This window comes from Bacillus sp. FSL R5-0820 (genome assembly GCF_038593385.1).
GTDB lineage: Bacteria > Bacillota > Bacilli > Bacillales > Bacillaceae > Bacillus > Bacillus altitudinis.
In genome coordinates this window covers 186,736-302,078 of sequence record NZ_CP151991.1, presented here as the reverse complement: position 1 = coordinate 302,078, position 115,343 = coordinate 186,736, and the positions used below count along the sequence as shown (strand labels likewise).

The following is a 115,343-nucleotide window of genomic DNA, read 5'->3' as shown; positions in this document are numbered from 1 at the left end:
TGCACGGATGAATGGATTTTGTTCTTTTCGTGCCGGTCCAAAATGCTCCCATACAGCTCCTGATATCACAAATGAACGACCAAAATAATTGATGATATCTGTGATCAACTCAGCAATGACTCTGATCTCATAAATGGTGGTCTCGCGATCACGGCGAATGCCGTACAATCCACACAGATCCGTTGCCCCAATGCGAATATTCAAAATATATTCCTCATCATTCAGCATGATCTGCTTTAACTCAGACAACACCTGATATCTCGTTTCTTTTTCTAATAAATCTGGTGTTTCTAAAATGGGCATTCCGTATAGTGTTTTCTGAGTTTGTGCTGAAGCTCGTTTCAAACTGTCTACATATTCCTTTGCATTGTGAACGGAGCACTTTGGAAACACAAAACCAGTCAGTAAATGAAGAGAGGAACCGAGCAAATCTGCCATTTTGAGCAGCTGTTTGGGCGAACGAACCCGAATAAATAAAAGCGGCAAATGCTCAGCCATTTCTGGAGATTGATGAATTGTCTCAGAAAGGCAGGTCAATTGTGCCACTATATTCTGTTCAGCCATGTCCACTTCCTGATCACCAATGGCGTCCTCCAAGCAAAACACAACAGAGCAAAGCGCTTCATATTTCTGCGAAAGCAGCATGTCTGCTACATCCTGTCTTGTCGCAGGCATATACAAAGTAGCACCTAATGCATGCGCAAGTACATGCCTTGGCGTCAATGAATGAACTGCCGCCGGCCGCTTAAAAAAAATATCGTGCTGCCTCGTCTCTGATAAAAAACGAAAATATCGCATGCAGTGCCACCTCCTGTTGTAATGACTTGATGATTCAAAAAAGGATGGAGCCGCTAGTCAACTCCATTCCTTTTTGATCGTCCTATTCTTCTTTTGAAGCCGCAGCTTCGTTTGTTACACCTTGATGCTTCTTCTTATTGATTTTATGAACAATAAACGTTCCGATAAACGCTAGGATAATAATCGCAAAGAATGCGAGATGCGGGATTTCAATATGAGCAGCACTTAAGCCCATTTTGATGGCAATAATTCCAATGAGAATAAATGCCGTATTCTCAAGCTCAGGTATACGGTCGATGAGTACAAGGAATAATTGTGCCACTGTACGCATCATGAGAATTCCAAGCATTCCACCTAAAAGAAGAATCCATACTTCCTCAGATACAGCGAATGCAGCAAGAATACTATCTACCGAGAAGGCAAGGTCCATAATTTCTACAGAAATAACAGTTGCCCAGAAGACGCCAAATACACGAATCATCCAGCCTTCTTTTTTCAATTCCTTCGCTTCGTCATCTCCGTCACCTAACCAGAAGTGCTTAATGACCAGCCAAGCTAAGTATGCAGCGCCTAGAACCTTAATCCACCAAAACTTAATAAGCAGCATCCCTACGCCAATGAATAGAAAACGGAAGAAATAAGCGCCAATTAATCCGTAGGTTAATGCCTTTTTACGCTGCTTTTCAGGTAAATGTTTCACCATAACAGCTAATACAAGTGCGTTATCCGCTGACAACAAACCTTCAAGCACGACAAGGGTCCCAATAAGCCCCCAAGAGACAGGGTCTGTTAATACCTCTGCCCACATATGCCAATCAAAAAACGAGGCATACGTGTCCAACATATGTTTCAAAATGTCCAACTGGTTTTCCTCCTATAAGTGTAGAAGCATCAGCAGGCTTTCGCCTGCTGTTATTCTTGATCGCTGTTTCTTTCTCACTTTGGAAAATACCCTCATATGAGTCATTGGCAGCGCCTCTTGAATGAAGTTGTTTCTTCTCTTTACACTTCTAACCCATAATTTTGACAAAGAGCTGCAAGTCCGCCAGAGAATCCGCTTCCGATTGCGTTAAACTTCCAATCGCTGCCGTGTCTATATAGTTCGCATACGACGACAGCTGTTTCAATTGAGAAGTCCTCCCCTAAATCAAAACGAATCAATTCTTCCCCGCCCTCTTCATTTACAACACGAACAAATGCATTAGAGACTTGTCCAAAATTCTGGCTGCGCGCCTCTGCATCATGAATCGTCACTGTAATTCCGATACGATCAATGTTAGCAGGAATTTTCGAGAAATCAACGAGAATTTGCTCGTCATCTCCATCTCCTTCACCCGTACGGTTATCACCGGTATGAGTAACACTACCGCTTGGATGCTGCAGATTATTATAGAACACGAAGTCTGTGTCTTGTTGACAACGATTGTTTGCATCTACTAAGAAAGCCGAAGCGTCCAAATCAAATTCGGCTCCGCCTGAATATTTATTCGTATCCCAGCCAAGTCCGATCATCACTTTTGTCAGCCCTGGGTTGGTTTTCGTTAAATCGACACGTTGTCCTTTTGAAAGCTGAATCGCCATATTCGTATCTCTCCTATCTTCTGAAAATATGAAAACGGGCGTTACCCGATATCTAAGCCGAAGTCTGTTGCAATGCGGGCAAGTCCGCCTTGATAACCTGATCCAACAGCTGAGAATTTCCACTCTCCGCCATGACGATATAATTCACCTACAATAATCGCTGTTTCAATTGAAAAGTCTTCCGCCAAATCATAGCGAATGAGCTCTTCATTTGATGCCGCATTTAAAATACGGACGTAAGCGTTAGACACCTGTCCAAAGTTTTGGCTGCGTGCTTCTGCATCATGGATTGTAATGACGAAGGAGATTTTCTCAATACTTGCTGGTACAGTTGAAAGATCAACATTGACCTGCTCGTCATCTCCGTCTCCTTCACCTGTACGGTTATCGCCTGTATGTACGATACTTCCGCCACCGCCAGTTGTTTGATTGTAGAAGACAAAGTCAGATGGAGAGTTTGCTTTCCCTGCTGCATCTAAAAGGAATACGCTTGCGTCTAGATCAAAGTCATGTCCGCCATCATACTTGTTTACATCCCAGCCAAGACCTACGACTACTTTTGTTAAACCTGGATTCGTTTTTGTTAAATCAATTTTTTGACCTTTCGCTAAAGAAATTCCCACTAGGAACCTCTCCCTTCTAAATTAAATGTAGTTTCTCGTAATATCGGCAAGCTTCGCATCGTTTGTACCATTTCCTACAGCTGCAAACTTCCACTCATTCTCGTGGCGATAAAGCTCTCCAACGATTAATGATGTTTTACCTGCATATTCATCTTTCAAATTATATTTCACTAATTCTTGATTGTTTGAACGGTCAACAATTCGGATGTAAGCATTTTGAATCATACCAAAGTGTTGGTTTCTTCTAAGTGCATCATAAATGTTCACAACGAACACCAATTTATTCACATTGCCTGGTACCTTGCTTAAGTTGACGAGGACTTGTTCATCATCTCCGTCTCCTTCACCTGTCAGGTTGTCACCTGTATGCTCAACACTGCCGCATTTGCTTTTCAAGTTGCCAAAGTAAATCAAATCTTTATTTTCAACAAACTTATCATTTTTCAGCATCAGCACTGAAGCGTCACAATCAATATCAGCGCCGCCTCCGCCGCCAAACAGCTTTCCAAGAAAACCGCCGCCTTGTGACACAGGGTCCCAGCCAAGTCCAACTAGAATATTGGTTAGTCCTGCTTTTCCTTTTGTTAAATCAATACGTTGACCTTTTTCTAATGTAATCGCCAAATCAATCACTCCTCCAGCATAATAAAAATCTATTTATTAAGCGATGGACCCTATTAAAATCATCATACATGAAAATTCGACAAAATTCATGAAATGACATTGGAGCCTCTTACTCTTTTTTCTATTTACTAGTATATACGATCTATGTATAAAAGAGGTTTCAATATGATGATATTTTTTTAAAGAAAGATCCATGGCAAAAATGATTCATGTCGTAAAAGAAGTGTTTCATGTGAAACATTGTCGAATATCCCCGTTACACAGCCTCTCGCTTAAAAACAGGGCGCGCATCCACTTCATATGTTGATATAGAAAATTCATGTACATAGCTGTGATAAACCCTTTCATTTCCTTCCGTTCATGACTTTCTTTATACTTATGGATAGAATTCAACGTATTGATGAAAGGGTGTTGATGATGCCATCACTTCATATATTAGATCAAGTCGCCATCCCTAAAGGCCAGTCCGCACAAGAAACATTGGTTCATACGACAGAGCTGGCCAAGCTTGCGGAAACACTAGGGTATGAGCGGTATTGGTTTGCTGAACACCACAGCACGAGAGGACTCGCAAGTACAGCGCCTGAAATATTAATGGCACATATTGCTTCACACACATCGACATTGCGCACAGGCTCCGGGGGTATTTTACTCCCGCAGTACAGCCCTTTTAAAGTAGCAGAAGTCACCCGCCAGCTTGAAGCCCTTTACCCTGGGCGGATTGAGATCGGTGTTGGTAAATCCCCAGGCGGAATTGAACGGACGAGACTCGCTTTGACAGACGGCGTGAAGAAAGAACTGTCTCAATTTGACCGCCAGCTGGAGGACCTTCTTTTTTACTTATCTGACAGCCTGCCTTCTGGTCATCGGCATGCAGGAGTGAAAGCGGCTCCGCTCGTTGATTCTTATCCGCCAGTCTGGCTGCTTGGACTCGGGGAAAACAGTGCCATCCAGGCGGCATCACTTGGAATCAACTATATTTTCGGACATTTTATTCATCCTGCACGAGGCAGGCAAGCTTTTGAAGCGTATCGGTCACACTTTTCTCCATCCGTTTTCTCACGTCAGCCTCAGTCTATGTTTGCTGTCTTTGTAATCTGCGCAGACACAGACGAGGAAGCAAGCCGCATTGCCACCAGTACAGACTTATGGCTACTTCGGGTTGAAAAAGGGCTGGACAGTCGCGTTCCTTCTATAGAAGAAGCAGAGAACTATCATTACACTGAGCAAGAAAAGAAAAAAGTGTTACAAAACCGCCAGCGAATGATTGTTGGCTCAAAGCAAACAGTGAAAGAACAGCTGCAAATCTTAATGGACCGCTATCAAACGGACGAGATGATGATATTAAACAATTCATTTGATCCAATGGAAAAACAGCGTTCCTTTGAACGAATCGCAGAACTATTTTGAAGCCAATCCTTCGTTGGCTTCTTTTTTACATTGTCATAAAAAATGGGGAATGTAACATCGAGATGTCAAAACGCTTCCTTCTGTCATCTGATCGCAAATGTGTCTTCTAATCGTTAGCGAACTGTAAACGCATTGTAGGTGTACCTTTTATATAGTAGAGGTACATATGAAGTAACGGTTTACAATGCTGAGAAGGAAGGAGATGACTGGCCATGAATAAGCGACTCGACTGGGTGGATGCGGCTAAAGGAATCGGCATTCTGCTCGTCGTAATGGCACATGTACCCATTCCTGATTCATTCAAGCAATTTATATACTCTTTTCATATGCCACTCTTCTTTTTACTATCAGGTATGATGTTTCGATCATCCTCACAACCTGCTATGTCATTTATACAGAAAAAAGCGAAAAGCTTGCTCTTACCTTATCTCTATTTCTCCATTATTACGTACGTTTTCTGGTTCACGGTGACCCGATTTTTCGCCTTTAAGGGGCAAACAGATATTGATCCCTTCGTTCCATTTACGGGAATTTTCATTTCAAATGCCGATGAAGCAAGACTGACGCATAACCCAGCCATCTGGTTTTTAACGACGCTCTTTTTAGTGGAAATGTTGTTTTTCTTGATGCATCGTCTGACAAAAGGAAAACCAGCTGTATTGATTTTACTGACCGTCCTTTGCGGCGGAGCCGGATATGCTTCCACGCTATTGTTAAACCAGAGTCTCCCTTGGAATGCCAACGTTGCGTTAACGGCTGTTGTGTTTTATTCAATTGGATTTTTAGCAAAACAATGGTTTGTGGAATTAAAAACAGATCCTACCCTTCTGTTATGTACAGGTCTGCTTGTACTGACTGCATATATGCAAAGCTTTAATTCACGAATTGATATGCGGGTGAATGACTATGGGGATCTATTCATTTTTTATGCTTGTGCACTGCTCGGTTCAGCTGCTGTCATTTATTTAAGCTTCAAATTGAAAACGTCCACGATATTGACGTATCTTGGACGTCATTCCATTGTGATTCTCGTCCTGCAATTTGCCGGTATCGATATCATGAAGGCATTTGTTTATTATGGGCTAGGCATCAATATCTCTGATACAGCGCAGCTTTCTTGGACGCTCTTTTATACGATCGGTACATTGCTGCTCATGGTGCCATGTATCGCTTTCTTGAGCAAGTATCCTATGCTGCTCGGCAAACCAGCAAAGTCAGCACACCGCTACAAAGAAAAAACATCCGCCGGCTAACGGGGCGGATGTTTTTCTATTATTCATTTAATTGAGATGGATAAAGTGTCATTCCTCCATCAACAAATAATGTAGTACCTGTAATATAGGCCGCTTCTTTCGATACGAGAAATGCAGCGGCAGACCCAATCTCTTTCGGATCGCCAAACGTTCTCATTGGAATTTTCTCAAGCTGCTTTTGTTTTTTCTGTTCATCTTGAAGATCGTCATTTGATTCCGTTGCCATTGTACCTGGTGCAATCGCATTGACCCGAATACCCGCTTCGGCATAATCAAGAGCCAGCGTCTTCGTCATCATATTCATTCCTCCTTTAGAAGTAGAGTAATGAACATTAAACGGACGCGGGATCTCTTGATGGACACTGGATATATTCAAGATTGATCCTTTCACATCATGTTCCATCATATAGGCAATCGCTGCCTTTGCTCCTAAAAATGAGCCTGTGATATTCACATCAATGACCTTTTGCCATTGTTCCAACGTCATTTCATGCGGCATTGCTTCTTCACCATTAAATCCTGAATTATTGACGAACACATCTAGTGCGTTAAAATTCTCCAGCGCGGCATCCATTAACGCCTGAATTCCTTCCTCTTTGGAGACATCTGCGTGTACTTTCACCGCCCTACCTCCATGCTGCTGAATGGCTTGTACTGTTTCTTCAGCACCCTCTTCATCGCCTTTATAATTCACAACCACGTTCATTTGTTCTTGTCCAAATCTCAAGGCGATGGCTTGTCCTATGCCTTTAGAAGAACCTGTCACAATGGCTGTTTTCCCTTTTAAGTCTTGATACATCTTCATTTCCTCCGATCACGTGCTTCATCTTGTTGATACACAATGGTTACCCATTTTGAAAAAAAGAAAAACACAATCCTCTTGAATACAAAGGATTGTGCTGTTCATTAAGCTAAAAGGTGTTATAAACATTCTCGCAAGTTTCAGCTGTGGGCTGGTAAAAGCAATGTGACTTATACCTTGCCACAAACGGCTGATTGTACCAAGTGGATGGGCAATTTCCAGGCGGTTTGAAATACCAAAGACTGAATTTCGCAGGCCAAAATCGTTCACCATTAATGTTCCTCCGTGCAAGTGTCTTTTCACTTTCTCGTGCTCGCTGATAAAAATAGCCATGTGTGACTGCCTCAAACGCATGCTCCTGATAAATCATTTGTGGAATCGTACGCAGCCCTTTAAAGTCAGAACAGTTGGCACGCAAACGATTGATGCCTACATTTCCTACAAGCAGCATCCCTTGTTTCCCTTCACCTTCCGCTTCGGCTCTCAGCAGTCTGGCCATTAAATCAATATCAGAGCTTGTCGCTCTTACCACTGCCATACATCCACCTCCCATTCATTTCTCTTTTATTTTATGTAGGGTTTCTGTGTAGATGACTGCCATTTTGAAGGGAAAAGACACATTCCGTGTCGAGAGCCTGTCTAAATACCTCAACATTTCGCTGGACAAGTGTCTCTCTGTCAACAACACACAAACCTAGTGATCATACACATCACAGGAAAAAATATTCATTACTAACGACTCATTTACAAGTCATAAAAATCCTTCTATTTGCTACATCTTCTTCAAAAACAGTCATTTGAACCTATTCAATAATCCGACTAAAAACCTTAAAATATAAAATGTTGAGTTTTTACAGGAGATTTCAAACAATAAAATACACATTTCTCCTCTCAACATAGTGTCATTTTTACTACTTGAAGTGGATGAACCTTTCGAACGCACTGAGGTATTGACAGTACTTTCGCTTCATTCTACAGTAAAAAACATACAGTATTTTTCTTTTTGTGCAAAAAGAATGATATGAACTAAAGCTTTCCAATGAAATTCACCATAAAACCCGAGGAGGAAAACATCTCATGTTTAAAAAGAAATTATCCCTGTTTCTTCTGATTTTGTGTGTAACTGTTGTCGCTGCTGCTTGTAGTGGTGGAAAAGACAAAACTGCTGCGAAAGAAAGCGATACAAAAAAATCTCTTGATGCAGCTGAAGTAAAAGTAGAAAGTGCTGAGTACACTTTACCACCTCAATACGATACATCTGTTCAGGATGATCAGTATGTCCTAAAAGTGAATGTATCTGTAAAAAACATCAGCAAAGAACCATTGAATGTGGATAAAAGCAACTTTACGCTTTACCAAGATGACGCTCAGGTGTCTACCATCTCTCCTGATGACTACAACGAAGTATTATCTTCAAGCTCTCTAAATGCAGGTAAAGTATCAAAAGGTGGTCTTTTCTATGTAGTTGATAAAGAAAAAGACTATCAACTTGTCTACACAGAGCCTGGTACTGGATCGAAAAAAGATGACAAAACACTAGAATTCGATATTAAAGGAAAAGACTTGATGAAAAAGGCAGATACACTTCAAGCGTCTGCAAAAGCCCTTTCTTCTTATATTGATGTCATGATTTTTGGTAAGAAAAATGACGATTTCGAAAAACTAACAGGTGATAACAAATCAACTGTCGTAAACGAATTTGATAAATCATTCAAACAAGGCTACATTTCTTCTTCTGGTATTTCATCTAGCTCAGCAAAAGACGAAAACCTTGATAAGCTTCTAAAAGCTGTAAAAGAAACATTAGCTGAAAAATCAAAAGTATCAACGAAAACAAAATCAATCAGTGGTGATAAAGCTGTCGTGACTGTGACACTTACACCAATTGATGCAAGCCCGCTTGTCGATCGTTTAAAAGAAAAAGCAACTGAATTCTACAGCAAAAACCGTACAGCATCTTATGATGATGCACAGAAATATCTACTTTCTATCTATCCAGATGAATTTAAAAAATTAGGACCATCATCTTCTGAAGAAACAGTAGAAGTGAACATGAAGAAAAACGATATCGACCAATGGAAACTTGATTTGAACGACTACAAAACAAGCTCATTGGTTGAGAAGTTCATCAAGAACTAAAGAAAAACCCCCGTTTCCCGGGGGTTTTTTTAGTCTTTTTTCGATTGATGTCTATATTTGGTTCCAACATATATACAAGTAAAGAAGAAAAGCGTGACCCATATCCACAAGACGTTCACCATCAATAATATGATGGCTACTATGATCAAAATCGTCAGATCAAGTTTCTTTTCTAGTTTTTTATGGGTAAGAACGAAAGTGATTAATAGAAAAGCGATGAAGCAGGCGATTCCATAACTGAAGACTGTTGGCAATTCTCGCATCTCCTTATCGGGAAGGCTTATACTGACAAAAGGAAGCATATTATGAAGAGGAATTCCCTTTTTCAGCATCATATTCTTTTATGATGTCAATTGGATCAATGGCATCGTCTTCTTGCATGTATTCCTCTACATAAGGAGTGTTTAATTTCTCGAACCTTTGCTCATCGTTTACTAAAGCAATATAAGTTTCATAGCCTTCATAATCAGATGGGAATAAATGTGCAACAGAACTACCTGTTTCTAAAGCTCTATCAATTGCATTTCTCAATTCTATCAGTCCTTTTTTATTCCCTAAAATGAAAGCTTCAAAATGATGTGTTTGCTGAGCATATATATTACATAATCCCAAAACATCATCGTCTTCTACTTGATAACTCATATACAAAACCCCTTTTAAGTAAAATTAAGTAAAATTTTACACGACTGAGCATTTTTATTCTATAACCTCCTTCACATTGTGACCCAATTTTTATCACTCATTTAAACATACAAAACAAAAAACTTGTAGAAAAAATCTACAAGTTCTTCATCTTTATCAATGAAATGATCTTTCTATTTCGCAAGCATCCATTTCTCTTTCATAAACAAACTTCTCACGATGACAAACAAAATCATCACTGTCAGCGCCGAGGAGCCGAGCGTCAGGGCAATTGACATTGGGTCAACGATGCCAAACATCAATTGCTTACATAGTGCATGAATATTAAGGAATGGGATAGCAAAGTAATACGTATCTAGCTGCGTAGCGCCTGCTCTCATGGTGAAAAACATCGGAATCACACCTAGTGTAATGATCATGGACATGTACGATTGTGCTTCTTTCACTGAGCTTGAAACGACACTGAGCAGCAGTTCAATCATTGATACCATGAATGAGAAAATAATTAATGCCGCTAACATAACGCCGATGATGCTCCACACTTGATCTCCGAAGTTCAGCGCTTGTTTCAGTTTTTCTGTAAAGAGCAATGTAGAGAGCAGCAGCATGCCAATCGCCACAATGCCACTTAATATACCAAACATAGACACAGCTAGCCATTTTCCAATTAAAAGCTGAAGTCTGCTGGCCGGTGTCAGGAATAAAGCTTCAATTGACTTTCTATCCTTTTCACCTGCTACGATATCAAGCGCAGCTGGCAAAGCACCTGAGATCACAGACGTCACTAAAATCATTGGAAGGAGAATCGACAGCAGCATGGTGGTCACCCCGTTTTCTCCATCCCCGTCCTCTCCTTCTTGCACATCAACTGATTGCACCTCAAACGGATGAATCACTGACGATTTGATCTGATCCTGTGCTAAACGCTTTTCTACGACTTGATTTTGATATTGTTCAAGCAATGATTGCAGCATTTGAACCGCAATCACTGAATCATCATCTGTTGGATACCCATGGACTTTAATGGCAAACGATGTTTGATGCTGAAGCATATCGCCTGCATCTTTTGGCATTTCTAGATAAGCATTTGCCTCACCAACTTTAACGGCTTGCTGCGGGTCATCAAATGTTTCAAGTTTCAGGTTTTTCACTTCTTTGATCATGTCATTCATATCGGACGGAAGCTTTTCATTGATTGCGACTGTATACGTTTTATCGCCTGGATCAGCGATCATGCTTTCGTAGAAAAACACGAGTCCGAGCATTGTCAAAAGAGGGATCAACACTGTTAAGAGCAACGTTTTCCTGTCTCTGAGCGAATCTGTCATTTCTTTTAAAAAGACGGTTTTCCACATTATGCATTCCCCCTTGCGAGCTTCGACATAAAGATGTAATTCAAGTCTTCACTTTGTTCCTGTGCATATAATTCTGGAAGCGTTCCTTTGTACACGAGCTCTCCTTGATGAATCATCATGACACTGTCACAAAGCAGGCTGACTTCTTCCATGATGTGGCTTGAAAATAGAATCGTTTTATTTTGCTGTTTCAACTGATGAATAAACTCTCTGAAAATATTACTCGATGTGATATCTAAACCTGTTGTCGGTTCGTCAAACAAAATAATGTCAGGGTCATGAATCAATGTTCTGGCAATCGCCACCTTTTGTTTCATCCCTCTTGAAAATCCTTTTACCTTGCGATCCATGTACTGCCTCATCCCGAAGCGCTTTGCTAAATCCTCAATTCTTGCTTTGATTTCATGCTGATCTAAGCCATATAATTTCCCAAAGTATTCAAGGTTTTCACGAGCCGTCAAACGGTCATAAAGTCCCGTCTCGCCGCCAAATAAGACCCCAATTCGCTTCTTCACTTCAGTTGCTTCTTTGACTGTATCAAAGCCTGCAACATTGACTGTTCCATGAGTAGGCTCCAATAATGTCGCAACGGCTCGCAATAATGTGGTTTTCCCTGCACCATTTTCTCCTAAGATGCCGACGACTTCTCCTTCCTTCACGGAGAACGTCATATGTTTCATCGCCTTTACGACTTTTTTCTTATCTGTAAACCAGCAACTACAATCGCTGAGAGTAATCATTTGGTTCGCCCCTTTCGACTATCTACGTCTATGATAGAAAAAATACCGCCTGTCTGACATAAAAATGTCGTGAAACGTCCTTTTTCTGTCTTGAAATGATCCATTTTAAAAAACAAATGGTAAAATAGACAAATAATAAGAAGAGTCATAGGTGATTTTTATGATAAAAGTAGGTCTTGTCGATGATTACCGAGTGGATTTAGAAAAGCTGCATGCCATTGTCGGCAGAATGGATGCCGTTGACATCGTTTTTGTGACACAGTCAGCGGAGGATGCATATGAGAAGGTCAAACAGGGCGACATTGATCTATTGTTTGCAGACATTGAGATGCCTGGCATGTCAGGCTATGAATTAGCAGACCTTATTCACTCTCATGCACTGAATGTAGATGTTGTATTTGTGACGGGAAACAGTGGGTATGCTGTTCATGCCTTTGATTTGAATGTCCATGATTATATTATGAAGCCCTATCAAGCTGATCGAATTGCCAAATCTTTAGAGCGCTACATGTCCACCAAGCAGGAGAAAAGCATTCACGGACGGCTTCTCATCAAGCAGCAATCAGATATCCATGTACTGCAAAAAAAGGATGTCATCTTTGTTGAACGTACTGGCAGGTCGACGACCATTGTCACAACAACAGGAGATATTCAAACATACCAAACTCTCAACGAGTTAAAAGGTGATTTAGCTGAGAAAGACTTTATCCGCTCCCACCGGTCGTTTATCATCAATATTCATTACATTAAGAACTTTTCGGCGTATGCCAAAAATTCATTTATCGTGTCTTTTGAAGGGACTGATAAAAAAGCCATGATGACGAAGCAGCAATTAGAATACTTTAAGAAATACTACTTTTAAGGAGAACGAACGTGAACGCTTTTTATCTTGGATTTCGCATATATACGCTCATCTGGCTGGGTCTTGCAGTTCATGCTGCTGCTAAAGCTGTTCTGCCTTTGTCATCAAGCATGGTGTGGCTTCTGACCTTTTGCATCATGTGCCTTTACACCTTTTTCATTTACAAAAGGTTTTGGCTAGGTATGAGTGGTTACGTGATATTAGGCGCTTTTGTGCTCATCACCTGTTCAGGAATTTCACTTTTTCTCAATCACGGAAATGGGCTCAGCCATCTTTTAACTGTCATCATCATTTTGACAGCCGATCTCCTTTCCTTCAAGATAATGCAAACGGAGCAACGATTAAATGGACGGCTTCAAGAGCTGATTCATGCTGAGTCGAGAACCAATGACTTGCTGCTTGAGCTGCGAAGTAAACACCATGAAACAGCTAGACATTTAAATGCCTTTTCCGCATCGAATGACGAGCATGAGATCAAAGATTTGATTCAGCAATATGTGAAACATTTCCCTTGGATCAAAGGGGAAAATGCTTATTTGGCCTCAACCCTTCATTCCTTTTTCCAGCGGGCTGAAAAAGAGGACATCGCCCTTTCACTAGATCTTCAAGCACCCTTTTCTTCTCTGCCTTTTTCTAAGGCGGATCAGGTGAGTTTTACTGGCAACCTGCTTGATAACGCATTAGACGCCGCCATTGAAGCGAAGCAAGCTGGGAACGAGGGAAGCATCTCGATCACGACTTCCATACGGAGCGGGCTCTTTTTGATTCATTGTGAAAACAGTACGAAGGGAATGGAAAAACACGTATTAGATCATCTGTTTAAGACTTTTGGCCGCTCGACAAAAGGCGGTGATCATCAAGGTATGGGTACTTATATCATTCATCAGCTTGTTGAAAAGGCAGACGGCACGCTTGATTTTACGTATCGTTCTCCAAACCTGAGGCTCGTGATCAAGATTCCTCTCACAATGGCATAAAAAAATAAGGTGCTGCTTGGCACCTTATTTTTTATATTATGAAAAGATCTGATCGATTTCGTTGATTTCTTCTTTTGTTAACTGAACATCGTTTGTTTTCAAGTTTTGTAAGACTTGCTCGGCTCGTTTTGCACCCGGAATTATGGCATCAATGCCATCCTGCGCCAATAGCCACGCCAGCGCTACATGAGCTGTTTCGGCATGTTTTGATTGCGCAATGGCCTTCAGCTTGTCTACTTTTTCGAGGTTTTGAAGGAAAGCATCACCTTGGAAAAGCGGGTCCTTTGCTCGAATATCATCAAATGTCGCATCCTTTGTAAACTTCCCGGTCAACAGGCCTGACGCCAATGGAAAATAAGGGATAAAGGAAATCCCATGCTCCACGCAGTATGGGAGAAGGTCTTGCTCGGCCTGACGTTTCAGCAGAGAATACTCTGATTGAAGCACGTCTAGGTATCCATCTCGATTAAAGGTTTGAAGCTGTTCAAAATCAAGGTTTGATGCCCCAATTGCCCGGATTTTCCCCTCATCCTTCAATTCCTTTAAAGTACCTGCCACTTCATCCAGCGGCGTGCGGCCGTCCGGGAAATGCATATAGTACAAATCAATATAATCAGTTTGCAACCTCTTCAGGCTGTCTTCGACCTGCTGTCTTAAGAAATCACGGCTATTATCCAGTTCAATTTGCCCGTTTACTTCTTTATGAGCCCCTTTTGTCGCAAGAACCAGTTCTTTTCTGCCGCCTCTTTTGGCAATGATCTCGCCAATCAATTCTTCTGAACGTCCCAGCCCATAAATAAAAGCAGAATCTAAGAAATTGACACCATGATCAAGAGCTGTTTCTACTAGCTCCCGCCCTGCATCTTCACTCAGATTCGGGAATAAATTATGCCCGCCTACTGCATTTGTTCCAAGCCCTATCGGATTCACCTGTAAATCAGTTCGTCCAAGCGTTACTTTTTTCAAAAGCTCATCTCCCTTATCTGCTTAATCATCCTTATTTTCCCATGAATCATTTTCAACATTCAAGTATTCTGCTCTCTGAAAATCAATCTGGAGGTGGACGCTTTGAAAGAAAAAAGTTTTGCGATGTGAATTCTAACACATCTTTTGAAATGAAAACTACCTCCATTTCAAGAATTTTATACAAAAAACATTTAAAACCCATGATAAATAGATAAATTAATTCTTATTAACTAGTATATTTTACTTATTAAATTCCGTTTTTTATAGGTATTTGTGTAAAAATCTATTAAAGATAGGGACTAAAACCTATTCCTCATCACGAATGAAATTCGATAGAATGAATAGTGCAAATCGTCATTAGGAGATTTTCCCCTTTAACACCCGAATATACCATTCTATCTGTTTCTTTTTTCTTAGTCAGATAGCGGGAAGAAAATGACGAAAGAAAAGCAAAGGAGCATCAACTGTGAATCTTAAAAAAATAAGTGCACTCCTCATGATTTCATTCGTGATGATCATCTCTGCAGCCTGCCAGAGCTCAGCAAAATCAACAAAGGCTGACCAAAAATCAACAAAAACAGCAGAGGTAAAAGTGAATAGCTACGAATATACGTTACCAGAAGACTCAACAACTACCCTGCGGGACAATGAATTGGTGTTAAAAGTCAACCTGACGATCACGAACAAAGGTGACAAAGCCCTTTCATTATATAACTCTGATTTCACCCTTTATCAGGACGATGCCAAAGTCTCTGATTTAAAATTCTACGGCAGTAAAGACCGCCTTGATCTTGGGTCATTGAACAAAGGGAAATCACTATCAGGAGCTCTTTATTTCCTAGTAGATAAAGGCAAAAAATATCAGTTCGTGTACCAAGATAGCATCAAGAAAAACAGTGATTCGATCGAAATTGAACTAGATGGCGAAAAGATACTGGATACAGCGAAAAAGCTAGATAACCCAGCAAAAGCACTATCTGCTTATACAGATCTCATTGTTTTTGACAAAAAGAATGATCAATTCTCAGAATTAACAGGTGACAATCAATCAGATGTCGTTAATAAATATCACGAAATGTTTGTGAAAGACTTCAAGAGAAGTGCAGGCATATACGGAAACGAAGTCAGTGACCGCGATATTTTATCCATGTACAAACGCATGCAAAATACAATGAAGGATAAAGCGAAAGTGGAAACAAGTGTGAAAACCATCTCAGATGACGAAGCGAAGGTTGTCGCTCAAGTAACCGGTATTGATGCTTCTAACTTAAAAGACAAACTAGACAAACAAAGAGATGAGTTTTACAACGGCAAAATCCGTTCGAAAGAAGAATTGTATAAGAAAAGCTTGAATATGTACGCATCTGAGTTTGAAAAGCTTCCTCCAGTCTCAAGCCCTGCTGAGTATGAAGTGAAAATGAAACGTAACGGAGATGGTCAGTGGAAAATTGACCTCAATGATTATAATACAGAGCAATACATGAGTGGTTTTATTAAAACAAGATGATGAAAAAAAGACGCTGGCTCCTTGAAAGGTGCCACGTCTTTTTTCATGCTATGATACAGTCGTCTCTTGCTCTTCTTTGACCGCTTTTTCAATGTCTTTAAATCGGCTCGATACAGTGGACGCACTAATTCCATACTTTTTAGCAACTTGTGCTTGAGAAAGCGGGGCATCGCTTGCAAGTGAATGAATATAATATTCGATTCCTGCAGCAAATGACGCCGCTTTACGGATCACAGGTGCTTTCTGATCACAGTAAGCTTTCCAAACCGTTAAAGCGCCATCTGTCAGGCTTTGGTCACCGTGCTCTTTCATCCCGTCTTCAATCAGCTTGGCTGTTTCCAGCTGAACGTCACTAGCCCATTCCATACGATCTGCTGATAGTCCTACTGTATTTCCTTCTGTTTGAGCAGGCGCTTCTGTTTCTTCAACTTCTTGCTTCGCAAACATACACTTCAGCACTTCAGGGAAGGCTTCTCTCATAAATGTACTACGTGCTCCTCCGTTTGCCTCATGTGCTTCAACGAGCTGGCGAACCTGAAGAAGAAGCGTATCAGTAAACTCTTTCGCGAACATCGTATATTGAATGAAAAACTCTGCTTTTTCTTCAAACTGAACAGGGAAACCAAGAACAAGGCTACCTTTCTCTGGCAGCACGGTTTGATCCGGCTTCACATCAACTTCAACCTTCTCAGCTGTCACCATATTCTCAAAGTAAAGAGACTCGTCCGTTTTTTCATTTAATAAAAGCAAAGATGGCTCCATGTCTGTCCAAGATTCCACCACTTGTCTTGTTTTAGGACGGGTAATATCTTCTGCTTTTTTTGTCAGGAATTCTTGGAAGATGGTCTCTTTCTTATCTGTTAATGGGCGGAAGAAAATGCCCCATACACTCAAATGAAAGACTGAGATTTGTTGCGTTTCTTTATCCATATCTGCTAGGAAAGAAAACTCATTAATGAATTGATTGATCGCTCTCTGATGCTTAGAGAACGCATAATTCATTAAATCCTTTTGAACTTGTACAGCTTCCTTAAACACAAGCTCAGACGTTTGTTCTCCGCCTGACTTTTGACCACAGCAATGTTTATATTTTTTTCCGCTTCCGCATGGGCAGAGCGCATTTCGTTTAATTTTTCCCAAAATAAAACCTCCGACATTCTAGTCTAACCTCACTATTTTAACAAACGATTGCACAGGAGAGTTTTATTTTCAAGAAAAAAGAAAAATCAGAATGATCAGATAAATAACAAAGACGTCTAAAAGAGCAAGGCGGCTCATAGTCAAAAGCACTCTGTCTCTGTTTATTTTCTCCAATCATTCCAATAGATTTCCCTCAGCTCATCCCTTCGAATAGCTGCTTTGCTTCAAAATAAAAGATTTGCACGAACTTTTTCGTATTGACTCTGCCTGTTGACCCTGCGGATGAAGAAGTCTTCTGCATTTCTTTCATTCTTTGGCTGACATCAGTGAAATCAAAAAACTTCGACGCATAGTGCTCAAATTTAGGGTTTGAAAAATCTGTAAGCCCTAGTGATGCGAAATGATTTAAGGAATGATGGATGGCTCGTCTAATTCGCTGCTCTGCTGCTTTCACTTCCCGCATCACTTCCACATCCGCCGCACCACGACCAAGCTTTCGTTCCGCCGTTTTGATAAATAGCTGCTTTAATGGCGGAAAATTCACCTCATGAGAATTGGCTGTCTGCGTTTCATGTAAGTAGATCAATATCTCTAGTAAATCCTTAGAGCCACTCTCTCCGACAATTCCTAATTCAGATAGGAGGAATTCCCCTGCCTCTTTCATCGTTCTTCGCTTTGATCCAGTACCTGTCTCATGAGAAATCACTGGCTCTAATGGCAGCACATGCCGAAGAGAAGCTTGAATATCGTAAATTGATTTTTCGAGCTTGATCCGCTCCATGACCTTTCGAATGACACTGACAATCTCAATTCGATTGACGGGTTTATGAATATAATATTCAATTCCAAGTTCATAGGCTTCTGCCATCATCTCTTTTGCTTCTACTTGAGATATCATGATGACCTTGCCTTTGAATTCAGGGTGAATATGACGTATGGTTTGAATGCCGTCTCTAGCTGGCATTAAAAGATCAATCAGAAGGATGTCTACTTTTTTCAGATTCAATGAATGCGCTTCTAATCCAATGCCGTCATCAGCTTCATCCACGACCTCTCCCAAATCCTCATCCTCAATGATTTGACCTAAAATCGAGCGTATTGCACGATCATCATCTGCAATGAAAAATCGCATACACTCACCCTCTCTGTATTAAATTTTTTATCGGAAGGACAAGCTGAAAAGCTGTTCCTTTCGTTTCTTTCTGCTCAATCTGGATTTGACCGTCCAGCTCTTGAACCAGCTCTCTCACATAGGATAAGCCAATCCCAGTTGACGGTGTTCCATATGCATCAAATTTTGAAGTATATCCAGGATCAAATACAATCTCTCTCAATTTCTCAGGAATACCCGGTCCATCATCCTCGACCCGAACCTCTATTTTATCATGACTGCCTTTTAATACGAGTGAGATGGCTCCATCATGCTTAATTGCTTCAACTGCATTTGCCATTAAATTATTAATCAGCGATAAGAAAATGAACACATGATACTCATGCAAGTGAATGCCTTTTATATCAGATGTAAAGGAAATGTTCTTCCCGAGAGATAGCGCATATTTCTCTTGAATGCGAATCACGATTTGAACAAGATCCTCTGCCCTCATATAATCTTGCATATTTTCCTTTGAAATCAGCTTTGAAAGCCCGGCGTAAATACGCTGATTGTCCTTTTTGACTTCATGTATTTCCCCTGCAAGTTTCAGCAGCTCCTGACTCACTTTCTTTCCTGCCTCATGTTCATTCAGCAGACGATAGAGCCGATAGGATTCTTGCGTTATGTGCTCTGTATGATTTAACGTTTTCTTTAAATGAACTGTTTCCTCATATAAATTTGAAATGACCATCATCATATGCTCATTTTGCTTCATGATTTGTTTCTCTCTTGATTGTGCCTCATACAGCCTCATCATATTAAAAAAGCTGATGACCACGAAGCTGTGAGCAAATGCAATGAGGATCATATCACTCAGCTTTGAGAAAGTCATGGTTGTATCAAACACTAAAAATTGTACAAACAGCTCAACAAAATCAGCAAGCAGTTCAATCATCAGTCCGATCAGCCCAATAAAAATGGAACGCTGCTTGAAACGTCCTGTACGGACAACAAAGAAAAGAAAAGCATAAGTAAAGTAAAAAAAGAAGCTCGGAAACTGCTGATAAAATGACAGAGCCAGATCAGCTTTTTGCTGAATAAGATCTAAACCTACCCGAAATAGGACAATGGCTGCGCCTGTTAAAAAACCTGGCAGCAATGGTCTTGATTTTCTTAAAAGTAATAAGCAAAAGAAAAACGCAGGTGCCCCAAAACTAATACGAAATGTTTCATTCACAGGATAAAACTTCAGCTCTCCCGCAAGCGGCACAATGACGATCATAAAAATCAAAATAAATGCGTCTTTTTTGACAAGCTGGTTTAAACTCAAATGACTGACATCCCTTCCCCTGTTTACATAGCCACAGTATACAAGGAGACTCTTTGCTCCACAATGAGCAAAAAAATTATTTTCACGGCTTCTTCTCTCTTCAAAATCATTTTTTATGACTATTCTCCGAGGAGGCATGGTGACCTTTCAGCTATCCTACGATTTGGAGATTGTCTACAATAATGGGAATTGTTTAGACAATTGCATGCAGACTGATTTTTATTTGTAAGTTTTTCTGTAGATTTTCGTCAGATTGTGTAGTTTCCAAGATAAATTGAATGAACAATTTTAGTGAAACTATATGTAAGCGTTTTCTGAATTTTCACTAAAAACCCTTTTTGTTGTTTCGCCGCCAAAGCCTTCATTTGAACATATATTTAGGTGTAAAGGAGTGGTACAAGCAGCGCATGACAAGTTCTTTGAAGATGTGTAACATGTTTTCGTGCCTATTTGATCGCATTTTTTGTCATCCGCCAATTCAATAGGGTACTTTTTGATTTTTGATTGGAGGAATCGTATGAAAACAGCAATTTCTAATAATACACAACACGCATGCCAGTCTTCTGTTGATCAATGGGCAGAAGAAATACGTCCGTATTACAAAAACGGGCAGAACGCTGGCTACATTCCAGCACTCGGAAAAGTAAATTCCTCTCAACTTGGTATCAGCGTGATAGGCCCAGATGGATCATCTGTACGTTATGGTGATTGGGACGTTCCCTTTACCCTGCAAAGTATCTCAAAAGTCATCAGCTTTATAGCTGCCTGTTTAGGAAGAGGCGTTCCGTACGTCTTGGATCGGGTAGATGTAGAGCCAACTGGTGATGCATTTAATTCCATCTACCGCCTTGAGATGCATAAACCAGGGAAGCCCTTTAATCCAATGATTAATGCTGGAGCTATTACCGTATCCTCCATCCTTCCTGGAAAGACTTCTACAGAAAAGCTAGCATATATTTTCGATTTAATCGAAAACTTAATAGGTAAGCGTCCTTCTGTTAATGAAGAGGTTTATCAATCAGAATGGGCAACTGCACACCGCAACCGGGCACTTGCTTATTATTTAAAAGAAACCAATTACTTAGAATCAGATGTCGAGGACACGTTAGAAGTGTATTTAAAGCAATGTTCCATTGAGGTCACAACAGAGGACATCGCCTTGATTGGACTGATTATTTCAAGTGATGGCTACCATCCCTTTAAACAAGTCCAAGTCATCCCAAAAGATATCGCAAGACTAACAAAGGCATTGATGCTGACATGCGGCATGTACAATGCGTCTGGTAATTTTGCTGCTTTCGTAGGCGTTCCAGCCAAAAGTGGTGTGTCTGGAGGAATCATGGCTTGCGTTCCGCCAAGCGCAAGAAGAGAATTCCCATTTCAGACAGGCTGCGGTATCGGCATTTATGGTCCTGCCATTGACGATTGTGGAAATAGTATTACCGGTGTCATGATGCTGAAGAAACTCGCCAAAGAGTGGGATCTCAGTATTTTTTAAAAAGAACAGTGATGAATTCGAAGAGGTGATGTTATGAACGAAAAAGCTTTGCTATCTTATTTAACAACTACAAATGATTTTATTTGGACTTATCTTATCATTGCTCTGTTACTTGGAGTAGGGGTCTACTTCACATATAGATCACGCTTCCTGCAAGTCAGAATGCTCAAAGAAATGCTGCGTGTTCTAAAAGAAGGAAGAAAAGAAAAAGAGGGAATCTCACCGTTCCAAGCTTTTGCCATCAGTATGGCAGCACGTGTAGGAACAGGGAATATCACAGGGATTGCCATTGCTATTGCGATCGGTGGACCTGGCGCAATCTTCTGGATGTGGATCGTAGCGATTATCGGTTCTGCTTCAAGCTTTGTTGAAAGTACACTAGCTCAGGTGTATAAAGTAAAAGATAAAACAGGATTCCGCGGTGGACCTGCTTATTACATGGAAAAAGGGTTAAATAAGCGCTGGATGGGGATTTTATTTGCCATCCTGATCACGATCTCTTTTGGGATTGTCTTTAACGCAGTGCAATCAAATACAATCACCGTCGCTTTTAAAAACTCTTTTGGCCTAGATCGTTTAACTGTCGGAATCGTTATGGCTGTTATTTTTGCGTTCATTATTTTCAAAGGGATCAAAGCGATTGCAAAAGCATCTGAATATATTGTCGTTTTTCTTGCCGTTGCTTACATCGGGATTGCTTTCTTTGTCATTATCACAAATATCACTGAATTACCAGGCGTCATCAGTACGATTGTGAAACACGCTTTCGGATTTGAACAGTTTGCCGGCGGTACATTAGGTGGAGCATTGTTACAAGGGATTAAACGCGGTCTCTTCTCAAACGAAGCCGGTATGGGTAGTGCGCCTAATGCAGCAGCAACTGCTGTCACGAGCCACCCTGTCAAACAAGGGTTAATCCAAGCATTTGGTGTGTTAACAGATACGTTAATTATTTGTACAAGCACAGCCTTTCTTGTTCTGTTCTCTGATGCGTATAAAACAACCAACCTGGAAGGAATTGAGCTAACTCAGGCTTCATTAAGCCAGCACATTGGGCCTTGGGCTTCTGGATTCCTAGCCATCATGATTTTCTTATTCGCTTTTAGTACGTTAATCGGTAACTATTACTATGGTGAAACGAACATTGAATTCTTGGGAGCGAATAAAATTTGGCTCAACATCTATCGTGTGGCTGTCATTGGCATGGTTCTATTCGGAGCCATTGCCACTGTTCCTCTCGTTTGGGGTCTGGCCGACTTATTCATGGGTCTCATGGTCATCGTCAACCTCATTGCCATTACCATGCTGTCTAAAGTCGCCTTTGCAGCACTGAGGGATTACATGCGACAGAAAAAAGAAGGCAAAGATCCTGTTTTCTATAAAAACGCCGTTCCGAACAATGAACAGATTGAATGCTGGGACGACGAACCTGTTTCCTTGAAAAAGAATCAAATCGGATAAAACAAATAAGCTCTGGTCATATGATCAGAGCTTATTTCTTTATGTTAAAAATTCGAGTATGAGCTTATTCACAACATCTGGTTTTTCATGATTGATCCAATGAGTGGCATCATCGACAAAAATCAGCTGTCCATTTGGGCAAATTTTGATCGTTTCTTTTGCGAGCTTTCTGCTTAGAAACTTGTCCTCCATTCCCCAGATCATGCGGACAGGAACGAGAATTCGTTTGGAAATCGGTTTTTCAAAGCCGCCTTTTTTAATACCTCGATACCAATTCAACATGGACGTAATGGCTCCCGGCTGCGTCCATGCCAACTTATAGCTTGAGACATCTTCCTTCGTGAACAGATGAGGTCTAGCAGACAGTCCAATGGCTTCATCCAGTCTTTGAAAGTGATTTTCTTGAAGGGCTGCCTCTGGTACATTTGGAAGCTGAAAGAACGCGATATAAGAGCTCTTCTTCCACTGCGGCGGATAAAACGGAAGGACCTTCATCATCACACGAGGATGCGGCATGTTGACGATGATTAATTTTTCTACATATTGAGAACGGGTTGAAGCAAGATGCCAAGCAACAGCTCCACCCCAATCATGTCCGCCGACAATGGCCTTTTGATTTGGACTCAGCGCCTTAATTAACCCCACGATATCATCTCTTAATTTGTCTAAAACGTATGATTCGACTCCTTCTGGTTTGTCACTCAGATGGTATCCCCTTTGATCAGGAACAACGACACGATACCCCGCCTCAGCTAGGGGGAGGATTTGATTTTTCCAACCATACCAAAACTCAGGAAATCCATGCAGCAGGACCAGCAGCGGACCATCTTCAGGACCAGCCATTGCTGTATGGAGCTTTATGCCGTTTGTTTGAATATATTGAAACTCAACTTGATCCATTCCTTTTCCACCCTTTCCCCATGTCTTATCATTCTTCCAACATAGCATATTTTCCATTTTTCAGAAAATAAAAACACTCACAAAAAAACCTTCACAAGGGTGAAGGTCTCAGATTGTTGACAAAGGGCTAAAATGAACTTGATTTTAGCCCTTTGTCTTCTTTTCAGCGTGATAGAAAACCTTTGAAGTCTAGGAAGGACGAGTACTGGCGCGGAGCGAATTTCACATTCGTGAGCACCAGCACGCAGGACTGACACCGAATGCGAGGGTTTGTCTACACGCTGAAACCTTCACAAGAGTGAAGGTCTTTATTTATTTCATATAATTCAGCACCCATATCAGACCATTCTTCCGATCTTGTACTTGTCCATGAAGTGCGCCAAAAAACGTATCCTGTAATTCTACAAGGACATCTCCATCAGCTTCAAGCGCCTCGTATACAGCCTTTAACTCTTCCTCATTGTCAAACTGCATGATCAATCGAAGATTCTCCGGTTTTGGTGTGCGGCCAAATGTATCTGAAAAGTGGAGCAGTGATTCTCCAAGGTGCAGCTCAGCATGCAATACACGGTCTTGATGTTCATTTAAGATACGAATATCTCCGCCAAAAATTCCTTGATAATATTGAAGAGATTCTTTGACATCTTCTACGACAATATAAGGACTAACGCTGATCATTTCCCTCATCCTCCTCTTATTCCGTTCATTATCTCTTATATAGCTTATCCCAAATCGTATGAAAAAAGGCACAAATCGTCAACGGATTTGCACCTTTTTCTTAAGCAGATTTCGCTAATTCACTGTGTTTGTTAGAATACGCTGCGTACATGACGACACCGATAATCAGCCAAACCCCGAAGTACAGCCATGTCCGGCCTGGTAAATTGAGCATCAGAAACACACAACAGCCCATCGAGATGATTGGCAAAACCGGTACAAACGGAACCCGGAATCCCCTTTCCAGCTGTTTATGTGTCTTTCTCAAAATGAGTACGGATAAACTCACCATCGCAAACGTTAATAATGCACCGATATTGGCTAGGTTGGACAGATCCTTCAAATCAATAAACCCTGAAATAACAGCTGTCATTCCGCCAATCACCCATATACTTGCAACAGGTGTATCACTTTTGTTTGTTTTTGAAAACACTTTAGGCAAGAGCCCGTCCCGCCCCATCGCAAAAGCAATTCGAGTTGCCGCATAATTATTGGCGAAAATCACAGCCATCAATCCAATGACAGCACCGACAGAAATAATACCAGCCACGCTATGTTGATGGACACTTTGCAGTACATAAGACATTGCCTCTGTCACATTCAACTTCGTATAGTGCACCATGCCTGTCATGACCAAACAAACGACAATATAAATGATCGTACAAATGAGCAATGAACCAATAATGCCAATTGGCAGGTTCCGCTGTGGATTTTTCACCTCTTCTGCAGAAGCCGAAATGGCATCGAATCCTAAAAAGGCAAAAAACACAGCAGCGGCTCCAGCAATAATTCCTTCCGTACCAAACGGCATGAACGGCTGCCAATTGGCTGGCTCTACATAAAAACCTCCTACTACAATGAAAAGAACAATAATGCCAAGTTTCACAAACACCATGATATTATTGAATTTTTTACTTTCTTTCGTTCCTCTAGATAGGATCCACGCAATGAGTAAAGCAATGATAATTGCTGGCAAATTCATATATCCGCCTTGTTCTGGACCAGCTAAAAATTGATGTGGAATTGAGATTCCAAACCCCTCCAGCAGGCTGTTAAAATAACTCGACCAGCCACTCGCTACAGCTGAAGCAGTCAGCATATAAACAGATAATAACGTCCATCCCATGAGATGACCTACGAGTTCACCCATTGTGGTATATGAATAAATGTACGCACTGCCGAACACAGGCAGCGCGGAAGCCATTTCTGCATAACAAAGTGCTGCTAAACTGCACACAATCGCTGCGATCGCAAAGGAGAAAATAACAGCCGGTCCTGCATCCTTAGCTGCTGTAATTCCGGTTAACACCATGACCCCCGTCCCAATCACAGCCCCTATGCCAAGGAGCGTGAGATCGAGCCCGCCCAGTGTTTTCTTTACCTTTTGCTGTCTGCTCTGTTCTAACAAATCGTGAATGTGTTTCTTACGAAGTATATGTCGCAAACCCTTTCCCTCCAAAACGTTAGAAAAACAAAAAAATCATTCAAATTTCATTATAGCAGAATAGGTCCTACGCATTCACAACCAATTCACGTAAATCTTTCTTCATGATTTTACCAAGTTTATTTTTTGGCAGATCCTGCGTGAAATGAATGGAAGGCACTTTGTAATCTGCTAAACGTTCCTTGCAGTAATTCAACACATCTTCTTCGCAGAAATCGACAGATTCGTCTTTTACGATATACGCACTTGGTACTTCACCATATAAGTCATCTGGTACCCCAATGACAGCAGATTCAATTACACCTGGAATTTGATCAATGACCTCTTCCACTTGGTCAGGATAAATATTATCCCCACCGTATAGAATCACATCTTTGTATCTCCCTGTGATGTAAAGAAAACCGTCTTCATCCAGATAGCCTGCATCCCCCATATGGAACCAGCCATCTTTGAGCACTTTCTCTGTCGCTTCAGGTTGATGATAGTAGCCTAAGAAATAAAATGGGCTTCTCATGACGACCTCGCCAATTTCTCCAGCTGGCAGCGCCTCCTCTGTCTCAGGATGCACGATTTTGACTTCTACATCCGGATCCACTTTACCAGCAGAGCCCATCTTATCCTCGCCCATCGCTGGATGCCACGCACTCACAACCCACGCTTCCGTACTTCCATAGCCATGCATCATCTGAATGCCTACTTCTTTGTAATCTTTAATTAAACGTACCGGTACCTTCGTACCGCCAGAAATTGCAATTTCAAAAGATGAGAGATCGTAAGAACCGCGCTTCATTTCTTCTAGCATGTACGTGTAAGCTGATGGGAAAGCCATCATAAACGTAATTCTTTCTTTCTCAATTGTTTCTAAAATGCGTTTCGGCGTTGCATCATGTAAGAAGACTAACGTATACCCTTCAATTGCAGCTGCAATTAGGTGATTAATTGAACTCATATGATACAGCGGATGACTTGCCAAGTACCGTTTTCCTTTCAGATCAAATCCTCGGTTCCCATGTCTTGTTAAAAATTGATAGATTCGCCCATGTCCGACCATACAGCCTTTTGGATTACCTGTTGTACCTGAAGTGAATAAAATCATGGCCAAATCCTCTTCTGATACCTGCTCAGCAAGATCACTTCCATCATTAGACGCCAATATGTCTTCAAACAGCTGTGTTGTTTTCGCATTGACACCAGATTCCACCATGAGACAATCTTCTAAAGACACATTCACTGCCGCAATGATGTCACGGAATTCACGGTCAAAAAATAAAGCTTTTGGCTCTGCTTTTTTCAAGATACCTTCTAGCTCAAAAGAGGTAAGCTGCCAGCTAAGCGGTACGGCGACTGCACCTGCTTTAATGGCTGCCAGCATAATCGTAGAAAAGTGATGATGGTTTTGACAAATAAAGCAAACCCGGTCACCTTTTCGAATTCCTTTACGATGTAAGTAATGCGCCAGCTGATCAATGCGTTTTGCATATTCTTCAAATGTATAAGACACACCTCCGCCAGTTACCGCTTCAATTTGTGAAGAGCGTTCCATTCTGTCGTTTAGTAATGCCTGTAAAGTATTCAATATCTTCATCTCCAAACGTTTGATGTCCAATAGCCAATTTCCAGAGAATTGGATTGGCAGATTTTATCTCATTCACATTCTAAAATAAAAAAAGGTGAAAGTAAAATCATTTCATTTTGGAATTGTTCCTTTTATTAATTGATAATATAGGTAATTTTATAGCCGTCTTCCATTTTGGTTTAAATGATGATGCTTATTATGATAAGATAGACCTAGTAATTGATCGGAAAATGCGAATGCAATAGGAAAAGAGGTATGGAGAATGCAACATTTCGAGCTAGAGGCAAGTTTGTTAGACCATGCACTGACAAAGTATTTAAAGGCGACGAAACGAATAGATGAAGAGAATATCCCCAAAAACGTCACGAATGTAAAAGGGTTTATTTTACGCATCATCTACCGCCATCAATCATGTACTGTGAAAAATATTCTGCAGGAAGTTTCATTATCTCCCTCCGCAACAACAACCGCTCTCAATCACTTAGAAGATGAAGGGCTAATTATCCGCTCTAGAAATAACAATGACCGCCGAACGGTATGGATTACACTCTCTGAATCAGGTGAACAAATCGCCAGACAAATGATCGACAATCGTCAGCTGCTTGTCAATCAACTGTTCAATCACCTATCAGAAGAAGATAAAAAAACATTTTTTGAATTAATCGAAAAAATGATGGACGAGCGCACATTAAAGGCTTAGGAATTATCCTAAGCCTCAGATTTTTGACAAAGGGCTAAAATGAACTTTATTTTAGCCCTTTGTTTTCTTTTAGCGTGATAGAAAACCTTTGGAGTCTAGGAAGGACGCGTACTGGCGCGGAGTGAATGTGACATTAATGAGCACCAGCACGCAGGACTGACACCGAATGCGAGGGTTCATGCATGTAAATAGGGATGCTGTTCCATAAGGGAAATAAAATAACCCGCCGATTGATTCGACAGGCTGTTTATTCAAATCTGTGTAACGCGTTACACAGCTATTTATCTTAGACAAACACCAAATCATACTGAGTAGAGGTCTCCCCACCCTCCATCATGTTCCCTTCCTGTATAAAATAAGGGCACATTCCTGGACTTTGTGCTTCTTCAAATTGTTCAAACACTTGCTCAATATAGCCAGGCAGCAGCAAAACCAACATTTTATTTGAATGAGACACGAATTCATACGAGTGAACGGTATTCGGAGGAATATAGGCAAAATCCCCCGGCATCAAGCAAATATTTTCTCCGTTTAACTGAAGATTTATTCTGCCTTCAACACAATAAAGTGCTTCTGTATGCATTTCATGATAATGCGAACGTAACCCTTTTCCCTTTGTCCCTTCAATCACAAAATAACTAAATCCGTCTCCTGTTGTTTCCGTTGTCGCAATCAGCTCATGAAGCTGACCTTCGACCATGTATTGCTTTCCTTCACCAGCCTCCAGCACATATGGCTGCACTGCGCGCGGGAGCTGACTATGAAACAAAACAGCTGGCTTGGTTGTATTGGATAGCTCCCTAATGCCGTGCATCAATATGATATCGCTTTCTTTTTCAGCCTGATGAAAGCTGTCTGCATCAAATGGGTGATCAGTCATCGGCCATTCATTCTGCAACAGCCTCTTTCCGATTTGCTGATAGACATCTGTCATTTGCCCGCCCAGTGTATAAGAAATAAACCGTGTTTTGTGACTATGCATTCTATAGCCATGAATTGTTTTGGGCGGAATATGAATATAATCACAGGCCGTCACCATATACTTTTTACCGTCCAGTATCACTTCCAGCTTCCCTTCCAGCACAAAGATGGTTTCAAATAGCGTCTCATGACAATGCAGCGGAAAGTAAGCACCTTTCCCACCTGTGATTAAGACAAGCTCAAACAGTTGATTTGTTTGATTTGCTTCTGCCAGCACATGTACAAGCTGATTCTCCAGGCCATACAGCTCCCCCGAACCAGACACGGTATAAAAAGAGGTACCTTCGGATTGCTTGATCGATTGTGGTTGCTCCGACATCCCATCACTCCTCATGACTAATTGACTATCTTTATTATATAGACCAATTGATATAATAGATAGGCAATATGCGAGAGATTTTACTCTTCTCGCATAAATAAGTGTCTAAGGTAACATTTTACGTGCTCTAAAGGAGTCGTTTGCTTTAATGCAGTGGTCATTGATAATCCGCCGATGACCATTGAATGAAGGAGAGATGCCCGCTCATTCGCTTTTGTTTCATCATATCCGCTATTCATCAGCTTTTCTTTGACAAGCTCTTGCCAGCGGATCATTTCTTGTTTGCATGCAGCATGAAGTTTTGTATGTTCAGGTTTTGACTCAGCCGCCAGTAAGACAATCGGTATCCCTCTTTCACTTTCTTGCTCCATAAAACCCCGAATAATATTTGTCATAAAATGATCGACGGCGACATATGGGTCATCAGAATAGGCAAAGCTTGCTTCAATTTGATCGATGACCCTTTGACTAATATATTCAACGGCTGCTATGGCCAGCTCTTCTTTTCCATTTGGAAAGTAATAATATAGAGATCCTTTCGGCGTGCCGCTCTCTCTAATGATTTGATTCAACCCTGTCGCATGATACCCCTGTTTACGTAAAAGAAGTGCGGCCGTTTGAATGATTTTGTCCTTCGTACTCACGTGTGACACTCCTTTCCTCCATAGACCAACGTCGATGCCATTGTATTATTGATTCAGTAATGGATGCGTTCCTTTCCATAATGAGGATGGTTCTATTTCTGACGCCAGTCTGAGCAGCCAGTCCTCTTTTCCTTTCGGTGCTGTCACCTGTACGCCTAAAGGCATGCCTGCTTCTGTGAGATGAACTGGCACACTCATAGATGGCTGGCCGGTTAGGTTAGCCAGCTGTGTAAATGGTGTGTAGGTCAAACTCTTGAGGAACATTTCATAAATCAGATCCTGCTGTGCTTGCATTGAAAGGGATGACACACGTAACAATGCAGCCATTTCTTGATCGTTATGCATCAGCTCGCCAACCTTTGGAGCCGAATAGGCAGTAGCTGGGGTCACATATAGATCGTAGGTTTGATGAAATGCAGCCATTTTTGCAGCGGCCATATCCCATGCATCAAGACTTTCTGTATAAGCAGCAGCTGTCACATTTTTTCCTGCTTCCGCCAGTACCCATGCCACAATATCTGTCTCCTCAGGCTTCACCGGACGCCCGAATGAACGAGCCAGAGAGGTAAATAAGGCAGACATTTCACCGCTGTTCATGACATAATACTGCTGCATCAGATGGACACCATCAATGTTCGGCTTCGCTTCCTCTATTTGATGCCCTTGTTCACTCAGCCATTTCACAGTGTTCAAGACTGCCTGCCTTGCTTCCTCACTAACCTTCGTGCCTACTGGAGAGTCTACACTGTAAGCAATTCGCATAGAAGAGGTTCGTTTCACCAAATCCTCCTGATAGCTGCCGTCATATAATGGCGTTTGGAACGCAGCCTCTGGCTGAATGACTTGAAGCAAATCAAGCAGGGCTGCACTGTCTCGAACTGTTTTTGTGAGCGTAAAGTCAATGGAAGCTCCTTGCCACTGCCTTCCTGCACCCGGGCCGACCGGTGTTCTCCCCCTTGTTGGCTTGAGTCCAAATAAACCAGTAAAGGATGCCGGAATCCGAATAGACCCTCCGCCATCACTCGCTCCACCCGCCGGTACGATGCCGCTTGCCACAGCTGCTGCCGTCCCGCCGCTTGAACCGCCCGGAGAATAGTCAGCATTCCAAGGGTTTCTCGTCGGACCATATAAAAAGGGTTCTGTCACATTTCGCAATCCGAATTCAGGTGTGTTCGTATGACCGATCATGAGGAGCCCAGCCTGCTTCAATCGACGGACAAAGTGGGAATCTGTTTGCGCCTTTACATCCTTTAACAGCAAAGCACCCGCCGTCAAAGGTTCATGTTCCAGCCCCTGCGATATATTTTTCAACACAAACGGAACACCAGCAAACGGCTGATCCGCATCTAGTGACTTCATGTCTTTGAACACTTGATCTCGCCTTGTCTGAATCACCGCATTTAGTACTGGATTCACTTCTTCCAATCTAGTAAATGCAGCTTGTACAAGCTCTTCGGGCGTGACCTGCTTTTTCTGCACAAGTGATGCCAGTCCCGTCGCATCATACGTCATATACTCTTTTATATTCATCGGCATGTCCTTCTTTCTCATATTATGATCTCTCTATTGTCTACTAGAATTCTATGAAATTCAATTTCGGGATACGTGTGAAAAAAACTTTCTTTCTAGACTATGATTCTTCTAACCATCCATCTTATTTCTCCGATATAATAAAGAAAAAAAGACGGAGGTCACCTCATATGCAAGGAGCCATTGCCTTGAAAAAGAAAATCGTCGTGGTCATCGCGTTTCTTCTTGCTTTGACAACTGCTTTGCCCTTCCATTCGCAGGCAGCTGCACCACCAAAAGAAACAGATGTCATCATCGTCTATAAAAATCAAAAAGGAAAACAAACAGCTATTCAAGAAAGTGAAAAAGTGAACGCTCAATACATACATCTTCCAGCTGTAGCAGTGACAGCAGATGAGCAAGCTGTCACCTCACTTAAAAAAGACCCGAACATCGCTTATGTTTCAAAAAACGTTAGGGTCAAACTCGCTGCTTCTACCGTGAAAAAAACGGCTGCTGCTACTGGTCAGGATGCTTTGGTACAAAAATCTTATAACTTGCAGAAGCTCAATGTAAAGCAAGCAATCAAAGAAGGTGTGACAGGGAAAAATGTGAAAGTAGCCGTTCTCGATACTGGCATTTTCCCACATGAAGATTTAAAGGTGGCCGGTGGTAAATCATTCGTCGATTACACGTCTTCTTACAAAGACGATGAAGGACATGGAACACATGTCGCCGGTACAATTGGGGCGCTTAACAATGATTACGGTACGGTCGGTGTTGCTTCTGGTGTGAAGCTGTATGCTGTAAAAGTATTAGATAAAAAAGGAGAGGGCGACTTATACAGTCTGCTCCGAGGCATTGATTGGGCGATTAGCAATAAGATGGACATCATCAATCTAAGTCTAGGTTTTGAAGATAACATTCCGATTTTACGTTCAGCAGTTGATGAAGCATACAAAAAAGGACTGCTGGTCGTTGCTGCAAGTGGAAATGATGGAAAGAAGAATGGTATTAGCTATCCTGCCGCATACAATAGTGTCATTGCTGTTTCCGCAACGACTGACAAAGACAAACTCGCCTCCATCTCTAATACGGGGAAAGGAATTGAATTTTCCGCTCCCGGCGAGAACGTCATCAGTACCTATTTGAAAAATGAATATTGGTATGCTACGGGTACATCACAAGCGGCACCACATGTCACAGGGATGCTGGCGCTGTTAAAACAGCTACATCCTAAGAAAACAAATGTTCAGCTCCGTACTTTATTGCGCAGCTATACAGTGGATCTTGGCGCAAAAGGAAAAGATCCACAATTCGGCTATGGCCGCGTGCAATATGTGCCGCAGTCAACCTTTTTAAAAGCTGCGACAAGCGCAGTCAAGACAGCCGAAACATCTAAAAAACAGACAGATGTTGATCAAGCCAAAACGAAAATTGGCAGACTCACTGCCAGCAAGCAAAAAACCGCACTCACTGACCGAGTCAAAAAAGTCCAAACAGCCATTGATATTCGTGACGCACGAGCGAAGGTCAAATCAGCTGAAAAAAATAAAACCCAAGGCTCGATTAAAAGTGCCCAAACGGCCATTAAAAAGCTATCCAAAGGCAAAGAAAAAACAAGCCTGCAAAACCGGCTCGACAAAGTCAAAAAACAAGTCGCCTATCAAAAGAAAGTGACAGATGCCAAACAAAAAGTCAAAAAAGCCGAAGCCAAACGAACAAAGAAAACAAAAGCAACCGCTCAAAGTGCGGTCAAACAACTAAAAGCATCTAAAACAAAAACTGATTTACAAAAACGAATCAACCGGATCAAGGTTTGATAAAAAACGATTCCTTGCTGAAAGGAATCGTTTTTTCTATTTCAACATCTTCTGAAACAAGGTGTGAGGATATTTCCCTTTCGCATCCAGCCTCACTTGATCGAGAATGTGCGCTAACGAATGGATGACATCATGTAGTGCTCGTTGAACAGAGCCGTGTTCAAAGGAAGCTAAACTCTCCGGCAGTTCATCTTCATCCAAAACAAAGAAATCACCATTCGGAAGAACGAGTAGATCAATCAATAAATCTTCAAAAACAACCGCCCGTTCTTCAAATCGCGTATGTCTGACGATATTCAAATAAGAGCCAAGTTCATTGCCTTGATCATCCCGCCAAAAATAGACATTATAAGGCCGGTCCGTCCAATAATAGGCGGTCGTATAACTCCCTTTTGAAATCGTGACAGTGCCATCACCAGCAACCATTGTAAATGGTTCTTGAATTTTATGAAACAATACGACTTGCTGCTCCTGTGCGTCTAACAGCTGACATGTATGTTCCACAACCTGATCATCGTATTTGATTTTTCTCTCGATTACGTCATCCCAAGAATTTGCATATAGCGGAAACAATCGGTCACAACCCCTTCTGCATCTACTTCTTATTCTAGTATACACTGCTTTCTTTTGAAGAAATAAAGGTTCACTGCTGCTGCCTATGGAAGACATATGGTGAGGTGAAAACAAATGAACGGAATCACAATCATCGAAACCGTAGCAGAACTCGGACAAATCATCTTGGTTTTTTGTGGCTATGCCCTTTACTGGCGGCTTGTGAAAACGAAAAGAGATCGAAAGCTGACCCCTTATGAACATGTGTTGAAATTCTTTGTCATGTTCGGGTTAATCTCATGGTGCTTATCATACATGGCACTGAACGTATGGGTGTCATGAGAAAAAGGAAGAGTCCCGTCCATGCAGGACATACTCTTCCTCTTCTTATTCGATGTATGTTATGAGCCAGCCGGCTGTTCTTTTTTAATCACATACTGATAGCTCTTCACATGCGTCCCATTTTGATTCACAAATTCTTTATCAAGTGCCCGTTCAAAGCCCATTCTTTCATATAAACGAATGGCGGCCTGCATTTTATCCGACGTATGAAGGTACAGGACGTTCTCGCCCCACGATTGCGTTAGTTCTATACTTTTACGCAACAATGACTCTGCAATGCCTTTTCCTCTCACATCAGGATCTACCCCTAAAAACCGGACAATCGCTGAAGTAATGCCCATCTCCGGCTTGTCATATGCCTGTTCTGATGATCGAAACATTTGAAGGGTTCCCACGACCTTGCCCTCAAGCTCGGCCACAAGCATCAACTCCATGTTTGGGTTATCTACAGCCGCTCGCAGCGCTGCAGAATAATTTTGCCAGCCTTCCTCTGTAAATTGAGGCTCATACTGTGCGTATGATTTGATCAGCACATGTGTGATCGCCTCATGATCTTCACTCACCGCTTGACGAATGATCAACTCTTGTTGCTCCATGCCAGCACCTCCTGTTTGTCTATGAATGGATATACGTATCATGCAATCACTGCATGCCGATGATCTGATTCTTTTCTCTACTCATTCAATGTAAAGAGTCTCCTTCGAAAGATCAATGATTTTGCACGAAAACTTCTTTGAAAATTTTGATTGAAATGGAAAGCTTGATTCATTATGCTGATTTGAGGACGTATACGAGGAGTGGCATCATATGAATTCTTTATCTTATCCCCAAGAATCGAAAAAAAATCGATTCCTCCTTGCCGCGCTTCTTGGCTCTTTAACAGCCCTTGCACCGCTGGCAATGGATATGTATTTACCTGCTTTACCTAATATCGCCCGTGACTTTGAAGCAAGCACGGCGCTGTCTCAGTTAAGTCTCATGGCTTGTTTGATTGGACTTGCGCTTGGACAGCTGATTGCAGGTCCAATCAGTGATACAGTCGGCAGAAGAAAGCCGCTAATGGTTGGATTAATCATTTTTATTGCGGCATCTCTTTTATGCATAGTGGTCACATCAATTTGGACATTCATTCTTTTAAGGCTGATTCAAGGACTTGCTGGTTCAGCAGGCATTGTCATTGCACGAGCCATCGTGCGAGATCATTATGAAGGCTCAGAAATGACGAAATTCTTTGCTTTGCTCATGTTAGTCAACGGAGTGGCTCCAGCAGCGGCACCGATCGTGGGCGGACAAATGTTACGGTTCACGACGTGGCAGGGTGTGTTTGTTCTGCTAGGAATCCTCGGGGCGCTCATGCTCCTAAGATCGATGTTTTCATTGAAAGAAAGTTTACCTGTGGAACGTAGACAGACTGGGGGCTTCAAACAGATCCTAGGTGCGATGAAAATTCTAGCGAGCGATCGACTCTTTGTCGGATATGCTCTCTCACAAGGGCTTGTCTTCGCCGCTATGTTTGCGTATATCTCTGGGTCACCGTTTGTGCTGCAGGAGATTTTCAACCTTTCTCCGCAGGGCTTTAGCGCTGCCTTTGCGGTGAATAGTCTTGGCATCATCACAGCCGGACAAGTATTCGCCCGCGTTGCTGCGAAAATTGGTGAGGAGAAAGTCCTTCGCATCGGGCTGCTGACAGCTGCTTTAGGAGGCGTCACCTTGTGTGTGATGATCTCTATTGATGCAGGATTGTATGGCATTCTCATTCCGCTCTTTTTTGTGGTCTCAAGCGTTGGGATTGTCGGCACCTCTGCACCATCTCTTGCGATGCAGCATCACGGCGCACATGCTGGAAGTGCCGCTGCCCTCATCGGTGTGGCGCAAATGCTGCTAGGCGCTTGCATGACACCCCTTGTCGGCTTAGCTGGAAGCCAGACTGCCTTTCCCATGGGGCTGATTATTATGCTCTGTGACCTTGGCGCACTCTGCTGTTATTTTTTCTTTGTTGCCAGAGCGAAAAAAAGACCCGCATAAGCGGGTAGCAGATTGTTGACAAAGGGCTAAAATGAACTTTATTTTGGCTCTTTGTCTTCTTTTCAGCGTGATAGAAAACCTTTGCAGCCCTAGGAAGGACGAGCATCGGCGCGGAGCGAATTTGACATTCGTGAGCACCGAAGCGCAGGACTGACACCGAATGCGAGGGTTTGTCTACACGCTGAGACCCGCATAAGCGGGTCTTTCATTTATGGCTTGCTCCAATTGATCGTGCGGAACACATTGTACTGGTCATTATTTTGATATGCATCTAGGTCAAAGCCTGAAAGTCCAAAACCAATTGCCATGACAATTCCTCCGGCAACGGTGAAGATGATCCCCCATTTGATGCATTGCTTTTTTAAATCATTCACGTTCATACTCTCACGACCTTCTTTTTAAACATTCCCATGAATGCCTTAGTGGTTTGAACAGTCCCTTGCACAAATAGCTTTGTTAAATACGCCGTGGCTATGCCGCTTAATAATCCGACACCTAATAGAAGAATCCCAACTCCGATCTGCGTCACCACCACATGCAAACCATCCTGAAAAATAAATGGAGAACCAATGATACTCCAAAAACCACCGAGCAAACCAACTAGCGTCATTGTACCTGTCACGAGTGGAACGCACCAAATCACCATATACACAGAAAGAATTAGCAGGAAGACTGCTGCTAGAATACTGCCCCATAAAGGAAAGCCCAAAATGAGGATGGAGAGTCTTGTGGCTTTTTCTCCAAACGTCGGCACCTGAACGGTTTTGATTCCTTGTTCCTTCATAATCCCTTCAGCGATGATGGCAGGCTGACCGACTTGATGAACTGCCTCCTGTTCACTGTAGCCATCTTCCTGATAATCCTCGATCATTTCATCGTAATACTCGATGAACCGATCACTTTCTTTTTCGCCTAGACGATGCAGATGCTTCTCCAAGCTGGCTAAAAATTCTTTTTTATTCATTGCTCTGTCCTCCAGAAATAAAGTCGTAAATCGCCATCACTTGATCCCATTCCGCTAAAAATTGCGCGATATGCTCCCGTCCGTTCTTTGTCATCCGGTAGTATTTTCTTAATCGACTGTTATGTTCCTGTGAATAGGTCTCCACATAATTGTTTTGCTCTAACCGCTTTAATATCGGATATAATGTCGATTCTGAAATCTCAATACAATGGGACATATCTTTAATCATTTGATAACCATAGGAATCGCTTTTCTTTAATACCGCCAGTACACAGAATTCCAGTAATCCTTTTTTTAGTTGTGCATTCATGTTTACAACTCCTAACTATTTATACTATACAATACATAGTATGATGTGACAAGAGGTATTTATTTTGTAAAAGCATAAAAAAAAGACCCCCACAGGGCCTTTCACTTTTATATATTCACAAATCCTTCTCCAAACACATCACGCACGTCATGGACAACAACGAATGCGTCTCGATCAATTTTCTTAATGATTTTCTTTAAACGCATTAGCTCCTGTTTTTGAATGACCGCATAGAGAATTTCCTTCGATTCCTTCGAATAATGACCGCGACCGTTTAAAATGGTCACGCCTCGATCCAAGGTATGATTGATTTCTTCGGCAATATCATCTTTGCATGAAGAAATAATCGTCACTGCTTTTTTCGTGTTAAGCCCTTCTATGACGAAATCCATCACCTTAGTCGCCACATACAGCATCACAATCGTAAACATTAATTTTTCCGCACCAATAATAAAGTAAGAAGCAAAAACAACGATCAGATCAAAGAACAAGATGGCGTAGCTCACGTTCCAGTCTAGATACTTATTCGCAATTCGGCCAAGAATGGCAGATCCCGCTGTTGTACCGCCCGCTCTTAAAACAAGACCAATGCCAATACCAATGATGATCCCTGCGAAAATAGAACCAATGATCAATTCATGGACATTCACCACCCATGTAGTGGTCAAATGTAAAAATAGAGAGTTACTTGCGACAGCTACCACTGTGTAGATCGTGGTCTTCTTGTCCAAGTATTTATACCCCACAAGTAATAAAATCGCATTCAACACAAGGTTTGTCAGCCATGGCGCAATCTCAAACATATAGTAGAAAATGATGGACAGCCCCGTTACGCCACCTTCACCAAACTCAAGTGGAATGACAAACATGTTCACAGCTGCAGCAAATAAAAAAGAACCAACGAGAATCATTGCAATATCTTTTACACATTTTTTCAATTTCTTCTTTCCTCCTTTTTTAAGCATATAAAAAACCCTCTTTCTGCACGAAAGAAGACAGTCGTTGGACAAAATAAAAATCAAAAGACGGCGCCTTTTGATGAAGCTTTCTGAAATGAACCTTTCCATAATATATATCTCTTTTTAGAGGCTGTCAATGACTTGGTTTTCTATTATTTCAACTGTATGTTTATGCACTCAAACCCGCATGTTATCAGGGTTTTCCCGTCATGTGATGCTTATTCCTCTCCTTGACAAAAACACTTTAGTCATTTAAACTACTGCCTCATATCATATCCATTATTTCCGATCGACAAAGGAGGCTGTTTGATTTATATGAATCCTATTCAAAGCCGTTTACAGGCTCACACACCATTGATTTTAGATGGTGCACTTGCAACGGAGCTTGAACGAAAGGGCTGTGATTTAAACGACAGTTTATGGTCAGCCAAAATCCTCATTGAACAGCCAGAATTGATTCAGCAAGTACACTTGGACTACTTCCAAGCAGGTGCTGACTGTGCAACAACAGCCAGCTACCAAACGACAATTGATGGCTTTGCTGAAAAAGGCTATACAAAAGAAGAAGCCATCGAATTAATGAAACGATCTGTCATTTTAGCAAAAGAAGCATGTGAGCAGTTTTGGCAGGATGAGACACAACGTAAAGAGCGGACAAAACCATTTGTCGCTGGATCTGTGGGGCCCTTCGGCGCTTATTTGTCTGACGGTTCAGAATATAAGGGGAATTACGGACTCACAGAGCAGGCGCTCATTGATTTTCACAGACCAAGAATTCAAGCATTGGTAGAGGCTGGTGCAGATATTCTCGCTTGTGAAACCATCCCTTGTCTCATTGAAGCGATCGCCATCGCTAAACTGCTGGAGGATGAGTTCAGCGGTGTATATGCGTGGATTACATTTAGTGCAAAAGATGGTCAGCACATTAGTGAAGGAGATTTACTTAGAGACTGTGTACAAGCACTCGAGCCATATGAGCAAATCGCTGCTGTTGGCGTAAACTGTACACCGCCGCAATATATGTCTTCTCTTATTCAGGAGATGAAAAAAGGGACGAGCAAACCGATTGTCGTGTATCCGAACTCAGGGGAATTATATGATCCTGAAGAAAAGGTTTGGAGCGGCGATACGTCTCACCATACATTTGGTGAATGTGCGCAGCAATGGTATAAAGACGGCGCACAAATCATCGGCGGCTGCTGCCGGACGACACCAGAGGATATTACCGATATCTTAAAACAGGCAACATCGTAGCATCATGACTCAACACACATACTTTTAAGCAAAAGGGCGGGAAGACATGGAACAAGCAAAAGATCAGTCACAACAATATCAACGAAAAATGACAAGCCGTCACCTGTTCATGCTTTCTTTAGGTGGCGTGATTGGCACAGGACTCTTTTTAAGTTCAGGATATACGATCAATCAGGCCGGACCTGCGGGAACGATTTTGGCTTATCTGGTTGGGGCATTAATTGTGTATCTCGTGATGCTCTGTTTAGGTGAACTGTCTGTCGCAATGCCGGTTACAGGCGCTTTTCACACATATGCAACAAAATACATTGGGCCCGGCACTGGCTATACAGTGGCTTGGCTTTATTGGCTGACATGGACCGTGGCACTTGGTTCAGAATTTACAGCGGCAGGTCTTTTAATGCAGCGCTGGTTCCCGGACACATCAGTTTGGATGTGGAGCGGTGTTTTTGCCATTCTCATCTTTTTACTCAATGCTTTTACAGTTAAGTTTTTTGCAGAATCGGAATTTTGGTTTTCTAGCATTAAAGTCATGGCTATTATTCTCTTTATTATCCTTGGCGGAGCCGCGATGTTTGGATTGATTCCACTAAAAGGCGGTGAGGCCGCTCCGTTCTTCTCTAACTTCACTGGAGATGGGGGTCTCTTCCCAAACGGCTTTTTACCGATTTTAATGACAATGCTGGCTGTTAATTTTGCTTTTTCGGGTACTGAGCTAATTGGGATTGCTGCGGGCGAAAGTGTCAATCCAGATGAGACCATTCCCCGGGCGATTCGCACGACTGTGCTACGTCTTGTCCTGTTTTTCGTCGGAACGATCGTGGTCTTAGCCGGCTTAATTCCAGTAGAAGAAGCCGGGGTGATCAAAAGTCCTTTCGTTGTGGTCTTTGACCGCATCGGTATTCCTTATGCGGCAGATTTTATGAACTTTGTCATTCTGACGGCGATCTTATCTGCTGCAAACTCAGGACTATACGCTTCATCTCGCATGCTATGGTCCCTTTCTGAAGAACGAACATTACCTAAAAAGCTGGCAAAATTGACGTCAAAGGGAATTCCTTTGAATGCACTCATTTTGAGTATGATTGGGGGCATTCTCTCTTTGCTATCGAGTGTCATCGCACCTGAAACGGTGTATCTGGTTCTTGTTTCAATCTCTGGACTCGCCGTTGTTGTTGTATGGATGGGAATTGCAGCTTCACAGTTCATGTTTCGCAAAAAATTCTTACAGGATGGCGGACAGCTTCATGATTTATCTTTCCGAACCCCGCTCTATCCGGTGGTTCCGATTGCTGCCTTCCTCCTATGCCTTGCATCTGTGATCGGCATTGCTTTTGATCCAAATCAGCGTATTGCTCTTATCTGCGGTATCCCTTTTATCGCACTCTGCTATGCTGCCTATTACATGACAACATGGATTCAGAAAAAACGAGAAAAACCTGGTGTATAGCACCAGGGTTTTTGTTTGTCCCAAAAAAGGATATCACTAGCAAAACAAAGACATTTTGGTATATGATAGGAATCTATGATTTTCAGGATGAATCAAGGGAGCTGTTTTTAATATGGAAATGACCATTACAAGAGCATTAAGTGAACTGAAAATGTTAGATAAGAGAATCAGCCGAACGATTGATGAAGCCGTACTCGGTGGCTTGGTCATCGGGAAACATATACAGAACGGATTTCAAAATCAAGAAGAAGTAGAAAAAAAGGCAAAAGCAGATGACCAATCGATTCAAGCATTAATCAAACGCCGAAATGCCATTAAATCAGCCATCGTTGTGTCGAATGCTACGACAACGATTGAGGTGGCGGGTGTTAGCATGACCGTAGCAGAAGCCATTGAACGCAAGACATCCATAGATTACGATATTCGTTATTTACGAAAATTAAAAAAGGTCTACACAGAGCTGGTTGACCGGTCAGAACAAATCAATGAAGATGTGAAAAAGAGACTGGATCAGCATTTAGAAACACTATTTGGGAAAGACGGGAAAACACAAGCCGCTGCCAACCAAGAGATCGTCAAGTCATTCCTAGCTGAAAATGAGGCGGCGATCATTGACCCTCTTCGTCTCCGAGTGAAGATTGAACAGCTTTCGAAAGAGATTGAAGATTTCCAAATGGAAGTGGATTTCTCCTTGTCAGAAAGCAATACCTTGACAAAAATACAGATCGACTAGTCGATTTTGTTAGTGAGCCGAAAATCGATAGGACTAAACACCTCCGAGGGAAAGGTCATTCCCTCCTCATCTGATGATCATCTTAGGATGATCCATGATAAAAGCTCAAAGCTGAACGTTCAAAGCTGAAAGCTCAAGTATTCAAAGTTCTTATCCATCAAAGTTCAAGATGAAAAGCTCAATGCTCGATCGAATCTGGGAGAAACGGCTCATGAGTATTTGTTTATCGACTCTTTCGGTTGCCGCCCAGCAGGTTTGCTAACAAAAAGAAAAGGATGTCACTAGCTGACATCCTTTTTTTCTATGAAAACGACAGGAATTTCGCCAAGTCGCCTCTTCTAGCAGATTAGTAACGTGATGTATATGCCAAATGGTACACACTTGTCACATTTGAAGATAGCGTGATGTCGTTTGAAGTAAAAGTCACTGGAACGATATCGTAGTAATGTGTAGACCAGCCTGCATTATTGTATGTACGGTAGCCTGCACCTGCAGGAACTTGAATCGTTAGTGAAAATTGTCCATTCTCGTCTGTTGTACCTGTCGCTGTTTGAGCATATGATTTGATTGCTGCTTCAAAATAAAGCTGAATTGGCTGATTCGCCATGAGTTGACCACTTGTGTCCTTTAATGTTCCTTTAAAAGTAGCTGGATAATATGAACCTACACGATATTTACTGCCAGAACCGTAATTAACCATACCACCGTCTGCTGCTGTGACGCCTGTTACTTGTACGGATGCTGGTACTGCTCCTGTTTCCTCTGCATGTGCAAAGCTTGGGAAAACGAGAAGCAATGATAGAAAGAAAGCAAACATGATTTTTTTCATCGATAAATCCTCCTTTTTTTTCCTACTATATTACTATCGACAGTTATTGTCATTTTTCCAGTAAAAAACAAAAACTTCCCTTTTTATTCAAAAGGGAAGCTGCAAAACTATTTTTTCACAACAACTTTCACTGCTTTACTTTCTCTTTTTCTCACATCTGAAGCCGTCACATACAAGACGGTTTTGGCTTTTTGCGGCTTGATTTTAGCCGTAAATGCGCCTTTGCTATTGGTTTTGACCGTTTGAATGACTTTCTTTGATTTGTTCTTCACCTTGATTGTCAAGCCTGCACCCGCAGTTCCTTTGACCGTTTTACTTTTCACTGTTACTCGATTCACCTTTGGCTTAGCTGGTGCTTTGCCCTTTTTCACTACCGTTTTGAGCGAAGTCGCAGCCTTTCCTTTTGATATCTTGATGTGAAGCACTTTATTATTGTTTTGATGCTTGATCTTCACACTAAAGGTTCCCTTTTTGCTTGCCGTGCCTTTTCCAAGCAGGGTTTTGCCTCTATACACAGAAATGGCAGCGCCGGCTTTCGCCTTTCCTGTCACCTTTTGATGCTGATCTTCTACTTTGTTAACTGATGCGTTTAATTCAACAGCACTTAACGCGGCAAAAGCATTGAGTCTGCCATGTCCTGTCATCCAATCGATACCCGGAATTTTCGGATCAACAACAGGCTCGTCATTTTCATCATAGAAAACGTCATCTGTTCCATCAACAGCTTTAAATGAAATATCATCCGCTGTATTTTGTAAAATATTTCTCACTTGATTTGGTTTCAGGGTTGGATTTTTAGAAAGCAGTAATCCTGCTGCTGCTGCAACATACGGTGTAGCCATTGATGTCCCGCTCAAGTATGAAACATTCCCATCAGGCATTAAGCTTGGGATATCAGACCCTGGTGCAGACATGCTTAATCCTTTCCCATAGCTTGAGAATTCAGCGGCAATATCCATGCGATTGCTTGCACCAACTGCCATGGCGTACTTGGAAGTCGCAGGATAACCCATTTCTGGAATGCCATCGTTTCCGCTCGCCACTACCACTAATACATTTTTTTGTGCAGCATAGTTCATCGCATATTCAATGACCTTGCTGTAGTAGCCACCAAGGCTCATGTTGATGACCTTTGCACCTTTGTCCACTGCATGTTTAATGCCTAGAGCAATATGCTCTGTATCTCCATTTCCATACGCATCCAGCACTTTGACTGGGATGATTCCTGTATGTTGATTCAGCCCTGCCATGGAGTAATGATTATCGGCTTTTGCTGCAATGATACCTGCCACATGGGTGCCGTGGCCATTGTCATCAATTGCATCTTTATTTCGGCCGATCAGATTGGCACCTAAGTCTGTGCGAACCGTTCCGCTTAAATCGGACAAACGGCTGTCGACACCTGTATCCACAACAGCAATTAACGTTTGCTTCATTTTGCTTGTGCCAATCAATGTATTCATTTGTTCAAACTTCACATCAGCGCCTTTTTTCCCACTGTTCTGCGCACTGTTTTTCAGCGGCCACTGGTAACCATACTGCGCGTCATTACTGAGCGCACGATACGTTTGTACAGGCTCTGCAAATTCAACATTCGGCATACTAGAAAGCTTTCTCGCCGTGCTTTTGATCACAGCTTTGCCTGCTTTAAGCGTTTTGCCAGCTGATTCTTTCCCTGCCGGTACATCGTAAACATACATTCCTTTGAATAAAGGATTTACTGACTGAGATGTCACACGGTTTTCTTGAATTCCGTAGCCTTTCATCTTCTTTTTTGCGGATTGAAGCGTTTGTCCATCCTTTAATTTAAAGATGATTTTGTTTGTGTTGACCTTTTCTTCTGGAACAAGCTTTTGTTTCTCTAATACATAACCGATCGATTTTCCTTCAAGCTGATCGATTCCTACTTTTTGTCCCACTGTTTCTAATTCCTTTTTTAGATAGGCTGGACTTGCCTCTTTGAGCATATCAAAAAGGGAACGGATCGCCTGTTGCTCTTTCTCTGTGACGATATGACCGCTGAATGCACCATTTTTCTCTACGTCATTCAGCAATGATTTTAATGTAAGCAAATGATTGTACACCGTTTGCTGCTTTTTTTGATTGTTGATGAGTTTAGATTTAAGAAACGGCTTTGTTTTTTGTAGCAGACGTGTAAGCTTCTGACCATCGGCTGTTTCATTGAATCGTTTGTCTTCGATCGTACGAATGGATTGAAGAATTTGACGTCCATGCTTTTTCTCAATAATGATGATCCCTGGCTCTTCTTCTTCAGGGAAAATCGGTTCAGATGGCGGAAGATTCGCGCCTTTATACCCGATTGTATATGCTGCATCCTCTTCCTCATCACGGCTGTCTTCCTCTGAACCTAAATACAGCACTTTGACATAGTAAGGACCTGACCATGCATGCGGGAAGTTGATTTCTGTCTCTCCACTTGCTGTGTCCACACGATATCTCGAATAAGTGTCATCCTTTATCGCTCTATCCTTACTTGGGTAGACCGATACAGATAACACTTGTTTGCTTTTGACAGCAATTTGCATATGTGTATGTTTTGCCACATCTTGTGCAGATGGCGTGATTTGGTACCATGACTCTTCTTTTTCATTCTGTAATGTACCTGAGATAACTTCACCATTTTTTAATCCAATGGCTTCATTGACACTTGTGCCCTTACTAACTGCTGATGCCTCGTACCCAGGTAATGCAGCCATACATAGAATGATGGCCATGAGTACAACCACACAGGATTTGACCTGCTTTTTAAACATGAAAAGACCCCCCCCTTATCTTTTACAATACCTTGGAAGAATATCACAGAATCCCTTTTAGTAGAATCTGTTTTTGACATAATTAAACTCGTTTTAAGCTAGGATTTGAGATATTCAGATGGCTAGTCTGATCGCTTCATAAACTTTTTGCCATTTCAAACGGAAAATGATGCTATTTAACCATGTCGAAAAGTAAATTACAATCAAATTGTAAGCGCTTAACAAACAAGAAAGAAGGGATCAGCTTGTTCCAAAAAGATCATGTTTTTACACAAGTAAACGGTCGATCAAAGAATGAGATTTTACAATACATTTCCGAGAAAGCTGAAGACCTTCACATTACAAACGATCAGTCAGGGTTATTAACAGATTTGTTGAAACGCGAAGACGAAGTCTCAACAGGACTTCAGCAAGGTTTTGCGATTCCTCATACAAAAAGCTCTGCTGTTCAAACGGCTTCACTTCTCTTTTTAGAACTTGAACAACCCATAGAATGGGGAAGCTTCGACGATTTGCCAACAAGCTATTTATTTACACTGCTCGTTCCACTAGAAGAGGCCAATGTCACACACCTCAAATTACTGTCTGGCATTGCCACAAGTTTAATGGAGCCTGCTTTCATCGAAAAGATTCAACCTGGTCAAACAGCAGACTATTATTACGAAGTCATTGAACAACAATTGAAAGAGGGGATTACACAATGAAAATTGTCGGTGTCACTTCATGCCCAGCAGGGTTAGCTCATACACCAATGGCAGCAAAAGCATTAGAGAATGCGGGTAAACAGCTTGGACACGAGATTAAAATCGAACAACAAGGAATTATGGGACAGGTGAATGGCATTACAGCAGAGGAAGCCAAGCAGGCAGACCTTTGCATCATCGCCTCCAATCAGCACATTAACGACGCTGAACGCTTCTCAGGTATTCCTACTGTACGTGTCGAAATCGGACGCGCCTTAAAAAATGCCGAGCAAATCATCACAAAAGCCGTTGCGCTGGTTGAAAAGAAAAAATCTGAATCCCAATAAACAGGAGCAATGCCATATAGAAAGGAGCAAAGCAGAATGAAAGCAAAATTAAAAGTCATTGAAGGCCACCTCATGACCGGTATTTCTTATATTCTTCCGGTGATCATCGGAGCTTCACTTATCGTTGGTTTAGCCAAACTAGTCGGGTTAGGTTTTGGTGTGTCAGATTTAAACGCCTATAAAGATGCAGGCGGCATTTTACATGGTGCCTATTTGATGGAACAGGTTGGCTGGACAGGCATTGGCTTAATGAACGTACTGCTCGCTGGCTTTATTGCCTATTCGATTGCGGATAAATCTGGTCTTGCGGCCGGCTTTATCGGTGGAGCTCTTGCCAGCTCAACAAATGCTGGTTTTATCGGCGCCGTCATTGCAGGTTTCTTTGCCGGATATGTCGCTCTCTTTGTGAAAAGAAAAATTCAAATTCAAGGCTCCGCAGCTGGACTCGTCCCTCTGCTCATCTTACCGCTCATTACTGTTGGCTTAACCGGACTTCTCATGTCCGTTCTGCTGGGCGGTCCATTAGGGGCTTTGAACACCGCATTAATTGAATGGATCAAAGGCATGGTCGCAGATGGAACAAGTACACTCGCACTTGCTCTCATTCTAGGTGCAATGATTGGCTTTGATCTTGGCGGCCCAGTGAATAAGTCAGCTTGGATGGCTGGTAACGCGCTCTTCCTATCAGGTGTCTATCTTCCTGCCATTCTCGTCAATATCGCGATTGTCATTCCGCCGCTTGGATACGGGCTTGCGACATTGATTCGAAAACGCAACTTCTCTCCTACGTTTAGAGAAGCCGGACGAGGCGGTCTTGTGATGGGGATTATCGGGATTACAGAAGGAGCCATTCCTTTTACACTCGTCAATCCTTTGAAATTGATTCCGCTGAATGTCGTCGCTTGTGCTGCTGGAAGCGGGGTCGCTGCCTTATTAGGTGTCCATGACATCATGCCGCCAATTGGCGGACTCTACGGATTCTTCTCAGTAGGAAACTGGTGGGCATATTTAATCGGCGCGCTAACTGGCGCACTTGTTATTGGAATTGGTGCCAACCTACTTGTGAACTTCTCTGAGAAAAAAGAACCCCAAAAGCCAGAACATGATCAGAAGCAGAAAGAAGAAGATGATTTTGACCTTGTGCTAGAAGGATAATTTGAACAAAGAAAGGTGTCGTTACACAATGACTGTCAATGTACATGTGATTCCACATACTCACTGGGACCGGGAATGGTATTTTACCACCTCCCGCTCCCGTATCTACTTAATGAAAAGCGTAATGGACATATTGGACACCCTCGAAACAGATGAACGATTCCATTACTTCATGCTCGATGCACAAGCATCCTTGCTAGATGATTACTTGAAATGGCGCCCAGAGGATGAGGATCGAATCAAACAGCTCGTCACAGCAAAACGCCTCATCATCGGTCCGTGGTATACACAAACGGATCAGCTCGTGATTTCTGGGGAATCGATTGTACGGAACCTGCAATATGGGATTGAGCGCTGTCAGCAGTTTGGACATGTCATGAAGGTCGGTTATGTCCCTGATTCCTTCGGTCAATCTGCACAAATGCCTCAAATTTATCAAGGCTTTGGTATTGTCGACACAGCCTTTTGGCGCGGCGTTTCTGATCATATGACGAATCACACAGAATTTAATTGGCGCGGGGCGGATGGCAGTGAAGTTTTTGCAGTGAATCTGCCATTTGGCTACTACTACGGAGGAAATATTCCTGAAAAGGATGAAGACCTGCAATCTTTCCTTTCTGAAAAAATCGGGGCGCTGCAAGCAAAAGCCACGACAAAGAATGTCTATTTCCCAAATGGCTTTGACCAGGCGCCTATTCGTAAAAACCTGCCTGACTTATTAGAAAAAGCCAATGAAATAGACGAGCACCACTATCAAATCAGCAGTTTAGAAGACTACATTGCAGCAGTGAAAAAAGAGCGGACTTCTTTTGAGACATTAGAAGGAGAGCTCATTCATGCCAAGCATATGCGAATTCATAAGTCTATTTTTTCAACAAGAGCAGATTTGAAAATCTTAAACAACCAAATTGAAAACTATCTTGTCAATGTGATGGAGCCGATCCTTACAATCAGCTATTCACTTGGACACGATTATCCGCATGACACGGTGCGTGATATTTGGTACCTCATGTTTGAAAATGCAGCGCATGATAGCATTGGCGGCTGTAATAGTGATACGACGAATCAAGATGTCTTTTTCCGCTATAAACAGGCAAAGGAAATCGCCGAGAATCTTGTGGACTTACACATGCGTCTCATCGCCATCCGGCTGCAAACTGAGCAAGAAATCACGTTCACTTTATTTAATACACTGCCTTCAAAGCGCTCTGAAGTCATTGAAGTCGAAACCTTTATCACAGAACGTCCATTTACGCTAAAAGACGCTGATGGACGAACTCTTCACTACACAGTCAAAAGCAAAACCGATGTGACAGATTATGTCTTAGCACAGCAGATTTCACTTAACCCAAGCAAAGAGGTGTACATGCCAAAGCAAGTCTGGAAAGCTGTTTTACTCATTGAAGCAGTCGACTTGCCATCCGTTGGTTATACACAAGTCAGCATGGTTTTCGATGAATCTAGTGAATCCATTTTGGAAAAAACAGAAGGTCGTGTCATTGAAAATACGTTTTATCGCATTGCAGCAAATGACAATGGGTCATTAGAAATTACGGATAAACAGACCGGACGAACTTTCTCTGAGCAAATGATCTTTGAAGACAACGGAGATGATGGGGATTCTTATAACTATTCACCACCGCGTGAGGATCTTTATGTATCATCTAAAGATATCTCATCAGCTGACATCGCCGTATCTAAAAGCAGTTTACAGGAAGAGCTCATCATCAAGCTTCAATTGACTGTCCCATATGATTTAGAGGAACGTTCGGAGCAAAAGGTGACGACTTCCCTCCCGATCACAGCGAAGGTGGCTTTAAATAAAGATGAAGCGGTCATCCGTTTTCATGTAAATGTTGACAACCATGCGCTAGACCACCGTCTACGGGTACTCTTTGATACAGGTATTGCATCAAACGTATCACTCAGCGATCAACAGTTTGGCACCATCGAACGTCCAACGGAGCTGACGCAAGAGCTAGAATGGTGGAACAATGAACATTGGGAAGAAAAACCGATTACCATTGAACCAATGCAATCATTTGTTGCACTTCGCGATGAAGCATATGGTGTCTCTCTTTTGACGGACTGCGTCAGAGAATACCAAATCACAGGCGAAGACTACACAACCATTGCTTACACACTCTTCCGCTGTTTCGGAAAAATGGGGAAAGAAAACCTTCTTTACCGTCCCGGCCGGGCTTCTGGAGAAAAAATCGTGGAAACACCTGACGCCCAGCTTCAAGGATCGCTATCATTCTCCTTTGGCATGCACTATAGCCAAGAAGCGGTGAATGAAGGACACTTGGCTCAGCTTGCTAAACGTTACACCACCCCGGTTCAGTGCTACGAGCGGGCAGACTTTTTAAACGGTCGTTTAATTTTCTCTTTCCGAGATGAAAAAGAAGACTTACAATCTACTTATAGCCTGCTTGACATTGAAACAGACGGGGCCGTTCTAAGCGCTTTGAAAAAAGAAGAGCATGGAACAGGCATTGTCATTCGTCTCTTCAATCCATATTTAACACGTCAAACAGCCGCTTCAATCAATAGTTCATCTCTACAACATGGAGAAACAGCGAATTTAGGCGAAACACCTGAAGGACATATACTGAAAGCACAACATGGATCATTACACATTGAACCGCTCACACCTTGTCAGGTACAAACCTACATTGTAAAGAAAAAATGAACATGTAGGGGCGGGATCCATTTGGATTCCGCCCCTCTTTAATGGAGGGCATTGATCATGCGAATTGGAGGCATCGAAGCAGGCGGTACAAAATTTGTCTGCGGCTACGGAACAACAGACGGAACGATTGAACATATGACTTCCTTTGCAACAGGGAACCCAGAAGAAACATGCCGGCAAGTGATCGAATACTTTACAGAACATCCAGTCGATGCGATTGGCATAGGCGCATTCGGGCCTGTCGATGTAAAAGAGCACAGCCCCAGCTATGGAACGATTCTCGAAACACCCAAAACAGCTTGGCGCCAATTTCCATTACTCTCAACCTTAAAACAAGCACTCGGTCTCCCTATGAAGCTTGATACGGATGTGAACTGTGCGGCGCTCGGTGAAGCTCGTTTTTCAACTGACACAGACAGACCAAATTCCTTGGTCTACATCACGGTTGGGACGGGAATCGGCGGCGGTGCCTATATTGAAAACCGCCTCATTCACGGACTGCTTCATCCAGAAATGGGACATATCACCGTTCAGCGCCACCCTCATGACACCTATGGGGGCTGCTGCCCTATCCACCATGATTGTTTAGAGGGACTAGCATCTGGACCTGCCATAGAAAGCCGATATCATACATTGGCACAAATGCTGCCAGAGGAGCACCCTGCCTGGTCACTTCAAGCTTATTATCTCGGGCAAATGACTGCAAATTTATTACTCACCCTTTCACCAGAACGCATTATTTTGGGTGGAGGTGTCATGAAACAGCCGGCTTTGCTGCCGCTCATCCTTGAAGAAACAGACAAGCGGCTTCATGGTTACTTACAATTACCAAAGCCATTAAATGAAATTGTCACAAAGCCTTCCTTTGACGGATTATCTGGTTTAATGGGAGCCATCGCCCTTGGAGCTGATGCCTTAAAGGAACAAGGAGCGGCGCAATGATGATGACGGCAGATACTCGAACCTACCAGCTCATTCAGCGGCTATTTGAAACGAAAGGGTTCGTGAAGCTGGAGGAGCTCACTGCCTCTTTTCGCTTATCTGACCGCTCCATCCGCAATTTAATCAAAGAAGCAAACGAGCTGTTAACACAAGCTGGAGCTATGATCAAGACCATCCGCGGGAAAGGATATACGCTCTTAACAAGTGACCAAGACGCTTTCCTGCTTTGGCTTCATCAGCAAAAGCTTCCTGCCCGCTCTCTCGTACCCGTCATGCCAGAAGAGCGCATACGATTTATGATGAGAAAACTATTGCTTCAATCAGACTACTTAAAAATTGATCAATTAGCAGAAGAATTGTTCATCAGCCGTATGACGGTCAGCAGTGATTTAAAAAAAGGACGGGAGCTGTTAGCCCGTTACGGTATGACCCTTGTCTCAAAGCCTGGATTTGGCTTAAAAGTAGACGGAGACGAATTGCAAAAAAGGACGTGCTACGCAGACTTACTGCTTGAAGAAGAACCCGCCCTATCTCATATAACTGAGCGGGAACAGCTTCATTTCCCTGACATTTCACTTGAAACCATTCGATCCATTGTGCTGACAAATCTATATCAAGAATCACTGCTCATTAAAGATATTGCCCTAAAGAATTTAGTGATTCACTTAGCGATTGCCATTCAGCAAACGCAAAAAAAACAGCGGATACCCGCCAGTACCACTCACCCACAAAGACCGCCAGTGTTAACAAGAATCGCTCAAAAGATCACTCATCAAATAAGCGACACGTTTCACGTCACCTTATCAGAGGATGAAACAGATTACTTGGTGATGCATCTCTTAGCGAATCAAACGTGGAAAGAAATCGATGAGCACCAAACGACCGAAGAAGTACGTCAGGCGGTGACACAATTTCTCCAGCACATTGAAAAAACAAGCGGTCATCGTTTTGTAGATGACGATATCCTGCGTCAAGATTTGATGCTGCATATGAAGCCATTATTAAATCGAATTCAATATGGCGTGTCTTTACAAAATCCGCTTTTGCATGAGATCAAAACATCTTACCCTTATCCGTTTGATTTGGCTGTCAGCGGACTCAATGCCTTACAGCTGGTGCGGACGCCAAATGAAGATGAGGCGGCATATGTTGCCTTACATATTGCTGCTTCATTTGAAAGAAGTCATCTTGACACCTCGCAAAAAAAGAGGGCCATTATTGTATGCGGGTCTGGACTAGGAACGGCACGGCTGCTTGAAATTAAATTGAAGGCGGCCTTTCAACATGAGCTTGAGATTGTTGAGCTTTATTCTTATCAGGATTACGCTTTTAGCACGACTTTGCCATGTGATGTGATTATTACAACCGTACCTCTCGCACCAAAGGGGAAACCAATCATTCAAGTGAATGCTTTTTTTGAACATCATGATGTCCAGCGTGTGAGTGAGGTCATTCACCTGTTAAACGGACACGGTTTCCCTTCGCAGGAGCTGATGGCTTTTTTCCAAGAACGATTGACCTTGTTGGATGTGAACCTTTCAAGCAAAGAAGAGGTATTAGATACGCTTTGCAGCCGGCTGGAGGCGCATCAGCTTGTTTCATCTTCTTTTCGTTCCTCCGTGCTGGAGCGGGAGCAAATGTCATCGACCTATCTTGGTAAGGGGATTGCAATGCCTCACCCGCTCATCACAAATGAAGGCACCTCCTGCGTGGCAATTGCACGATTGAAACAGCCGATTGATTGGCAGGGCGATCAAGTATCTCTTATTTTCTTGTTAGCCATTCAGAAAGATGACGCTGCTTGCATGAATCAATTTTTTGAACAAGCTGTCGATTTATTAGACAGTCCTGACCGCCTTCACTCCTTGAAACATGCAAAGACATTTGATGAGCTGATGCATGTCCTGTTTCAATAGCACATAAGGCCGCCCAAGTGAAATCGGGCGGCCTTTTATTCATCTATTCCTTACATACGAATCAATCGTATATGACATTTTTTCCTTCTTCCCTTAACTTTTTTAACGACGTCAGCATATGATTGATTTCTTCATCGGAATGTCTTTCCCACGCACCTAATTCTGCGACTATTTTCAAAGGAGATGTCGACCGGTAAGAACGGGTCGGGTTCCCCGGAAACCTTTGATCCGTCAAATTCGGATCATCTTCAAACTCGCCTGTCGGTTCCACAACATAAATTCTCTCTTTGGAATCAGATCGAGCTAATTCAGCTCCCCATTTGGCTGCGTTTAATGTTCCAGTAAAATAGATGTGGTTCGATTGTTTATCCTGATAATTGGACAAATGCAACGGTTCAAGCAGGTCCCCAATCTTCAATTCCGCTTTCGTCCCATGAAAAAACGGCCCAGGATCTAAAACATCTTTCTTGTCATTCATACAGCCACATCCCTTATCGTTTTTGACTTGCGTATAACAGTATACGGGCTGATGCGGGCGGAAAACAGTCTATAAATGAGATTAAATTCGGGGTATAATGATAGTAGAGAGTAAGGTGTGATTTGTAAAATCCAGCAAGTTGAAAAAACAGCAAGAATACATACAAAGCAGTCTTCTTGAAAGAGATAAAGAAACTAAAAAATTAATTGCAGCAACGGAGCAGGAGGAAAAGGAAGGAAGAAATTTTGGTGGCAGTTTTGGAAATATCGTATTGAAGGATATCTGATCAGGATTGAAGAAGATGAGGATAAAGTAGCCAAAGAGACGTTTTGATGTTTTATCTGGTTGGCGTGTTGGCACATAATCAATTAAATTCTTTAGGAAGGGTGTAATGAGATAATGAAAGATAGAGATAAGATTTGTCATATATATGCTCAAAAAAGTTGGCATATGGATTCTTATATTATTGGTAATCGTGAGGGTTTAATAGAATTAAAGAGTGCTATTGACCAAGCATTAAAAAGTAATGTTGGTCAAGCTGAATTGTTTCCATCAGATTTAGAGGATTATACAACTTACGTTGCTTTAGTTGATGATAAAGAAGAATTGGATTCACTTATTATGCCTTACACTGATGAGGATAATGATGATGAAAACTTGATACATCCAGTTGATATAGTTACAAGTCATGAAGAGAAAAAAACCCCTAAAAATTAGGGGTTTTTTAGTGTAATATTGTTTCTCCTGGACTTGCTTTGTATTTCTTTGGTACTGATGCTCTGAGAGCATGGTGTATTTTATCTTTTGGAGCTACATGAAAATGCCAATACCAAGTTGAGGTTTTTGGTATTAAAGGGATTTTTCCATTGTCTACAGCAAATACTCTTGTTGTTCTTTTCTTTCCTTTGTGTAGGACGACAACTAAACTTCTAAGTTGTCCTTTATCATTTCTTACATCCCATTTAATTTTGTAATTTTTACCAAATCCTTTTATCCGATTTTTTAGATATTTAAGTGCAGTTCTTGCGCCTTTTGATCTGATAGCCATTAAAGCAACTCTTCCTACGGTCATTGCGATAGGTATGAAGAATACTGGTAGTGCTTGTGTTGTTATTTCACTCTGATTACTTTTGGAGTCAAGTTGTTTCATTCGGTTTTCTAAAGCTAAAAATTCTTCATTGTTGAAATATTGATCGATCACTTTATTTTGTTCTGACTCTGTCATGTTTTCAAATTCTTTTTCTGTAAATGGAAGGTTTTCTATGTATTCCCCCATTTTCTTTTCAAGTTCGTCTAATTCTTTGTTAGCTTGTTCATTTTGTAGAACCGTCGGTGTTACTAATGCTTTTAACTCTTGTGAATTGATAGAGTGTGTTTCTGCTGATGCTTCTGATGAAAATGGAGTCCATATTGATATGACAAGAGCTAGGGTAATTAGGGTTAAAAGTGTTTTTTTGAACATTTTGATTATATTCCTCCTTTTGTATTAAATTCCAAAATAAAGGTTATCAAATCAAAATGAGTGTATCAATGGATTTAAGATAGATTTAAGGAAACTTCTATGGTAGACAAATGACACAAGCCGATAAAGTGAACGAACAAAGAAGCCAGTCACCCGCTAATAAGGTGACTGGCTTTTTTCTGTTACTTCCCGACGTTCTCTCCATTTTGCTCGATCAATGTTTCATACCAATAAGAGCTCTTTTTCCGAATTCTTTTGAGGTCTTTTAGGTCAAATTCATCACGGTTGACGTAGATAAAACCGTAACGTTTTGAGCAGCCTTGGTGTGTACTGATTAAGTCGATGGCTGACCATGGGCAGTACCCGAATACCTCAACACCGTCAGTGATCGCCCATTTGATTTGTTCAATATGTTTTTCTAAATAATCAATTCGATAATCATCCTGAATCGATCCATCCGCTTCTAACTTGTCAAAAGCGCCTAGCCCGTTTTCCGTAATAATAAGAGGTAGCTGATAGCGGTCGTAAATCTCACGCATCGTTGATCGGAAACCGGTAGGGTCAATCTCCCAGCCAAAGGCATTTTTACTTAAGAACGGGTTGTTCCCGCCTTTGTAGACGCCATCTTCACCAGATTTTAAATGCTGATCTCCACCGCGGGCAAATTCATCATTGCCATCTCCTTTACTCGCTTCAACCGTTTGAGATGTGTAGTAGTTAAAGGCAATGAAGTCTGGTTTTGCACTTTTCAAAATATCCATATCTCCCTCTTCAATCACAGGAAGAATGTCTTTTTCCTTCATGTATGCCCATGCAAGGTTGTTATAACGACCGAATACCGCCATATCAAGATACAGCCAGTTGCGGATCGCATTGTAATTAGCCGCAGCAATGACATCCTCAGGTTTTGGAGATGCCGGGTAAATAAGGGCGATGTTTGGCGCTGGTCCTATTTTCGCCTCAGGCAGCAAACGATGACAAAGCGTCATGGCTTTCGCCTGTGCCACAAGCATATGGTGGTTCTGCTGATATAGTTCTTTTTTCGGATTTTCTAAATTTGGATCCAGTGTACCTAGAGCTGATCCATGTAAGATCATCATGTTTTGTTCATTAATGGTCAGCCAATATTTTACCTTCTCACCATACTCCTGGAACAAAACCTCCGCATAACGTTCAAACGCATCGACTGTTGGACGATTTGACCAGCCGCCTTTCACTTGAAGCGCATGAGGTAAATCAAAGTGATACATCGTCACAATTGGTTCAATGTCATAGCGTCGCAATTCATCAATGAGAGAATGGTAGAAGTCAATTCCCTTTTGATTGATCTCCCCATCTCCATCTGGAATGATGCGTGTCCATGCAATGGAGAAACGATAAGCCTTCAAGCCCATTTCTGCAAACATCTTCACGTCCTCTTTATATCGATGATAGTGATCGCTGGCTACCTTAAAATCAGTTGTTCCTTCAGGATAGCTTTCTCTCATATCAATGACTGAAGGTCCCTTGCCATCCTCGTTCCATGCACCTTCTACTTGATAGGCGGAAGTAGATCCGCCCCAGAAAAAGTCTTTTGGAAATGGTGCTAGTGTTGAATATCTCATGATTATGTCCTCCCTTTTCTTAAACTAAGTGTAAAAATGATTGTCCTGGTGTCACTTGTTTTTCTTCTGTCTCAATGATATCGCTAAATTCACCGGAATTGGTAATAATCACAGGTGTTGTGACAGACAGTCCTGCTGCTTGAATGGCCTCAATATCAAACTCCGCAAGCAGTTCACCTTCTGTAATGGTTTGGCCCTGCTCAACCTTCGGCGTAAAATGACGGCCCCCAAGTTGTACAGTATCCAATCCAATATGAATGAGTACTTCTGCTCCGCTTTCAGAGGTGAGACCGTATGCATGTCCTGTTGGAAATACCGTTGTCACGACTCCAGTTACTGGTGCAAACAGCTTGCCTTCTGATGGAATAATGGCTGCGCCCTTACCTAAAGCGCCAGATGAGAAGGCCTTATCCTGCACCTCTTCTAGCTTGATGACTTCGCCAGATAAAGGACTTTTCACATGAGCTGCTTTGACACCATGTTCATTTTCAGATGCTGGTGCAGAACTAGCTGCAGGAGCATCTTCTTCATCCACAGGATCTTTGAATCCAATCAAATAGGTTAAGACGATTGAAAGGACAAATGAAACGGAAATTCCGATTAAGAACCCTGTAAATCCTTGACCATAGAAGATCGGAAGTGTCAGTAAACTCGGAAGACCTGACGCGATCGCAATACTTTGTGAATAACCGATAATGGCACCACCGACACCGGCAGAGATAACCGCTGCAATAAATGGTTTTTTCAAACGAAGTGTGACTCCGTATACAGCAGGCTCTGTAATTCCAAATACAGCAGAAACCGCTGTCGATCCAGCTAATGATTTCAGCTTTTTGTTCTTTGTTTTCAGCATAACACCGATTGAAGCACCGGCTTGTGAAAATACAGCTGGCGCAGTGGCCGGCTTAATATGATCTTTTCCATGAACCGCAATATTATTTAAAATGACTGGCACAAGCCCCCAATGGATACCGAAGATGACAAGAACCTGCCATGCCATCGCAATTAAAGCACCGGCAAGTGTAGGGCTAAAGGAGAATACTTTCAGTAGGACGGCTGCAATTCCATTCCCTGCATACACACCAAATGGTCCAAATACGATCAGTGTCAGTGGAACGACCGTGACCAGTAAAATCAGTGGTGTAATAAAGTTTTTCACACTTTCATGAATGACTTTGTTAAAGAAACGTTCGATATATCCCATCACAAACACTGCCAAAATAATTGGGATAACCGTTGAAGTATAAGACATTAAGACAACCGGAATGCCGAAGAACGACACATCTCCGCCGCCTTTTGTGAGCTCTTGAATAGTCGGGTAGATCAGTGCACCTGCAATCGTCACAGCGACAAATGGATTCGCTTTAAACTTCCTAGCAGAAGTGAATGCGAGCAGCAGCGGCAGGAAGTAGAACAAGCTGTCTGATGCGGCAAATAAAATTTGATACGACGTATCTTCAGGAGATAACCATTTTGCATTGATACAGATGCCTAGAAGTCCTTTTAAAATACCGGCACCCGCCATGACACCTAGAAGCGGTGTGAAAATTCCAGAAACAATGTCGACGAATTTTCCAAAAAGACTTGTACTCTCTTCACTTGATCTAGCAGATGAAGAAGTGGAATCCTCTAATAGATTCGTAAACTCCCCAATCTCTCGATATACCTCTGGTACGGTGTTGCCAATGACCACCTGAAACTGGCCGCCGCTTTCCATGACAGTCACCACACCATTTAATTTTTCAATGGCTTCTTTATCTGCTTTTGACCTGTCATTTAATGTGAAGCGAAGTCTTGTCGCACAATGGACCAATGAATGAACGTTTTTCTCTGTACCGATATGTTTGATAATGTCTTCTGCTAATTGACGATGACTCATACAAAAACCCCCTTTTTTTCAAAAAAATACGTTTTTAGGCAAAATAAAAACCTAAACGGGCACCAAAAATAGTCGCAACTTGCTATTGCGCTTTTTCAGTGAACGTTTAGGTTTTGCCTGCCGAACAGTCACAATCCTCTAAGACGATCATTGTGAAACCGTATTCTTTTATGTTTATGAGCAAATAGTACCACTCACTTTTTATAATGTCAACGCTTTCTTTTAAAATTCTATCTTTATTTTTCTCGTTTGATGAGTCGATTCAAATGAATCGATAGATAGAGCATCTCCTCTGATGTCAGGTCGCGATGATACGTTTGATACACATATTCCGCGATTTTCTTTGCACATTCGTACGCCTTCGGATATTTCACTTTAATCAGCTGATATAAATCTTGATCTTCACTGACGAGTAACGTTTCGTTGATGAGACGCTGTACGAAAAAGCGTAAATGTGTGAGAAAGCGATAAAAGTTGAGCGAGTCTTCATCAAATTCCATGTTCAGATGATATTTCACAATGGTCAGTATGGCATTCACTTCTTTCGTGATATTGACCGTTGTAGTCATGTCTTCATTGAGCTCTGCATTAATGATATGCATAGCAATAAAGCCCGCTTCATCTTCAGGCAGTTCAATATGAAGACGATCTTCAATCATCTCAAGGCATTCCTTCGCCACGAGAAACTCATCTTTGTATAAACGTTTAATCTCCCAAATCAGCGAATTCTCAATCAAGTGGTTTTTCTTTAATCGTTCGATGGCGTAATGAATATGGTCTGCCAGCGATACATGCAGACTTTCGTTTAATCTTCGGTTCAGCTTTGTATGTGCGTATTGGATCATTTCCTCGGTCACCTTGACGACATCATATGGAACCTCTTGAAGCAACATTTTCATCCGCTCATGTACGGAATGATCTTCTAGGCGGAACACTTTATCAATTAACGCCTCGTCCACCGGGTCGCCGGGACGTCTTTGAAAAGCGATGCCTCTGCCCATGACGACGATTTCTTTTCCTTGTTCATCTATCACACTAATGACATTATTGTTTAGAACCTTTTGAATCTGCATCTCCAAACACCTCCGTCTATAACCAGCCATCTACACTCAAAATATGCTCTCATCTTAACACAACTGTCAAATCACTTGGCGTTTTTATCTGACTTTTGAAATAGATTTAACGATATTTTCACTTCTTTCTTGCTGGTCTGATCCTCCCTCGGCCTGCATACAATACCCCGAGGAGGTGACCTTCGATGAAGGCTTTTTTCTGGTCAGCATCTTTTTTATTCATGTTGATTCTGACTCTCTTTATTCTAGGTATTGTTTTTTGGCTTAGTGGACAAGGCTTAGATCAGCTATGGAGATATGCGCTTATCTGTCTTGTGACAGCCACCGTTCTACACGGCGTTACCACTTGGCTAAAGCAGCATGTCATGCATCATCTATCCAAATAAAAAGGCTGCCCTCCGTATTCAGGCAGCCCTTCCGTTATTCCTTAGATGAGGCGGCTTCTTTCTGAGAAGCACGCAGTTCATCATTAATTTTTTTCGCATCTTCTAAAAACTCTGTTTCAAATCCACTTTTGAGTGCCCACATATAAAATAACAACGCCACAACTGCAATGAGCGCCATATCCCAACCATAATGAATGACGTTATACCCGCCAAATTTATCACTACCGAGACAGGAAATCGTCATCATCACAAGCAAATACACAACCATCCAAGCACCTGCTTTAAAGTGACGGCCAAAGCCCTTCCACTTCGCTTTTGCTTGATAGTAAAAATAGATTGGCAGACCGATGAGAATAATGAACAGCACCTGACCCGTCAGCGGCCATCTCGCCCAGTACAGTGTCAAGGATGCAAAGACAAAACCAAGCGGAGCAATGATGCTGAGTCCTTTAATTCGCAGTGGACGATATAAATCTGTGCCTGTCTTTCTCAGCGTCATCACTGTCACAGGTCCTGTCAAATAGGAAATCAGGGTCGCCACAGAGATAATTTCAGCGAGAACCCCCCATCCTCTAAACAAAAACAGAAAGATAAACGATACGCCTAAGTTAAAAAACATCGCTGGACGAGGCACACCATAAATTGGGTGCAGACGACCAAGTACACTCGGCATGTACTTGTTTTTTTCCATCCCATAAATCATACGAGACGTCGTCGCCGTATACGTAATCCCTGTGCCAGAAGGAGAAACGAACGCATCTGCATATAAAATAAGGACAAGCCAGTTGATCCCTAGCGCAATGGCAAGGTCAGCAAATGGCGAGTTAAAATTCAAATGCCCCCAGCCATTCACAATCATTGATGGATCGACAGCGCCAATAAAAGCGATTTGCAGCAGCACATAAATGACCGTTGCAATCAAAATCGATCCAACAATGGCGATTGGAATCGAACGCCCTGGATTTTTCGCTTCTCCTGCCATATTAATCGGGCTTTGGAAGCCATTAAAAGCAAACACAATCCCTGATGTTGCGACAGCTGTGAGAACACTCGCCCAGCCGTTCGGCGCAATACTTGTTCCAGAAGTAAAATTCTCACTATGAAAACCTACGAATAAGAGCGCACCAATTGTTAATCCTGGAATGACGATTTTAAAAACCGTAATGAATGTATTCGCCTTTGAAAACAACCCAACTGTCCAATAATTGAGCAGAAAATAAATCACCAGCAGCACACTTGCCACCATGAGCCCCTCGGTCGTCAAAACCCCTTTTGTGACCAAATGGCTTGTCCACTTTGCCCACTCCCAAGGCCATGAGCTCATGTATTGAACGGAGGCAACTGCCTCAACAGGAATCACTGAGACAATGGCGATCCAGTTTGCCCAAGCGGCGATAAATCCAATAAAAGAGCCATGTGAATATTGCGTATATTTGACCATTCCGCCTGCCTCTGGAAACATCGACCCGAGTTCACTATAAGACAATGCGATAAATAAAATAACAACCATCCCGATCAACCATGACAAAATAGCAGCAGGGCCGGCGATTTGAGCAGCCCGCCACGCACCAAAGAGCCATCCTGAACCAATGATTGAGCCAAGACCTACCATCATTAAAGCGAAAGTTCCCATCCTACGATGCAAATGATTCATGTTCATAACACCTTTCGATTAAAATACAGAGCATGTGTCGAGCAAGCGCCTTTCTTTTATAGCAGCTCACCTTTCATTCCATTGGCAAATACTTTCTGATCTGAACTTTTATCTTTGTTCATTTTTTTGCCTGTTATATTATCTCTCAATTCTCCATTTTCTGAAATAGTCGAACATGCTTATTTCAAAAGAAAGCGCTTTTTCAACTGTTCAATCTATTAGACTGATTAACTACCTTTACCCTTATTTTGAAAAAAACAAAACAAAAAAGAAAGAGGAAATGACTTCCTCTTCCCTCTGAACACATATCATCCAAAGAAAAAAGGATAAAAGGGAAACCCTCTTATCCTTGTGAGATTGCTTGTTCTTTTTCAATGACAGCTAGTCTTTCTTGAACTTCTTCTTCAGATAAATTGTGCTGTTTCACATAAAGGTTACGTTCGCTTGTGCGGCATTCATGGCTGCAGCTGCGCATATATTTATGCTCGCTTTCTTCTGTTGCAATCATTTTGCGGTTACATGCAGGGTTCGCACAGTTCACATAACGCTCGCAAGGTTCGCCAGTGAAGAAATCTTTTCCTACCACAACGTGCTCTGTTTGATTGACTGGAACCGTTAGGCGGTTATCAAACACATAACATTGACCGTCCCATAGCTTTCCTTGAACTTCTGGGTCTTTTCCGTACGTGACAATTCCACCGTCAAGCTGGGATACATCTTCAAAGCCTTCACGCTTTAACCATCCTGAGAATTTCTCACAGCGTACGCCGCCTGTGCAATACGTCAGAATTTTTTTCCCTTCAAGAATCTCTTTATTGTCACGAATCCACTCAGGCAATTCACGGAATGTCTCAATGTCAGGGCGCACAGCACCTCTGAAGTGACCGACATCAAACTCATAATCATTACGTGCATCAATCACGACCGTATCAGGTGATTGCATTTGCTCGTAAAATTCAACTGGACTGAGATGTTTCCCCGTTAATTCTAGCGGATTCACATCATCTTCAAGACTTAAATTCACCAATTCATTTCGGTGGCGGACGTGCATTTTCTTAAACGCATGACCATCTGCTTCGTCAATTTTAATTGGCATGGACGCAAAGCGTGGATCTTCTTTCAATGCTTGCATGTACTTGTCCGTCTGCTCAATGGTACCAGAAACGGTTCCGTTTATGCCTTCAGATGAAACAAGAATACGACCTAACAAACCAAGTTCCTTACAGAATGCTAGATGCTCTGCTGTAAACGTTTCTGGATCCTCAATGGGGACATATTGATAGTAAAGTAATACACGATATTGTTTTTCCATATATATAAACACCTCTTAAATTTAATCAAAACATACCATTTTATATCATACAGGAAATACATACCTTAAGGCAATGTCAGCAGTTCAATTCCATAAAACGGAAGGGTCTATGGTCTCATATTGTCCGTTTATTTGACAGAACTTTCTGTAAAATGAGATGATTTAAGAACTATATGATTTCATAAAGGAGCATAAGTCCATGATCCAACCAGAAGAGATCGTCAGAAGCGGTCCTAACCAGTTTATTTCTCAAAAGGGAATTTATCACGAACTCGAGTCACTTGCATCTCCTTTTCACTCACCTGCTATAGTGACAGGATATGACTCATATCAAGCCTTTTCACAGTACACAAAGCTTCCATCCGAGTGGCCTATTGTTCAGCATAAAGGTTACAGTTCACCAAATGCGATTACACGAATTGCGGAAGAACTCAAGAGTTCAGACGTGATCATCGGGATCGGTGGCGGAACGATTTTAGATACAGCGAAGTCTGTTGCCGACGCTCTCCAAATTGAAGTGATCATGGTGCCGACGATTCCTGGGACATGTGCGGCTTCTACACCGCTCAGTGTCATTTATGATGACAAGGGAAATTTCATGAGGGTCGACTATCATAAGCGGTCCAGCTATCTCACGTTAATTGATCATACTTTTTTGCTTTCATCTCCTCTTTCCTATCTCCAAAGCGGAATTGGGGATACGCTGGCAAAATGGTATGAAGCGGAAGCCATTATTCGTAACACAAAAGGCACCTTGCCGCTCATGGTACATGCTGCATTAAAGCAGGCAGTGTACGTTCGTGACATTCTTCTGACTCATAGTGAAGAAGCCGTTAGCAGCTTAAAAACAGGTCAGCTTTCTCAAGCCTTTGCAGATGTAACAGATACGATCATTACGTTAGCCGGAACAGTCGGCGGCTATGGAGGACGTTATGGCAGAATGGCAGGAGCCCATGCTGTTCATAATGGATTAACATTTATTGATGAAACACATCATGTGTTACATGGACAAAAAGTGGCCTATGGCATTCTCGTTCAGCTTGCCGCAGAAAACCGTATGACGGAAGTAGAAGAATTACGTGAGCTTTATCAAACACTCGGATTACCTAGAACGATGCGTGAGCTTGGCATCACAGCTCAGCTAGAGGAAGCAGCACATACAGTGGCAAACCATGCTACACGTAAAGATGAAACCTTTTGTTTGATTGGAGACTATACCAAAGAGCAAATTGTCGACGCCATTCAAATCATTGAGACCTATCAGCCTCAAAAAACGGTTTGAACATAGGTGCAAAAAAAGCACAGGCATCCCGCCCGTGCTTTCTTTCTATTAAAAATCGAAGTTATCTGGGTCTGGACCCGTGCGCTCATCTTCATTGAGCTGATCAATGACACTCATTTCATGGGCGGACAACTCGAAATCAAATACGTTTGTATTTTCGATGATTCGGCTCTTCGTCACAGATTTCGGAATGGTGATAATGCCATGCTGCAAGTCCCAGCGAAGAATGACTTGCGCCACTGACTTCTCATGCTTTTTCGCAATATCTTGAAGCACCGGATGATTAAGAAGTTTCCCGCTGCCTAATGGCGACCATGCTTCTACATGAATGCCTTTTGCCTTGCAGTAGTCACGTAAAGGCTCCTGCGTCAGCTTCGGATGCAGCTCAATTTGATTGACCATTGGTACCACTTCTGCCTCTTCTAATAAATCTTCTAGGTGGTGCTGATGGAAGTTACACACACCAATGGCTTTCACACGGCCATCCTTATATAGCTTTTCTAGCGCCTTCCACGTTTCTTTATATTTGCCTTCAACCGGCCAATGGATTAAATAAAGATCCAATACATCCAAACCAAGTTTGTTCATACTTGTTTCAAAGGCTTCAAGCGTTGACTCATATCCTTGATCACTATTCCACACTTTTGTCGTAATGAACAGATCATCGCGAGAGATGCCTGATTGCTGAATGGCTTTGCCTACACCTTCTTCATTTTGATAGGCCGCTGCTGTATCTATACTGCGATAGCCCGCTTCAAGTGCGTCTTTGACTGCATTTACAGCCTCATCCCCATCTTTTACTTGCCATACACCAAAGCCAAGCTTCGGCATTTTCACTCCGTTTGCTAATGTGACTGTATCTGTTAATCCACTCATCAAACAAACCTCCGCTTCATTTTTGCTTACCATGCACTATACCCGAATGTGCGAAAGATCATGCATGAAAATAGACCATTCATAGACTGAATGATCTCAGATAGTTGACAAAGGGCTAAAATGAACTTGATTTTAGCCCTTTGTCTTCTTTTCAGCGTGATAGAAAACCTTTGCAGTCTAGGAAGGACGAGTACTGGCGCGGAGCGAATTTCACATTCGTGAGCACCGGCACGCAGGACTGACAAAGAATGCGAGGGTTTGTCTACACGCTGAAACCATTCATAGACTGAATGATCTTATTTGATGTATTGTCCCATATCGACTTGATTTGCATCAACAATTTGGTATTCACTGATTCGATTTTTTGTTTTAGAACCATCATATGTCTCTAAAAAGCTTTGGTCATAAAAAGTCAGACCATACATTTGCTTTTGGTTCTCGTACACTCTGATCCAATAAGATTCTTTTGAGGCTTTTTTAGCCTCGTTTATTTTCTTTAATTGAATACCCGAAAATTTCTTCAGCAACTTTTGAATATCCTCTTTCTTATCCACCACAACGCGCTCATCATCATGCTCAATTTGAATGGAAGTCACTTTATCTTTATCAATCGAGACCACATCATCAAAAGCATATGTTTTGGCATTAATCATAAAATAAAGACCTATTCCGATGAAAATAACAACTACTAAACCAATGATCCACTTCTTCAACCTAACTCCTCCTTCAATTCACGCCTTCCCTATACAAACATCGAGGTCCAATCATCCTCCTCAGAGAATACTTGAATCCCATGCTGTTTCAGCAAGGCAGACGTCACACCGTCCCCAGCCTTTGTCTTCCCGTTAAACTCTCCCCGATAGATCATCCGGCTTCCGCAAGAAGGGCTGTACTCTTTTAACACGACGGATGTTGCGCCAAGAGTCTGAACCTGCTTAAGCGTGTCTTGTGCACCTTTTACATACATCTCTGTCACATCTGTTCCATGAACATCAACAACAGAAGCCTGCCCTCGTAAGACATCATGACCATCTCCACCAATAATTTCTGCGGGAGGTCTTGGTGTAGAGAAACCACCAAGCAGCTCAGGGCAAACTGTTACCGCCTTTCCTTCCTGCACAAGCTCCTCGATACGTTGATCTAATCGATGGCTGCCATTATAACGGACCTTTAATCCCGCAAGACAAGCGCTGACAACGATCATGTATGTTCCTCATTTCTTTGTATTGAACGTTTTTTGCTGACTTTAAAATAAATACATAAAGGCAAACAGAGTATCGTGTACATCAGAAAGGGCAGAGCACAATACAAAACAGCCGCCCAAATGGACCCTTCAACTCCTGTCATCCCAAAAAAATAAACAAATAATAGCAAGCTGACAAACAATCCGACGAACGGCATGATAAAAACATACTTTTTAAAATTTTCCATCATCTCTTTCACCAACACGGCACCCTCCCTCAATCATCATCACGAACAACGTCAATATATGTTAATTTTACCATAAAAAAACCGAAAGCATCTAGTTTATAGAAAGCTTTCGGTTCGTTTTTTATATCTTTTCCTTCCAAGTCTTTAAGAAGCGCTCGATAACCTGTAGCTCGTCTTCATTAAATTCATGGAGGAATTCTAAGTAGGAGGAGACTGCCTGTTCATGAAGCTCATCATGCAGTGCCGCCAGCTGTGTACCTTCCTCTGTGAGTGAATAATAGACGGATTTCTTGTCACCTTGCCGGTGGCAATAGTCGACCATGCCTTTTTCGATGAGCTTTTTCACAGCCTTTGTAATAGCTGGTTTTGATAGTTTTAGTTGTTGTGAAAGAAATGTATTATTGGATTCGTTAGGGTTTGCTTGAATCATAGATAAAATATGAAGCTGTGTAAGTGTCCAATCTTGCTTGAGTGTATCAGTCGTGGTAATCAGTGGATCTGTTGGATCGTTCCGTTTCTTTTCCCTATGCATAATCAAATCTTGAATCGCTTTTAAGACAATCTGCTCTTTTGTTTCCATCTGAACCTCCACTCTTAACTGGTTAATAAAATGGTACTAATAATCAATAAAGGAGTCAAAAGAAATGTGGGGATGAGGAAAAGAATGGGTCATCAGACCTGATAAATAAAAGAACTTTTTTACTAGATTACAAGAGACGGCACAATTTCCTTTTCTTTGCTATCATTTATGATAGGTAACCCTCAATCAAAAAAAGAAGGTGAGAGAATGAAAACAGAGCAGCAAATGGCCATTCGCCAGTTAGAAGAAAAAATAAATTTGTTTTCTTCTGTTGTAAACGGATCGTTCCTATCAACGGAAGATTTCGTTCTATCAAACACGCATATATCAACTGACACGTTCAATTTATTATTACCGATTTCAGCGCACATACAAGATCAACAAAAAGTGGGAGCTGCCATCGAACAAATGCAGCAACAGCAGCTAACATTCAGCACATGGATCACGCAAAGCCTGCTCCACCCCGATTGGTCGAATATCATGCAGAAATATGGGCTTCAAGAAGTGGAACGCAATACAATCATGATGCTTGAACATACAAACGACATCGATCAAAGGACCTCTCAATCGCTTACGATCAAGGAAGTGACTGACGATCAAACTTTTCTCGATTATCAACATTTATTTATCGAACTTTTCGAAGGATCACCTGAGGCAATCTCTTTAAACAGCTATTTCCAGCGCTTTTCGATTGAACGATTGAACCCGAGTACCCGCATGTTCGTTGGATATGAACACAACAAACCGGTCACAACGGGCTTATTGATTGAAACAACAGAGAGCTATGGTATTTATGATGTCATCACAAAGGCAGAACACCGCGGAAGAGGACTTGGCAGTGACATGTTTCATTACCTTCTGACCCAGACAGATAACAAACAAAAGTGTGTGATGTTACAAGCCTCAAATGACGGCAAACATATCTATCAGCGTGCCGGATTTCATCCAATTGGAGAAATGGTTATTTTTGAATAGAAGATGACATTTTTCCTGACGTATCAAGGGCAAAGAAAGGCATCCTGTCTCTTCTTTGCCTCTAACATCTCATCACAAAAATGAATGTACATTCATTCACTCCTTTGGTACATTTAAAAAAAGGAGCTGAAGAACAGATGGTTCGACCAGGCGATCAATTTCAAACAAGCAAAACCTATACGCATGAAGATGTGATCCAATTTGGCGAGATGACAGGTGATCTTGGCAAACATCATACCGAGCTAGATGATCAAGGCAGGCTCATGGTACACGGTTTTCTCACAGCAAGTCTAGCCACGAAGCTTGGCGGTCAGTTTCATTTTATCGGTCAAGAGATGACATGTACCTTCATACGCCCTGTTTATACAGGTGACACCATTACCTGTCAGATGGCCGTCACCAAGGTAGAACCCCTTGAAAAATACCATCGTGTCCACCTTTTTTCCCGGTATATCAATCAGCATGGAGAAGAAGTTATTACTGGTAAAAGCGAAGGTGTGGTTTTCAAAAAATAAAAAGCTGCCTATGATGAGGCAGCTAAACGATCTTGTTCTCTTCTATTCAGCGTGATGCTGACGATCCATATAAAGCGGCGGTCTCTTTAATGAAATCACTGCACAGCTAAAGGCAATCAGCACAAAAACAGCACCGAATTTAGCCAAATCAACAGATGAACCGGTCATTGTAAACATGACGCCACCCACTGCTGATCCAATGGAAATCCCAATTTGCAAAGCGGATGTATTTAAACTTTGCTGAATATCAGATGTCACAGGGTCTGTTTGAATCAAATAGCTCTGCAAAGCAGGTGTCAGTGCCCAGCTAAGAGCACCCCATAGGACAACCATCACCATAAAGAGCATAAACACTCCCGCTGTATAAGGAAGGATAAACATCACAATGGCAAACGCCATGGTCACAAGCAAAATGGCTTTTCCTGATCCTAGTTTGTCACTCAGCCAGCCGCCAAACCCATTCCCGCCAATCGACGCAAGTCCGAAGACCAAATAACAAATACTAATCCAAAACGGAGTCATATGCAGAACTTCCATCAAAAATGGCGTGAAATAAGAATACAGCATATAATGACCAGCAAGCATGAACAAACTAATCAAATGTGCACTGAAAATTTTCGGATGCCCTAAAGAACGAATTTGTTCTTTAAGCGGCGTGACTTTTTCAACAGGCATTTTCTCCAATAGAAAATAAATGAGTACCATAGATATGGCTGACAGAATACTGATTCCTAAAAACATCACTCTCCAGCCAAAGCTCTCTGTAATAAAAATACCGATCGGTACACCGAGAACAAGTGATGAGCTAATCCCAATAAAAATCAGACCTAATGCTTTCGCTCGATGCGCTGGTTCCACCAGCTTGGCGGTAATCGTCAATGATAGTACCACAACAAGCGCTGTACTCATGGCAATCAAGACCCTTGAGATCATGACAAGGGCAAAGGTGGAACTAAAATATGTGAATACATTGCCTAATGTAAAGACCAATAATGCGATTAAATACAGACGCTTTCGTTCGATTTTGGCTGTGACGGTCAGTAGCACCGGTGCTGAAATAGCATACACAATCGCAAATACCGTGATCAGCTGCCCAGCTGTCGCAAGAGACACATTGAGATCCTCTGCTAAACTTGGCAAAATGCCTCCGACCACAAGCTCAACTAATCCAACCGCAAAAGTAGAAACAGCTAATAAATAAACTCTCCAGTTCATGTCTAACATCCCTTCTCTATATCATGGCTTTCACTTTTGATACAGGGTGCAGACAAACAAAAAAACCCTGATTACAAAAAAGGAAAGCGCGCTTTTGTAATCAGGATTTATCGGATCCTGGTAGAAACCCTCAAACCATATTATTGAGGTTATACAAGTCTATTTTTTTCTTCAAATATATTAGCATAGCCTTCCATAACGTGCAAGCTGCAAAAATAGAAAATGTTTGCCAATGGCTCTTCGACATAAACGACCTAAGAAAGGCATGAAATGAACTTGCGGACCAACTTGCTTTCTCCCCCATTTACAGGTAAACTGATGAAAAATCAACGAACAAGGATCAACGTAGATCTGGAATAGTAGCTTGAATCGATCTTTACCAGAGAGGGAACGGTGCTGAGAAGTTCCTACTGACATCTTCAAGTGAACCTGCCGATTTAGTTCTGTTTCATACAGCGGTTCATACCGTTATCATGATCGAGTGTAAAGCTGTGCTTTAAATTAGGGTGGTACCACCAGGAATGGTCCCTAACTTAAAGCACAGCTTTTTTGTTTTTTTAAAAGGAGGAAAAAGACGATGTCAAAGAAACAATTTGTTGAGAAAATTACAAGCATGGAAGACGACTTTGCCCAGTGGTATACAGATGTTGTCACAAAGGCGCGTCTCGTCGATTATTCAAGCGTTAGAGGCATTATGATCATTCAGCCATACGGTTTTAAAATTTGGGAGAATATTCGCGACGAACTTGATCGTCAAATCAAAGAAACGGGTCACGAGAATGTCTATATGCCGCTCTTTATCCCAGAAAGCCTTCTCCAGCAGGAAAAAGATCATATCGAAGGCTTTGCTCCTGAAGTGGCGTGGGTGACACATGGCGGTGATTCGGAATTACAGGAAAGACTCTGCGTCAGACCAACATCCGAGGTGCTGTTCGCCGAGCATTATAAAAACATCATTCATTCCTATCGTGATTTACCGAAGCTATATAACCAATGGGCCAATGTCGTCCGCTGGGAAAAGACAACACGTCCATTCCTTAGAACCCTTGAATTCCTCTGGCAGGAAGGGCACACTTGTCATGAGACAGAGCAAGAAGCGATTGAAGAAACAGAAAAAATGCTCCATGTCTATGCGTCTATTTGTGAAGAGCTTCTAGCGATCCCTGTCATTAAAGGAAGAAAAACAGAGAAAGAAAAATTCGCTGGCGCCCGCTTCACCTATACGGTTGAAAGCTTGATGCATGATGGAAAAGCCCTGCAAACCGCCACTTCTCACTTCTTCGGCAGCGGATTTGCCAAGGCGTTTGGCATTGAATTTTTAAATCGAGAAGGAAAATTAGAGCATGTCCAGCAAACATCATGGGGCTTCACCACAAGAATCATTGGCGCTATGATCATGGTGCATGGCGATGACAGAGGACTAGTCCTGCCGCCAAACATTGCGCCAACCCAAGTACGTGTTGTGCCAATTGCTTCCCATAAAGAAGGTGTCCTCGATCATGCCTATGAATTAAAGGATCGACTCGCCCGCATCGCACGCGCTGACATCGATGCAAGTGATAAACAGCCAGGCTGGAAATTCAACGAATGTGAAATGCAGGGCATCCCTTTACGTGTAGAAGTGGGACCAAAGGATATGGAAAAAGGCCAGATCATGCTCGCAAGACGAGACACAGGTGAAAAGCAAGCCGTCACGTTAGATGCACTCGAACAAACCATCACGGCCACGCTTGAAGACATTCAACAGACGATGTACGAAAAAGCAAAAGATCGATTACATGAAAAAACATCAAACGCCCACACAATCGAAGACATCGAGCAGCTTCTTGCCGAAGAAAACAGGTTGATCAAAGCCATGTGGTGCGGCGATGAAGACTGTGAAAACGACATTAAAGAGAGAACAGGGGCGACATCACGCTGTATCCCGTTTGAACAAGAATCCGTTTCTGACACATGTGTCTGCTGCGGGAAACCTGCTTCTGATATGGTGTTCTGGGCAAAAGCCTACTAATCATATTTCAAATTGTTGACAAAGAATGCAAGGGTTTGTCTATACACTGAAGCATCTTATACGATGCTTCTTTTTTGTTAAAAAGAGCCAAATATCCATTGACCTCCTTCACACAATCCCCTATAATTCATATTAATATAATCGGTTTTTAAGACTTTAACTGGAGTGGTGATCTATGAAGCGCTGGCTCTCAATATTTAACGAACGTTGTCCAAAATGTAAAACAGCATTAGATGTCTCGAAGTCCAATGCCTTGCAAGGCAAAGTCGTGAAAACATGCCCCAATCTTCATTATCAAAAAGAGTACCACCCTGCACTTGAAACGTATATCGAGCACGATGACATGAAATAAAAAAGACCAACACATGGAAAAGAGCCCTTGCTCTTAGTTGTTGGTCTTTTTCTTATAATAAATCCACCCAGATTTTGATCGCTGTGGCTGTAATCATCACGGCAAGCGCCCATTGCAAATAAACGGCATTGATTTTCTGACCAATTTTCGCCCCAATCGGCGCAGCAATCAAACTGGCTGCCATTAAGACAAGCGCAGGCATGAACATGACTTGACCAGTCAGCACTTTCCCAGCCGATGCGCCGATCGCAGAGAGAAACGTAATGGCCAGAGACGAGGCAATCGTCATCCGCACAGGGATTTTGAGAATCGATAGCATCACCGGCACTAAAATAAAGGCACCGCCTGCACCTAATACACCGGATACACTTCCGATCACAAAGGCAATACCAGCCGCCAATCCTTTATGAAAGGTCACCTCTCCATCTGCTTCTGCCCGCTGACCTTTTTTCGGAACAAGCATTAAAATGACAGCGACAATGGCAAGCAGACCATAGACTACATTGATGCCTTTCTCTGGAAGGAAATGTGATAAATAGCTGCCTAATAAACTCCCTGCCAATATACTGCTCCCCATATATAAAATCAATGGACGATGTAAAAATCCGCTTTTCCGATACGCCAGCACACCGCCGAGTGTCGAAAATAGTACTTGAATGGCACCAATCCCTGAAACCTCGTGTGCCGATAATGCCATCACTCCGACAAGAGGCGGGATATAAAGCAGCATGGGATAGTTGATCACCGATCCTCCTATTCCGACCATTCCTGATAAGAAGGAACCAATAAATCCGATGATAAATAAAGTAATGAAAAACGCAAAATCCACGCTGGTCTCCTCCTTTGCAAAAGGAAAAGGGGCTCCCTCATAGATACCCCTCTCCCCTTTAGGACCCTTTTCTCACCCAGAACTTCAGCACATGCCCTTCATCTGTCTGTGTGATCAATTCATGTCCGCTTGACTTAGCCCATGCAGCCAAATCAGCTTTAGCTCCTTTATCTGTTGCATGTATTTCTAATACTTGACCTTCAGCCAAGTCATTCATTTTTTTCTTCGTCCGAATAATTGGCATCGGGCATGCAAGCCCGGTTACGTCTAAAATGTGATCTGATGTCATCTGATCATCCCTCGCTTCTTTATTTTATTGAACATTATCGAATCGCACAACGGTTTGGACCAATTTCCATGTCTCGCTGTGCTTCCTCGTCTGGATGCAGCTTCCCCATATTGGTAGACCGAATGTCTTGATAAGCGTTTGGCTGTGCAGGGAGATGCTGCGTGACCATTTGTCTAAATACGTCTTCATCTTCAATGTTCAGCCCGTGATTTTCTTCAAACAAAGCGCCTAGCTCCTTCCAAACGCTCCCGTCTTCATTAAGCTCCTCCACGATCATAAAATGTGCAGGCAGCACAATCAATTCTGCCGAAAGCGCCGTATATCGTGTATAAAGGGTTTCTCTCAAATCACCTACCCAGTCCTCCGCCATACCGGCTAGATCAGGTCTTCCAATCGAATCAATGAACAAAATATCACCTGAAAGGAGGTAACGGCCGTCTACGATAAAAGAGGTTGAACCAATCGTATGGCCCGGTGAATAAAGGGCATGAATATCAATCTCCGTCGCTCCAATCGTCACACGCTGCCCTCCTTCAAGGTGATTGTAATCAAACGTCACCTCTTCGGCGTCTTTTGGTGGTAGCCAATAGATAGCACCAGTCTGTTCAGACAGCTTTTTCCCGCCAGATATATGGTCCGCATGAAGGTGCGTATCAAACACATGCGTCACTGTGACTTGATGTTTTTTAGCAAATTGCGTATAGACCTCCGTCATTCTAGCCGCATCAATAATCGCAGCTTCCCCATTCGACATGATCATATAGGACAAGCACCCCTTGCCCATTCGCACAAATTGGTACAACTCTCCACCGCCAGTTAAATCACCGATCTTCACTGGCTCTAAATGCTCACTCCATGCCTTCATGCCGCCTTGCAAATAATGGACCGTTCTGCCTGCCTCTGACAGCATCTCTGCCACCATAATAGAAGAGCCCTCTTTCGCACAAACGACCAGTACATCTAGGTCATCCGGTATGTTCTCCACCATATCCTCTACGCCATCAAGAAGCTCAAAGTAAGGCACATTTAAATATTCAACGGCTTTCCCTTCAATTTTCCAGTCCTGCACATCTGTTTCGTTTCGTACATCCAACAAAAAGATCGGCTCTTTGTTGATGATCTTTTTTGTTAACTGTTCTGCTGTCATTGCTTTTACAGTCATCGTTTCATTCAGCTCCTATTTTTCAATCTCTCCTGTCCAGCTGTTCATGCCTGGCACTACATTGATCAATTGATGAAATCCTTTTTCTTTTAACTTTTGTGCGGCTAATTCACTTCTTCTGCCTGAATGACAGATGAGGTAAATGAGCGTCTCTCGGTTCAATTCTTCAGCACGTTGTTCCACCTCGCCAAGAGGGATGTGAACAGCTCCTGGAATATGACCCGCTTCGTATTCATCTGGCTCTCGTACATCTAAAATAAACAATGACTGATCTTCTTTTACCTTCTGTTGAAACATGTTCAACGACATTTCCGAAATCATTGACTGCTCCTCCTGTTTCGCTCCGCCTTTACGAATCAAATGATGAAGCACCTGCCCTTCTACTTTTGTTCCTAAAAATTCATGACCGGCGCTTTTTGACCAAGCTGCTAAATCCGCTGTAGACCCTTTGTCAGTTGCTTGCACTTCAAGCACATCTCCTGGCAAGAGCTCATTCATTTGTTTTTTCGTTTTGACAATGGGCATTGGGCATGCCAATCCTTTTGCATCTAGAATTGCTGTTGGTTGCTGCATTGTTTTTCCTCCTTTTTATAGGGGTGGGGGTATATTTTAAAGCCTATTTATACCTATAATCGCCAAGCATTCATGCCACCCTTGATATTCGTAATGTGGGTAAATCCCTGTTTTTTTAATAATTTAGCCGCCTGCATACTTCTCATCCCGCTTTGGCAGATCACATAAATTTCTTTGTCTTTCTCAAGCTCATGCGCTCGATTCCTTAACTGTGGTAAGGGGATATTTTGAAATCCTTTTATATGATTTGTTTGAAACTCTAAAGGTGATCGCACGTCTATCAGCTGTTGATGCCGACTATGCAATTTAGATTTCAGATGAGCTGCGTCCATTTGTTTCACACCCCGTACGGGAAGAAAACGGCTCACAAGCAAAGCGATCACAATGATGAGCAAAAGCGTTTGAATCATGTATGAACACCTCCCTAGATAAATAAGTTCACATTCCCGATTTCTGCCTCTGCTAAATACGCTGCCACACCTGCATATTGAATGTCTGCTAGTAACTCGTTCTCCTGTAGCCCTAAAAGATCCATCGTCATCGTACATGCCACGAGGTTGATGTCTTGTTCCTTCGCCATTTCAATGAGCTGCGGCAGGGTCATGGCATTGTGTTTGTTGATCACATGCTTAATCATCTTCGGTCCCATTCCTGCAAAATTCATCTTTGACAGCCCCATTCGATCAGCGCCACGCGGCATCATTTTACCAAACATTTTTTCTAAAAATCCCTTCTTCAGTGGCACCATCTCTTCCTTACGCAAGGCATTCAGCCCCCAAAAAGTATGAAAAATCGTCACCTCGTGATCATAAGCTGCTGCGCCATTTGCAATAATATAAGCGGCCATCGCTTTATCATAATCTCCACTAAATAAAACAATTGTTGTTCGTTTTTTCTGTTCCTCCATCATGATCCTCCTTATATGAATTACCCGTGGGGGTATATCGAAAACAAAAAATATATACACATACCGGTAAGGGTATATTATAACAAGTAAAAAAATTCGTCAACCTTCAAAGGCTGAGGAATTTCTTACCGGCTTTTCACCAAGAGCTCAACCGCTTCTTTGACAAGCCCCTCTGTATCCTTGCCTTGCTCAAGACTTTCACGGACACATTGTTCAAGGTTTGTACTTACAATCACACCCATTGCCCGATCAATGGCATTGCGTGATGCAGACAGCTGCGTCACCACCTCGCGGCAATCCTTTCCCTGCTCCATCATCGCAAGAACCCCTTTAATCTGCCCTTCAATCCGGCGAAGACGATTCTTCATCTGCTGATTATACTCCACGTTTAACACTCCTTTCTCTTTTCCCTATGATCAGATAGTATACCCTGATAGGTATTTAGTCAAACATGATGAATCAGTATAAAAGAGCTGCTGAGAGCAAATGTCACAGCAGCCCGTTCTCTTTAAGCACTCGCTTCCTCTCTAGAGCGCTTATTTCCTTTGTAAATAAAATAAAGAGCGATCAGCATAAAAAATAATGCCAATATGCGTTTGAGATCAAGTGAAATCATTAGGCTATGGAACCAGCCAAAATGATCGATGACCATTCCAATGACAAGCTGCCCAGCAATCCCCGCAATATTCGCAGCAATGACACCGATTTTCGGAACAGCGACCACTGTCAGGATTAAATAAGCCGTTCCAAGAAAAGCCGCACTCAACTGCCACTTTGGTGCATGCAAGAGATTCAACAGATGTCCGCTCCCAAAGAATAAAATCAGAATGGTCAAAAACATCGTACCCGTTAAAAAGGTCAAAAAGGTCGTTTCAATCGTACCCGCTCTCCTGCTAAACGTACCGTTTATGGAAGATTGCGCACTTAACGTAATGCCTCCGATGAAAGTAAATAGAATTAACAATAATGCCATATCGACGTTCCTCCTAATGAATAAGAATAAGGGCAATGATCATCGAAATGACCGCAAATACCTTCTCTTTGTTTACTCTCGTTCTCTGACTCCCAAGCCAGCCAAAATGCTCAATTACCATACTCATCAGCAGCTGACCAATAATGACAGCAACCATCGTTACCCCCACACCAACAAATGGAACACTCACCACAATAGACGTTAAATACACAACCCCCATCGCTCCGCCAAGCAGTGACCATTTCGGTGCCTTCAACGTATAGGAAAGGTCACCTTTGCCAAAAAAGAGCCACAATAAACCCATAATAATTGAACCGACAAAAAAGTTATAAAAACTCGTTTCTAACTGTCCAATTGACTTCCCAAGCTCCGCATAGATGGCTCCTTCAAAACTAAGTGCCGCACCGGCTAATAGTGCAAGCACATAAAAAATTAAACGCATCATCAAATCTCCTTTGATTCAAATATTTATATATCTAGATAAACAGATATATAGAATAGAAAAAAACAGAAATCACACATCCTTTAGATCTCTGTTTTCATATATTGTCCGATCTGTTGGATAAATTCTTCATTTCGTCTATAGTATGTCCATTGCCCATGCCGTACCGATTCGAGCAGACCAGCCTTTTGCATCAAATGTAAGTAGCTAGAGACCGTTGATTGAGAAATTTGCGCCTTTTCTTGAATATCCCCAACACAAACGCCCCCCTTATAACTAACCTCCTTCGGTAAATGAGCGCCTTGCTTAGGAAAATGCTTCTCTGGTTCCTTGAGCCACTTTAAAATATTCAACCTTGTTTCATTCGATAATGCCTTAAACACATCAATAGGTTCCATGGCAGACATTGTATATCTAGAAATACCGATATGTCAAGCCATTGCATATTCACCTCTAAATTGGTAGAAAGGAAATAATCAACGCTATAAGGAATATTTCAAGGAAAGAGGGTAACCCATGACTTTACAGCATTATATTGGATCAAACAAAGAACTGCCGCTTGGTACCATTGGTCAAAATCCTACCTATAAACCATTCTCTGAACTCAATATCAGCATGTTTGATAAAAAACAAAAAAAGCCCAAAATCTATCAAAAAGAAGATCTTTTGATAGAAGTATTTGAAACAGAAGAGGATTTCGAAGGCATTCACATTGATTATCTAGATCCCGTCAATGAAGCGGTAAGAAACAAATTCACGCACCCTTTTGTTTATGAATTAGACATCATTCATTCTCTTCGTGCACTTTTTAAATTCATTGAAAAAGAGCTGTCAAAAGGAGAAACCATCGAAATCTATTCTTGTCTAAATGAACTCGAAATGAAAGAAAAGGACGATCAATTGGATGTAGAAATTGACCTAAGCACAAAACGGTTTGGAAAACATATCGATTTTAAAGGGATCGATGAACTGATTGATATGTTTGAATTAGAAAACTTACAATATGTACTAGTGAAGAGGTAGAGGAGAATTGACAAGTTACATCAAAATGCTGTGTTATTAGAGATTGTAGAAGCGTAACCTTGGTTAAGCAAAGGATCAATTGGAGTTATGAATAGAAAAGCGAATAGAAATGTAACACGGAGGTAGTTGAAGGAACCAAAATTTCCTCAATTACCTCTCTTCAGAACATCATAAAATTTTTCATATTATTTGAACTAGATAAGCGAATAGACGGCATGTCTCAATCAGCGATACCCGAAGAAGCTAAATGTCATGATTAAGTTTAAAAAGCACAAAATAATTTCTACCATAAATACTTAATTTATCTAAATTATAACGAAGGAAGGATACCTCAAATCTATTCTTCTCTCCAAACAATAGCTACCCTTCAATCAAACGTTTTAACTTAAGCTCCGTTTCAGTATCCTCAACTGGAGTATAGACACTGCATCTTAAATCAGTATCCCCATACACTTGTAATGAAGTGAGATTAAACAACATTTTCCCTACCTTAGCATGACGAAATTCAATTAATACTTCAGGTGCATAACTGATCTCATTTTCATTCCATATTTTACGAAACTCAGGATATGCCTGCTCCATTTCTTCTATAAATTGCTCATACCAGTCATCCGCCACATACTGTCCATAATACGTTCTAAATATGGCGATATAGCCTCTTACAAAATGCTCCCAATTCACGGCTAAACTTTTAAATTCCTTTCTTGCGAATAGTAAGCGGATGATATTTCTTTCTGCTGGGATGATTTGTTCAAAGTCCAAAAATACATTAGCTGCTGCTTGATTCCACCCAACAATCTGACTTCTTCTATCAGATATAATCGTTGGACAATAACGAAGTTCCTGCAGAATTTTCACTAAAGCCGGACTGATTTCCTTCTCATTCTCAATGATATAGGATTGTTTCACACCTTCCTCTAACGCTAAAGCGTACAAATATCTCCTTTCATCGTTGTTTAATTGTAATGCACTAGAAATCGCATCTAATACCGAAGTAGATACTTTTATATCTCTGCCTTGCTCTAACCATGTATACCAAGTAAGACTCACACCGGCTAGTTGAGCCACTTCTTCTCTTCTGAGTCCTGGTGTTCTTCGGCGGGTTCCTACAGGTAAACCAACCATTTGAGGCGTAATTTTTGAACGTTGGTTTTTTAGAAATTCTGATAATGCTTGAAGTCTTGTTTCAGGTTTCATTAAGGTCTCCTTTTAAAATATTATTCATTATACTAGGATAAGCAACAACTTGTAATAGGATAACACAATGGCTAAAGTTAATAAAAACAAGGAGGGAATGATCATGAAAAGAGTTGTTATTACTGGAATGGGAGTTATTTCCCCGCTAGGAAATGATATAGATAGCTTTTGGAATCAACTCATGAAAGGACAATCGGGAATATCTCTCATTGATTCTTTTGATACGACTGATTATAAAACAAAAATAGCTGGAATCGTTCGTGATTTCGATGCAGATGAAATATTAGGGAGAAAAGAAGCAAAACGATTAGATCGTTTTAGTCAGTTTGCCTTAGCAGCCGCCGAACAAGCATTAGAACATTCACAATTACAGTTAGATCAAGTAGATCTTGAACGTTTAGGCGTATATGTTGGTTCAGGAATCGGGGGCATACAATCGCTTGTTGATAATGTGAATGTATTAGATAAACGAGGTCCATCGAGAGTAAGCCCTAGCCTTGTCCCCATGATGATTTCAAATGCAGCTGCGGCCCAAATCAGCATCAAATTGGGCGCACAAGGGCCATCATTGTCACCGGTCACAGCTTGCTCTATTGGGAACACCTCTATTGGTGAAGCTTTCAATGCGATCCGAAACGATGAAGCAGATATTATATTTGCCGGTGGAGCAGAAGCTGCCGTCAATCAGATATCTTTGGCTAGCTTTGGAAACGCACATGCACTATCTACTAGAAACCAAGACCCAAGTAGAGCCAGCCGCCCATTCGATACAGATAGAGATGGCTTTGTGATGAGTGAAGGCGCAGGTATCTTAGTATTAGAATCATTAGACAACGCAATTCATAGAGATGCGCCGATATTATGTGAAGTAGTGGGATACGGGGCTAGTTCAGATGCACATCATATGGTCGCTTCACACCCAGAAGGTAGGGGTGCCTACTTAGCCATGAAGAAAGCATTGAGAAGTGCAGATATATCAACAAGTGAAATCGATGTTATTAGTGCTCATGCAACAAGTACACAAGTAGGTGATCGTTCAGAAGTTCTAGCCATTAAGAAATTATTTGGTGATCTTTCAGGCGAAATTCCAACAACGGCGAACAAGTCAATGACTGGGCACATGTTTGGTGCTGCTGGCGGAGTAGAAGCGATTGCTTTAGTGGAAAGTTTGAGACGAGGAATGATTCCACCAACTATTAATGTAGAGAAACAAGATCCAGATTGCAATTTAGATGTTGTATTAGAAGCGAGACAGCTTCCATTGAAATATGGGCTATCCAATTCTTTTGGTTTTGGAGGACATAATTCAGCCATCTTGTTAAAACATTACGATTGATGTAGTTAAAAAGTGAAATAATGAATCGATCAAGGGTTTATAACCCTTGTTTTTTTCATTTTGGGAATACCTCACAGACAAATGATGACGGGCATCAACAATCTGATATATTAAATGGGGAAAGAGAATACTTAAAAAACATTTAGAAAGAAGGTGAATCATGCCACAGTTCAAAAAGCCACTTACAATTCTAAATATAAGATTAAATTCTAGCTACATAGACGCATGTTAAAATATTTTTATAATTTAAAGATTTATCTAATAAATTTCATTTTTCCCAAAACAATCCTATACAAGAAATCATTTTAGATGTACATTATTTGTAGTAATAAGCAAACTTTGTTTTTATTATGCAGGGCGTTGCTTCTTAGGCTAAAAATGAAAAGGAGATATGATAATGAATAAAATAATAAGTCAGTTCAAAATTTACAGGTTATTCGGGAGTATGAATGTCTGTTTAAAGTTTGATGAGACTGAAAACATATATATCGGTGAAAATGGTTTGGGTAAGACGACGATACTTTCCACAATATTTTATACACTAACAAAGCGATTTTCTGAATTAACCAAAGTTGAATTTGAAAAAATAGAGATCATATTTGGAGATTCTGAAAGCTATGAATTTACTGCAGATGATATAAAACAATATTATTTCTTAAAAAGAAGAAATCCACGAAATCGAAGAATTAATTCCCATTTCAAAAAAATTATTAATAACTATTTAGATGAAATTACAAAATTAGCAACCTTAAAAGCCCAATATACACATAGGGAATTATTAGATACTGAATTTTTCACATCCCTCTGTGAAAAAATTTCCTCCGAAACAGGTCTCCCTAAAGTATACTTAGAAAAAAATCTTTACGAATTTACCAGAACCATTGACTTAAATGTTAATGCTATCTCTAAATTAGAAAATAGGCTAGATGAACTTTTAATAAATAATGAAATATTATACTTTCCTACTTTTAGAAGGATAGAAGAAGACATTACGAAGCTAAAGGGTTTCACTGAAGTTGATAATGATGATGACGACGATGATGATTTTGATGATAATTTTCATAATAATATTGAGATTGTATTCCCTAAATTGAGTGAAGACGCATTTTCTAATAAGGGGGAGCTTATTAAGTTCGGTATGTCTGATGTAGAAACAACCATTGATGAATTATTACAAATAATTCGAAAAACTTCTATAAATAGTTTTAACCAAATGACTGCAATACTATTAAAACAATATGTTAAAAATGAAATTTCAAACAATAAGGATGAAAAAATAAACTTGAACAATTTAAAAATATCTTTAGATCGTGTTGGATCAGAGATTGAGGTGTCTTATAAAGAAATAATAATACGATTAGTTGAAAGCGAGGAAATTTACTCCCCAAAAAATAGTTATCTTTTGAACTTTATAAAGAACTTGCTGGCTAGTCATGAACAATTACGGACGATAGATAACAGAATCGAAAAATTTGTGAAAGTTTGTAACAAATACTTAGTTAATAAAAAATACCATTATGATGCAAGTAATGTAACATTACAAATAATAAATAATCATTATAACAAAGAGATTCCATTAAGAAAACTCTCATCAGGAGAGAAACAAATAATCTCAACCTTTTCGAAAATTTACTTGGAACATAAGAAGAACTATATCATTTTATTTGACGAACCTGAACTTTCACTCTCAATGAAGTGGCAAGAACAATATATACCAGACATCATTCAGTCGGGTAATTGTAGTTTATTATTGTGTGTTACTCATTCTCCATTTATTTTTCGAGATGAAAGATTGTTTGATATATCCAAAGAAATTCTAGATGAAATAGAATTAATAGATAGTACAGATTGGAATTTTGATTCGGAATTGAAATCTGATACAGATGCAGGTGAGGTGGATTTTTAAGATATGGCTATTACTAAAGAATTTATGAGGGAATCTCTGACAGAGGCATCAGTTGTCTGGATGGATTTTTCAATGAAATATGTCCCTTGTCATAATAAGAATCATATACACTGTTTTTTTGAGGGAGAAGATAGAAAGTACTATTTGGATAGAATAGGAAAATACACAAATTACTCACCAGAAAAAATTTTAAGCTATAATTGTAAGGGTAAAATTAGCTTATTGAAGATATGGAAAAAGATATCATCAAATAGTAAATATGATAATGTAGTTAAAGCATTTTTTGTAGATAAGGATTATGGATTAAACACATATAAAAAGCACGAAACAATTTACGAAACACCATACCATTCACTGGAGAATTTTTATGTTAATATCGAAACTCTCAAAAGTTTATTGATAAAAGAATTCGGATTAAATTCTATTGATTCAGATTTTAAAAAAGTATTAAAAGACTTTATTGAACGTCATAAATTTTTTCGAGAAATTTTCGCTCCCATAAATGCTTTTATTATATCCTTTCAAGAGTTAGACTCACCAATAATGATAAAGAAATTCAAGATAGAAGATTTTGTTGAAATAAAAATCGATCAGATTAAAATACTAAAAGAAACTAATTTTGATATTCTCAAAGAATATTATTTAACTAAATTGAACAAAGATATTAATATGCGGAGAAAACATTCAGAAGAAAACTTGTACAAATTTAATCAAATAATAGACAAAGTAGAAGAGCGTTATTTTGAAAATTTTTCAAAGGTCTACTGCAATTTAGACACTCTCATTCACGGAAAATTTGAACTGCATTTCTTAAAAAAAATTATCGATAACCTTAAAAGTTATAATAGTAATCAACAATATTTCACAAGGAAGCTAGGTAATGTTAATATCGACATCCAATCGAGTAACATATTATCCAATCTATCTCAGTACGCTATGACAACTGAATGTTTAGTTGCATTCTTGAGTAAATACAAATATGTTAATGAACAAGAAGTTGTGAAAGAAATTTCAACAGAATACTGAAATAACATTTCTGTCAAAATAAAAGCACATAGAAATAGGAAAGAAGGTGGTCTAATGCCCAATAAAAGTAAACCCAATAGATTAATCGCTGAGAAGTCTCCATATTTACTTCAACATGCCTATAACCCAGTCAACTGGTACACATGGTCAGACGAAGCATTCAAAAAAGCGAAACGCGAAAACAAACCTGTTTTCGTATCGATTGGGTATGGTTAACCAAAGGAACTTGTCACTGGTGCCACGTCATGGCACACGAATGTTTCGAAGATCAACAAGTCGCTGACATCCTAAACGAGCATTTCATTTCAATCAAAGTCGATCGTGAGGAGCGTCCAGATATTGACTCGATGTATATGTCCGTTTGTCAGATGATGACCGGGCAAGGCGGCTGGCCGCTCAACGTGTTTGTCACGCCTGATCAAAAGCCGTTTTATGCGGGGACTTATTTTCCAAAAAGAAGTGCTTACGGACGTCCTGGCTTCATTGAAGCACTGACGCAATTGCTCGATGCGTACCATAACGACCGAGATCATATTGAATCATTGGCAGAAAAGGCAACAAATAATTTGCGGATCAAGGCAGCAGGGCAGACAGAAAATACGCTCACTCAGGAGTCGATTCACAAAGCCTATTATCAGCTCATGAGCAGCTTTGATACGCTGTATGGCGGCTTCGGTTCTGCGCCTAAATTTCCTGCGCCTCATATGCTCACGTTTCTCATGCGTTATTTTGCATGGACAGGGCAAGAAAATGCGTTATATGCTGTCACAAAAACGTTAAACGGTATGGCAAACGGCGGTATTTATGATCATATTGGTTCTGGATTTACTCGGTATTCAACCGATGAAAAATGGCTTGTGCCGCATTTTGAAAAGATGCTGTATGATAACGCCTTGCTAATAGATGCCTACACCGAAGCCTATCAAATCACTCAACACCCTGAGTACGAAAAGCTTGTCCAAGACCTCATTCAATTTATCAAACGAGACATGATGAATCGTGACGGCTCTTTTTATTCGGCAATCGATGCCGATTCAGAAGGAAAGGAAGGGCAATATTACGTTTGGACAAAAAAGGAGATCATGACCCATTTAGGTGATGACCTCGGCACTTTATTTTGTGCGGTCTACCACATCACAGAGGAAGGAAATTTTGAAGGACAGAACATCCCTCATACCATTTCTACCTCATTTGATGACATCAAGGCAGCATATTCAATCGACGACAAAACCCTTCATTCCAAACTGCAATCCGCTCGACACATCTTACTCACTGTAAGACAGCAGCGACCTGCACCGCTAATCGATGACAAGGTACTCACCTCGTGGAATGCGCTGATGATTTCCGCACTTGCCAAAGCAGGGAGTGTCTTTCATGAAAAAGAGGCCATACGCATGGCAAAACAGGCGATGTCTTTTCTCGAAACACACCTCGTCCAGCAGGAACGGCTCATGGTCCGCTACAGGGAAGGGGACGTAAAGCATCTAGGCTTTATCGAGGATTATGCGCACATGCTCACAGCGTATATGTCTTTATACGAAGCGACCTTTGACCTAGATTGGCTGACAAAAGCCAGAGCCGTTGGTGAAAATATGTTTGAACTATTTTGGGATGAGCAAATCGGGGGCTTTTTCTTCTCAGGCTCAGATGCAGAAACGCTTATCGTTCGTGAAAAAGAAGTATACGACGGGGCCATGCCGTCTGGTAACAGCACCGCACTCCAACAGCTTCTGAAACTAAGCAGAATGATCGGACGTCAAGACTGGATCGAAACACTAGAGAAGATGTTCAGCGCCTTTTACGTCGATGTCTCTTCCTACCCAAGCGGACATACCGCCTTTTTACAAGGACTATTAAGCCAATATGCCGTAAAACGAGAAATCATTATTCTCGGGAAAAAGGGTGATCCGCAAAAAGAACAGCTTCTACAAGCATTGCAAAAACGATTCATGCCATTTGATCTCATTTTAACTGCCGAAACAGGGCAAGAATTAGCAAGGCTCGCACCTTTTGCAAAAGATTACAAAACGATCAACGACAGTACGACAGTCTATATTTGTGAGAACTACAGTTGCCGCCAGCCGATCACCAATCTCGACGAAGCGATGGAACAATTATTCCAAACTTGAGCTGTCATATGATGACTATGAGAAGACAAAATGAGGACAAACAGATAAAAAACATGTCAATCCGCTAACAATTCGTCTGTACGGTTTTATTTTTCCTCTAAAACGGTTAGAATGCGCACTAGATGTTCTCATACCGAAGGGAGAGAAAATAATTGAAAAAAGTATCATATACACTCATTGCTTGTCTGTTATCAGTGGGGCTTGCAGCCTGCTCATCAAACGATGCGAAACAGGATAAGCAAAACGATTCAGCCAACAGCAAGGAAACAACACAGGCTGACCAAAAAGAGCAGCAAAAGCAAATGGAAGAGATGCAAAAGAAATTAGACGCACAAAAAATTGATGATCAAAAGGTCGTTGCGACCGTCAACAAAGATAAAATCACAGGAAGTGAATACAATAGCGCCTTATCGACCATTCAAGGTCAGCTTCAGCAGTCAGGACAAGATCCAACATCTAAAGAAGGCGCAAAAGCTGTCAAAAAGCAAACCATTGATGCGCTAGTAGGTCAAGAGCTCATCCTGCAAGATGCTGAGAAGAAGGGCTATAAAGCCTCTGACAAGCAAGTCGATAAGCAGCTAAAAGAAGAAAAGAAACAATTTAAAGACAATGCTCAATTTGAAGAAGCACTCAAAAAGAGCGGACTGACAATGGATCAGCTGAAAAGTGATATTGCCGACAGCATCAAATACAGCCAATATGTCGACAAAGAAATTAAATCAGCCTCTGTGTCTGAAAAAGACGTCAAAGCGTACTATGACCAATACGCCGATCAAATGAAAAAACAAAAACAAAAAGCACCTGATTTCAAAGACGTCAAATCACAAATCAAGAAGCAGTTAGAATCTCAAGAAAAGCAAAAAGAAGTACAAAAAGAAATTGATCAACTAAAGAAATCTGCAAAAATTGATGTATCGATTTAACCACTATTAAAAATCCGCCATTGTGCGGATTTTTTTCATCACTTCATGAACTGTTTTTCCAAAATAATGACAAAAGCCTCATCATAAACATCTACTCCATCCGATATGATGGGAGTACAAAAGAAAGCGTTATCAATTCTTTTGTCTCTGAAAAAGTACAAGATCAAAGACAGACCTCGTACTTTTGTTTCAGTCATATCTACAAGAGGAGGATGTTTATGTTCAAATGGTTTAAACCAGCTCCGCATATCGACAGGCTCGATGATGCCAAAACAGACGAAACCTATAAACGGCTGCGGCTGCAAGTCTTTTTGGGAATCTTTATCGGATATGCGGGCTACTATTTGCTGCGCAAAAATTTCGCATTTGCCATCCCTTATTTACAGGAAGAGGGGTTCACAAAAAGTGAATTAGGCTTTGTACTAGCGGCCGTTTCAATCGCTTATGGCTTTAGTAAATTCATTATGGGGATGATCTCAGACCGGTGTAACCCAAGATACTTTTTAGCCGCTGGACTTTTTCTATCAGCTCTTATCAATATTCTATTTGTCTCATTTCCATGGGTGACATCCAGTGTATGGATCATGTTTTTATTCATGTTCTTAAACGGCTGGTTTCAAGGAATGGGGTGGCCGCCATGCGGACGAACGATGGCACATTGGTTTTCGGTGAGTGAACGTGGAACGAAAATGTCCATTTGGAACGTCGCTCACAATATCGGCGGAGGGATTCTTGCACCGCTTATTACATTAGGAATTGTTTTGTTTGCGACGTGGAAAAGTATCTTTTTCTTCCCTGCCATCATTGCCATTATCGTCTCCTTCGTCATCATTCTTCTCGTACGGGACACCCCGCAATCCGCTGGTCTTCCGCCAATTGAAGAATACCGAAATGACTATCCGGCACAACAATATGAAGATCAAGAAAAAGAATTAACAGTAAAAGAGATTTTGTTTAAATATGTACTCAACAATAAATTCCTTTGGTATATCGCCATTGCCAACGTCTTTGTGTACTTTGTCCGTTACGGGGTCGTAGACTGGGCACCTACCTATTTAACAGAAGCAAAAGGATTCTCACCAGAGCATTCACGCTGGTCTTATTTCCTTTATGAATATGCAGGCATCCCTGGTACATTATTGTGCGGGTGGATTAGTGACCGCTTCTTTAGAAGCCGCCGCGCACCTGCTGGCGTCCTCTTTATGATTGGCGTGTTAATTGCGGTTCTTGTGTACTGGTTAAACCCTGCTGGCAATCCAATGGTTGATAATATTGCCCTCATCAGCATCGGGTTTTTAATTTACGGACCCGTCATGCTCATTGGACTGCAAGCCATTGATCTCGCTCCGAAAAAAGCCGCTGGCACTGCTGCCGGGCTGACAGGATTCTTTGGGTATATTGGTGGCTCTGCTTTTGCTAATGCCATGATGGGCGTCGTCGTCGATCACTATGACTGGACAGGAGGTTTCATTTTACTAGTTGGTTCTTGTATCCTTGCGATTGTGTTCCTCGCCATGACATGGAATACAGGAAAGCGCGTAGAGCAAGCTTAATGAAAATCACATAAAAGATTCATCTCCGCCCAACATGCCCTTTACATCTATTTCTTATGATGGAGGCAGTTACCGTAAAAGGAGGATAAAATATGAAGAAAAGTAGATTACTTGCTTTCGTGTTACTCTCTTTTGCTTTACTGTCTTTTGGTTGGGTGCCGACCACCATATCGGCACATGAACATCTTTTATCTCCAGATCGCATTTTAACCGTTGCACACCGCGGAGCATCAGGGTATGCCCCAGAGCATACCCTAGCTTCCTACAAGCTCGCCACAAAGATGAATGCAGATTACCTCGAACTCGACCTTCAAATGACAAAGGATGGACACCTCATCGTCATGCACGATGAAACGGTTGACCGGACGACAAACGGAACAGGCTGGGTCAAAGACCTCACACTTGCGGAAATCAAACAGCTCGATGCCGGTGCATGGTTTAACGAAGCCAACCCCGACAAACAAAATACCCACTATATTGGACAGCAAGTCCTCACATTAGATGAGGTATTACGCTACTTCGGTAAACGAGAAAATTATTATATTGAAACCAAAAAACCAGACATCTATCCACAAATGGAAGAAAAGCTATTGGCCGTCTTAAAGAAACATCATCTTCTTGGAAAACATACGAGAAAAGGGCAGGTCATCATCCAATCTTTCAGCCAAGAAAGTCTATTAAAATTGCAAAAACTCGCCCCTCGGCTTCCAAAAGTACAGCTATTAGATAGAGCGCAAATGACGTCTATTACAGATGATCAGCTCGACTTCATCAAATCGTATGCAGTGGGGATCGGACCGAATTTTAGAGCATTGACACTTGAAAATGTCCAGCAGGTCAGAAGCCATGGACTCCTCCTTCACCCATATACGGTAAACAGCGAAGCAGACATGACACGTCTTCTGCAATACGGCGTCACCGGTCTTTTCACCAACTTTCCAGATGTCTTTCAGCGTGTCAAAGCTTCTCTGTAAACGACAAAAGCCTTGCGGGTCCACTCCGCAAGGCTTTTGATTATTTCACCGTTTGATCAGAAGAAGCTGTTTCAATCGGTTTTCGTTTACCAATTCCAAATACAAAAAAGCTAAGCGCCACTAAAATCAAGAACCCAATTGCTACAATAAGAGAAATTCGTGTATCCTGATTAATCAGCATAAACACAAGCACCATCAGCAAGAATCCGATTGTCAAATAGTTAGAAAATGGCGCAAGCGGCAGCTTAAACGGATGCTGATCAAGCGCTGCCCCCTTCGCTTTTCTGAAGCCAATATGACTAATCAAAATGACAAACCAAGGCACCATACCAGGAAGGACACTTGCACTATACACATAAACGAAAATGTTTGGCGGAGAAACATAATTCAAGACCACCCCAACCGCTAAACCAATCAGCACAGCAAATGTCCCAAAATACGGTACACCATTCTTCGAAATTTTTGTAAAGAAAGCAGGTGCCTGTCCATTCACACCTAATGTATAAAGCATACGTCCCGCACTGAAGATTCCACTATTACAGCCGGACATCGCTGCTGTAATGACAACAAAGTTAATAATACCTGCTGCTGCCGTAATTCCAATTTTCGCAAACGTCGCCACAAATGGACTGCCGAGCGTATTCAGCTGATCCCACGGATACACCGTCACGATGACAAAGATCGCACCGATATAGAAAATCAAAATACGCCAGATGATGCTTTTGATGGCATTTGTCAGCGTCTTTTGCGGATTTTGCGCCTCACCTGCAGTAATCCCAATGAGCTCTACCCCTTGATAGGCAGCAATCACTAGGGACAATGCAAACAAGAAACCGCTAAATCCACCTGTAAAGAATCCGCCATGCGCCCAAAGGTTAGACAAACCAATCGCTGTTCCACCATTGCCAAACCCAAAGAAAATAATGCCTAAACCTGCAATGATCATTAAAATAATCGTCACAATCTTGATCATCGCAAACCAGAATTCAAACTCACCGAATGACTTAACCGAAATCAAGTTGGCCGCACCTAAAATGATCATGGCGATTAATCCGGGAATCCACGCCGGTAACTCTGGGAACCAATATTTCATATAAGCGCCTACAGCGATAATCTCAGACATTCCAACAATGACCCACTGGAACCAGTTACTCCAAGCTGTCATATACCCCGCAAGCGGATGAATATATTGATGCCCAAATGTAGCAAACGATCCCGTACTCGGTTCAAGATACAACATTTCTCCCATCGCACGCATAATAAAAAAGATAAAAATACCACACACTGCGTACGCTAGAAGAACCGATGGACCTGTCCATTGAATGGCTTTAGCTGACCCCATGAATAAGCCAACACCAATTGTGCCGCCAAGCGCGATCATTTGAATATGACGAGCACTTAACCCTCTCTTTAATTCCTTTTGAGCCACTTCTATTCCCCCTCATCAACAAACAACATAAAAAATAAAAAATCAGAATTTTCATTCTGATTCAAAATCTTCAATCTTTCGATGTATATTATCATAATAAATCTACCCTTAAAAAACAATTGTTTTTTTGAGGAAAACACTATTAACAAAATATTCTGACATAAAAAGATATTCAAATTATTTTATATTGATATATCGAATTAGAGGATCAACATCACTTCAATGACCATCACTTAATAGAAAAGAACCCCCCCTTATATCGACCTCAAAGCTTTTCCCTCCATTTTTATAAACCATTCTCTCCTGATCATCAACACAGGGAAAGTCATTGTGAAAAGTACCTGATCTTTTCTTCACATAACAAATAAATCCATCATTTTCCGGAATCGCCACTTTGACAGATGATCCAGTTGACGTCGATTTGAGTGAATGTAGCATAGCCTTTGAATGAATTTGTACCCTTCTGCCTATTAAATTCAAATCAATATCCGAAAAAGCACCTGCCATCTCCACTTTTGACGAAGTGCTACGCAGCCTCAATGTTTGCGTGTTGAGCTGTTGACTAGAGATAAGTCCACCCACTGTCTGCAAGCGCAGATGCTTGATTTCTCCCGTAAACATGGACTTTCCAGAAATCAATTGGCATTCAGCCTCCTTCACCTTCAGTCCATCCAAGAATAGATTTGCTCCTTTACAATGAATAGACAAGGACTGTAACTGTGCCTGAGGGAGATAAATCTCCAAATTCGTTTGATGAAGATGAAGCCCCAAGCTGATCGCTCGTTTTCTTTTATCTTGAATGACTAGCCTGCCTTCCTGCACTTGATGATGCAGTAAATACCGATGGGGAAAAACGTGATTGGTGGTCTGCTTCATCAATACATAAGGATGTTCATGGTGATAAAGGCGAACATCTCCCACCAGCCAGTTTAACGAAAGTTCCGTTATTGCTTCTTCAATTTGAACCGTATGCTTCACATGCCTCCATCCTTTTCCCATCATGAATTACCTCGTTTGCAGCCGGCCGATGCGGCTCCATAATTCCAAAATCACAATGAGAATTGCCGAGATCATCACTCCTGACAGGACGAGGTTCAATTGATCATTTCCATAAATGGCCAGCGATATATTTCCTAAAACAGCACATAAAACAATTGCAGTCAGGACGGTCATCAAAACAGATTTCTTCCTCAACCCGATTCTCATCGCCATCAAACCAATCGCTTGAACACAAACAATCAACATAAAGAATGTTTTCATCAATTGAAACAGAGCACCTGCCGTCAGCGTATCATGAACAATAGGGAAGAACATTTCAGACACACTAAACACAACAAATGAAGGAATGATGCTGCACATCATCGCAAACGTTGAAAGGCACACCATCCATATCATATGAGAAAGGAATCTCACTGAATTGGATGTGCGTTCCTGATCAACAGTCTTGCCTACACGCCAATACAGCATAGCTGTGATGATAGAAAAAAAGATCATCCATACTGTACTCGTTAACAAATAAATATTCGTATATTGCTGAAAACCCGGTTCGCGTTCAATTTTTGCAGCAAACGCAATAAAATAGATGAATACTAGCAGCACAATACTCGCGATAAAACTAGCTTGAATATACTGCTTCATGTGGCCTTTTCTTAGCTCAACCTTCATAAAATGAATCATACGTCATCCTCCTATCAGTTGGCATTCTTTATCTTTCGGGCAGATCATACCCGCCAATTTCAGCATAGTGCGCTGTCACCTTTTGAATAAATAGATCACTCACAATATCCACGCCAAGACCCTTCATCATCTGCTTTAAAAAACACAAACGCTGGACCGTTTCTTCATGATTGCGTACAAACAATGTGGGATTCAACCATATATTCACAAGAAGCAAAAATACTTCTGCCACTTCACCAGGAAACGCAGTTTCCATCGAACCATCCTCAATCCCTTCAATGATTAACTGTTTGATTCTCACAGCATCCTGATTGACACCTGTCTTCATGCCTTCAATCACAAATTGCGGATTTTTCATCTGATCAACCAAGATCCCATCAATCGAATGAGACTGAGGGTCTGCCACAAGCTGCTCCAGGATAAGCTGCAGCTTCTCTTTCGCATGAGCTGCCTCCGTATGCTCAATTAACTCCTCAAGCTTCTCGGTTGCATAACGAAACTGCCGATCCATCACGCCGCGTAATATTTCATCCTTCGATTTAAAATGATGATAAATAGCCCCTTTAGACATATTCAATTCATGGATAATATCTTGCAAACTTGTCTTTTCAAATCCCTTTTCCTGAAACAACTTTGTCGACACGTCCAAAATTTGCTGCATCGTCTTTTCTGGATACTTATTTCGCGCCAGTTCAAACGCCTCCTTTTACATACCGACCGTCGGTATGTTTATTTATATTTTTCATTATAAACGGTTCATGCAGATTTGTATACAACAAAAAAAGACCGCTCACACGGTCTCCTCAATCTCAAAATGCAAATTCACCGGCACATCTGGCAGAGCCGAAGCCTCCACCATATTTGTCGTAGGTGTTTTCTCATTCACTTCCTCAAATCGAAAACCGTCAGCCCAGACTGTTCCATGACCGCTGAGCAGCACTCCAAAATGAATGGATTCACTGCGCGTAGGAACATCTAATACGATCGCATATTGATTCCATTCCGTAGAATCTGTCACAGGTCGATTCTGCATATTATCAAACTGCACCGTATCACCCTTTCCGTCATCTACCCGCATCCAAATTCCTGCTGAAGATACATTCTCTGTTTTCAAGAAAGCAGAGAGCTTCAACCGCTTGCCTGCATACTCTTTTGCTTGAAACCCTTGCATCATCGTCGCAAACTGTCCATCTTGTACGCCTTCTTTAGATGATAAAACACCTGATTGCTTTCCCGTATGAAACTCTGCTGTATCAACACCCATCTCATACATATGCGGATGTGAACCACTCAAACCCCAGCCAGGTACTGCTTCATGTAATGTCATCGAATCTTCCTCCTTTTTCATTTGCATGTCTCTCATCATCGACCTGTACATTCCGGGAGGTAAGGAATACAGATGCTTAAAAGCACGCGTAAAGGCTTCCTGCGATTGGAATTGTAACGAAAAAGCAATGTCTAAAATCCCCTGATCCGTATACAAAAGAAGCCGTGCAGCCGTAGCCAATCTTCGTTTCCGCACATATTCCCCCATCGACAGCCCGGTTTCTCGTTTAAACACACGCAGCAAATGAAAATGTGAATATCCTACTTTCTCAGGCACCTGTCTCAGCGACAGCTCATCCATCAAATGCGACTCCAAATAAGAAATCACCTCTTGCGTCACCCGACTATACATCATCTCCCTCACCTCTTCTTGATCATAAAACAAATCAGTTCACTCGTTTTGATCAAAATTGCGATGTTTCATCTGTTCAACTCAAACAGAAGCAGAGGGGGAAGAACGCTAACGTGAGCGCTCGTTGTTCGATAGAAACTCCCTCACATCATCTGCGATTTCTTTTGATTTCGTATGATGCAAATAATGGCCGCCTTTGAAAGTAACGACTTTTCCGTGATCTACATTTTTCAGCAGCTCTTCATGCATTGGTTTCCAGCTTGGTGTTTCTTCCTCCGTTTGATCCGCTAGGTAGAAAACAACAGGGAGACGCTTAGGAAAATGTAAACGCTCTGCATTTTTAAAGTTATTTGTGAAATTTTCCGCCTCACTCGCTTGGCTTTCATTCAAGAAATTTCGGAAGGTCAGCATTTTGATTTGATCTTTCGTTTGTTGATCCACGTTAGGCATCACCAGTTGATCTGTTTTCACTTTCAATAACAATCTGTAAAAGCCAGATTGATTGAGCAGCTGCAAGCTAGAAACCGGCAATTCATCCGTTTCCTGTTTAGGAACACTCGTATCAATGCCAACAAAGGCTTGGACTTCTTTTTCATATTGATTCACATATTCTAATCCATAAATGCCAGCAATCGAATGACCCATCAGCGTATATTTTTTAATGTTGAGTTTTTGCAAACATTCATGAATCTCATCCACAATGTTTTGACTTGTCCTTACTTTATCTGTGTCGTCACTTAAACCATAACCAAACGGTTCAATCACAACGACTCTATAATATGGCGATAACTCCTTGACTAACGGTTTAAAATCAAGCACGGGTGAAGCAGTTCCATAGCCTGGGAGAAGGACAATCGTTTCTTTCCCATCGCCTTGAATGAGCACATTCATCTGCTTCCCATCCACCAAGACCTTTTGCCCATAAGCTTCTATTTTCCCCTGTTCTCTTTCCTTACTAATTAGATTCACAACATAAACACTGGCCACAAATACAACCAAGACAGTCAGAATGGTACATAGAGCAATCAGCATTATTTTCAGTAATTTTTTCAATATTTTTTCTTCCCTTCATGATGAAGTACCCTAGCTTGCATCCGCAGATAAAAGATTAGTATTTTCTTTCACAATAGATAATGCCAATTGTATTTGCGCAAACACTTGATACATACATAAACGTAATCGCTATATAAAACCATTCCGTTGGAGATGATAATTCATGAACAAAAGCTTGAATGACAGCCACCAATATATAGGCTAATGCCACACCTACAATTGAAAAACTTCCGGCTTTCGCTAAAATAAATTGGCCCCGTTCATCCTGTTTATATTCACGGCTTTTCTTAAATTGAAAGACCGTACTTAAGATAGAAAGGATAATCAGAGAATAAAGTATGATCGTTGTCATCATCGCTGTTGTTCCTCCTTGTCGACCTCTTGAAAAACGTCATATAAATCAACTTCAAATGTTCTCGCAATTTGAAATGCTAGTTTTAAAGACAAAGAATATTTACCATTTTCAATCGCTGCCACAGTTTGACGAGTCACACCTAACTTCTCTGCCAAATCCTTTTGTGTCCAGTCTTTTTCTGCCCGTAATACTTTCATTCTATTTTTAATTTCCATTTCAGATTCCTTTCTTAAAGGATGTTTTATTTAACATTATGTTAAAAATAATTAACATTATGTTAAATAACAATAACCTGTTTTCTACTGGATGTCAATTTCACCGGATGCAAAAAAGAATCATCCATTTTGAAAGGCCTACCTCAAAATGAATGATTCTCTATAAATGATGTGATCATCTGATTTAAAACACTTTCCTCTGGTAAATCGCAGTAGAAAGTCCCCAAGATAGCAAGTAGATGAGCATAATCAGTACAGTTGACCCCGTATATACAATAGGGATCGATAAATTCATGATAAAATCAGTGATCCCACTGAATTGCTCTGCTAAATAGATCACAACAGGTGGCCCCATAGCAGATAAAATGATAAAGCCAATAATCACTGCCGTTGTGATATAGCCAGGCTTTAAGATATAAAACAATGGAAATGTGCACGCCGCAAACAATAAAAATAGCCCGCTGCCAATCGCAATATCAGATAGCGAAAACAGCTTCCCAAACACAAATAATGCAGCACTTGTCAGCACGATTGCAATACTCATATAAAAAATGGCGCCAAGATAACGTGATGCGATAATTTCTTTACGTGTATAGGGCAAGGAATTTAATAGAATATTCGTTTCTGCCTTCTCATCATAAGCATATGTGTTAAATGGAATGAAGACACTAGCGACTAGAAACGTTAATACTGGATGGACATCCATGAAAATGAAAAATAAGATAAACGGAATAAAAATAAGTAACTGCTTCTTTTGCAAAATCACATCACGCTTAATTAAATGAAACATGCGCAACCCCGCCTTTCAAATAAAACATGATATCCTCAAGCGACGCCGGTTCAATCACAACAGCATCCCCAAAAATAAGTTTCACCTCATCAATCCGATCTGTTAATGCTTCAAATCCGGCTGCCGTACGCTGAATATGGATAAACGCCTTTTCTGTGTCTCGATCCAGCAAATCCAGGCTCCCCTTCACCAGCGCATAATTCTCCGCCACCTCATGAATCGACTGTTGAAAGACCAATCTTCCATTTTGTATAAACGCAATATAATCCGCGATGCGATCTAAATCAGTCGTCATATGTGTTGAGAAAAAAATCGTTCGATTCCCATCAATCATCAATTCTTGTAACGTACTGAGCAGCTCTCTTCTAAATACCGGATCTAAACCAGCAGTTGGTTCATCCATGATAATCAGCTCTGCATGATGCGACAGCGCAATCGCAAGCGATGCCTTCATCTGCATCCCTTTTGAAAATGTTTTAATCGCTTTATTCAGCGGCAGACCAAACTGTTCAATATATTGATAAAATAGTCTATCATCCCAGCGTTTATAGGCAGGTGCCACAATTCGTTTGATGTCTTTTAAATTCAATCCTGGGAAAAAAACGTTAGCATCGTAAACAAAGCCAATTCGTTCCTTAATCTCTTTTTCATGGGTGCGATAATCTAATCCAAAAATTTTAACCTCACCAGAATCTGGTTTTAACAAATTCATGATCATTTTAATCGTGGTCGACTTACCGGCTCCATTTTCTCCAATAAACCCAGTAACAAAGCCCTTTTTGACCTGTAAATCAAGATTCTGCACAGAAAAGTCTTTGAACCGTTTTGATACTCCTTTGAATTCAATCACATGCTCCACTCATCTCACTCCTCATACAAGAACTTTAATAACTGCTGCAATTCATCAAAAGATAAGCCTAATTCCTTGCCGTTTGTAACAACCGCTCCAAGCTGTTCCTCAATCACCTTCAATTTTTTCTCTCTCATGACCTCTAGGTTTTGCTCGGCAACAAATGACCCCTTACCGACAATCGAATAAATAAATCCTGCCTTCTCTAACTCTTCATATGCACGTTTTGTTGTGATGACGCTGATTTGTAAATCCTTCGCCAGCTTTCGGATAGACGGCAGGGCCGCACCTTCTGCAAGCTCCCCCGTTAAGATCAACGATTTGATTTGCGTCGTAATCTGCTCATAGATAGGCTCCTTAGAATGGTTAGAAATCGTAATTTGCATATAAAAAACCTCTTTTTTCTGTACTGGTATTCGCAATGAAATATTGTATATATACTATATATACATTATATACACACTGAAAAAATATTCAACTCCTTTTATGAACTTTTTTGAATGCGATCCAACTAAAAAACCGCACAGCTCTTCAGCCATGCGGTTCCTCAACAAATCAATTTATCTCCAATATACCCATTTTCCCATAAGCCATTCTACAGGCCCTCTTCTCCACTTTTTCAAATAGAGATAGCTGATGAACAGCTGAGCTGTGTATAGTCCAACAGCAAGCAGCAATCCAAACATTGAGCCCATTTGTCCAAATAAACCAAGTCCGTAAGAATAGAAAATCGTTGTACAAATAATAGATTGAGCCAAATAGTTTGATAAAGACAATCGGCCCAGTCCTGCAAGCAGACGTTTCAACCCTTGAGCAGCCTTTGAATAGTAAAAGACAATAAAAGCTTGAATATAACCGATCGTCAGGACATAAGCTCCTAACGTCAACACCATTTCACTCCAAGGAGCATCACTGAACGTCGCACATTTTAAAGCGAGTCCGATCAAAATCATCCAGATCCAGCCTTTACGATAAGCCATTCCTCGATCTTCTTCTGTCAGATGACCTTTTTTCCCAATGGCCATGCCAAGCAGTGCAAATGGCCCCACCATGATCGTACCGAATAGAAAACCTAAGATCGGCATCAACGTAATGGTCACGATCGCCATAATAATGGTCACAATCATCATATCGTCTTCAATCGTCACCCGGCTCAATAAAATATCACCGTATGCGCCCTTCGCATACACATCCGTTAACAAATCATCATTTCCATAAACAAAGGTCATCAGATATGGTAAAACCACTAATGACAAAGCACCTAACACACCTGACCAAATCAGCATTGTTTTGATCCGGCTGCTCAAAAACATCATCAAGAAAAACGTACATGCTCCATAATATAAGAGAATATCACCATTCCAAATGAATATGTAATGCAACATCCCAAGCACAATAAGACCAAAGCCACGGCGAACGACGATGGCATTCGTATTCAGCCCCTTTGCCTTCGTGGATTCAATCAACTTGATAAAAGAATACCCAAACAAAAAGGAGAAAATCGGATAAAATGACCCCTGGAACAAGATCTCCGTCACATATACCCCAAACTCCTGTCCCCATATGCTCGGATCAAACATCTTCTCAAAATCATAATCATATTGAAAATTAAGCATATTCACAATCAAAATACCTAATAAACTAAAACCACGTAAACTATCAATAAACTCAACCCTAGATCCCTTCAACACGACAGCTCCTTCGGAAAATATAAAAATAAAGCATATTTATCCTACCACACTTTCAAAAAATTGGATCTCATCCCCATGTGAAAAATCATGTTTTAAGGTAAATTTAATAAAAAAACCTAGAATTTATATTCTAGGTAACCTACTTATGATTAATGACTCTTTTCATCCTTCCAAAGCACACGCTTCACATAAAACAAAATCCCCAATCCAAACAAAATCAACGACAACTCCCAGTCTGCAGAAACCGGCAGCCATGTCAACATCATGAGAATCAGCAAAACAGCTCCCACACCTGCATAAAAGACCACCGTTTTTTTTAATTCTTGGTTTGATTGAAACAAAACGCTCTCCTCCATAACTCTAATTATGATCGTTTTTCTAGTTTTTTTAATATTTTTTCCCAGCCGGTATCTCCCATTTTCCGATCAATTAATTGTCCCTCTTTATCTATGAGGCAAAAACTTGGCAATCCTTGAATTTTATATTTTGTGACAATCTCATAATCTTGATCCAACACAATGGGAGCAATGAGATTCTTTTCCTCCGCATATTTCGAAACAACCTCTATCGATTTTTCTTCTTCCGTATATGGAACATGGACACAGGTTAAATGGATACTCAACTGATCCACACTATGTAGAATGTGGTCGGTTAATTCTTCACAATGCGGACAGTTAACTGACCAAAAATAAAGAAGCTGAGTATGCTCTTCAGGTAAACACCGCTGATGTGAAGAATGAATCCAAGGAAGGTGCTCAGGCCATTTAAGTATTTGCGTTTCCACTACTCATCCCCCTTTTCTTTTAATTGAAAAGCGATGATTTTTCCTAGTGCCTCTTCTGCGGCAAAGGGGGCCACATTTCCTGATGGATTCTCTTGTTCCTGTTTTAGGCACTCGTACATATTTTTTTCAATTTTTGATGGGTCAATCCAAGAGATACACCACGATGCCCAAAAACAAGTAGGACCCTCATAACGCTTTGCCAAAGACAGAAGAAATGGCAAACTAGGCTGACCAATTCTCATGAGTGAGATCGCAGCCGCCATTCTTGTCTCCTCTTCTTCACTTTCTAACAGTTTAGCAAGAGCTTCTGCTGCATCCCCTGCATCTGCTCCAAATTCACCAAGAACCGCTGCTGCAATATTCCGCAAAGAACCCTCTTCTTTTAAGGCTTCAACAAGCACTGGCACTGCCTCTTTTCCTGATTTCCTTAATTCCCCCATGGCTTGAACGATTGTTACTTCATTCGTATTGACTAAACGTTGAACCGATTGGGATAGCTTATCTTCTGGTTTCATGACAATCAACTCCTCTTTTTAATGAGTCCCACGGCATCGATAACACATCACATAACATACACATCCAGCAAATACACATGTCATCGTTGTAAACCAGCCATTAGTGAACAGATGAATCCCAATGATGACTGCAGCACTTATGACAGATCCGATGAGCAATGATCGATAATAGATGCCCAAAGAAAGACTCGCTTCTCGTCTCAAAGGCTGCGTAAAGGCAAAGAGCCGAATGGTCAAAAACCAAATATAAACCCCTACCCCATAAATGGCCCAATACAATACATCATGAATCTCTAACAAGATAAGAGAAACCAAGTAGACACCATACAACCAAAAGGTTTGAAACACTTCCAATAGAAGAATTTTTTGATATAAAGCACCCGGAAAAAGATACAGCATTCCCGTTTGCCCGTGTCTTACAATCCCCGCGTAATATGAACTGAGCAGGACAGATGCACCAATGACCAGAAAGAATAGAGTCAACCAATTTGAAAAATAAGAACTGACGACATAATAAGTACCGATCAACAGCATGGTGGATAACAGGTGGAAGGTAGCATACTTTTTAATCATCAATATTTCTAGCCAAAGGAAAGCCCAGATGCCCGTTAATGTTGAAAGCCCCCACCACGTCTTGCTTTTCTTTGGACTTATTGGATTTGCATGAACCTGTTTCCCCTCAAATTCCTCCCAAAATGCCGCCTCTTTGACTAACGACTCCATCATCTCTATACGATGACTCGACCTGTACATCATCATGAAAGATAAAATCATCATTCCAAGTAATATCAATACAGAAATGAATGAAAACTCCACTATCATGCGTCCGACTTGATACATAAAAGAAGCAGATATCTCCATCATTGACGACTGTTTCAATATCAATTGATTCATAATAAGCAATGAAAGACAACCAAACATCAGTATAAAACCAATGAAGAGCACTCGCTTATATACTTGAATGGTTCTTGCACAAGATACCGCAATCATCCATGTTTCGATCATACATAACAGCGCTGTTAACAGGAGTGATTTACCAAGTAGAAAAAAGTACTGCTTCGTTAAACAAAGAAGGAGGATATCAGCCATCACAGCAGAAACAATGAGAAGAGCACATCGCCAAAAAATGTGATATACCCATACACTCATCACAACCGTCCATAAGGAAGCACCACTTCCATACAACCACATGATATCGTTCATCTGACTAGGCAATCGATTCGAAAACAAACCAAAGCCAGTATAAAGAACAAATAAAACGACAATGAACCATCCAGCTGTACTCGCATTCCAATCGCCCATACTTGAGACTGCGCTCAGCTGAAAACCAATGGCAGCAATCATAAGCAGCAAGATCAAAAAGGGCATTTTCTTTTCTTGATTTTTACTGATCAAGCGCCTTTGGGATTTCATCCATAAAAGGGAAAGCGTGTTATTCACTAGACCACTCCCCTAGAAGTTGAATGACTTCTGCCCGCCACTTCATTTGTTCTTCCTGCCGCTTAGGAACAGCGATACTTTTCATGATGGCACCGTCTCGAATCAATATCACCCTACTAGCCGTATCAAGAACAAACTCTAGACTATGAGTGGACACAAGAACCGAACCACCTTGAAGGCTCTTCTGTATCAGCCAATCTGACAGCCATTGTTTTGAAGGAATGTCTAACCCAACAGTCGGCTCATCTAAAATAAAAAGGGAGGCATCTTGCACAATGGCCCCTGCTAAGACGACACGCTGTTTTTGACCTCTTGAAAGCCTTCCGCACAATTCGTTCATCTTCATTTCGATATGTACTTCTTTCAACGCCTCAAATACCTTTTCTTTGATCTGTTTTAAACCTTTATGATAGCCTCTTGCACGGAATTGAACATGTTCAGCAACCGTTAAATCTGGGTACAAATATGGCTGATCTGGAATAAGAGCTACTTGTTTTTGGACATGGGAATGACCAGGAGGAAATCCCTCTATGAGTATTTCCCCTTGATCAGGTTGATAGAGACCTGTTAAACATCGAATGGTTGTCGTCTTCCCCGCACCATTAGGCCCAAGCAGCGCCACAACCTCCCCTGCTTCAACGGAAAATGAAAGACCCTCTATCCCATCACCATTGCTATATCGTTTGCTTACATTCTGAACCTCCATAAATGGCATCAAATCTCTCCCTTTTATTAGAGTGATGTATGCTGATCTATGGTGTTTTTACGGTGGAATGTAACCCACTTATTAATCACCATAATATTACCATATGAGGTATAAAAGGGTAAGAAAATTATAATCATTTAAAATACTAAAAGATAACAAAACAAAAAAGATTGGGCATCAATCACCCAACCTTTTATCTATTAAATAAACCAATTCAAACCGAATCCATATCCCGACAAGCCCATGCATCCACCTCGACCTTTAAAGCAGGTGAAGCCAAAGCCACCACATAAATCATCGTCATACAAGGCAGGTGAGCCCCTAAAAACTGACCCATGATTCGTTTTCTACTCTCGGCATCAAACTCCCCTACTAAATAGAACACAAGCTTCGTTATATCTTCCACTTTCATATCTGCCGCTTCTACATTGCGTTTTACATTCTCTAACGCTAGCTCGAGCTGTTCCATCGGGCTCGCTGGGATGGTCCCATCGACTTCCATCCCCACTTGCCCTGATAAGGTTAACCACCGCTGCGGCCCTGTTGTCTCTATTTGATGGATGTACGGTGCAACTGGCGCATGAATGGTCTCAGGATTACGTGATGTTTTCATTGATCAAACCCCTTTTCTGAAAATACAATCAATTTCCACCTATCATACCAAACTTTCTTCCCATCCTATCTGCATATGCTCCGAACGAAGCCAAAAAAAAGACCTTTCTTCAAAAGAAAGACCTCTCTAAAATGATGACCCGCTCCGATGCTCAATTTGATGAATCCAATTCAAATCAGCCTCTAAATGAAGCAGCGTGCCAGAAATCAATAAGTACCGACTCTCATCACCTTGCACAAGACATTCCGTTTTTAGCTTCGTGAGTTCCATCACATCTTTCATGATGACGGCTTTCTGCTGCTGAAGCATTTCTTTTTCTTGATGAAATCTGATTTTCCGTGCACAGCCCCATTTAAAGTGAAAATCATCCTTTGCAGCATGATATGGAACAGGTGCCAACAGCCATGATTCCAGCTCTTGTCTGCCTTCTTCCGTCACGTCGTACAACTTTCGATCTTGGTCATCTATTCCCACTGCTGTCACCAATTGATCACGAATTAACCGATCAAGCGTCGTGTAGATTTGACCCGGGTTGATTTTTCCTTTTATTCCGAGCAATGACTCCAGCTCTAGCTTTAATTCATATCCATGATGTTGCTGCTGACAGAGCGATGTTAAAATTCCGTATTTCACTGACATATGATTTAACCTTCTTTGAGAGATGATATCATCTCTATTTTACTCGCTGTCGCACTAGAAATCCACGAAGCCGCTAAACTAAGTGCAATTCCTGCGATCACTGCCAGCAGTAGATGCACAGGCGGCAATTGGAATGAAACAAATCCACCCAGCCAATCAGATTGGCTTGAGACATATAGAAGAATCACACCAAATAAAATGCCGCCAATCACACCTGATAACCCAATGAGCACACCTTCTCCGACGATCATTTTTCTCACCTGCTGCTTTGTCAGCCCAAGCGCCCGTATGGTGCCAATCTCAGATGTACGTTCAAGCGTATTCATCAGCAGTGTATTGGCTGTTCCAATGCTCGCGAGCCCAATAATGAAAATGAGCATCATAGAAATTAACTCGTTCATACCAGTTAAAGCCGATGTCGTTGATTCAATCTCATCCTCTACTGTTTTCACCTTTGAAAGCCGCTGCCCAAAGTCTTCCCATAGCTGATCTCGTAAAGACTCACCGGCACCTTTGTCTTTTAACGTAAGCAGGATATCAAGGGGCTGCGTCCACCCTAAATCCTCTTGTAAAAATGTCTGATCGACAAATGCCACATAACCCGAATGATGAGAAGTCTTGACCACATCAATGACTTGTAACTGCTGCCGGCCAGAAGGTGCATTGAGATACACACTCTCTCCAATACGCCCACCCCATTCATCAAACGCACGCTCTCCTAACACGATAGAAGGCGTTTCTGATAATCGTTGATACAAATCGCCTTTATTGTCACCTTCTATAAAAGAAGGTCCTTTCTCATCCACACCGATGATAGAAAATTGTCTTTTCTCTCCATGGGCCGTTTCCCATGTCAAAGGAGCCGCTTCCATCATCGGTTCCACCCGCTCAACAGACTCATAGGATGACAGCTTTTCTTGATCCGCTTTCGTCCATGGCGCTTCAGAGGTAACCCTGAGATCACCGCCGTACGTTTGACGGATCTCTTTTTCATAGCCATCTGGAGCCGATTCAATGACCGCACTTAAAAGCAAGATCACAGCAATCCCAACAGCTAGAATCGCCGCCGTATTGGCATTTCGATTCAGTTGCTGCGTGACATGCTGCGAGGATAGATGGCCCGGGTAACCAAAGACAAACTTCAAAAGAGGCGCCAACAACCGGTTCAAAAAGAGCAGAAAAAATGGGAATAACAGAACCATGCTGGCTAAAATGCCAAGATAAGCAGCCGGATGATCCACCCATACAAATGAAAGCAAGCCTATCCCTATCACCGCTCTAATGACCGATTGTTTTTTCAGTGTAGAAGTGGTAGTGGATTTTAAAGTCAGTAGCACAGACGTTTTCCCTGCATGATAGATCGGAAATAACGAAAACAGCACAGGGAACACAATACCAATGATCACTGAAATTACAACAGGCACTTGCCAATCTAACGAATACACCATATCAAAAGCGAACACACCAAGCAGTGTTTGCATGAACACATCTCCAAGCCAAACACCAATCGGCACCCCAATGGCTGTTCCAATACATGCCAAGATCAAAACCTCAATCAACATCAGCTTAGAAACAGAGCCCTGCGTATAACCAAAGCTCTTCATAATCGCAAATTCCTTTTTCCGTTCCATCACACTCGTATAAATCATATTAAACACGATAAAACCGCTCATAAACATCGACAGCCCTGCGATGAGGTAAAAGAACGTGTACAACCCGCCAATGTCATTACTTTGCCGGTCATCCGCCACCACAGGCTGGACAAAAACATCGGCATCCTTGAACTCTTTCTGTAAAGATTGAAAGAGCTGTTCCCCGCCTTCATTTGTCTGAAATCTCATATAAGAAAGCTGATCATCCATTCCCGTCCAGTCTCTCAATATATCAAGCGGCGCCATCACACGAAAGCTCGATGATTCTGCACTCTTCCAGTCACTCGGACTTGAAAGCAGCTGTGTATATTCCACAATGGCAGATACCTTCGCTTCGCCCAAATCAGAAAAACGAATGGTATCTCCCACTTTTTTATTCAGCAGCTTCGCCACAACATCTGGTATGACCAACCCCTGATTATCCAAACGCCCTTCAATCACAGGCAGCTTCAGTAAAGAGCTCGTTTGATCTTGTACTCCGGTAATGCGCACCGCCCGTTGGTTAAGAGAGTGATCACCTTCTACATCAAAAAACGTCTGTTTATCCAGCGCTAATAATGATCCTGTCACATCAGGATGCTTTAAAATGGATGAGATCTGTTCCTCATCATACGTATGATCATCACTCAACACCCAATAATCTGCATCAGCGACATACATTTGCTCATAATAATGAAACACATCATTTGTCGTTCGATCGGCAATGAGCATCGACGTGACAAAAGCAATCCCCACCATGATGCCTAAGACAGAAATGGCGAACCGCTTTTTATGCTGAATCATGTTACGCCATGAAATTCGCCACATACTGAGCATAATCATCATCCTTTCTAGAGATCACTTGATCAATAACACCGTCTTTAAAAAGGATGATTCGATCCGCAAATCCTGCTGCGAAAATATCATGCGTCACCATGATAATCGTCTGCTTGCTTTCTCGATTGAACTTGCACATTAACGCCAAAATATCCTCCGCTCTATGCCGGTCCAAGTTCCCCGTCGGCTCATCTGCTAACAGCACTGACGGCTGATTGACTAGAGCTCTTGCAATCGCTACACGCTGCTGCTGCCCACCGCTCAGCAAACTAGCCCGTTTCCGCCCAAGTCCATTCAAGCCAACAGCCTCTAACAGTTCTACAACCGTCTGTTGATTCTCCTTTGTTAAACGTCCATCTGCATGCAGCGGAAACGCCACATTTTCTTCGACAGTTAATGTAGGCAGCAGCTGATAATTTTGAAACACAAACCCAATCTGTTTTCGGCGAAAAATCGTTCTCTCTTTCTCATTCATCTCACTCAACTGATGCTCATCTATCAAAATCTCTCCATCAGTAGGCAGATCAAGCCCGCCTAACAGCTGAAGTAATGTACTTTTTCCAGAACCACTCGGTCCCATCACCGCTACAAACTCCCCTTCTTCTACCGTCAAATCAACGCCCCTCAACACCTCAGTCCGCTCCTGGCCTTGAAAGAATTCCTTCTTCACATGCTTGATCTGAATCATCTGCAAACTCCTCCCATTCCTTTACGGAGTAATTATATACTAAGTATATATTATTTCAACATTTAAATCATGATAATATGTATTTATATCTTATTTATTACTTACTAAATACATAAAAAACCCTCTAGATTTTCATATCCAAAGGGTACATCATGCTATAATTCTTGTTTTCTAAAAAGAAACCATCCGATGAGAAAAAAGAAACCAATCAATACCGATACACCTAGAAAGCTTGTAAGTGCCTGATCCGAATAAGTCCCTCTATGAATCATCTCCTCAGCCGCACTTGTGACGCCTTTAGGTGCAAACTTCCCTAATGTATTCTCATAAAACGAAGGAACGGTAAACAGGATGAGATTGATCAAAAGGGAAACGCCGCCCGCAGTCACTGAGCGCTTAAAGAATGCCGATGCACAAATGGTCGATACTACAATGAGCAGTAGGTTTGGATAATACAAAAACGTTCCTTTTAACACATCGCCCCAATCCACATGCCCAAATTGGATGTCCACATAATAAACGGAAGCTAGAACCGCCACTACCAAACTAAACAAAGTTAAACAGGCATAGGCACATATTTTTGAGGCATAATAACTCATTCGACTGATCGGTTTCACCATAATCATCGCCGTCACCCCAGAGGCACGCTCTCCAGCAATCGTCCCCATCACAATCATAATGAGGATAAACACGCCGAGTGAATCAAATTTACTCAATGCACTGGCTAAAGCCTCTCCAGCACTAGGCTCTGGTATATAAAATGTAGACCCTTCAGGTAAATTCGCTGATTTCGACAAAAGATCTGGCAGCATTTTGAGCGTAATAGGCTGTGTGATCATTAAAATCGTGAAAATGATTGGCACAAATAAGATTTTATAACTAGTGAATAACTCCCTAAATTCCTTTTTCAACATCATCATGCCGTTACAACCTTCATGAAAATATCTTCAAGCGTTAGCTTAGATAGTCGATATTGGAGAAGAACACCGCCAGTTTCAGTGATGAGACCCGGCAGCTCCTTCAATGCCGTATGTTGATCTTTGACTCGCACCTGATAAGTGCCTCCTGTCTCCATGCATTCCTCCACCCAATCCCGCTCCTTTAACAAAGCCATTAGTTTCGTATTCTGTTGTTCTAACTGAAATTCAATCACGGGCTGGATATAGTCTTCTTTGAGCTGTTTCATCGAAGAGGACATCTCAATTTTGCCGCTGTTGATCATGATAATATGATCGGCCACACGTTCAATGTCATCTAAAATATGCGTCGACATAAAGATCAGCATCTCATGCTTTAGACGCTCAATCAAAGTCAGGACGTCTTTTCTCCCCATGGGATCAAGTGCCGACACAGGTTCATCTAGGATGAGGACCTTCGGGCTATTGATCAGCGCCTGTGCAATGGCAAGCCTCTGCTTCATGCCTCCACTATAGCTACCAATGGCACGATCCTTTGCCTCGTATATGCGGCAAAGCTTCAACAATTCCTCCGTTTTAGAACGAATGGTGTTTTTCTCTAAATGAAATAACCCGCCAACCCAATACATCCATTCCTGCCCCGTCATATCCTGATAAAATGCAGGATGTTGCGGACAGTACCCAATCACCTGACTGATTTGATCCATGTCCTTTGTGGCATCAAAACCTGCCACCTTCACAACGCCAGACGTAGGACGAGCAAGCCCCGTCAAAATCCGGATCGTCGTTGTCTTCCCCGCTCCATTGGCTCCTAAAAAGCCAACACATCCAACCTCCCCAACAGAAAACGAGACATCTTTTAACACTTCATGCCGTCCATACGATTTCGTCAGGCCTTGACACTCCAACATATTCAAGTGAATCCCCCCTACTAAGATTGTTTACGACCAAAAATGAAATACGCAATAGGACCGGCACTCGCCACAAACACAATCACCAAAGCCCAAACCCACTTCACCTCTCCCCTAATCCTCGATGGATCTCTTTTCAGCAAATCAAACAAACCAATCACCATTAAAATCGCTTGTAGCAAAATAAGAGGTAAAATCATCTTCATGTCCATCACGCCACTCCCTTTTCAAACGTCAATTTGTTTTGGTATCACTTCTTTTGACGACATGAAGAGCGACTTCGTTCAAATGGATTTTATTTTTATTGGTCGAATGATCTATAAATATAAAAAAGCCCAGTGAAGGTTATTCACTGGGCTCGCTTGTGATGATCATGACGAAGCTCGCAAAATCTTTTCCATTTTCTTTCCCTTGGCTAACTCATCAATCAGCTTATCTAGATACCGAATATTTTTCATGGTTTCTTCCTCAATGTCCTCTACCCGTACACCACAGATGACTCCTTTGATTAAACTGCGGGAAGGATGAAGCTCAGGAGCCTCGGCAAAAAAAGTTTCAATGTCTATCTGCTTGTCCAACTGTTCCTCAAGCTCTTCTGGACTGTAGCCTGTTAACCAACAAATAATCGTATCGACTTCAGCTTTCGTTTTTCCCTTTCTCTCTGCCTTTGCGATGTAGAGAGGATAGACTTTTGCAAAGCTCATTGTGTAAATTTTAGGTTTGGTCATGTATCTGCTCTCTTTCTTCGTTAAATATTTAAACTGTCACGCTTTCTCAAGGGGACGCTCTCTCATTATGCACTTAGTATAATGTGTTAAAAATATAACTTATAAACGATGATATATGCCTTTATTATTTCTTTCATCTTTTTTGAAAGCTCTATATTTAAGAAATTGAACAATACAAAATCCAAGGAATACACCTATTGGTCCTTCACTTGAAACAGGACCACCAATTAAACAATAAGAAATGATAAACAATGCGATATAACCAATGAAGAAAAAAACAATTCCCCATTTTTCTTTTTTTACGTATCGAATAAAAATAATATTTCCCCCTAAAAATATTTATCATAATAGCAACATGGAAATAGTATCTATCAATCAAAGTTCAGCTTAAATCTTTCAACTGCTAGTTCTATTGACACAAAAATACCCCTTTAGACAATTATATCTAAAGGGGTATCAAAAATCCGATTTTATTTAATCCCTACTCCACCGTCACACTCTTCGCAAGGTTACGTGGTTTATCCACATCACACCCGCGGTGAAGGGCTGCGTAGTAAGCGATTAGCTGTAATGGAACAACAGATGCAAGTGGTGCAAGTGCTGGGTGTACAGCTGGAAGGACGAAACGGTCGCCTTCGTCTTCTAGGCCTTTTAGTGAGATGACACATGGGTTTGCGCCGCGTGCAACAACTTCTTTGACGTTACCGCGAATGCTGAGGTTCACATGCTCTTGCGTGGCAAGGGCAATAACCGGTGTGCCTTCTTCAATTAAAGCAATCGTGCCGTGTTTGAGTTCTCCGCCAGCAAATCCTTCTGCTTGGATGTAAGAGATCTCTTTTAGTTTGAGTGAACCTTCAAGGCACACATAGTAGTCAAGTCCTCTTCCGATAAAGAATGCGTTACGTGTCACTGTGAAGAAATCACGAGCGATTTGTTCCATTTCATCCTTTTGATCGACTAGGGCTTCCATTGCGTTTGCTACAATCCCAAGCTCTTTCACAAGATCAAAGTCAAGTGATTGACCATTTAATTCAGCTGCAACAGATGCAAGGATCGCAAGAACAGCGATTTGTGCTGTGTAGGCTTTTGTTGAAGCCACTGCGATTTCTGGTCCTGCATGAAGAAGCAATGTGAAGTCTGCTTCACGGGAAAGCGTAGATCCTGGTACGTTTGTGATCGTTAATGCTTTATGACCAAGCTCTTTGACTTGAACAAGTACAGCACGGCTGTCCGCAGTCTCCCCAGATTGAGAAAGGAAGATGAACAACGGTTTTTTAGATAGAAGCGGCATGTTGTAAGAGAATTCACTTGCTACATGAACTTCTACAGGTACTTTCGCCCAGTCTTCAATGTATTGTTTACCAACAAGTCCAGCATGGTAGCTCGTTCCGCAAGCCACAATATAAATGCGGTCTGCTTCTGCTACTGCGCTTGCGATATCGCCAGCGACTGACAGCTTGCCGTTTTCGTCTTGATATTCTTGGATGATTTTGCGCATAACAAGCGGCTGTTCATCCGTTTCTTTTAACATGTAGTGAGGATATGTGCCTTTCTCAATGTCGCTTGCATCTAGCTCAGCGATATAAGAAGGACGTGTCATGATATCACCGTCAAGGTTTTTGATGATAACCTCGTCTTTAGTAACAATGACCATTTCTTTATCCATTAATTCCGCATATTCGTTTGTTACTTGAAGCATCGCCATTGCGTCAGAAGCCACAACGTTGAAATCTTCTCCGAAACCAACCAATAATGGGCTTTTGTTTTTCGCCACATAGATTGTTTCTTTGTTTTCGTTATCGAAAAGGGCAATTGCGTAAGAGCCTTTTAGTTGAAGAAGCGTTTGACGGAAAGCTTCCTCTGTATCAAGACCTCTGTTCACAAATTGTTCGATGACTTGAACAACAACCTCTGTATCTGTGTCGCTTTTTAGTGTGACGTCTTGTAAATATTCACGTGTCAATTGTACATAGTTCTCGATGACACCGTTATGAACAAGCGTAAAACGGCCAGAAGCACTTTGATGCGGATGCGCATTTAGATGGCTTGGTACACCGTGTGTTGCCCAACGTGTATGTCCAATTCCTGCTGAAGATGCCACGTTTGCATCAACGACTTCACGAAGCTCAGCGATACGTCCTTTTTCTTTGAACACATGCACGCCATCTTCGTTTGCCACAGCGATACCTGCTGAGTCATACCCACGGTACTCAAGCTTCTCTAAACCTTTTAATAAGATTTCCTTCGCATCATTCTGACCAATATAACCTACGATTCCACACATAAATATTCTTCCTCCCGATCATGTGAAAGGGACAAAGAAAGCCTACTAAAATAGAAGGGACATTTCTTCGTCCCTCTCTACATGTTTATTTTGGGAGATCATGTGTATTCCCTTTGTACAAAGAGTCACCTCTTTGCTTTAAAGAAACACTTACGGCTGTGATCTCTATATTTGATCAGCCGGGAGGCATCCGCCGAAAAATTCGATAACCTCCATCCTCGTCAACTAAGCATCTGTCGTTCGATCGCTTAGTTCGGGCGCTATAATTATAAGAGTGGCTGAACATCTACCCTGCCTTTCCTGCTAGAATAAAAATCCAGTAACACAAGGATGATTGTACTATAAGGTCTGACCTCCGTCAATCACAATTTAGCGGGTGATCCCTTTCATGTTAGAAAGTGAGACCTCCCTACACTATATGCGATGAGGCTTGTCACGTTCTACCTTCGATGTGCTCTCTTATGTATGAAAGCAAGCAGCAAATTGCCCTCGCTTATATCATTCGTATAGAACTTTCCTCTTATGACGTTTATTCGAAAAAAAAGCAAACCGCTGCTTTGCGATTTGCTTTACATCAATTACTCAATACCCATTTCTTCTTTGACAACAGCCGTAATGCGAGCCACGTATTCATCACATAGCTCTTTTGTTTTCGCCTCTGCCATGACACGTACAAGCGGCTCTGTTCCTGATGGACGCACAAGGATGCGTCCGTCACCGTTCATCTCTTTTTCAACCTCTTGGATCACAGCTTTTACTTTTTCATTTTCTTCCACTTTATACTTATCAGATACCTTCACATTCACTAGAAGTTGCGGGAATTTCTCCATTTCAGCTGCAAGCTCTGATAATGTTTTTCCTGTTGCTTTTAGTGTATTCACCAGCATGATCGCAGAAAGCATGCCGTCACCTGTCGTATTGTAATCAAGGAAAATCAAGTGGCCTGACTGCTCGCCTCCGACATTATAGCCATCCTTTTTCATCGCTTCGACCACATAGCGGTCACCAACAGCGGTTTGAATGCTCTTAATGCCTTGCTTCTCAAGCGCTTTATAGAAACCAAGGTTACTCATGACCGTTGACACGACCGTGTCATCCTTCAATCGGCCCTCACCCTTTAGATAACGTGCACATATGTACATAATTTGATCGCCGTCTACAATATCACCTTTTTCATCGACTGCAATTAAGCGGTCGCCGTCGCCATCAAACGCAAGACCAATATCCGCTCCTTTTTCTTTCACAAAAGCGGAAAGTGCCTCTGGATGAGTAGAACCTACGCCATCGTTGATATTCAATCCGTTTGGTGATGTTCCCATTGTTGACACATCTGCATCTAAATCCGCAAATAAATGTGTTGCAAGAGAAGATGTTGCACCATGTGCACAATCAAGCGCTACGTGAATGCCTGTGAAATCCTCGTCCGCTGTCTGCTTCAAGAATTGCAAGTACTTCTGACCGCCTTCAAAGTAGTCATTCACGGTTCCAAGATCAGCGCCAACCGGACGTGGCAATTCATCAACTGGCTGATCCATTAGCTGCTCAATTTCATTTTCCTGTTCATCTGACAGTTTAAAACCGTCACCGCCGAAAAATTTAATTCCGTTGTCTTGAACTGGGTTATGCGAAGCTGAAATCATGACACCTGCTTCTGCATCCATTGCCTTCGTTAAATAAGACACACCAGGTGTTGAGATCACACCTAAACGCATGACTTCAGCTCCAATTGAAAGTAAGCCTGCTACGAGTGCTCCTTCTAACATATGACCAGATACACGCGTGTCTCGTCCAACGAGTACCTTAGGACGTTCTTTATCCTTCGTGAGCACATAGCCGCCAAATCTCCCAATTTTAAATGCGAGCTCTGGCGTTAATTCGCTATTAGCCACACCCCTTACACCATCAGTTCCAAAGTACTTGCCCATGTTTCAATCGCTCCTTTTTTACCATTCAAGAGGACGCTGCGTCCTCTTTGTTATCTTCTTTGATCCGCTGTCTTTGACTCGATTCTTTTTTTGCTTTATCTTGTGTAGATTCCTTTTGACTCTTCTCTTCCTGATCATCATCGGATGATTGATCTTTCCGATCATTCGTAGAAGCCGGCTGATCTTCTGTATCAGTAGAAGTCAGTTTCACTTTGACCTTCGATCTAGATAATGTCCATGTCACATTTTGAGGGCCATTCACTTGTACTTTGACCTCATGTGTTCCTTCGTTTAAGTCCCCCACATTGATATAGGCTTCAATATCTGAAGCCTTTAGTTTATCAATTGCACTCTTTGAACCTTTTGCTGTTAGTGTGAGACGCCCAGAAGACGGACTCACAAATGCAGAGCTGAGATCCTTGCTCAGACCCACGACAGAAATTGGGACATTATCGATCTTTTTTTCTTCAGCTGTTGCAACCTTCACTTTGATTTTAACAGTTTCAGGCGATACCTTTTTCACACCATCTGGCAGTGGAATGTCGGCATCAATCTCTGTATCATCTTTAATCTTGCTTAGGTCCAGCTGAACGCCGTCAATAAAATCAAGTGCATCCAGCACCTTTTGAGAACCGTAGACTGTAACCTCACTTGGGCTTGTCTCGATGCTTGAGATACTAATCCCATCTGGCAAGCTGCCCGTCCGCTCAATCTTAAACGGAACTTTCTTGCTTGGACTCGTAATCGGGACCGTAATATCTACCACAGACGGACTCACTTCGACTGGCAGCTCATTCCCGCTGCTATCATACACAGTGAGCTTCGCTTCTTTCTCAATTTGCTGATCGACATCCTCTAAGTTCACAAATGCTTTAATGACAGAAATTTTGTCGATCACGTCTTTTGAGCCAGTAACCGTGACATTTTTCGGATTCACAATAGGCTGCTCTGGTGAATAGCCGTCTTTGATTTTATTTTGATTATAAAATTCAGTTTCAACAGGGAATTCAGCTGTCGTTTTTTCCTGTATCGTCACAGTCGTCACAGACGGATTAATCGTTAATGTGATTCCTTTCGATACATCTCTTGCCTTCAATTCGACTTTATGTGTACCTGTCGTAAGGTTTTGCATATCTGCGTAAATTTCAAAATTTTTCGTTTGTCTTGCTGTTTTCACAGCACTAGTTGATCCTTTAATCGTGACATTGACTGTCTGCGGCACACCAGTGACTACATACTTTTCGTCGTCATAATATGCTTTAACAGGAATGTCCGTTAAGGTTGCTTCGTCTGTTGTTGATGTTGGGAAAAAGGATTCA

Annotated in this window: 118 protein-coding genes, 1 pseudogene and 1 riboswitch (2 of these 120 only partly in view); of the genes and pseudogenes, 38 read left to right on the top strand and 81 right to left on the bottom strand. The window is 41.6% G+C overall.

Annotated elements, in window-relative coordinates; genetic code table 11:
• From NST15_RS01670 to NST15_RS01650, 5 genes are all read right to left on the bottom strand, one after another.
• Positions 1-798, bottom strand: partial view of an HpcH/HpaI aldolase/citrate lyase family protein gene (locus tag NST15_RS01670; protein WP_008342129.1) — the 5' portion only. It extends 396 nt beyond the left edge of the window; only the first 798 of its 1,194 coding nucleotides appear in the window; the start codon lies at positions 796-798; the stop codon falls past the left edge of the window.
• 82 nt (positions 799-880) lie between these two features.
• On the bottom strand, positions 881-1,660 hold the full coding sequence (locus tag NST15_RS01665; RefSeq protein ID WP_008342130.1) for a TerC family protein: 780 nt from the start codon (positions 1,658-1,660) through the stop codon (positions 881-883).
• Positions 1,661-1,800: 140 nt separating this feature from the next.
• Positions 1,801-2,379, bottom strand: a complete 579-nt coding sequence (locus tag NST15_RS01660) for a TerD family protein (protein ID WP_007498343.1) — start codon at positions 2,377-2,379, stop codon at positions 1,801-1,803.
• 41 nt (positions 2,380-2,420) lie between these two features.
• Positions 2,421-3,002 (bottom strand): TerD family protein, encoded by a 582-nt coding sequence (locus tag NST15_RS01655; RefSeq protein WP_008342133.1) that lies wholly within the window; start codon positions 3,000-3,002, stop codon positions 2,421-2,423.
• 21 nt (positions 3,003-3,023) lie between these two features.
• Positions 3,024-3,626 (bottom strand): TerD family protein, encoded by a 603-nt coding sequence (locus NST15_RS01650; RefSeq protein WP_017358594.1) that lies wholly within the window; start codon positions 3,624-3,626, stop codon positions 3,024-3,026.
• Positions 3,627-4,043: 417 nt separating this feature from the next.
• Between NST15_RS01650 and NST15_RS01645 the strand changes: the two genes are divergently transcribed.
• On the top strand, positions 4,044-5,036 hold the full coding sequence (locus tag NST15_RS01645; protein ID WP_045034624.1) for an LLM class flavin-dependent oxidoreductase: 993 nt from the start codon (positions 4,044-4,046) through the stop codon (positions 5,034-5,036).
• A 212-nt stretch (positions 5,037-5,248) separates the two neighbouring features.
• Positions 5,249-6,289 carry an acyltransferase family protein gene (locus NST15_RS01640; protein ID WP_113747524.1) on the top strand — a complete coding sequence of 347 codons (1,041 nt, stop codon included), beginning with the start codon at positions 5,249-5,251 and terminating at the stop codon, positions 6,287-6,289.
• A 19-nt stretch (positions 6,290-6,308) separates the two neighbouring features.
• On the opposite strand, the gene NST15_RS01635 is transcribed toward NST15_RS01640, so the two are convergent.
• Together NST15_RS01635 and NST15_RS01630 are read right to left on the bottom strand one after the other, a co-directional pair.
• Positions 6,309-7,088, bottom strand: a complete 780-nt coding sequence (locus NST15_RS01635) for a glucose 1-dehydrogenase (protein WP_008342137.1) — start codon at positions 7,086-7,088, stop codon at positions 6,309-6,311.
• Between the two features lie 112 nt (positions 7,089-7,200).
• A complete protein-coding gene (locus NST15_RS01630) occupies positions 7,201-7,629 on the bottom strand; it encodes a cell wall hydrolase (protein WP_008342138.1) in 429 nt (142 codons plus the stop codon).
• 539 nt (positions 7,630-8,168) lie between these two features.
• Here NST15_RS01630 and NST15_RS01625 point away from each other — a divergent pair.
• Complete coding sequence (locus NST15_RS01625; protein WP_039166404.1) at positions 8,169-9,230, top strand: DUF4352 domain-containing protein; 1,062 nt, start codon at positions 8,169-8,171, stop codon at positions 9,228-9,230.
• A 29-nt stretch (positions 9,231-9,259) separates the two neighbouring features.
• Here NST15_RS01625 and NST15_RS01620 read toward each other — a convergent pair whose 3' ends face one another.
• The 4 genes from NST15_RS01620 to NST15_RS01605 all read right to left on the bottom strand — a co-directional run bounded on the left by NST15_RS01620 (position 9,260) and on the right by NST15_RS01605 (position 11,967).
• Positions 9,260-9,493, bottom strand: coding sequence for a hypothetical protein (locus NST15_RS01620; protein ID WP_249670463.1), 234 nt, complete (start codon positions 9,491-9,493; stop codon positions 9,260-9,262).
• Positions 9,494-9,533: 40 nt separating this feature from the next.
• Positions 9,534-9,872: a hypothetical protein gene (locus NST15_RS01615; protein WP_135226911.1), complete on the bottom strand. Its 339-nt coding sequence runs from the start codon at positions 9,870-9,872 to the stop codon at positions 9,534-9,536.
• Positions 9,873-10,045: 173 nt separating this feature from the next.
• On the bottom strand, positions 10,046-11,227 hold the full coding sequence (locus NST15_RS01610; RefSeq protein ID WP_342498780.1) for an ABC transporter permease: 1,182 nt from the start codon (positions 11,225-11,227) through the stop codon (positions 10,046-10,048).
• Positions 11,227-11,967: an ATP-binding cassette domain-containing protein gene (locus NST15_RS01605; RefSeq protein WP_007498365.1), complete on the bottom strand. Its 741-nt coding sequence runs from the start codon at positions 11,965-11,967 to the stop codon at positions 11,227-11,229. Before NST15_RS01605 ends, NST15_RS01610 begins: the two co-directional genes overlap by 1 nt.
• Positions 11,968-12,127: 160 nt before the next feature.
• Between NST15_RS01605 and NST15_RS01600 the strand changes: the two genes are divergently transcribed.
• A complete protein-coding gene (locus NST15_RS01600; RefSeq protein WP_007498366.1) occupies positions 12,128-12,829 on the top strand; it encodes a LytTR family DNA-binding domain-containing protein in 702 nt (233 codons plus the stop codon).
• A gap of 11 nt (positions 12,830-12,840) precedes the next feature.
• Positions 12,841-13,806, top strand: a complete 966-nt coding sequence (locus NST15_RS01595) for a GHKL domain-containing protein (RefSeq protein ID WP_017366548.1) — start codon at positions 12,841-12,843, stop codon at positions 13,804-13,806.
• Between the two features lie 36 nt (positions 13,807-13,842).
• On the opposite strand, the gene NST15_RS01590 is transcribed toward NST15_RS01595, so the two are convergent.
• A complete protein-coding gene (locus NST15_RS01590) occupies positions 13,843-14,772 on the bottom strand; it encodes an aldo/keto reductase (RefSeq protein ID WP_008342143.1) in 930 nt (309 codons plus the stop codon).
• 466 nt (positions 14,773-15,238) lie between these two features.
• Here NST15_RS01590 and NST15_RS01585 point away from each other — a divergent pair, with 466 nt between their 5' ends.
• Positions 15,239-16,279: a DUF4352 domain-containing protein gene (locus NST15_RS01585; protein ID WP_008342147.1), complete on the top strand. Its 1,041-nt coding sequence runs from the start codon at positions 15,239-15,241 to the stop codon at positions 16,277-16,279.
• Positions 16,280-16,327: 48 nt separating this feature from the next.
• Here NST15_RS01585 and NST15_RS01580 read toward each other — a convergent pair whose 3' ends face one another.
• From NST15_RS01580 to NST15_RS01570, 3 genes are all read right to left on the bottom strand, one after another.
• The gene (locus NST15_RS01580; RefSeq protein WP_017366546.1) at positions 16,328-17,419 is read right to left on the bottom strand and encodes an SEC-C metal-binding domain-containing protein; all 1,092 of its coding nucleotides are present in this window, start codon (positions 17,417-17,419) and stop codon (positions 16,328-16,330) included.
• Positions 17,420-17,612: 193 nt separating this feature from the next.
• The gene (locus tag NST15_RS01575) at positions 17,613-18,551 is read right to left on the bottom strand and encodes a response regulator (RefSeq protein ID WP_024719015.1); all 939 of its coding nucleotides are present in this window, start codon (positions 18,549-18,551) and stop codon (positions 17,613-17,615) included.
• Between the two features lie 4 nt (positions 18,552-18,555).
• Positions 18,556-19,842 (bottom strand): sensor histidine kinase, encoded by a 1,287-nt coding sequence (locus NST15_RS01570; protein WP_039963229.1) that lies wholly within the window; start codon positions 19,840-19,842, stop codon positions 18,556-18,558.
• A gap of 517 nt (positions 19,843-20,359) precedes the next feature.
• On the opposite strand from NST15_RS01570, the gene NST15_RS01565 reads away from it, so the two are divergent.
• On the top strand, positions 20,360-21,340 hold the full coding sequence (locus tag NST15_RS01565; protein WP_008342152.1) for a glutaminase: 981 nt from the start codon (positions 20,360-20,362) through the stop codon (positions 21,338-21,340).
• A gap of 33 nt (positions 21,341-21,373) precedes the next feature.
• Positions 21,374-22,801, top strand: a complete 1,428-nt coding sequence (locus tag NST15_RS01560) for an alanine/glycine:cation symporter family protein (RefSeq protein ID WP_035703064.1) — start codon at positions 21,374-21,376, stop codon at positions 22,799-22,801.
• 39 nt (positions 22,802-22,840) lie between these two features.
• Here NST15_RS01560 and NST15_RS01555 read toward each other — a convergent pair whose 3' ends face one another.
• The 4 genes from NST15_RS01555 to NST15_RS01540 all read right to left on the bottom strand — a co-directional run bounded on the left by NST15_RS01555 (position 22,841) and on the right by NST15_RS01540 (position 27,438).
• Positions 22,841-23,701: an alpha/beta hydrolase gene (locus NST15_RS01555; protein WP_065459765.1), complete on the bottom strand. Its 861-nt coding sequence runs from the start codon at positions 23,699-23,701 to the stop codon at positions 22,841-22,843.
• Positions 23,702-24,013: 312 nt separating this feature from the next.
• Positions 24,014-24,379 carry a VOC family protein gene (locus tag NST15_RS01550; protein WP_008342155.1) on the bottom strand — a complete coding sequence of 122 codons (366 nt, stop codon included), beginning with the start codon at positions 24,377-24,379 and terminating at the stop codon, positions 24,014-24,016.
• Between the two features lie 100 nt (positions 24,380-24,479).
• A complete protein-coding gene (locus tag NST15_RS01545; RefSeq protein WP_019743569.1) occupies positions 24,480-25,862 on the bottom strand; it encodes an amino acid permease in 1,383 nt (460 codons plus the stop codon).
• A 67-nt stretch (positions 25,863-25,929) separates the two neighbouring features.
• Positions 25,930-27,438, bottom strand: a complete 1,509-nt coding sequence (locus tag NST15_RS01540) for an AMP-binding protein (RefSeq protein ID WP_249670441.1) — start codon at positions 27,436-27,438, stop codon at positions 25,930-25,932.
• Between the two features lie 262 nt (positions 27,439-27,700).
• Between NST15_RS01540 and NST15_RS01535 the strand changes: the two genes are divergently transcribed.
• Positions 27,701-28,138, top strand: a complete 438-nt coding sequence (locus NST15_RS01535; protein ID WP_007498406.1) for a MarR family transcriptional regulator — start codon at positions 27,701-27,703, stop codon at positions 28,136-28,138.
• A 286-nt stretch (positions 28,139-28,424) separates the two neighbouring features.
• On the opposite strand, the gene NST15_RS01530 is transcribed toward NST15_RS01535, so the two are convergent.
• From NST15_RS01530 to NST15_RS01520, 3 genes are all read right to left on the bottom strand, one after another.
• Entirely contained in the window at positions 28,425-29,438 is a 1,014-nt protein-coding gene (locus NST15_RS01530; protein WP_249670440.1) for a quercetin 2,3-dioxygenase, read from the bottom strand.
• A gap of 80 nt (positions 29,439-29,518) precedes the next feature.
• Entirely contained in the window at positions 29,519-30,082 is a 564-nt protein-coding gene (locus tag NST15_RS01525; protein ID WP_251186010.1) for a TetR/AcrR family transcriptional regulator, read from the bottom strand.
• Between the two features lie 45 nt (positions 30,083-30,127).
• The gene (locus NST15_RS01520; protein WP_251186011.1) at positions 30,128-31,612 is read right to left on the bottom strand and encodes an amidase; all 1,485 of its coding nucleotides are present in this window, start codon (positions 31,610-31,612) and stop codon (positions 30,128-30,130) included.
• Positions 31,613-31,800: 188 nt separating this feature from the next.
• On the opposite strand from NST15_RS01520, the gene NST15_RS01515 reads away from it, so the two are divergent.
• A complete protein-coding gene (locus NST15_RS01515) occupies positions 31,801-33,414 on the top strand; it encodes a S8 family serine peptidase (RefSeq protein ID WP_251186012.1) in 1,614 nt (537 codons plus the stop codon).
• A gap of 36 nt (positions 33,415-33,450) precedes the next feature.
• Here the strand turns inward: NST15_RS01515 and NST15_RS01510 are convergent, their stop codons facing one another.
• Complete coding sequence (locus NST15_RS01510; protein ID WP_255233566.1) at positions 33,451-33,987, bottom strand: DUF402 domain-containing protein; 537 nt, start codon at positions 33,985-33,987, stop codon at positions 33,451-33,453.
• Between the two features lie 114 nt (positions 33,988-34,101).
• Between NST15_RS01510 and NST15_RS01505 the strand changes: the two genes are divergently transcribed.
• The gene (locus NST15_RS01505; RefSeq protein ID WP_060780722.1) at positions 34,102-34,308 is read left to right on the top strand and encodes a hypothetical protein; all 207 of its coding nucleotides are present in this window, start codon (positions 34,102-34,104) and stop codon (positions 34,306-34,308) included.
• A gap of 59 nt (positions 34,309-34,367) precedes the next feature.
• On the opposite strand, the gene NST15_RS01500 is transcribed toward NST15_RS01505, so the two are convergent.
• The gene (locus NST15_RS01500) at positions 34,368-34,904 is read right to left on the bottom strand and encodes a GNAT family N-acetyltransferase (protein WP_008342165.1); all 537 of its coding nucleotides are present in this window, start codon (positions 34,902-34,904) and stop codon (positions 34,368-34,370) included.
• A gap of 211 nt (positions 34,905-35,115) precedes the next feature.
• Between NST15_RS01500 and NST15_RS01495 the strand changes: the two genes are divergently transcribed.
• Positions 35,116-36,333: a multidrug effflux MFS transporter gene (locus NST15_RS01495; RefSeq protein WP_281215623.1), complete on the top strand. Its 1,218-nt coding sequence runs from the start codon at positions 35,116-35,118 to the stop codon at positions 36,331-36,333.
• 209 nt (positions 36,334-36,542) lie between these two features.
• On the opposite strand, the gene NST15_RS01490 is transcribed toward NST15_RS01495, so the two are convergent.
• The 4 genes from NST15_RS01490 to NST15_RS01475 all read right to left on the bottom strand — a co-directional run bounded on the left by NST15_RS01490 (position 36,543) and on the right by NST15_RS01475 (position 38,545).
• The gene (locus NST15_RS01490; protein ID WP_017360401.1) at positions 36,543-36,713 is read right to left on the bottom strand and encodes a hypothetical protein; all 171 of its coding nucleotides are present in this window, start codon (positions 36,711-36,713) and stop codon (positions 36,543-36,545) included.
• On the bottom strand, positions 36,710-37,297 hold the full coding sequence (locus tag NST15_RS01485; RefSeq protein ID WP_017360400.1) for a DUF1700 domain-containing protein: 588 nt from the start codon (positions 37,295-37,297) through the stop codon (positions 36,710-36,712). The genes NST15_RS01490 and NST15_RS01485 overlap by 4 nt, the downstream gene beginning before the upstream one ends.
• Entirely contained in the window at positions 37,290-37,607 is a 318-nt protein-coding gene (locus NST15_RS01480; RefSeq protein ID WP_017360399.1) for a PadR family transcriptional regulator, read from the bottom strand. The genes NST15_RS01485 and NST15_RS01480 overlap by 8 nt, the downstream gene beginning before the upstream one ends.
• A gap of 107 nt (positions 37,608-37,714) precedes the next feature.
• Positions 37,715-38,545, bottom strand: a complete 831-nt coding sequence (locus tag NST15_RS01475; RefSeq protein ID WP_025206673.1) for a YitT family protein — start codon at positions 38,543-38,545, stop codon at positions 37,715-37,717.
• A gap of 336 nt (positions 38,546-38,881) precedes the next feature.
• On the opposite strand from NST15_RS01475, the gene mmuM reads away from it, so the two are divergent.
• The 3 genes from mmuM (at position 38,882) to NST15_RS01460 (ending at position 42,003) form a co-directional block, all read left to right on the top strand.
• Positions 38,882-39,820 carry a homocysteine S-methyltransferase gene (gene mmuM / locus NST15_RS01470; protein ID WP_035390584.1) on the top strand — a complete coding sequence of 313 codons (939 nt, stop codon included), beginning with the start codon at positions 38,882-38,884 and terminating at the stop codon, positions 39,818-39,820.
• A gap of 46 nt (positions 39,821-39,866) precedes the next feature.
• Positions 39,867-41,270, top strand: a complete 1,404-nt coding sequence (mmuP, locus tag NST15_RS01465; RefSeq protein WP_035390586.1) for an S-methylmethionine permease — start codon at positions 39,867-39,869, stop codon at positions 41,268-41,270.
• A gap of 112 nt (positions 41,271-41,382) precedes the next feature.
• The gene (locus NST15_RS01460) at positions 41,383-42,003 is read left to right on the top strand and encodes a hypothetical protein (protein WP_125590887.1); all 621 of its coding nucleotides are present in this window, start codon (positions 41,383-41,385) and stop codon (positions 42,001-42,003) included.
• Positions 42,004-42,349: 346 nt separating this feature from the next.
• On the opposite strand, the gene NST15_RS01455 is transcribed toward NST15_RS01460, so the two are convergent.
• Together NST15_RS01455 and NST15_RS01450 are read right to left on the bottom strand one after the other, a co-directional pair.
• Entirely contained in the window at positions 42,350-42,832 is a 483-nt protein-coding gene (locus tag NST15_RS01455; RefSeq protein WP_007498435.1) for a hypothetical protein, read from the bottom strand.
• A gap of 107 nt (positions 42,833-42,939) precedes the next feature.
• Entirely contained in the window at positions 42,940-45,606 is a 2,667-nt protein-coding gene (locus NST15_RS01450) for a S8 family serine peptidase (RefSeq protein ID WP_342498779.1), read from the bottom strand.
• A 182-nt stretch (positions 45,607-45,788) separates the two neighbouring features.
• Here NST15_RS01450 and NST15_RS01445 point away from each other — a divergent pair, with 182 nt between their 5' ends.
• Genes NST15_RS01445 through NST15_RS01420 form a run of 6 tightly spaced genes read left to right on the top strand, consistent with a single transcriptional unit; the run spans position 45,789 to position 53,341 of the window.
• Positions 45,789-46,310, top strand: coding sequence for a PTS sugar transporter subunit IIA (locus NST15_RS01445; protein WP_342498778.1), 522 nt, complete (start codon positions 45,789-45,791; stop codon positions 46,308-46,310).
• Complete coding sequence (locus NST15_RS01440; protein ID WP_007498438.1) at positions 46,307-46,636, top strand: fructose PTS transporter subunit IIB; 330 nt, start codon at positions 46,307-46,309, stop codon at positions 46,634-46,636. The genes NST15_RS01445 and NST15_RS01440 overlap by 4 nt, the downstream gene beginning before the upstream one ends.
• A 36-nt stretch (positions 46,637-46,672) precedes the next feature.
• Entirely contained in the window at positions 46,673-47,791 is a 1,119-nt protein-coding gene (locus NST15_RS01435) for a PTS fructose transporter subunit IIC (protein ID WP_017358746.1), read from the top strand.
• A 28-nt stretch (positions 47,792-47,819) separates the two neighbouring features.
• Positions 47,820-50,483 (top strand): mannosylglycerate hydrolase, encoded by a 2,664-nt coding sequence (mngB, locus tag NST15_RS01430; RefSeq protein WP_342498777.1) that lies wholly within the window; start codon positions 47,820-47,822, stop codon positions 50,481-50,483.
• Between the two features lie 57 nt (positions 50,484-50,540).
• Entirely contained in the window at positions 50,541-51,425 is an 885-nt protein-coding gene (locus NST15_RS01425; RefSeq protein WP_039963244.1) for an ROK family protein, read from the top strand.
• Positions 51,422-53,341 carry a BglG family transcription antiterminator gene (locus NST15_RS01420; RefSeq protein WP_035703031.1) on the top strand — a complete coding sequence of 640 codons (1,920 nt, stop codon included), beginning with the start codon at positions 51,422-51,424 and terminating at the stop codon, positions 53,339-53,341. Before NST15_RS01425 ends, NST15_RS01420 begins: the two co-directional genes overlap by 4 nt.
• 61 nt (positions 53,342-53,402) lie before the next feature.
• On the opposite strand, the gene arr is transcribed toward NST15_RS01420, so the two are convergent.
• Positions 53,403-53,819, bottom strand: a complete 417-nt coding sequence (arr, locus tag NST15_RS01415) for an NAD(+)--rifampin ADP-ribosyltransferase (protein ID WP_017366526.1) — start codon at positions 53,817-53,819, stop codon at positions 53,403-53,405.
• 139 nt (positions 53,820-53,958) lie between these two features.
• Here arr and NST15_RS01410 point away from each other — a divergent pair, with 139 nt between their 5' ends.
• A complete protein-coding gene (locus NST15_RS01410) occupies positions 53,959-54,105 on the top strand; it encodes a hypothetical protein (RefSeq protein ID WP_155758902.1) in 147 nt (48 codons plus the stop codon).
• Positions 54,106-54,218: 113 nt separating this feature from the next.
• Positions 54,219-54,536 carry a hypothetical protein gene (locus NST15_RS01405; protein ID WP_035390595.1) on the top strand — a complete coding sequence of 106 codons (318 nt, stop codon included), beginning with the start codon at positions 54,219-54,221 and terminating at the stop codon, positions 54,534-54,536.
• 7 nt (positions 54,537-54,543) lie between these two features.
• Here the strand turns inward: NST15_RS01405 and NST15_RS01400 are convergent, their stop codons facing one another.
• From NST15_RS01400 to NST15_RS01385, 4 genes are all read right to left on the bottom strand, one after another.
• Complete coding sequence (locus tag NST15_RS01400; protein WP_035703028.1) at positions 54,544-55,281, bottom strand: hypothetical protein; 738 nt, start codon at positions 55,279-55,281, stop codon at positions 54,544-54,546.
• A 182-nt stretch (positions 55,282-55,463) separates the two neighbouring features.
• Positions 55,464-56,885, bottom strand: coding sequence for a glycoside hydrolase family 1 protein (locus NST15_RS01395; protein ID WP_035703025.1), 1,422 nt, complete (start codon positions 56,883-56,885; stop codon positions 55,464-55,466).
• Positions 56,886-56,904: 19 nt separating this feature from the next.
• Positions 56,905-58,764 (bottom strand): beta-glucoside-specific PTS transporter subunit IIABC, encoded by a 1,860-nt coding sequence (locus NST15_RS01390; protein ID WP_342498776.1) that lies wholly within the window; start codon positions 58,762-58,764, stop codon positions 56,905-56,907.
• Positions 58,765-59,000: 236 nt separating this feature from the next.
• Entirely contained in the window at positions 59,001-59,837 is an 837-nt protein-coding gene (locus tag NST15_RS01385; protein WP_146271311.1) for a PRD domain-containing protein, read from the bottom strand.
• Between the two features lie 185 nt (positions 59,838-60,022).
• Here NST15_RS01385 and NST15_RS01380 point away from each other — a divergent pair, with 185 nt between their 5' ends.
• The gene (locus NST15_RS01380) at positions 60,023-60,223 is read left to right on the top strand and encodes a hypothetical protein (RefSeq protein ID WP_144684462.1); all 201 of its coding nucleotides are present in this window, start codon (positions 60,023-60,025) and stop codon (positions 60,221-60,223) included.
• A gap of 34 nt (positions 60,224-60,257) precedes the next feature.
• Here NST15_RS01380 and NST15_RS01375 read toward each other — a convergent pair whose 3' ends face one another.
• A complete protein-coding gene (locus NST15_RS01375; RefSeq protein WP_024719047.1) occupies positions 60,258-61,877 on the bottom strand; it encodes an APC family permease in 1,620 nt (539 codons plus the stop codon).
• A gap of 343 nt (positions 61,878-62,220) precedes the next feature.
• A complete protein-coding gene (locus NST15_RS01370) occupies positions 62,221-63,189 on the bottom strand; it encodes a rhodanese-related sulfurtransferase (RefSeq protein ID WP_007498459.1) in 969 nt (322 codons plus the stop codon).
• Between the two features lie 199 nt (positions 63,190-63,388).
• On the opposite strand from NST15_RS01370, the gene NST15_RS01365 reads away from it, so the two are divergent.
• On the top strand, positions 63,389-64,471 hold the full coding sequence (locus NST15_RS01365) for an iron-containing alcohol dehydrogenase family protein (protein WP_074041740.1): 1,083 nt from the start codon (positions 63,389-63,391) through the stop codon (positions 64,469-64,471).
• Positions 64,472-64,519: 48 nt separating this feature from the next.
• Here NST15_RS01365 and NST15_RS01360 read toward each other — a convergent pair whose 3' ends face one another.
• From NST15_RS01360 to NST15_RS01345, 4 genes are all read right to left on the bottom strand, one after another.
• Positions 64,520-65,347: an aldo/keto reductase gene (locus NST15_RS01360; protein WP_008343867.1), complete on the bottom strand. Its 828-nt coding sequence runs from the start codon at positions 65,345-65,347 to the stop codon at positions 64,520-64,522.
• A 296-nt stretch (positions 65,348-65,643) separates the two neighbouring features.
• Positions 65,644-66,060, bottom strand: a complete 417-nt coding sequence (locus tag NST15_RS01355) for a DUF5301 domain-containing protein (RefSeq protein WP_206115923.1) — start codon at positions 66,058-66,060, stop codon at positions 65,644-65,646.
• A 29-nt stretch (positions 66,061-66,089) separates the two neighbouring features.
• Positions 66,090-66,551: a DUF523 domain-containing protein gene (locus tag NST15_RS01350; RefSeq protein ID WP_144610364.1), complete on the bottom strand. Its 462-nt coding sequence runs from the start codon at positions 66,549-66,551 to the stop codon at positions 66,090-66,092.
• A gap of 348 nt (positions 66,552-66,899) precedes the next feature.
• Entirely contained in the window at positions 66,900-67,358 is a 459-nt protein-coding gene (locus tag NST15_RS01345) for a MarR family transcriptional regulator (protein ID WP_017358730.1), read from the bottom strand.
• A 207-nt stretch (positions 67,359-67,565) separates the two neighbouring features.
• Here NST15_RS01345 and NST15_RS01340 point away from each other — a divergent pair, with 207 nt between their 5' ends.
• Both NST15_RS01340 and NST15_RS01335 read left to right on the top strand, forming a co-directional pair.
• Positions 67,566-68,333 (top strand): GNAT family N-acetyltransferase, encoded by a 768-nt coding sequence (locus NST15_RS01340; RefSeq protein ID WP_342498775.1) that lies wholly within the window; start codon positions 67,566-67,568, stop codon positions 68,331-68,333.
• A gap of 137 nt (positions 68,334-68,470) precedes the next feature.
• A complete protein-coding gene (locus NST15_RS01335; protein ID WP_008343876.1) occupies positions 68,471-68,848 on the top strand; it encodes a hotdog domain-containing protein in 378 nt (125 codons plus the stop codon).
• Between the two features lie 42 nt (positions 68,849-68,890).
• Here NST15_RS01335 and NST15_RS01330 read toward each other — a convergent pair whose 3' ends face one another.
• Complete coding sequence (locus tag NST15_RS01330; protein ID WP_017358727.1) at positions 68,891-70,063, bottom strand: MFS transporter; 1,173 nt, start codon at positions 70,061-70,063, stop codon at positions 68,891-68,893.
• A 77-nt stretch (positions 70,064-70,140) separates the two neighbouring features.
• A riboswitch (purine riboswitch) is annotated at positions 70,141-70,240 on the bottom strand.
• Positions 70,241-70,640: 400 nt separating this feature from the next.
• Between NST15_RS01330 and proS the strand changes: the two genes are divergently transcribed.
• Positions 70,641-72,074 carry a proline--tRNA ligase gene (gene proS, locus NST15_RS01325; protein ID WP_342498774.1) on the top strand — a complete coding sequence of 478 codons (1,434 nt, stop codon included), beginning with the start codon at positions 70,641-70,643 and terminating at the stop codon, positions 72,072-72,074.
• Between the two features lie 175 nt (positions 72,075-72,249).
• On the top strand, positions 72,250-72,426 hold the full coding sequence (locus tag NST15_RS01320; protein ID WP_017358723.1) for a hypothetical protein: 177 nt from the start codon (positions 72,250-72,252) through the stop codon (positions 72,424-72,426).
• A 52-nt stretch (positions 72,427-72,478) separates the two neighbouring features.
• On the opposite strand, the gene NST15_RS01315 is transcribed toward NST15_RS01320, so the two are convergent.
• The 10 genes from NST15_RS01315 to NST15_RS01270 form a co-directional block, all read right to left on the bottom strand.
• Complete coding sequence (locus NST15_RS01315; RefSeq protein WP_060832026.1) at positions 72,479-73,255, bottom strand: sulfite exporter TauE/SafE family protein; 777 nt, start codon at positions 73,253-73,255, stop codon at positions 72,479-72,481.
• A 58-nt stretch (positions 73,256-73,313) separates the two neighbouring features.
• A complete protein-coding gene (locus tag NST15_RS01310; protein WP_008343881.1) occupies positions 73,314-73,544 on the bottom strand; it encodes a sulfurtransferase TusA family protein in 231 nt (76 codons plus the stop codon).
• A 34-nt stretch (positions 73,545-73,578) separates the two neighbouring features.
• The gene (locus tag NST15_RS01305) at positions 73,579-74,706 is read right to left on the bottom strand and encodes an MBL fold metallo-hydrolase (protein WP_342498773.1); all 1,128 of its coding nucleotides are present in this window, start codon (positions 74,704-74,706) and stop codon (positions 73,579-73,581) included.
• Positions 74,707-74,721: 15 nt separating this feature from the next.
• Positions 74,722-75,279: a sulfurtransferase TusA family protein gene (locus NST15_RS01300; protein ID WP_008343883.1), complete on the bottom strand. Its 558-nt coding sequence runs from the start codon at positions 75,277-75,279 to the stop codon at positions 74,722-74,724.
• A gap of 53 nt (positions 75,280-75,332) precedes the next feature.
• Positions 75,333-75,689 (bottom strand): rhodanese-like domain-containing protein, encoded by a 357-nt coding sequence (locus tag NST15_RS01295; protein ID WP_342498772.1) that lies wholly within the window; start codon positions 75,687-75,689, stop codon positions 75,333-75,335.
• Positions 75,690-75,703: 14 nt separating this feature from the next.
• Positions 75,704-76,186, bottom strand: a complete 483-nt coding sequence (locus tag NST15_RS01290) for a DsrE/DsrF/DrsH-like family protein (RefSeq protein ID WP_342498771.1) — start codon at positions 76,184-76,186, stop codon at positions 75,704-75,706.
• A 125-nt stretch (positions 76,187-76,311) separates the two neighbouring features.
• A complete protein-coding gene (locus tag NST15_RS01285) occupies positions 76,312-76,572 on the bottom strand; it encodes a metal-sensitive transcriptional regulator (protein WP_003217059.1) in 261 nt (86 codons plus the stop codon).
• Positions 76,573-76,694: 122 nt separating this feature from the next.
• A complete protein-coding gene (locus tag NST15_RS01280) occupies positions 76,695-77,159 on the bottom strand; it encodes a DMT family transporter (RefSeq protein WP_035390624.1) in 465 nt (154 codons plus the stop codon).
• A 13-nt stretch (positions 77,160-77,172) separates the two neighbouring features.
• Positions 77,173-77,601: a DMT family transporter gene (locus NST15_RS01275; RefSeq protein ID WP_008343887.1), complete on the bottom strand. Its 429-nt coding sequence runs from the start codon at positions 77,599-77,601 to the stop codon at positions 77,173-77,175.
• Positions 77,602-77,684: 83 nt separating this feature from the next.
• A complete protein-coding gene (locus NST15_RS01270) occupies positions 77,685-77,999 on the bottom strand; it encodes a metalloregulator ArsR/SmtB family transcription factor (RefSeq protein ID WP_008343888.1) in 315 nt (104 codons plus the stop codon).
• 118 nt (positions 78,000-78,117) lie between these two features.
• Between NST15_RS01270 and NST15_RS01265 the strand changes: the two genes are divergently transcribed.
• Positions 78,118-78,624, top strand: a complete 507-nt coding sequence (locus NST15_RS01265) for a hypothetical protein (protein ID WP_268390032.1) — start codon at positions 78,118-78,120, stop codon at positions 78,622-78,624.
• A gap of 360 nt (positions 78,625-78,984) precedes the next feature.
• On the opposite strand, the gene NST15_RS01260 is transcribed toward NST15_RS01265, so the two are convergent.
• Entirely contained in the window at positions 78,985-79,821 is an 837-nt protein-coding gene (locus NST15_RS01260; RefSeq protein ID WP_008359338.1) for a helix-turn-helix transcriptional regulator, read from the bottom strand.
• Positions 79,822-79,924: 103 nt separating this feature from the next.
• Here NST15_RS01260 and fabF point away from each other — a divergent pair, with 103 nt between their 5' ends.
• From fabF to NST15_RS01220, 8 genes and pseudogenes are all read left to right on the top strand, one after another.
• Positions 79,925-81,157 carry a beta-ketoacyl-ACP synthase II gene (gene fabF, locus NST15_RS01255; protein WP_342498770.1) on the top strand — a complete coding sequence of 411 codons (1,233 nt, stop codon included), beginning with the start codon at positions 79,925-79,927 and terminating at the stop codon, positions 81,155-81,157.
• 397 nt (positions 81,158-81,554) lie between these two features.
• Positions 81,555-83,063: an AAA family ATPase gene (locus tag NST15_RS01250; protein ID WP_342498769.1), complete on the top strand. Its 1,509-nt coding sequence runs from the start codon at positions 81,555-81,557 to the stop codon at positions 83,061-83,063.
• A gap of 3 nt (positions 83,064-83,066) precedes the next feature.
• Positions 83,067-84,089, top strand: coding sequence for a DUF4435 domain-containing protein (locus NST15_RS01245; protein ID WP_342498768.1), 1,023 nt, complete (start codon positions 83,067-83,069; stop codon positions 84,087-84,089).
• 54 nt (positions 84,090-84,143) lie between these two features.
• Positions 84,144-84,299: pseudogene (locus NST15_RS01240) on the top strand (DUF255 domain-containing protein); the annotation flags it as partial.
• A 35-nt stretch (positions 84,300-84,334) separates the two neighbouring features.
• Entirely contained in the window at positions 84,335-86,218 is a 1,884-nt protein-coding gene (locus tag NST15_RS01235) for a thioredoxin domain-containing protein (protein WP_342498767.1), read from the top strand.
• Between the two features lie 152 nt (positions 86,219-86,370).
• Positions 86,371-87,141, top strand: coding sequence for a SurA N-terminal domain-containing protein (locus tag NST15_RS01230; RefSeq protein ID WP_008343897.1), 771 nt, complete (start codon positions 86,371-86,373; stop codon positions 87,139-87,141).
• Positions 87,142-87,359: 218 nt separating this feature from the next.
• Positions 87,360-88,694, top strand: a complete 1,335-nt coding sequence (gene glpT, locus NST15_RS01225; protein WP_008343899.1) for a glycerol-3-phosphate transporter — start codon at positions 87,360-87,362, stop codon at positions 88,692-88,694.
• Positions 88,695-88,786: 92 nt separating this feature from the next.
• A complete protein-coding gene (locus NST15_RS01220) occupies positions 88,787-89,668 on the top strand; it encodes a glycerophosphodiester phosphodiesterase (protein ID WP_008343900.1) in 882 nt (293 codons plus the stop codon).
• A gap of 40 nt (positions 89,669-89,708) precedes the next feature.
• Here NST15_RS01220 and NST15_RS01215 read toward each other — a convergent pair whose 3' ends face one another.
• From NST15_RS01215 to NST15_RS01080, 28 genes are all read right to left on the bottom strand, one after another.
• Positions 89,709-91,097: an amino acid permease gene (locus NST15_RS01215; RefSeq protein WP_008343901.1), complete on the bottom strand. Its 1,389-nt coding sequence runs from the start codon at positions 91,095-91,097 to the stop codon at positions 89,709-89,711.
• Between the two features lie 219 nt (positions 91,098-91,316).
• Positions 91,317-92,075, bottom strand: coding sequence for a DUF4097 family beta strand repeat-containing protein (locus NST15_RS01210; protein WP_342498766.1), 759 nt, complete (start codon positions 92,073-92,075; stop codon positions 91,317-91,319).
• Between the two features lie 27 nt (positions 92,076-92,102).
• Positions 92,103-92,774 carry a bacitracin ABC transporter permease gene (locus tag NST15_RS01205; RefSeq protein ID WP_281215605.1) on the bottom strand — a complete coding sequence of 224 codons (672 nt, stop codon included), beginning with the start codon at positions 92,772-92,774 and terminating at the stop codon, positions 92,103-92,105.
• Positions 92,775-92,802: 28 nt separating this feature from the next.
• Complete coding sequence (locus NST15_RS01200) at positions 92,803-93,435, bottom strand: TetR/AcrR family transcriptional regulator (RefSeq protein WP_081105376.1); 633 nt, start codon at positions 93,433-93,435, stop codon at positions 92,803-92,805.
• Between the two features lie 129 nt (positions 93,436-93,564).
• The gene (locus NST15_RS01195; protein WP_019744067.1) at positions 93,565-94,455 is read right to left on the bottom strand and encodes an AraC family transcriptional regulator; all 891 of its coding nucleotides are present in this window, start codon (positions 94,453-94,455) and stop codon (positions 93,565-93,567) included.
• A 105-nt stretch (positions 94,456-94,560) separates the two neighbouring features.
• Positions 94,561-95,505, bottom strand: coding sequence for an alpha/beta hydrolase (locus NST15_RS01190; RefSeq protein WP_342498765.1), 945 nt, complete (start codon positions 95,503-95,505; stop codon positions 94,561-94,563).
• 55 nt (positions 95,506-95,560) lie between these two features.
• Positions 95,561-95,860, bottom strand: a complete 300-nt coding sequence (locus tag NST15_RS01185) for a hypothetical protein (RefSeq protein ID WP_017366494.1) — start codon at positions 95,858-95,860, stop codon at positions 95,561-95,563.
• Positions 95,857-96,075, bottom strand: coding sequence for a helix-turn-helix transcriptional regulator (locus NST15_RS01180; protein ID WP_017358703.1), 219 nt, complete (start codon positions 96,073-96,075; stop codon positions 95,857-95,859). The genes NST15_RS01185 and NST15_RS01180 overlap by 4 nt, the downstream gene beginning before the upstream one ends.
• A 184-nt stretch (positions 96,076-96,259) precedes the next feature.
• Positions 96,260-96,865: an ABC-2 transporter permease gene (locus tag NST15_RS01175; RefSeq protein ID WP_017358702.1), complete on the bottom strand. Its 606-nt coding sequence runs from the start codon at positions 96,863-96,865 to the stop codon at positions 96,260-96,262.
• Positions 96,849-97,724, bottom strand: coding sequence for an ABC transporter ATP-binding protein (locus tag NST15_RS01170; RefSeq protein ID WP_065459709.1), 876 nt, complete (start codon positions 97,722-97,724; stop codon positions 96,849-96,851). The genes NST15_RS01175 and NST15_RS01170 overlap by 17 nt, the downstream gene beginning before the upstream one ends.
• A 5-nt stretch (positions 97,725-97,729) precedes the next feature.
• Positions 97,730-98,101: a GntR family transcriptional regulator gene (locus NST15_RS01165; protein WP_017366490.1), complete on the bottom strand. Its 372-nt coding sequence runs from the start codon at positions 98,099-98,101 to the stop codon at positions 97,730-97,732.
• Positions 98,102-98,275: 174 nt separating this feature from the next.
• The gene (locus NST15_RS01160; protein WP_057078679.1) at positions 98,276-99,403 is read right to left on the bottom strand and encodes a DUF418 domain-containing protein; all 1,128 of its coding nucleotides are present in this window, start codon (positions 99,401-99,403) and stop codon (positions 98,276-98,278) included.
• A 152-nt stretch (positions 99,404-99,555) separates the two neighbouring features.
• A complete protein-coding gene (locus NST15_RS01155) occupies positions 99,556-99,747 on the bottom strand; it encodes a hypothetical protein (protein ID WP_342498764.1) in 192 nt (63 codons plus the stop codon).
• A gap of 23 nt (positions 99,748-99,770) precedes the next feature.
• Positions 99,771-100,190, bottom strand: a complete 420-nt coding sequence (locus NST15_RS01150) for a TlpA disulfide reductase family protein (protein WP_008343914.1) — start codon at positions 100,188-100,190, stop codon at positions 99,771-99,773.
• On the bottom strand, positions 100,190-100,705 hold the full coding sequence (locus tag NST15_RS01145; RefSeq protein ID WP_008343915.1) for a HEAT repeat domain-containing protein: 516 nt from the start codon (positions 100,703-100,705) through the stop codon (positions 100,190-100,192). Before NST15_RS01145 ends, NST15_RS01150 begins: the two co-directional genes overlap by 1 nt.
• 18 nt (positions 100,706-100,723) lie before the next feature.
• Positions 100,724-102,145 (bottom strand): sporulation killing factor system integral membrane protein, encoded by a 1,422-nt coding sequence (skfF, locus tag NST15_RS01140; RefSeq protein ID WP_008343916.1) that lies wholly within the window; start codon positions 102,143-102,145, stop codon positions 100,724-100,726.
• The gene (locus NST15_RS01135; RefSeq protein WP_008343917.1) at positions 102,138-102,860 is read right to left on the bottom strand and encodes an ABC transporter ATP-binding protein; all 723 of its coding nucleotides are present in this window, start codon (positions 102,858-102,860) and stop codon (positions 102,138-102,140) included. The genes skfF and NST15_RS01135 overlap by 8 nt, the downstream gene beginning before the upstream one ends.
• 205 nt (positions 102,861-103,065) lie before the next feature.
• Positions 103,066-103,464 (bottom strand): RidA family protein, encoded by a 399-nt coding sequence (locus tag NST15_RS01130; protein ID WP_342498763.1) that lies wholly within the window; start codon positions 103,462-103,464, stop codon positions 103,066-103,068.
• A gap of 126 nt (positions 103,465-103,590) precedes the next feature.
• The gene (locus tag NST15_RS01125) at positions 103,591-104,103 is read right to left on the bottom strand and encodes a PadR family transcriptional regulator (protein ID WP_007498534.1); all 513 of its coding nucleotides are present in this window, start codon (positions 104,101-104,103) and stop codon (positions 103,591-103,593) included.
• Positions 104,104-104,108: 5 nt separating this feature from the next.
• Positions 104,109-106,571: an FtsX-like permease family protein gene (locus NST15_RS01120; protein ID WP_342498762.1), complete on the bottom strand. Its 2,463-nt coding sequence runs from the start codon at positions 106,569-106,571 to the stop codon at positions 104,109-104,111.
• Positions 106,540-107,259, bottom strand: coding sequence for an ABC transporter ATP-binding protein (locus NST15_RS01115; protein WP_047946097.1), 720 nt, complete (start codon positions 107,257-107,259; stop codon positions 106,540-106,542). Before NST15_RS01115 ends, NST15_RS01120 begins: the two co-directional genes overlap by 32 nt.
• Before the next feature lie 155 nt (positions 107,260-107,414).
• Complete coding sequence (locus NST15_RS01110) at positions 107,415-108,179, bottom strand: ABC transporter permease subunit (RefSeq protein WP_342494448.1); 765 nt, start codon at positions 108,177-108,179, stop codon at positions 107,415-107,417.
• The gene (locus NST15_RS01105) at positions 108,176-109,093 is read right to left on the bottom strand and encodes an ABC transporter ATP-binding protein (protein WP_342498761.1); all 918 of its coding nucleotides are present in this window, start codon (positions 109,091-109,093) and stop codon (positions 108,176-108,178) included. The genes NST15_RS01110 and NST15_RS01105 overlap by 4 nt, the downstream gene beginning before the upstream one ends.
• A gap of 14 nt (positions 109,094-109,107) precedes the next feature.
• Positions 109,108-109,299 (bottom strand): PLD nuclease N-terminal domain-containing protein, encoded by a 192-nt coding sequence (locus NST15_RS01100; RefSeq protein ID WP_003217265.1) that lies wholly within the window; start codon positions 109,297-109,299, stop codon positions 109,108-109,110.
• 159 nt (positions 109,300-109,458) lie between these two features.
• A complete protein-coding gene (locus NST15_RS01095; protein WP_056703664.1) occupies positions 109,459-109,815 on the bottom strand; it encodes a DUF2200 domain-containing protein in 357 nt (118 codons plus the stop codon).
• A gap of 481 nt (positions 109,816-110,296) precedes the next feature.
• On the bottom strand, positions 110,297-112,099 hold the full coding sequence (gene glmS, locus NST15_RS01090) for a glutamine--fructose-6-phosphate transaminase (isomerizing) (protein WP_007498541.1): 1,803 nt from the start codon (positions 112,097-112,099) through the stop codon (positions 110,297-110,299).
• 578 nt (positions 112,100-112,677) lie between these two features.
• The gene (glmM, locus tag NST15_RS01085) at positions 112,678-114,024 is read right to left on the bottom strand and encodes a phosphoglucosamine mutase (RefSeq protein WP_007498543.1); all 1,347 of its coding nucleotides are present in this window, start codon (positions 114,022-114,024) and stop codon (positions 112,678-112,680) included.
• Between the two features lie 25 nt (positions 114,025-114,049).
• Positions 114,050-115,343, bottom strand: partial view of a YbbR-like domain-containing protein gene (locus tag NST15_RS01080; RefSeq protein WP_250026966.1) — the 3' portion only. It continues 113 nt past the right edge of the window; the window shows 1,294 of its 1,407 coding nt (coding positions 114-1,407); its start codon lies off the right edge, out of view; the stop codon is at positions 114,050-114,052.

What these genes read in the sequence shown, in the direction of transcription:
- NST15_RS01660 (WP_007498343.1), bottom strand. Translation starts at nt 2,379, where the DNA reads ATGGCGATTCAGCTTTCAAAAGGACAACGTGTCGATTTAACGAAAACC.
- NST15_RS01645 (WP_045034624.1), top strand. Translation starts at nt 4,044, where the DNA reads ATGCCATCACTTCATATATTAGATCAAGTCGCCATCCCTAAAGGCCAG.
- NST15_RS01640 (WP_113747524.1), top strand. Translation starts at nt 5,249, where the DNA reads ATGAATAAGCGACTCGACTGGGTGGATGCGGCTAAAGGAATCGGCATT.
- NST15_RS01635 (WP_008342137.1), bottom strand. Translation starts at nt 7,088, where the DNA reads ATGTATCAAGACTTAAAAGGGAAAACAGCCATTGTGACAGGTTCTTCT.
- NST15_RS01630 (WP_008342138.1), bottom strand. Translation starts at nt 7,629, where the DNA reads ATGGCAGTGGTAAGAGCGACAAGCTCTGATATTGATTTAATGGCCAGA.
- NST15_RS01625 (WP_039166404.1), top strand. Translation starts at nt 8,169, where the DNA reads ATGTTTAAAAAGAAATTATCCCTGTTTCTTCTGATTTTGTGTGTAACT.
- NST15_RS01620 (WP_249670463.1), bottom strand. Translation starts at nt 9,493, where the DNA reads ATGCGAGAATTGCCAACAGTCTTCAGTTATGGAATCGCCTGCTTCATC.
- NST15_RS01615 (WP_135226911.1), bottom strand. Translation starts at nt 9,872, where the DNA reads ATGAGTTATCAAGTAGAAGACGATGATGTTTTGGGATTATGTAATATA.
- NST15_RS01610 (WP_342498780.1), bottom strand. Translation starts at nt 11,227, where the DNA reads ATGTGGAAAACCGTCTTTTTAAAAGAAATGACAGATTCGCTCAGAGAC.
- NST15_RS01605 (WP_007498365.1), bottom strand. Translation starts at nt 11,967, where the DNA reads ATGATTACTCTCAGCGATTGTAGTTGCTGGTTTACAGATAAGAAAAAA.
- NST15_RS01600 (WP_007498366.1), top strand. Translation starts at nt 12,128, where the DNA reads ATGATAAAAGTAGGTCTTGTCGATGATTACCGAGTGGATTTAGAAAAG.
- NST15_RS01575 (WP_024719015.1), bottom strand. Translation starts at nt 18,551, where the DNA reads ATGCGATTTTTCATTGCAGATGATGATCGTGCAATACGCTCGATTTTA.
- NST15_RS01565 (WP_008342152.1), top strand. Translation starts at nt 20,360, where the DNA reads ATGAAAACAGCAATTTCTAATAATACACAACACGCATGCCAGTCTTCT.
- NST15_RS01560 (WP_035703064.1), top strand. Translation starts at nt 21,374, where the DNA reads ATGAACGAAAAAGCTTTGCTATCTTATTTAACAACTACAAATGATTTT.
- NST15_RS01555 (WP_065459765.1), bottom strand. Translation starts at nt 23,701, where the DNA reads ATGGATCAAGTTGAGTTTCAATATATTCAAACAAACGGCATAAAGCTC.
- NST15_RS01550 (WP_008342155.1), bottom strand. Translation starts at nt 24,379, where the DNA reads ATGATCAGCGTTAGTCCTTATATTGTCGTAGAAGATGTCAAAGAATCT.
- NST15_RS01535 (WP_007498406.1), top strand. Translation starts at nt 27,701, where the DNA reads ATGCAACATTTCGAGCTAGAGGCAAGTTTGTTAGACCATGCACTGACA.
- NST15_RS01530 (WP_249670440.1), bottom strand. Translation starts at nt 29,438, where the DNA reads ATGTCGGAGCAACCACAATCGATCAAGCAATCCGAAGGTACCTCTTTT.
- NST15_RS01520 (WP_251186011.1), bottom strand. Translation starts at nt 31,612, where the DNA reads ATGAATATAAAAGAGTATATGACGTATGATGCGACGGGACTGGCATCA.
- NST15_RS01505 (WP_060780722.1), top strand. Translation starts at nt 34,102, where the DNA reads ATGAACGGAATCACAATCATCGAAACCGTAGCAGAACTCGGACAAATC.
- NST15_RS01500 (WP_008342165.1), bottom strand. Translation starts at nt 34,904, where the DNA reads ATGGAGCAACAAGAGTTGATCATTCGTCAAGCGGTGAGTGAAGATCAT.
- NST15_RS01495 (WP_281215623.1), top strand. Translation starts at nt 35,116, where the DNA reads ATGAATTCTTTATCTTATCCCCAAGAATCGAAAAAAAATCGATTCCTC.
- NST15_RS01490 (WP_017360401.1), bottom strand. Translation starts at nt 36,713, where the DNA reads ATGAACGTGAATGATTTAAAAAAGCAATGCATCAAATGGGGGATCATC.
- NST15_RS01485 (WP_017360400.1), bottom strand. Translation starts at nt 37,297, where the DNA reads ATGAATAAAAAAGAATTTTTAGCCAGCTTGGAGAAGCATCTGCATCGT.
- NST15_RS01480 (WP_017360399.1), bottom strand. Translation starts at nt 37,607, where the DNA reads ATGAATGCACAACTAAAAAAAGGATTACTGGAATTCTGTGTACTGGCG.
- mmuM (WP_035390584.1), top strand. Translation starts at nt 38,882, where the DNA reads ATGAATCCTATTCAAAGCCGTTTACAGGCTCACACACCATTGATTTTA.
- mmuP (WP_035390586.1), top strand. Translation starts at nt 39,867, where the DNA reads ATGGAACAAGCAAAAGATCAGTCACAACAATATCAACGAAAAATGACA.
- NST15_RS01460 (WP_125590887.1), top strand. Translation starts at nt 41,383, where the DNA reads ATGGAAATGACCATTACAAGAGCATTAAGTGAACTGAAAATGTTAGAT.
- NST15_RS01455 (WP_007498435.1), bottom strand. Translation starts at nt 42,832, where the DNA reads ATGAAAAAAATCATGTTTGCTTTCTTTCTATCATTGCTTCTCGTTTTC.
- NST15_RS01450 (WP_342498779.1), bottom strand. Translation starts at nt 45,606, where the DNA reads ATGTTTAAAAAGCAGGTCAAATCCTGTGTGGTTGTACTCATGGCCATC.
- NST15_RS01445 (WP_342498778.1), top strand. Translation starts at nt 45,789, where the DNA reads ATGTCGAAAAGTAAATTACAATCAAATTGTAAGCGCTTAACAAACAAG.
- NST15_RS01440 (WP_007498438.1), top strand. Translation starts at nt 46,307, where the DNA reads ATGAAAATTGTCGGTGTCACTTCATGCCCAGCAGGGTTAGCTCATACA.
- NST15_RS01435 (WP_017358746.1), top strand. Translation starts at nt 46,673, where the DNA reads ATGAAAGCAAAATTAAAAGTCATTGAAGGCCACCTCATGACCGGTATT.
- mngB (WP_342498777.1), top strand. Translation starts at nt 47,820, where the DNA reads ATGACTGTCAATGTACATGTGATTCCACATACTCACTGGGACCGGGAA.
- NST15_RS01425 (WP_039963244.1), top strand. Translation starts at nt 50,541, where the DNA reads ATGCGAATTGGAGGCATCGAAGCAGGCGGTACAAAATTTGTCTGCGGC.
- NST15_RS01420 (WP_035703031.1), top strand. Translation starts at nt 51,422, where the DNA reads ATGATGATGACGGCAGATACTCGAACCTACCAGCTCATTCAGCGGCTA.
- arr (WP_017366526.1), bottom strand. Translation starts at nt 53,819, where the DNA reads ATGAATGACAAGAAAGATGTTTTAGATCCTGGGCCGTTTTTTCATGGG.
- NST15_RS01405 (WP_035390595.1), top strand. Translation starts at nt 54,219, where the DNA reads ATGAAAGATAGAGATAAGATTTGTCATATATATGCTCAAAAAAGTTGG.
- NST15_RS01400 (WP_035703028.1), bottom strand. Translation starts at nt 55,281, where the DNA reads ATGTTCAAAAAAACACTTTTAACCCTAATTACCCTAGCTCTTGTCATA.
- NST15_RS01395 (WP_035703025.1), bottom strand. Translation starts at nt 56,885, where the DNA reads ATGAGATATTCAACACTAGCACCATTTCCAAAAGACTTTTTCTGGGGC.
- NST15_RS01390 (WP_342498776.1), bottom strand. Translation starts at nt 58,764, where the DNA reads ATGAGTCATCGTCAATTAGCAGAAGACATTATCAAACATATCGGTACA.
- NST15_RS01385 (WP_146271311.1), bottom strand. Translation starts at nt 59,837, where the DNA reads ATGCAGATTCAAAAGGTTCTAAACAATAATGTCATTAGTGTGATAGAT.
- NST15_RS01380 (WP_144684462.1), top strand. Translation starts at nt 60,023, where the DNA reads ATGAAGGCTTTTTTCTGGTCAGCATCTTTTTTATTCATGTTGATTCTG.
- NST15_RS01375 (WP_024719047.1), bottom strand. Translation starts at nt 61,877, where the DNA reads ATGAATCATTTGCATCGTAGGATGGGAACTTTCGCTTTAATGATGGTA.
- NST15_RS01370 (WP_007498459.1), bottom strand. Translation starts at nt 63,189, where the DNA reads ATGGAAAAACAATATCGTGTATTACTTTACTATCAATATGTCCCCATT.
- NST15_RS01365 (WP_074041740.1), top strand. Translation starts at nt 63,389, where the DNA reads ATGATCCAACCAGAAGAGATCGTCAGAAGCGGTCCTAACCAGTTTATT.
- NST15_RS01360 (WP_008343867.1), bottom strand. Translation starts at nt 65,347, where the DNA reads ATGAGTGGATTAACAGATACAGTCACATTAGCAAACGGAGTGAAAATG.
- NST15_RS01350 (WP_144610364.1), bottom strand. Translation starts at nt 66,551, where the DNA reads ATGATCGTTGTCAGCGCTTGTCTTGCGGGATTAAAGGTCCGTTATAAT.
- NST15_RS01345 (WP_017358730.1), bottom strand. Translation starts at nt 67,358, where the DNA reads ATGGAAACAAAAGAGCAGATTGTCTTAAAAGCGATTCAAGATTTGATT.
- NST15_RS01340 (WP_342498775.1), top strand. Translation starts at nt 67,566, where the DNA reads ATGAAAACAGAGCAGCAAATGGCCATTCGCCAGTTAGAAGAAAAAATA.
- NST15_RS01335 (WP_008343876.1), top strand. Translation starts at nt 68,471, where the DNA reads ATGGTTCGACCAGGCGATCAATTTCAAACAAGCAAAACCTATACGCAT.
- NST15_RS01330 (WP_017358727.1), bottom strand. Translation starts at nt 70,063, where the DNA reads ATGAACTGGAGAGTTTATTTATTAGCTGTTTCTACTTTTGCGGTTGGA.
- proS (WP_342498774.1), top strand. Translation starts at nt 70,641, where the DNA reads ATGTCAAAGAAACAATTTGTTGAGAAAATTACAAGCATGGAAGACGAC.
- NST15_RS01320 (WP_017358723.1), top strand. Translation starts at nt 72,250, where the DNA reads ATGAAGCGCTGGCTCTCAATATTTAACGAACGTTGTCCAAAATGTAAA.
- NST15_RS01310 (WP_008343881.1), bottom strand. Translation starts at nt 73,544, where the DNA reads ATGACATCAGATCACATTTTAGACGTAACCGGGCTTGCATGCCCGATG.
- NST15_RS01305 (WP_342498773.1), bottom strand. Translation starts at nt 74,706, where the DNA reads ATGACTGTAAAAGCAATGACAGCAGAACAGTTAACAAAAAAGATCATC.
- NST15_RS01300 (WP_008343883.1), bottom strand. Translation starts at nt 75,279, where the DNA reads ATGCAGCAACCAACAGCAATTCTAGATGCAAAAGGATTGGCATGCCCA.
- NST15_RS01295 (WP_342498772.1), bottom strand. Translation starts at nt 75,689, where the DNA reads ATGATTCAAACGCTTTTGCTCATCATTGTGATCGCTTTGCTTGTGAGC.
- NST15_RS01290 (WP_342498771.1), bottom strand. Translation starts at nt 76,186, where the DNA reads ATGGAGGAACAGAAAAAACGAACAACAATTGTTTTATTTAGTGGAGAT.
- NST15_RS01280 (WP_035390624.1), bottom strand. Translation starts at nt 77,159, where the DNA reads ATGGCATTATTGTTAATTCTATTTACTTTCATCGGAGGCATTACGTTA.
- NST15_RS01275 (WP_008343887.1), bottom strand. Translation starts at nt 77,601, where the DNA reads ATGCGTTTAATTTTTTATGTGCTTGCACTATTAGCCGGTGCGGCACTT.
- NST15_RS01270 (WP_008343888.1), bottom strand. Translation starts at nt 77,999, where the DNA reads ATGGAACCTATTGATGTGTTTAAGGCATTATCGAATGAAACAAGGTTG.
- NST15_RS01265 (WP_268390032.1), top strand. Translation starts at nt 78,118, where the DNA reads ATGACTTTACAGCATTATATTGGATCAAACAAAGAACTGCCGCTTGGT.
- NST15_RS01260 (WP_008359338.1), bottom strand. Translation starts at nt 79,821, where the DNA reads ATGAAACCTGAAACAAGACTTCAAGCATTATCAGAATTTCTAAAAAAC.
- fabF (WP_342498770.1), top strand. Translation starts at nt 79,925, where the DNA reads ATGAAAAGAGTTGTTATTACTGGAATGGGAGTTATTTCCCCGCTAGGA.
- NST15_RS01250 (WP_342498769.1), top strand. Translation starts at nt 81,555, where the DNA reads ATGAATAAAATAATAAGTCAGTTCAAAATTTACAGGTTATTCGGGAGT.
- NST15_RS01245 (WP_342498768.1), top strand. Translation starts at nt 83,067, where the DNA reads ATGGCTATTACTAAAGAATTTATGAGGGAATCTCTGACAGAGGCATCA.
- NST15_RS01235 (WP_342498767.1), top strand. Translation starts at nt 84,335, where the DNA reads ATGGCACACGAATGTTTCGAAGATCAACAAGTCGCTGACATCCTAAAC.
- glpT (WP_008343899.1), top strand. Translation starts at nt 87,360, where the DNA reads ATGTTCAAATGGTTTAAACCAGCTCCGCATATCGACAGGCTCGATGAT.
- NST15_RS01220 (WP_008343900.1), top strand. Translation starts at nt 88,787, where the DNA reads ATGAAGAAAAGTAGATTACTTGCTTTCGTGTTACTCTCTTTTGCTTTA.
- NST15_RS01205 (WP_281215605.1), bottom strand. Translation starts at nt 92,774, where the DNA reads ATGATTCATTTTATGAAGGTTGAGCTAAGAAAAGGCCACATGAAGCAG.
- NST15_RS01200 (WP_081105376.1), bottom strand. Translation starts at nt 93,435, where the DNA reads ATGCAGCAAATTTTGGACGTGTCGACAAAGTTGTTTCAGGAAAAGGGA.
- NST15_RS01195 (WP_019744067.1), bottom strand. Translation starts at nt 94,455, where the DNA reads ATGATGTATAGTCGGGTGACGCAAGAGGTGATTTCTTATTTGGAGTCG.
- NST15_RS01185 (WP_017366494.1), bottom strand. Translation starts at nt 95,860, where the DNA reads ATGATGACAACGATCATACTTTATTCTCTGATTATCCTTTCTATCTTA.
- NST15_RS01180 (WP_017358703.1), bottom strand. Translation starts at nt 96,075, where the DNA reads ATGGAAATTAAAAATAGAATGAAAGTATTACGGGCAGAAAAAGACTGG.
- NST15_RS01175 (WP_017358702.1), bottom strand. Translation starts at nt 96,865, where the DNA reads ATGTTTCATTTAATTAAGCGTGATGTGATTTTGCAAAAGAAGCAGTTA.
- NST15_RS01165 (WP_017366490.1), bottom strand. Translation starts at nt 98,101, where the DNA reads ATGCAAATTACGATTTCTAACCATTCTAAGGAGCCTATCTATGAGCAG.
- NST15_RS01145 (WP_008343915.1), bottom strand. Translation starts at nt 100,705, where the DNA reads ATGAAACCAGAAGATAAGCTATCCCAATCGGTTCAACGTTTAGTCAAT.
- NST15_RS01135 (WP_008343917.1), bottom strand. Translation starts at nt 102,860, where the DNA reads ATGCCATTTATGGAGGTTCAGAATGTAAGCAAACGATATAGCAATGGT.
- NST15_RS01130 (WP_342498763.1), bottom strand. Translation starts at nt 103,464, where the DNA reads ATGAAAACATCACGTAATCCTGAGACCATTCATGCGCCAGTTGCACCG.
- NST15_RS01125 (WP_007498534.1), bottom strand. Translation starts at nt 104,103, where the DNA reads ATGTCAGTGAAATACGGAATTTTAACATCGCTCTGTCAGCAGCAACAT.
- NST15_RS01120 (WP_342498762.1), bottom strand. Translation starts at nt 106,571, where the DNA reads ATGCTCAGTATGTGGCGAATTTCATGGCGTAACATGATTCAGCATAAA.
- NST15_RS01115 (WP_047946097.1), bottom strand. Translation starts at nt 107,259, where the DNA reads ATGATTCAGATCAAGCATGTGAAGAAGGAATTCTTTCAAGGCCAGGAG.
- NST15_RS01110 (WP_342494448.1), bottom strand. Translation starts at nt 108,179, where the DNA reads ATGATGATGTTGAAAAAGGAATTTAGGGAGTTATTCACTAGTTATAAA.
- NST15_RS01100 (WP_003217265.1), bottom strand. Translation starts at nt 109,299, where the DNA reads ATGGACATGAAGATGATTTTACCTCTTATTTTGCTACAAGCGATTTTA.
- NST15_RS01095 (WP_056703664.1), bottom strand. Translation starts at nt 109,815, where the DNA reads ATGACCAAACCTAAAATTTACACAATGAGCTTTGCAAAAGTCTATCCT.
- glmS (WP_007498541.1), bottom strand. Translation starts at nt 112,099, where the DNA reads ATGTGTGGAATCGTAGGTTATATTGGTCAGAATGATGCGAAGGAAATC.
- glmM (WP_007498543.1), bottom strand. Translation starts at nt 114,024, where the DNA reads ATGGGCAAGTACTTTGGAACTGATGGTGTAAGGGGTGTGGCTAATAGC.